A 94,538-nucleotide genomic window follows, 5' to 3' on the forward strand; every position below is an offset into this window, starting at 1 on the left:
CCCGGTTCGACGACCAGGAGCTGTCGTTGCTGGCGGTGGCGTTCGGGGCGCTGCGCGCCTTCGGCGTGGCAAGGCTCAGCGTCGATGCGTCGACATCGAGCAGGCTCCAGTCGAGATTCTCGGGGGCGACGTCGGTCTTGTCGACCTCGCCGGCGTCGGCGGCGGCTTCTTCCGGCGCTTCCGCGGCCTTATCGGCGGGCGGCGTCTGCGCATGGGCGGACAGGATGACGCCCAAACTGAAGCCGGCGGCCAGTAATAGCCGCCGATGCCGCTTTCCTGCTGTCTTGAAACTCATAGCCCCGCCCGCTGCCAGTCGCGCACATATGCGTTCATTCTGGCGCAAAATTGTGGCGGGGCCATTTCAACTCTTTGTTGAGCATGACCTTTCACGCCAACGCTTCGCGTTTGCCGCAGGGAATGCCGGTAACCCGCCTTGGGCTACGCGGCCCTTCGGGTCCGGATCGTGCTTCAGGCCGAGAGCGCAATCTTCGGCAGGTGCAGCGGCCGCCCGAGCGCCTGCTCGACCAGCTCATAGGAATCGAGCAGCATGCGCAGGCTGCGCAGGCGGCCTTCCCTGAACTGGGCGAAATGCGCCAGCCGCACACTGATCGGCTTGTTGGAATCGAGCGCGGTCAGCGAATAGCGCATCATCGAGGCCGCCGAATCCGCCCCCAGCATGATCGTCTCGCGGTCGAAGCGGTGGACGCGGACGTTTTCCGCGATCTGCCTGATCACGTCGAGCACGGCCGCCTTGCCGCGGCGCGCACCGAAGAACGGAAACATCTCGACCGGCCCGTACAGCGACCACTCGACGTCTTCATCGATCAGGGCTTCGATATCACCAAACTGGCGCTCATTGATCGCGCGATGCAACGCGCGCGAGAAACGCCAGAGACTGTGCTCCGTCATTTGCTTCATTCCAATACTGGCTGCTGGACAGCAAAGCGGCCTGTCGGCGACTGCAATGGCGCCGGGCCCGCTGGCTGGGTCTCATTTCACTGTTGGGTCGTGAAATAGCGCAATTCGTTCAAACCACAATCGCTGTTTTTGCATTGCACAAATGCGACAATCCCGTGAACTTACGGGGGTCGCCGGCGACGCGTCCGCGTTTCTATGGCGATCCCGGCGTCGCGGAAGGGCCGAATGCCGAAGGTTAACGCGCCGCCAAGGCCGCCGAAGGCTTTTCGTCCGGCTCAAGTCACCGGCATGCGGAGTGGGCTCAGGGATGGGTCCTGGTCTCGGCCGAATGGTTCAAGCCGCGGACAAGAATTTGTGAGCGTGCGTCACACCCCGTCCTCATTCTTCCCGGTCAGCACCGCCGCGACGTCGCGCTCCAGCACCTGCTGGATCATGTCGAAGGTGTCGATGATCTCGCGGATCTGCGCGATGCGGCCATCGCGCAGCGTGTAGAACGCGGCAATATCGAACTGCACCATCCGATCGTTGCTGCGCTTGCGGAAGAACACGCGAATGCAGACGGCGACCTTGTCGCCTTCGGCGACGATGATCGGCACTTCGCTGCGCTGCTCGGAATAGCGCTCGCGGATGGTGCGCCACATCTCGCCGACCGCCTGTTTGCCGCGGCGGTGGCCCATATGCGGCAGGATGTCGATCGGCGCGTTGGCGATGAACTCGACATCATCGGTGCAGCGTGCGAGCGCGCCGTCGATATCGCCGGAATAATAGATCTCGAGGAAGTTCAGAACGCGCTGGCGGTGAAGGTCGTTTGGCATTTGACTCCCCGCCGGCTGGGCCCGACTCGTTTTTCCGCATTGTCGACGGAATGGCGCAGCCGATCAAGCGAGGGGCGGCTGTAACCGCGCGGTGGCCGGATTATTCCGTGCATTGCAGCGTCATATCTTTCAGCATGCGCACTTGTCCGGTGCGGCACAGGACGTATCCTGCGCGGAACAAGAATTCATAACCTCGGGGGAAATCATGAAACGCGCCGCTCTTCTCGTCGCCGGCCTGTTGCTGACGCTGCCGGCCGCAGCCCACTCGCCGCAGCAGGCGCCGCACCAGCTCTACAGCGAAGGCGATCTCAAGCTGGAGAGCGGCGAGGCGATCAAGGATTTTTCGATCTCCTACGTCACCCATGGCAAGCTCAACGAGAAGAAGTCCAACGCCATCCTGATGGTGACGGCGATCTCCGGCAATCACCACCGGCTCGATTTCATGATCGGTCCCGGCAAGGCGCTCGACACCGACAAGTATTTCATCGTCTGCACCGATGCGATCGCCAACGGCCTCTCGACCTCGCCGAGCAATTCGAAGGCGCAGCCGCGCATGCAATTCCCGAAATTCACCATCCGCGACATGGTGCAATCGCAATACCGCCTGATGAAGGAGAAGCTCGGCATCGACCATGTCGTCGCGGTGGTCGGCCCGTCGATGGGCGGCATGCAGGTGCTGCAATGGGGCGTCAGCTATCCCGACTACATGGATGCGCTGGTGGCGATGGTGCCCTTAGCGAAGACGCCGGCCTGGACGGTCCTGGTGCTGGAAGCCTCGCGCAAGGCGATCATGCTGGATCCGGCCTGGAAGGACGGCAATTACGAGGCTCCGCCGGAGAAGGGCATCCGCCTGTGGCGCGATATTCTCTCCTTCCTGTCGGCGCGCACGCCTGACATGTACGCGGCGCAGTTCAGGAACGGCATGGATGTGCTGCCTTGGCTGGAGCAACAGGAGACGGCGCTCCTGAAGGCGTTCGATGCCAATGACTGGATCTATCAGACCTGGGCCTATGAGCGGCACGACGTCGGCACGACGCCGGGCTTCAACGGCGACACCGCCAGGGCGCTGGGATCGATCAAGGCCAGGACGCTGGTCCTCACCGGCACCAAGGATTTGCTCAATCCGGAATTCGAGCCGATCGAGATGGGCAAGAACATTGCGGGCGTGAAGACGATGACGATCAGTCCCGGCACCGTCACCGGCCATGCCGCGGCGGGCGGCGCGATCGCGGCCGACGTCGAGTTCATCAACCGCGAGACGTCGGCTTTCCTCGACGCCGTGACGGACGGCGGCAAGAAGCTGGATTAGAGCCATGCCGGCGGGCCATTACATTTGGCAAGACGTTGGCGGTTGCGGCCATCCTTCGAGACGCGCGATGCGCGCTCTTCAGGATGAGGTTCTGATTTGCGGCGAATGCCTGACCCTCATGGTGAGGAGCCCGCAAGGCGGGCGTCTCGAACCATGCAGGCCGAACGCGTTCCCAGCCTTCGAGCGCCATATGCGATAGGCTTGCGTAACGGAGGTCACTTCTGCGGCGCGACGGCGCGGGTGGCGAGGTCGATGACGAATTTCGCTTTCTTCTCGTAGCCGGCCGGCACGAAGGCTTCGCCCCTTGCGAGCTTGCCGAAGGTTTCCTTCGGCTTTGGAAATTTCTTGCCGCATGCCGCGCGGATGGTTGCGGCATCGGCATAATCGACGTCGACCGTAACCGTCATCGGCCGCGGCCCTGCCGCCAGTTTCGACACACCGAAATTCTTCGGGCCTTCCTTGCACGTCACTGTGTTGGCGCCGTAGGCCCCGGTGGAATCCGTCGCATTCAGCAGGAAGTCGAACGACGTTTCGAGCTCCCTGCCGAGTGGCCCCTTGAACGTCACCTGCGCCACGCCGCTTTCCAGAAAGCCCTGGCCCATATGGCCGGTGAGGCAGACCAGCACGTCCTCCCGCGAATCCTTCGGCAGCGTCACGCAATCGTTGACCTGCGTGCCCGGCTGAAAGCTGCGGAAGACATATTTGTCCGCGACCAGCTCGAACACGACCGAGCCGCCCCAGTCGGAGGCGTGCGGCTCGCAGCCGCTTTCATAGCTGACGAGCAGCAGCGGATGGCCCGCGATGAACTTTCCGCGCTGGCGAGTCGGCGAGAGTTTTATATCGCAGACCCGGTCGCCCGCTTCCGGATATTCCCTCGCCTTCTTGCAGGCCGAACCCTCGATATCCGAGAGATTGCAGAACGTCGCCAGCAGCAGGCGGTCCGTCTCCTGCGCCGCGGCCGGTCCTGTGAGGAGCAGGCATACGCCGCCGACAGCGAGCGCAGCGGCAAGGTGAGGCGATGTCGGCATGGCCCCTGTCATTTTCGTTCCGGTGCGCGGAACACTAAATCCGGTTTCCACTGCAACGGCAATGCGCAGGTTCGGAACGGCGCGACGCATTGTCCGGGAACGAGGCCGGCGCTGCCGGCGTTTTCCCTTCATCCACAACGGAGAAGGTAATGACGAAGCCGCAGAGCAAGAACATCAAGCCCGTTCCCGAGGAGAACCAGAGCCACAAGGGCCCCGGCAGCGCACCGGCCGTTCCCGTCGACACCACCAAGGGCCACCGCGACGACGAGAAGCAGAACATCCGCGAGCAGGGCGATCACGCCAACGTGGCGCAGAATACGAGCAACCGGCGGAGCGGGTAGCAATCCGGAATTGCATAGTGATAGCGCAATCCTTTTTGCACGGAGGCAAGTTCATGGAAGCGATCGGCATTCTTCGTTGAAACCTGAAGGCATCGTTCTCCGTATCCTGGTCGGGGCAGGCAGTCGCCAGAAGTGGAGTAACGTGCGATGCTCAGACTATATACGTTGCTGACCTGCATTCTCGTCATTGCATTCCCTGGGTCTTCCCAAGCCAGTCCGCTCGATTCACCCGACACCGTCTATATTGACGGATTGCCATGCAACCGCGCTTGCCAGTCATACATGGCCTGGTCCCGCCGGCTACAGCCGCAGCAAGAGCCGGCTGTTTCGGCGCAACCGGCACCCTCGCGCATTGCCCAGCCGCCGGCAAAGACGAAAGCTCAACGCACAACCAACATCCGCGAGCCAAGGCCGGCTAAAGCCGCACCGGCTCGCGTTGCGAAGCAGGCTCCGCCGCCACGCCTGGAAGCTCCGCCGGCCGTTGCCGCCGATCCGCAGCCTGTGAGCCGCGAGCAGGCAAGGTCCGCTCCTGACGACAAGACGGATTCTTCGCCTGCATCAAATCCCGCCATCGGTTCCGAAGCCGGCAGCAAGCGCGAGCAGGTCACGGCCGTGCCATCCGGAGAAGACGCAACGACCGCCACCACGACACCGGTGCCGGAGACCGGGACGGACAGCAAGACAGAACCTTCGGCTCCCTCTGCGAATGCTCCCTCCACGGATATTCCCCCCGCTGAATTCAATACGGCCGCGCTTGCCCCGCCAAAGAACGCCGACGGGCTGATTGCCATCCTGCTTGTCCGGCCCGAAATCAAGTCGGTATCCGATCTCGCAAACAAGGTTGTTGCCATCGATGACTCGCCATCGGACTACTCCATCGCCGGTGTAAAGCGCGCGATCGTGGCTGCGGGCGCCGGCGAGGTCCGGATGAGCGAAGATCAGAAGATGGCGCTGATCCGGGTGCTCGATGGCGACGTGCCGGCCGGTGTGGTTGCCGTGCTGTCGCCAAAGGCTGCCGAAGCGTGGAGCGGCGGTTTTGCAAAATTCAATGTCCTGCGCGTGTCGCTTTCATCTTCCTCCGAAAAGGCAAAACGTGAATGACGAAAAGGGCCCCGTGGAAAAGACGGGGTCCTGGTCAATGACGCTCGCGTTGTGCGGAGGCACGGAAGATAACGTCATCGACCCGGATTCAATTTTCAAACAGCCCGCGGGATGAGTGGAGCGATTTGTCTGCCGCGGTTCGCAACGAGCGAAGGCGGACGCCGCTCTACCCCTCCTGCAAATACAGCCTCGCGATCTCGCGGCGCACTGCGCCCGAGCTTTGCATTTCGTTTGCGCCTTCTGAAGGACAGAGGGCGCCGGGAAGGCCGGGTGCGCGCTGCACCCGCGGTCTCGTGTGCCGTGCTTGCGCATCAAAAAGGTGTACACGAGCATACAGGTTCAGCGGGAACACTCCGGCCTTCCCTGCGCAGTGGCTTTACAGCTTATAACGTGATCTCCCCGGTGAGAGCGCTTTGTTGTCACCGTCGCCGGCGGGAGACTTCCCGCCGACTTAGCGCCTGCATAGCGGCGCCAGAACCACACGCCTTCGCCGTACGCCTCCGCCGCGCTCGTCAGCCGCGACATCGGCGTCCACCGCATCCCATCCCGCGCTTGTGACGATCGCGAAACGCCCCTCGTACCGGGACAGGACAGGGGCAGTATACTGCTGATTTGGGGGGGCGTCAAGTTAAATTCTGAAAATCAGAATTGATCCGGCGCGCCGGCCCAGACTATTTTTGCTGGAGCTGGACGACCAATCAGCGTTATCGGATTGAGGAAATTAGTTTTTAGGCGCAACGGTGGCGGACGGTTCTTTCCATCGGTGCGGGCTAAGTCGGATCGAAATTGGACAAGAACTCGTCGGCCTTGGCCTGTGTAGGAAAGCGACCGATCTCTTCATAGTCGGGATCATGCTCCGCTGTTTCTGGCGAGCGCAGAACGATAAACTCGTTGTCCTTCGAGATAACGAGCTCGGTCAAATCCTCGCTTTTGAATGGCGACATGTCTCGTGCGCCGCAATGCGGGCATTCGTCGTCGCATGTGCACGACCACTCGTCTTTCCAAACATGTTGGCAATCATCGCATCGGTAGAAGTTCAGAAACCATGCCATGGCGAAATGCTCCTAGGAGCGCAGGCGATATTGGCCGCGCGTAACGAACTCAATGAAGCCGCGATCACGCAAATACTGGAGTTGCTGTCGAATTTTGGGCCGAACGTTCTGGTTTCCGGGATAGAGATTGCCCAGGTGATGCTCAAAGGAATAAATTTCGTCTAGCGTGAAATCGCGCTTGCCCAGCGACTCGACGCATTTCATCACATCTAAAAGCCAGCCTCGCGCTTCCAGCGACTCGTTCCTGAGGAAGAGTGTCTTTTGCCATTCTTCGAGAACCAAGTCCTTCGGACGAACGACGCCGCCTTTGACGATGTGAATTTTGCCCGATTCGGGTACGCGATCCAGCCGGATCTTCGAACCAATCCAGCCGGCTCGCCGTGCGGTGGCGGCGAGCGGCTTTCGTTCTTCGATGATGTCCTTGACGAAGAAATGCTTGGGCACGATGAGCAGATTGACGACAGACAGCGACTTAACGTCGTAGTTCATCAGCAGCAGGTTGGGGTTGTTGTCCGCAGCCAGGCGCTCGCACTTCGTCTTGTATGCTCCGTCAGCGACCGAGGAGCCGAACTTCCCCTTCTGACTCTTGAGTTCAAACTCCTCGTTGCACGAAATGCACAAGAAATCGGCGAGGGGGCTGTTGTTCGGGAATTGGGACATCCTGGCATTGCCGCAATGCGGGCAATAGGCTTGTGCGCTGACCCACGCCTCAGTCCATGCGCGAGCTTTTTGGGTGCCACTGGAATAGGAGAGTTGGGATTCTTCGAAGCCTAGTTTCATAGAAGTGATTGTCGCAGCGTACCGGAGAAATCTTGGATTGTTACCCGTCAGTCTGGGCTTCTCCTTGGCTTTCGTCGTTTGTCAAGAGTATGGGTACTTTTCTTTGCTGCTGATTTGCGTGAAGATATAGTTCAATCTTCAGCAAGCGCTCTCGCAGGTCGCCCAATTCCTTATCGCGCGCTTGGCTGCTGGCCGCTTGGGCTGCGGCTTCCGCTCTAGCTACTATTACTTGTTCGCGTGCCTCCAACTGGATCACGCGCTCGTGGAGCGTTTCGAGCCGCTCTGCCATCTTTGATGCGTTTCCAGAAAGTCGCTTAATTTCCTCCTGCAGGAGGATGACGGCCTTCAACGCCTCAAGGGTTTCCTTGAGTAGCCCCACGCGGCTTCCCCCGTATATCGCTAGTTTCGTGCTTCCAACGAATCCATTTTTGCCAAAGTCTTTTCAATTTTTTCGTTAGAGGCCGCCAACTCCTTCGAAACGCCCATCAAGGTACTGGAAACTTCGTTCAAGACCATGCGTGTCTCAGCATCCTCGTCATCGACCTTGTGCGGATCGGTCCAAGTAACAAAAAACTCTCGCGGCGCAAGATGAGCTACTTCGCGCATAGCGAATTGCTCAGCAGCAAAGTCGTGAATGACATCGTAATCCGATGGTGAAATTGGCTTTGTGAGTTGCGGAACAAGCAGGTGATGATGAGGCTTTCCAGATGCAACAGAAAGCCATTTGATCATAATTTCAAAAACGAAGAGCTGACTCGACCGTACCCTCGCTCGCGCCGGCACTCGTCTCGGCGAATGCTCCAACCATTGTTTTGCTAGGATAGGAAGTTGTCCGCCGACAAGTGCCCGAATACCGACCCAGGCCTGATCAAAATCTCTAAAGTGGTCTCCGAAGTTAGTTTCCCAATAGTTGTATAATTTCCTTCGACCTGCCGAAGATAGCTCAAGTGCCGACGAAACGTCGTCCAGTATCCTCTCGATCTCTTCAGGTGCTGCCATATTGCAACCTTAATCCGTGATCCAAGAAAGTGCAACTGGCAGGGGATGGCAATTCACTTCTTCTTCCACCCACCCCGATGCCCTGGCGAGCCGCCACTTGAACGCGGGGAGGGCCCAAATTCTGGCCCCGATTGCCGGGAGTCGTTCGGCTGGATGATCCGGCTGGTGCTGCCAAACGGCTTTTCCGGCAGTGCACCACTCGGCCGATAGGGCAGCGACTCCGGACCGTGCATTTCGTCGAGATGCGGCTTGTGGACTCTTGAGCCTGACTTGCCGCCGGCCTTGAGGGCCGTCCGCGCGCTCTTGTTCTTCAATGCGCCCGTCGGCAGGTTCGCAGCCTCGCCGTACTTCTTCGCGCCGGCATAGGCGCCGGCCTTGCCTTGCACGGTGCGCTGCTTAACGGTGGGATCGTCGACCACCGCCATCTCCGTCGCACGCAGTCGTTTCACCTCGTCGCGCAGTCTTGCGGCTTCCTCGAAGTTCAAATCGGCCGCGGCTTCGCGCATTCTTGTTTCGAGGTCGTTCAGCACGGCCTCGAAATTGTGGCCGATGCTGATCACGTCATCGGCCATGCCGCCGTCGCCGATCTCGACCAGCACGTGGTCGCGCTCGTAGACGCTGTTGAGGATGTCGCCGATCGATTTCTTCACGCTCTCGGGCGTGATGCCGTTGGCCTGATTGTATTCGACCTGCTTTTCGCGGCGGCGGTTGGTTTCGGCGATGGCGCGCTCCATCGAGCCGGTGACGCTGTCGGCGTAGAGGATCACCTTGCCGTCGACGTTGCGGGCGGCGCGGCCGATGGTCTGGATCAGCGAGGTCTCGCTGCGCAGAAAACCTTCCTTGTCGGCGTCGAGGATGGCGACCAATGCGCATTCGGGGATGTCGAGGCCCTCACGCAACAGATTGATGCCGACCAGCGCGTCGAACGCGCCCAGACGAAGATCGCGGATGATCTCGATGCGCTCGATGGTGTCGATATCAGAGTGCATGTAGCGCACGCGGATGCCCTGCTCGTGCAGGTATTCGGTGAGGTCTTCGGCCATGCGTTTTGTCAGCACGGTGATCAGTGAGCGGTAGCCGGAAGCGGCGACAGCGCGGACCTCGCCGACGAGATCGTCGACCTGGGTGCGCGCCGGGCGGATGTCGACCGGCGGGTCGATCAGGCCGGTGGGGCGGATGACCTGCTCGACGAACACGCCGCCGCTTTCGTTCAGCTCCCAGCCGCTCGGCGTCGCCGACACCGCCACCGATTGCGGGCGCATCATGTCCCATTCCTCGAAGCGCAGCGGGCGGTTGTCCATGCAGGAGGGCAGGCGGAAACCATATTCGGCCAGCGTCGCCTTGCGGCGGAAGTCGCCGCGGAACATGGCGCCGATCTGCGGGATGGTGACGTGGCTCTCGTCGGCGAACACCAGCGCATTGTCGGGCACATATTCGAACAAGGTCGGCGGCGGCTCGCCGGGGCGGCGTCCCGTGAGGTAGCGCGAATAGTTCTCGATGCCGGCGCAGCTTCCGGTGGCCTCCATCATCTCTAGGTCGAAGGTGGTGCGCTGCTCCAGCCGCTGCGCTTCCAAGAGGCGCCCCTGGTTGTTGAGCTCATCGAGACGAAGCTTTAACTCCGATTTGATTGACTTGATCGCCTGCACCAGCGTCGGCCGCGGCGTCACATAGTGCGAGTTGGCATAGATCTTTATGAATTCGAGCTCATCCTGTTTGTGACCGGTGAGCGGATCGAATTCCTCGATATTTTCAACGACATCGCCGAACAAATTCACACGCCAGGCGCGGTCTTCGTAGTGCGCCGGGAAGATGTCGATGACATCGCCGCGGACGCGAAAGGTGCCGCGGGTAAAATCGGCCTGGGTGCGCTTGTACTGCAACGCAACGAGGTCGGCGATCAACTGGCGCTGGTCGATGCGCTCGTTCTTCTTCAGCGCAAAGGTCATCGCGGTGTAGGTCTCGACCGAGCCGATACCGTAGATGCACGACACGGAAGCCACGATGATGACGTCGTCGCGCTCCAGCAGCGCGCGCGTCGCCGAATGGCGCATACGGTCGATCTGCTCGTTGATCGAGGAGTCCTTCTCGATGTAGGTGTCGGTGCGGGGGACGTAGGCTTCCGGCTGGTAATAGTCGTAATACGAGACGAAATATTCCACCGCGTTGTCGGGGAAAAAGTTCTTGAACTCGCCATAGAGCTGGGCGGCCAGCGTCTTGTTCGGCGCCAGGATCAGGGCCGGGCGCTGCGTCGCCTCGATCACTTTGGCCATGGTGTAGGTCTTGCCGGAGCCGGTGACGCCGAGCAGCACCTGGGTGCGGTCGTTGCGGTTGATGCCCTCGACCAGCTCCGCGATGGCGGTCGGCTGGTCGCCCTTTGGCTGGTAGTCGGACTTGATCTCGAAGCGCACGCCGCCTTCGGATTTTTCCGGGCGCGGCGGCCGGTGCGGCGTCCACACCTTCATGGAGCCGTCGTCCTTGCGGAATTCCGGGCGGCCGTCGCGGATCAAATTCTCCAGCGCCTCGGCGGTGGCCTTGACGCCGAGCGCTTCCATCTTGTTGCGCGGCGGGCGCGCCAGCTCCGCTTCGTCATCCTCCGCGGTCGGCAGTCCCAACTGCCGCGCCAGCTCCGGATCGAGCGTCGGGATGGTCGCCGAGGTCCCGTAATTGGCCTGCGGCGCTTCCTCGAATCCTTGCGCGGTGTCGCGCTTGGCGACGTCCTCGCTCACGCCGCGTGTCGAGGCGCGTGCGCGATGCGCCGCGGCCTCGCCGCCGGAGCGGCGGTCCCAGGAATTGTCGGGCGGCGGCTGTAGGCCGGTGCCCGATCCCATGCCCGCATCGCCGCGGTTGATCGCGGGGTTGAGCAGCTCGGCCAGCGCCGGCCCGATCGGCAGGACGTCGGGTCGGTGGGCTTTGGATTTCGGAGTTTTGCCGGGCTTTTTGGGATGATGGGGTTTCTTCGCCATGGGGCGAATATGGGCCCAATCGTGCGGACATGAAAGGGCGGGCGGGTGCGCCGCAATGCCGTCCGTCGCCTGTCAGCAGGTGTCAGTGCAGTGGGCGGAACCCCCGCATAAAAAAGGAGCGAGATGACGGTTAAGGAGACCGTCACCGCGCTCCAGCTTGCCCGGGAGGTACGCTAGGCAATCAGGTTGTCGGCGCCTTCAGCGATCGGCTTGCCGTTGACAATATCGAGATGGATGCCGCCGCAGCTCGTGCAGCGCATCGCCCAGTATTCGCAGCCGCCGCGGCCGGCACGGCCGGGGATGATGCTGAGCACCTCGAGGCCGGCACTGCATCGCGGGCACGCCGACGTCACGGTGGCAGGGGGCGGCGGCAGGCGCTGTCCAGGTTCAATCAGCGGCATGGCTTACTCCGAAATAACGGGCCTTGAAGCGATCGATGTGGGTTTTGGCGTGCGCGATCGCCTCGTCGGGATCGGGCCAGGCGAAACCGACCTCCAGCGTCGCAAACGGCAGGCCGTCGATCACAACCGGTTCCCGGTCGGCGCGCATGATGCGGGCGTGCCAAAGACCTTTGCCGGCCTCGAAAGATTCGATGTCAAAGCCGCTGTAGAGGGTTGTCATTGCCCGCTCTCCGGAGGGTTCGCCAGGTTGACAGGAGAACACGGGGGCGGCGTGGCGGATGTGAAGCTGTTCACATTTGGAAAAATATAGATGCCAGCGGAACTTGAGGGCCGTTTTTAACCCGCACTGCGGGCGCCCTTGCGCCGCGCCGCAGGTTCGGCCGCGGCGCGGATGATCCAGCGGCGGAAGGCGGCGAAGTCGCGCTGCTCGGTGCGAAAGCTGCGGTAGATCAGGTACCATCGCATGCCCTTGGGCACGCTCTGCGCGAACGGCGCGACCAGCCGGCCGGCGGCAAGATCGTCGTCGATATAGGGACGGATGCCCATCGCAATGCCTAAGCCGTCGATGGCGGCCTGTAGCGCATGGCCGTAGAACTGGAATTCGGTGCCGCGTGCGGTGAGGCGTGGCACGCCGGCGGCCTTCAGCCAGGCCGGCCAGTCGTCCGGCGAATGTGCGACGCGCAGCAGGCTCGGTCCCTTCAGATCCGAAGGACGCTTGAGCCCGCTCGCCAGCCGCGGCGCGCACACCGGCAGCAGATCGGCGGTGAACAGCGGCTCGGCGGTCAGCCCCGGCCATTCGCCGTCACCGAGCCGGACGCCGCAGCTCCAGTCCTCGCCGAACGGCACGCCCGCGCCGCCGGTGGTGATGCGCACGTCGATATCAGGCTCTTGTTTGCGAAAATCCGCCAGCCGCGGAATCAGCCATTTCATTGCGAAGGTCGGACCGACGCCGATGGTGAGCACGCGCATGCTTGCCGGCGCCGTCACCTGCGCGGTGAGGCTGGCCAGCGCATCGAAGATCGGCGTCAACCCGCTCTGATAGGCGCGCCCCGCGGCGGTCGGGATCAGCTTGTTGGCCTTGCGCTCGAACAGCGCAACGCCGAGCCGGTCTTCCAGAAGATGCACCATCCGGCTGACCGCCGCCGCCGAGACGTTCAGCTCGCTGCCCGCCGCGGCAAAGCTGCCGGTGCGCGCCGCCGCCTCGAACGCCTTGATGCCGTTGAGGAAGAGCAGCCGCCGCAAATCTTGTACCCTCAGGAAAGCTGATGCCAGGGCAAGATAACTCGGTTTGCGCGGGCGCAGCAAGCAAGGCAGAACGGTCGTCGTAGTAGCTGGAGGTGATTCCGCCGCGCTGCTTCGCCTCGCCCCGCTTGCGGGGAGAGGCCGGATCGCATCGCCAGATGAGATCCGGGTGAGGGGGACTCTCCGCGAGTCCATCTTTCACCGAATGTGCGGAGGCAGCCCCTCACCCTAACCCTCTCCCCGTAAGAACGGGGAGAGGGAATCGATAGATTTGCTGGGGGATTGCTCGTGTCGCCGTTTCTGATTGCCGCGCTCGGACTATTGATGGTCGCGACCGCGTTCCTGTCGGGGCTGTTCGGGATGGCCGGCGGGCTGATCCTGATCGGCGTGCTGCTCACCATCATGCCGCTGCCGTCGGCGATGGTGTTGCATGCGATCACGCAGATGGCCTCGAACGGCTGGCGCGCCTTCCTGTGGCGGGCGCATATCCGCTGGCGGCCGGTTTGCATCTATCTGATCGGATGCGCGCTGGCGCTCGGCGCCTGGTCGATCACCCGCTACGTGCCGGACAAGCCGATCGCGCTGCTGCTGCTCGGCATCACCCCGTTCATGGCGCGGCTGACGCCGAAGAACCTGAAGCCGAATCCCGACAGCATCGCGCAGGGCTCGTTCTACGGCTTCATCTGCATGGGCCTGATGCTGATGACCGGTGTCTCCGGGCCGCTGATGGATACCTTCTTCCTCGGCGGCAACTTTGGCCGGCGCGAGGTGGTGGCGACCAAGGCGACCTGCCAGGTGGCGAGTCATTTCGTCAAGCTGATCTATTTCGGCGGCATCATCGACCAGGCGGCTTCGCTCGATCCGGTGCTCGCGGTGGTTGCGGTCGCGGCCTCGATGCTCGGCACCACGCTGGCGCGGCGCATCCTGGAGGCGATGAGCGACAACCAGTTCCGCACCTGGGCGAACCGCATCATCACCACGATTGCCTGCTACTATATCGGCTACGGCAGTTGGCTCCTGCTGAGTCCCCGCTTCTTCGCGTAAGAAAGTCTTGGCGTGAAAGGACCTGGCGTGAAAGGACTTGGCGTGAAAGGAGATGACCATGCGTGATGCGACCGACGCGCTGGTGCTCGATCTCGTCGAATGGATCGCGCGGGAACCGCGGCCTTACGCGGAAGTGATCGAGACGTGGCGCACGTCCTGCCCGCGGCTGACGATCTGGGAAGACGCCGTCGACCGCGGCTATGTCGCGCGCCGGCCGACCACGGAGGGCTTGCGCGTCACGCTCACCGAGGGCGGCGAAAAATTCTTGCGCGAGCACGGCCGGATCTGCTGTCTCCTGAAGTTTTTCTGAAACGGTCAACATAACGGCATCGCGCCGGCACGATCTTCGCCTCATGCAGCCACGGCTTTGCCACGTTGATGGAGATCAATGCGTCGCCTCAGGTCTCTGTCCCAAGTTCGGCTTCATGAAAATATCAGATGTTACCTGCCCCTGCGGGGCAGCTTACGAAATGGCGGAAGCCGTTTCGGTTCACGGCAAGCCCGGTCGAATCCACTGCGCTCTGTGCGGGAATATGCTGGCGAGTTGGGATGGATCCCGGCTCACGGCGTTTCGGCTGACGATGGCCCTCGAGCATCGCTACGCCAGCGTTCCCGTGCCGCCGGTCCCCGACTCCGCTCTACATGGATCGGAACCGGCGCGGCGCTAGAATCACGGCGCGGCTCTGAACGGCGCGCCGGCATCGGCTTTATCCTTGAGCTGACGGCTTGCCGGCGCCGGACGCGCGTCACATTTACGCGCCGCGATGGGCGTGACCCATTGACTTCCGCGTGAGCTCGGCGGCAAATTCATGCAATCGCATCTTTCTCGCGATGCAGCGAATTTCATGCCATGAGGGACCACGCTGATGATCGACCTTTATTACTGGACCACGCCGAACGGCCACAAGATCACGATGTTCCTCGAGGAAACCGGGCTGCCGTACAAGGTCATCCCGGTCAACATCGGCAAGGGCGAGCAGTTTCAGGCCGACTTCCTGAAAGTGGCGCCGAACAACCGCATTCCCGCGCTGGTCGATCATGAGCCGAAAGGCGGCGGCAAACCGGTCTCGGTTTTCGAATCGGGAGCAATGCTGCTCTATCTCGCCGAGAAAACCGGCAAGTTTATTCCCTCGGACCTGCATGGCCGCTACGACGTCATCCAATGGACGTTCTGGCAGATGGGCGGCCTCGGACCGATGGCCGGCCAGAACCATCACTTCCGCAACTATGCGGTGGAGAAGCTGCCATACGCCATCGACCGCTATGTCAACGAGACCAACCGTCTCTATGGCGTGCTCAACAAGCGTCTTGCCGACCGCGAGTTCATCGGCGGCCAGTATTCGATCGCCGACATGGCAAGCTATCCCTGGGTCGTTCCCTACAAGAACCAGGGCCAGGACATCGAGCAGTTTCCGCATCTCAAGCGCTGGCTCGAGACCATCAAGGCCCGCCCGGCCACCGAGCGCGCTTACGCCAAGGCGAAAGAGGTCAATCCGAACTTTGGCCAGCCCGTGAACCGCACGGAGGAAGAGCGCAAGATCCTGTTCGGGCAGACTGCGGCGGTGGTGCGGTAGGCACGTCTGTCGCCGTCATTGCGAGCGAAGCGAAGCAATCCAGAATCACGCAAGCCGCTCTGGATTGCTTCGTCGCTGCGCTCCTCGCAATGACGGCTTGTCTATTCTCTGGCTTCGCGCAAGATGTTTCGCATGATCCCAATACTTCCATGACCATGAAACTCTACGAACTCGTCGGCACCGATGCGGCGCGCCCGTTCAGCCCGTATTGCTGGCGGACGCGGATGGCGCTCGCGCATAAGGGGCTCTCGGCGCAATCGATCCCCTGGTGCTTTACCGAGAAGGATGCGATTGCGCCGCATCGATCCGAAAAGGTGCCGGTACTGCTCGACGGTGAAACGTCTGTTGCCGATTCCTGGGCGATCGCGAATTATCTGGAGGACAGCTATCCCGACCGTCCATCGCTGTTCGGCGGCGAGGGCGGCCGCGCGATGGCGCGGATGCTCAACTGGTGGGGCGACATCACGGTGATCGCCGGGATGTTTCCGCTGATCATCGCCGACATTCCGAAAAACCTGCATGCAGTGGATGCGGCCTATTTCCGCCGGACGCGCGAGGCGCGGTTCGGAAAATCGCTGGAAGAGCTCGCCGCGCCGCGCGACCAGCAGGTCGAGGTTTTTCGCAAGTCGCTCGATCCGATGCGGCTGACGCTCAGAACGCAAAAATATCTTGGCGGTGACGCGCCGAACTATGCCGATTACATCGTGTTCGGCCCGTTCCAGTGGGCGCGGGTGGTCAGCCCGTTCAGGCTGCTGAGCGAGGACGATCCGGTCCATGCCTGGCGCGAGCGTCTGCTCGATGCCTTTGACGGCATGGCGCGGAATTCGCCGAGCTATCACGAATAAGGAGGCCGGTGATGGCCGCTCAGGACGATACGATCGCGAAAGCCGTCATCACTGCCGCCGAACCGCAACTGTTCGTCTCCGATATCGCGGCTTCCTGCGACTTCTTCACAAGCAGGCTCGGCTTTACTGTTGCGTTCACCTATGGCGATCCGCCGTTCTATGCGCAGGTCAAACGTGATGGCGCGCGACTTAATTTGCGCCACGTCGATCGTCCGGTGATCGATCCGGCGCTGCGCGACCGCGAGGAACTGCTGGCCGCCTCGCTCACGGTGGCGCGCGCGGAGGAGATTGCGGCGCTGTTTTCCGAATTCCAGGCCGCCGGCGTGACGTTCTTCCAGATGCTCCGGCAACAGCCTTGGGGCGCGCGCGATTTCATCGTCAGGGATCCCGACGGCAATCTGCTGCTGTTCGCGGGGCCGGCGGAGTAGTGGATATCCGGCGCCTCGGCGCAGCAGGAGAGGAACAGGCGAATGATCGACACGACCACCCTGATCGCCTACGTCGCGATAGTGCTCGGCTTTGTGTTCATCCCGGGTCCCGCGACGCTTCTCGCCGTCGTGCGGTCCGCGAGCTCGGGCACAAGGGTTGGCATCGCCACCGGTGCGGGGATCGCAGCGGGCGATGCCGTTCACACCTTCATGGCCATCGTCGGCATCTCGGCCATCATTGCCGCTTCGGCGATGCTGTTCTCCGTCATCAAATATATCGGGGCAGCCTATCTGGTTTATCTCGGCATTCGCGCCATTCTCGAGCAGGCGCCGGCGAACTTCGAGCGGCGCGAGCTTCCGCTCTCGACCGGCACGGCGTTCCGCCAGGCCATTGTCGCGGAAGTGCTCAATCCCAAGACAGCGCTCTTCTTTCTCGCCTTCCTGCCGCAATTCGTTCGGCCGGAGAATGGGTCGGTCGCGCTTCAACTGGCGGTGCTCGGCAGCATCTTCATCCTGCTCGGCCTCGTCAGCACGATCGTCTATGCCGTGAGTGCGGGCCGCCTCGGCGATTTTCTCCGGCGAAACCCCGTCGTGCTGAAATGGCAGGGCAAGGTGGTCGGCAGCATCTATTGCGCCCTCGGCTTCCGGCTGGCGCTGCAAGAGCGCTGAACGAGACCGGCCTATCGCGCGTGCTCTGTTGCAGTCTGCATCGCCGTCCTGCGCAGGCAATCCGGGCACAGGCAGTCGCCGCCGTCCGTCGGCATCGGCAGGCGGAACGATTCATCGGAACACCAGCAGGGCCCCGCAGGATTGCAGCCGAATTCCGTGCCGCAGCCGGCGCAGGCGAGGCGTCGCGAAGCCGTCATTTCTAACCGATTTGTCATGAAACAGGCCGCCTTCTGGCCAGCTTTTAATTCGGGGTTCATCCTCGTGGCGCTATGATGCCGCGGCAAATCACAAAGCCTGACGACCGCGAAGCATACGCCCAATCAGTTTCAGGGGAAGCCCGATGGCCCGCGATTCGCAAGCCGCTCTGGTCGCGCTCAACCGCTTCGGATTTGGCGCGCGCGGCGGGGCGGCGGGCGATTTCGTCAACGCGGCTTCCGATCCGCGCGGATTCGTGAAGGCCGAGCTCGGCCGTCCCAACGGCGTGCCGCTGGAAATTCCGGGGCTTGCCTCGACGCCGGCGCTGGCGAAAGCCGTCTTCCAGTATCAGTTCGAGATCCAACAGGCGCGCGAAGCCGCCTCGAAATCGACCACTGGTGCTGCGACCGAAAGTCCGCCGCAGGGCGCGCCCGATGCAAAGCCGACGCAGCGGCGCAATCTCTCGCTCAGCAATATCGCCAACGACATGTCGCCGAAGGAGCCGGCGATGCAGCAGGCGCAAAACAACGCCGCCGCGCCGCCGGTCGAGACCATGCAGCCGGTCGCACCAAAGCCGCCGACGCAACAGCCCAACATCATCCAGAAGACCTATCGCACTGAAGCGCTGGCGCGGATGCAACGCGCGGTGATGGCCGATTGCGGCTTTGCCGAACGGCTGGTGGTGTTCTGGTCCAATCATTTCTGCATCTCCGCAAGCAAGGGCGGCCTGGCGCGGATGTGGGCCGGCTCGTTCGAGCGCGAGGCGATCCGACCTCATGTGCTCGGCCGGTTTGCCGACATGCTGAAGGCGGTCGAGCAGCACCCAGCGATGCTGTTCTTTCTCGACAACCAGCAATCGCTGGGGCCGGATTCGCGGGCCGGCATCAATCGCAATCGCGGGCTGAACGAAAATCTCGCGCGCGAAATCCTGGAGCTGCATACGCTCGGCGTGAACGGCGGCTACAGCCAGGACGACGTCACCTCGCTTGCGCGCATCATCACGGGGTGGACCTATGCCGGACGGCTGGGGCAACTGGGTACGCCCGGCACCTTCGTGTTCAACGCCAATGCGCATCAGCCCGGCGCGCACCGGGTAATGGGCAAGGTTTACGATCAGAACGGCGTGGCACAGGGCGAAGCCGTGCTGGCCGATATCGCGCGCCATCCATCGACCGCAAAATTCATCGCCACCAAATTCGCCCGCCACTTCGTCGCCGACGATCCGCCGCCGGCGCTGGTGGCGCGGCTGGCGGATGTGTTCACGAACACCGACGGCGATCTCAAGGCGCTGTCGATGGCGCTGGTCGATTCCGAGGAAGCCTGGAAAGCGCCGCTGACGAAGATCCGCAGCCCCTATGAATTCCTGATGGCGACCGGCCGGCTGCTCGGACGCATTCCGGAAGATCCCGGCCGTTACCTCGGCGGTCTCAACGTGCTCGGCCAGCCCTTGTGGTCGCCGGCCGGGCCGAACGGATTCCCCGATAGCAATGCGGCGTGGGCGGCGCCCGAAGGCATGAAGCTGCGGCTCGATATTTCCGCACAGGTTGCTTCGCGCCTTGCCGACAATATCGATCCTCGCGATCTGCTCGAACTGGTCGCGGCGGATGCCGCTTCTCCCGAGACGCGGCGCACGGTCGAGCGCGCGGAGACGCGGCAGCAGGCGCTCGCGCTGCTCTTGATGTCGCCGGAATTCCAGAGGAGGTGACCGATGGAAACGACAATAGATTGCTGTGAAGGCTTGTCATCGGTGACATCGCGCCGCTCGCTGCTGCTCGGCGGCGCTGCCTTTGCGGCCTGGGCCTACTTGCCGAAATTCGCGCGTGCCGCCGACGGCCGCGATCCGCGCCTCGTTGTCGTCATCCTGCGCGGTGCGCTCGATGGATTGGCTACCGTCGCACCGATCGGTGATCCCGATTACGCCGGCCTGCACGGCTCGATCGCGCTGAGCGCGGACGGGCCGAAAGCGGCGAGCATGCTGGACAATTTCTTCGGCCTGCATCCGGCGATGCCGGAATTGTCGCGGATGTATCGCGAGAAAAGAGCTGCGATCGTTCACGCCGTGGCGTCGCCCTATCGCGATCGCTCGCATTTCGACGGGCAGGACGTGCTCGAAAGCGGTTTTGGCGGACCGGGCCGCGTGCAATCCGGCTGGCTCAACCGCGCGCTGGAAGCGTTGCCGAAAGGCGAGCGCGTTGTAAGCGGTCTTGCGGTCGGACCGACCACGCCGCTGGTGTTGCGCGGGGCTGCGCCGACAGTGGCTTGGGCGCCGGTCGCGCTGCCGCAGGCTGCCGACGACACCGCAATGCGGCTGATGGATCTCTACAGCCAGCGCGACCCGGCGCTGGCCAAAGCGCTCAACGCCGGCCTGCAACTCGACAAGGCCGCAACAGGCGACGACATGAAGCCGAGGCCCGGCACCAACGGTGCGGCTGCGATGCGGTTGGTGGCGCGCGGCGCCGCCAAGCTGATGTCCGCCGATGACGGCCCGCGCATCGCCGCGCTCGCTTTCGACGGCTGGGACACCCACGCCAATGAAGGCGGCGCGACCGGACGGCTCGCGCAACTGCTCGGCGGCCTCGACGGCGCGCTGGCGGAATTCGAAAGCGGATTGGGCGAGCGCTGGCGCGATACCGTGATCGTGGTTGCCACCGAGTTCGGCCGCACCGCGCGCATCAACGGCACGGCGGGCACCGACCACGGCACCGCCACGGTGGCGCTGCTCGCCGGCGGCGCGGTGAAAGGCGGAAGGGTGATTTCCGACTGGCCGGGACTAAGGCCCGCCAACCTCTACCAGGGCCGCGATCTCGCGCCGACCACCGATCTGCGTGCGGTGTTCAAGGGCGTGCTGCACGATCACCTCGGCGTTTCCGAGCGCACGTTGGCGGACGCAGTGTTTCCGGACAGCGCCCCGGTGAAGGCGATGAAGGGATTGTTGGGGTAGCATTCGAAATGCTCGCGCGCTCCACGCGGAGAACGGCGAGCTTTTGCGAGCTATCAGTACCGCGCGGTGATCGCGCCCCCGCCGAAGCGATAGTTGATGCCGACCAGCACGGTTTGCAGATTGTTATGGACGTCGTACGGGAAGGTGGCTCCATCCGTGCTGCGCGTGAACGTCGCGCGATCGTTGCTTTGCAGCCAGATGTAATTGTATTCGGCAAATACCGACCAGTTCGGCGCGAACATGTATTCGAGGCCGCCGCCCACGGTCCATCCGTTCATGGTTCTGTCTGGGGTGGATTGCGTGCCGGTCGCGAAAGTCAAAAGGCTATGGTCTTTCACCCACGCGCCGCCACCCTTGGCGTAGATCAGCGCCGCCGGTGTGACAGCGAAGCCGACGCGACCGGTCACCGTCGCGAACCATTCATTCTTCGAGGTCCAGGTCAGCAACGGGTTCGCCAGATCCAAGCCGCTGCCGGTGATATCGGCGGCGTCGAACATGCCCTGGATGCCGAACACAAAGCTGTTCACCTGATAGTCGCAGCCGATCTGGCCGCCTCCAACGACGCCGGAACTGTTGTGACGATCCCTGTCGACGCCTTCGAGCCCGGGCTCTTGGTCGACGATGTGTTTCCGGGCCCAGCCGCCACCGATATTGGCGCCGACATAGCACCCCGTCCAATTGAAGATCGGCGCAGCTGCTGCCTTGTATATCGGCGCCTTGGCCGGCAGATCGGCGGCGAGCGCCGGCGAGACAAACAACGCGGCGAGGCCGGCGCTAGCGGCGAAAAGCTTCTTCATCTGATTCCCGATCCAGTTGATCCGACAGCGCTGCTATCCTAGTTCAAACCGGTTGAGGATCAGCTGGATTTTTCGCGCGACGCCGGTTTTGACATTTCATGTGCTTAAATGGTCACAAGAAGTGGGGCCTGCACGAACTGAACTCGGGCCTGAACGAACTGCTCCTGTGCGAAAATCACCACCCCTCGGTAATGGAGGGCTATTGCATATGGCTATGGCTGTGAATGTGTCCGCCTTGATGGTTCGAGACGCGCGCGCAAGCGGCGCTCCTCACCATGAGGGAGCTCAGATTTTACCTCGGCGTCGCCGAGCGCACATTGGCTGACGCCTGTTTCCGGACAGCGCGCCGGTGAAGGCGATGAAGGGATTGTTGGGGTGACCCTTCCCTCTCCCCTTGTGGGAGAGGGTGGACGCGATGCTTTTGCATCGCGGACGGGTGAGGGGTTGCTTCCGCAACGGCAGTGCGCGCGGGGGCAACCCCTCATCCGGCGCTTCGCGCCACCTTCTCCCACAAGGGGAGAAGGGAAGAGCGCTATCCCTGCGTGATCTTGTCGATCTCCGCCATCTCTTCGGCGGTCAGCCGCCACTCGAGCGCCTTCACGTTTTGCTCGATCTGCTCGACGCGGGTGGCGCCGGCGATGACGCTCGACACTTGCGGGCGGGCGGCGAGCCAGGAGAAGGCGAGCTCCAGCATGGTGTGGCCGCGGTCTTTCACAAAGGCCTGAAGCTTTTCGACGATGTCCTCGTTGCGCGGCGTGGCGTAGCGGTCCTTTAGTCCCGGCGCCTTTGCAAAGCGTGTGTCGGCGGGTGCGGCTTCGCCGCGCTTGTATTTGCCGGTGAGCAGGCCGCTCGCGAGCGGGAAGAACGGCAGCAGGCCGAGATTGTATTCCTGCGCCGCCGGTAACAAGTCCTTCTCGATGTCGCGCACGACGAGGCTGTATTCGTCCTGGCAGGAGACGAAACGGCTGACGTTCATCTGCCGCGCGACGTACTCGGCTTCGGCGATGCGCCATGCCGGAAAGTTCGAATTGCCGATGTAGCGCACCTTGCCCTGCCGCACGAGATCGTCGAGCGCGCGCAGCGTCTCGTCGATCGGCGTCAGCGGATCGTAATCGTGCTGCTGATAGAGGTCGATGTAGTCGGTCTTCAGCCGCGTGAGGCTGGCCTCGACCGCCTGCATGATGTAGCGGCGCGAGGCGCCCTGCTTGGTGCCGTCGGTCGCCATCGGCTTGGCGTATTTCGTCGCCAGCACGATGTCCTTGCGGCGGTCGCCGAGCACGGTGCCGAGCACCGTCTCGGAGCCGCCAATGCCGGCATAGATGTCGGCGGTGTCGAACAGCGTGACGCCGAGATCGATCGCCCGGTGGATCACCTTGCGCGAGGTCTCGAGGTCGGTGCGCTGGCCAAAGTTGTTGCAGCCGAGGCCGACGGCGGAGACGCGCAGGCCGGAACCGCCGAGATTGCGAATTTGCATGATCGATGCCCGAAGTTTTTGGAATGGCGCGGAGATGCGCGGGAAGGGGACTGCATTGTGGCTGGCGCAAGTGGACGCCGCAAGGTGCGCTGGCACCTTCGCGTGCATGGCAGCCCGGCCCCGAAATAAAAAAGCGGCCCCGGTCAGACGCGGCGACTGACGGGGACCGCTTGGGGCGCGTGATCTGAGACGGGGGGCCTGATCAAACGCAGGCGCAGCGTAGTCCCGTAATGTTACGCGGCAGTGACAGGTCGACTTATCCACAGCCCGCCGCCAACGCGCTGATGACGCTGGAAAATCCCGTCAGAACAGCTTGCGGTAGATCACGAAACCGGGGCGCTCCGCGACCTTGTCGTAGAGCTGCATCGCGGTGTGGTTGGTCTCGTGGGTCTGCCAGTAGACGCGCGAACACCCCGAGAGTTTTGCCCGTTCGTACACGCCGTTGATCAGGGCGCGGCCGACGCCCTTGCCGCGCGCCGCGGCGTTCGTGAACAGATCCTGCAAATAGCAATTCGGTTCGATCGCCGTGGTCGAGCGGTGAAACAGATAATGCGTCAACCCGAGCAGTTCTCCGCCGCTCTCGGCGACCAGCGCATGCACGGGCTCGTAGGCATCGAAGAAGCGCGACCATGTCATCGCGGTGATCTCCGGCGCGAGCGCGGTTGGTCCCGAGCGGCCGTAGAAGGCGTTGTAGCCGTCCCACAAGGGAAGCCATTTTTCATAATCGCCGCGGGCGACGAAGCGAATGGTGAGATCGCCGGACATGTCTGATTCCAATCCGCAAGAAGCAGTCAACGCCGTGCGCCGGCGGGACCGGCTCTTTCCTACAGGCGCCGTTGCAATGGATCAATGTTGCGGGAAGGCTCGCAAGAGTTTGCGTCTATTCCGCCGCGCGCTTGTCGGGGAAGGGCGGACGCGGACCCTTACGCAGCGAGCGATAGTACTCGGCCTTGGCAGGCGGATCAGTGTGGCGCACGAGATCCGTCACCGGCGTGTAGCTCAGCATGCGTCCGCCGTCGGGCAGGGCGGTGCAAGAAAAGCGCAGCACCTGGCCGTCGGCGAGATTGATGTTGATCGGTGTGGAATCGCCCAATCGCATCATCTGGGTGCGCGCGGCGATGAAATGCGCGAGCTCGTCCTCCGGCAGCTCATAGGCCCCGGTGTCGCGGCCGTGATACATCAGCGCAATAAAGGGTGGCTGGCTGTCGGCCATATCGTCGGGCAGCGCAAAATAATCGCGGAAGGCGCGGTTGATGAATTCGGCGCGGGTGTCGGCGTCGAGCAGCACGATACCGATGTCGACCTGGTCGAGCGCGGCCGCAAGGCGCGCGGAGGTGGCGTGCTGCTGTTGCTCGGCAGCGAATGCATCGATCCATTTCTGCCGCAGCATGCCGGTGATCACGGCGGTTCCGCCGGCCGTGATGGCGAGCAGCAGCATTCTGGCGATGTCGTGGGTGTCGTAGCCGGGCACGGCGCGATGATTGAGGAAGAACAGCGCGGACGCGATCACCGCGATGACCGCGCTGACAAGACCCGATGCGATACCGCTCAGCGAACTCGCCAGCGCCACGATGCACACGAATAGCGGTGCCGGATTGGGCACGGTCACGAAATGACGGTCGATCAAGAAGGCGGCCAGCGCCACCGCTGTCGTGAGGACCGGACCCAGGATTGCGCGCCAGTCGGACTGCATGCACTTTTCTCGCGTGTGACGAGAGTAGGGCGCGCAGTGTGACGTATCGTTGCGACGACGGCGCAATTTTCGCGATCGTGTTCAATGCCGGATTGCCGCGATCAAATGGCTTTCGCGCTTTTTGGATTCAAATGCTATTCAAAGGTGCAGGAGCGCCCGCCCGCTTCACGCGAGTTTTTGAAAGGATGTCCATGCCGACGATTTCGCCGACCCTGTTGCCGGTGCTGATGCTGTTCGCCTCCAACGTGTTCATGACTTTCGCCTGGTACGGCCATCTCAAGTACAAGGATCACCCGCTGGTCTGGGTCATCCTCGCAAGCTGGGGCATCGCGTTCTTCGAATACTGGCTGGCGGTGCCGGCCAACCGATGGGGCAGCGAGGTCTATTCGCCGGCCCAGCTCAAGACCATGCAGGAGGTGATCACGCTGGTGGTGTTCGCCGGATTCTCGGTGCTGTACCTGAAGGAGCCGCTCGGCTGGAATCACGCGCTCGGTTTTCTCTTGATCGCGGCCGGCGCGTTTTTCGTTTTCCACAAATGGTAGCGACGGTACGCTTGAGCCCCTCATGGTGAGGAGCGCGAAGCGCGTCTCGAACCATGAGAGCCCGTGGCCCATCCTTCGAGACGCGCGCGATGCGCGCTCCTCAGGATGAGGGCGGTGGGTGTAGCGGCGCGCGGAGTTCGCGTTCACAAGCCTGCTTTATTTCGCGGCCGGCGATACCCGCAAGATCCGTCCCGCCGAACTGTCGGTCACCAGCCATAGCGCGCCGTCCGGTCCCTGCCGGACATCGCGGATGCGCTCATAGAGGTTTTGCAGCAGCCGCTCTTCGCCGGTTACGGCATTGCCGCTGAGCGAGAGGCGCACCAGCATCTTGCCGGCGAGCGCCCCGGTGAACAGGCTGCCGTTCCATTTCGGAAACAGTTTGGCGTTGTAAAACGTCATGCCTGACGGCGCGATCGAGGGTACCCAGTATTTGAGCGGCTGCTCCATGCCTTGCTTTGCCGAGGTCTCATGGATGGTGGCGCCGCTGTAATCGACGCCGAAGCCGATCACCGGCCAGCCGTAATTCTTGCCCTTGCCGATGATGTTCACCTCGTCGCCGCCGCGCGGGCCGTGCTCGGTCTCCCAGAGATCGCCGGTCGCCGGATGGATCGCCAGCCCCTGTTCGTTGCGATGGCCGTAGCTCCAGATCTCGGGTTTGGCGCCGTCGCGTCCGACGAAGGGATTGTCCGGCGGCGCGGCGCCATCAGGCGTAACGCGGATCAGCTTGCCGAGGTGATTGCCGAGATTTTGCGCCTCGTTGCGATAGGTGAAATGCTCGCCGAGGGTGACGAACAGATTGTTGTCGGCCGCCTGCACGATGCGACAGCCATAGTGATTGCCCGACGACAGCGGTCCTTCCTGCCGGAAGATGACCTTCACCTCGTCGAGACGTCCGCTGCCGTCGTTGAGCTTTGCGCGCGCCAGCGCAGTGCGGCCACCGCTGGCGGTGCGCTCGGCGTAGCAGAAATAGATCGTCCGGTTCTGCGCAAAGCCCTTGTCGGTGATGACGTCGAGCAGGCCGCCCTGTCCGGAGGCCCACACGTCGGGCACGCCCTTGAGCGGCGGCGAGAGCTGCCCTTCCGGCGAGACGATGCGCATGCGGCCGGGCCGCTCGGTCACCAGCATCTTGCCGTCGGGCAGGAATGCCAGCGCCCAGGGATGAACGAGGCCGCTGGCGATGGTCTGCACTTCAAGCTGTCCGGCCGAGGACGCAAAAGTGGTGTCCTGACCGCGCGTGCCCGTGGCGATCAGGAATGTCGTGGTCAGCAGCGTTGCTGCGGTCAACGCGGCGGTGACTAAACCGACAGGTGTCTTCACCATGCATCGATCGCGGTGCTGCGCACCGCGCTCTGTTCTTCGGAAAAGGTACAAACCAAAACGATGGGTTACGCCGGGAGCGGCATCGCCTGGGTCGCCTTGATCGACAGCACGGTGAGCGTGACGATCAGGCACAGCGACAGCGCGCCGATCGCCAGCGACGCGGCGACGGCGTGGGTCAATCGGGACGAGGCAACAGGCACCGGGCAGCCATCGAAGCCGCCGGCACCGGGCGACCGGATCATGGTCAAAATCCTTCCGTCGCGGCGAATCACCCGCGACATCGGGTCAACATGGCGGCGCTCCCCGGCAAGATTGCGGCGGCCGCCGGCTGCGATCATGGCGAAATCGCGGCAACGCTAACGGTTATGCCCGTTATTCCCGCTGTTATGCCCCGTTATCCCGGTTATCCACCGGCTCAGGCCCCGGCGGCGACGTCGGCGATTTCGCCGATCTCCGGCGTCCAGTCCATCGCGACGAAGCCGGGCGTGTGCTCGACCCGGCGCAGCCATTCGCGAATGGCGGGAAAGGTCGAAAGATCGAAATCGCAGCGGTCGGCGACATGGGTGTAGCCGTACAGCGCGATGTCGGCGACGGTGAGTTGGTTGGCGGCAAAATAGCGATGGGTCTTCAGGTGGTTTTCCATCACCTGTAGTGCCGCATAGCCGCGCTCCATCCAGTCTTCCAGAGCATGTGTTTGCAGGTCGCGCCCGCCCCTGACCAGCGCCAGCCAGAAATAGGCCGCGCCGATATTGGGCTCCAGCGCATGCTGTTCGAAGAACATCCAGCGCAGCACTTCGGCGCGCTCGATTCGCGGCTCCGGAGCCAGTTTGGTGCCGGCCGAGACGTACCACAGGATGGCGTTGGACTCCGCGAGAAAATGTCCTTCCTCGACCTCCAGCAGCGGCACCTGGCCGCTCGGATTCTTCGCGAGAAAATCCGGCGTGCGGCTTTCGCCGCGTAGGATATCGATTTCGATCGCTTCATAGGGGGTGTTCAGAAGCGCGAGCGCGAGGCGGACCTTGTAGCTATTGCCCGAGCGCTGCATCGAATAGAGCTTGTACATTGCCTTCAGGGTCTCATTCGATTCGATACAATTTGTGCGTGCTGCGACCGGTTTGTCACATCTCAACACGGCTAAACAATGATGCCGATTACGCGGTGCCGCAAGGGCAAGCCATTGGAAAAAGTCGAAAACTCTACCGCACTGCACGCGTGTGGAATGATTCCATCAACACATCTGGACACATCGGATCACGCTTGCGCTATCCGTTGTGTGCCGTTTGCAGCGGCGTGATCCAGCACGGCGCGGCGCAGCACCAGTCCGTAAAATGTCAGGAGCACGATCAGGCCCAGCGGCACGCCGGTGGCACCGGCGATGCCGCGCGTCAGCAGCGGCATGATCCAGGCAGCCGCCAGCACGCTGATCTCGAAATCGCCGAACCCATGCTTCAGACCGTGCCGGGCAAAGAACGCGATCGCGACCGCCAGCACGACGAGGTCGTAGTCGAGCACGTAAGGCGTGGCGAGCAGGCTGGCGATGGCGAGCGCGGCGGCCTTGAGTTCGAACGCGGCCTCGCTGTGCCACAGCCACGCAAGACTCGCGGCGAGCATCAGGGCCAGCGCGCTCTGTAGCGCGTAGGCGGTCGGCACGTTGGCGCCCCAGTTGCGCGCGGCGGAGAAGATCGACTGGATTTTTTCCCAGCCGGTGCCGCCCTGCTCGAGCACGATGGTTTGCGTGAACTTCATGGAGCCGATGAAGGCGTGCCACACGTCGATGCCGAGGCTCGCAAAGCTGATCGCGACCAGTGCCGCAACGGTGAGGATCGCACCTGCCATCGTGCTCCATCGCCGTCCCGCCAGCAGCGCGATCGGAATCAGCACGCCGAATTGCGGCTTGTAGGCAAGGCAGCCGATCAGCATGCCGGCGAGCCACGGCTTGCGGTCGAGCCAATGCATCGCGCCGCCGAGCAATGCAGCGGTGAGGAATCCGTTGTGGCCGTGGCCGACATTGACGAACACGGCCGGGAAGGCGGCCGCGATCAGCATCGTTTCCCGGCGCGGCAGGATCGCGCGCAGCGTTGCGAGATAGGCGGCAAAGCTGGTGATCTGCCAGATCAGGAGGCCCCAGGCATAGGGAACCGCCGCGACCAGAAACGCCACCACGAAGAAGAACGGCGGATAGTGCCAGCCGAAGAACGGCACGTCGCGGCCACCGAACACGGCCTTCTCCTCGGCATGCTGAAGCGCCGGCTCGTAGGCGTCGGCGGGGCGGCCCTGCCACGTCAACGAGCCTGCGGCGTAGACATTGGAGAAGTCGGTTCCGAGCGGCTTTCCGTTGCGGTCGATCAGGCCGTCGGAAACCGCGACCCAGCCGGTAATGGCCAGCGCGCCGATGGCGAGCAGGATCAAGCTGTAGCCGCGCATGCGCGCTGCAGTCAGCCAGTCGCCGGATCGCAAAGCTTGCCAGAAATGAGCCATTTCGCTGCGGAAATTGAGGAATATTGCGCGAACCTAGCGGCCGGCATTTAACGTTCCCTAAAGCCCTGTACGGATGTCACGAAACATTGCACCGAGCGGGGCGAAGTTCCTTGCGGTGCAGCGGGATGCGCCTTAGGGTGCGGCCATTCCTTTCATCAAGAGTCGTGGATTTCTGCGGTCCACGACGCCTGCCCATCAGGAGAAAATGATGTCCTTCCTGTCCGCCTCGCTCGCCCGTGTGAAGCCGTCCGCGACCATCGCGGTCACGGACAAAGCACGCGCGCTGAAAGCGGCGGGTCGCAACGTCATCGGCCTCGGCGCGGGCGAGCCGGATTTCGACACGCCCGGCAACGTCAAGCTGGCGGCCATCCGCGCCATCGAGGCCGGCAAGACCAAGTACACCGACGTCGGCGGCATTCCCGAGCTGAAGGAAGCGATCATCGCAAAATTCCAGCGCGAGAACGAGCTCAGCTACAAGCCGAACCAGGTGATCGTCGGCACCGGCGGCAAGCAGGTGCTCTACAACGCGCTGATGGCGACCATCAATCCCGGCGACGAGGTGATCATCCCGGCGCCGTACTGGGTGAGCTATCCGGAAATGGTGGCGCTCGCCGGCGGCGAGTCGGTGCCGATCATCTGCACCGCCGAGCACGGCTTCAAGCTTCAGCCGCAGGATCTGGAAAAGGCGATCACGCCGAAGACCAAGTGGATCATCCTCAACTCGCCGTCGAACCCGACCGGCGCGGCCTATACGCGCGCCGAGCTGAAGGCGATCACCGACGTGCTGGTGAAGCATCCGCATGTCTGGGTGATGACCGACGACATGTACGAGCATCTGGTCTACGACGACTTCGTCTTCACCACGCCGGCGCAGATCGAGCCAAAACTGTTCGACCGCACGCTGACGGTGAACGGCGTCTCGAAGGCCTATTGCATGACCGGCTGGCGCATCGGCTATGCCGGCGGCCCGGCCGAGCTGATCAAGGCGATGCAGACGATCCAGTCGCAGTCGACGTCGAATCCCTCGTCGATCGCGCAATGGGCGTCGGTCGAGGCGCTCAACGGTCCGCAGGATTTCATTCCCGCGAACAATAAAGTTTTCAAGGAACGCCGCGACCTCGTGGTCGGCATGCTCAACCAGGCCAAGGGCATCGACTGCCCGCGCCCGGAAGGCGCGTTCTACGTCTATCCGTCCTGCGCCGGAACCATCGGCAAGACGTCGCCGACCGGCAAGGTGATCGCGAATGACGAGGATTTCGTCACCGAGCTGCTGGAGACCGAAGGCGTTGCCGTCGTGCAGGGTTCCGCATTCGGCCTTGGGCCGGCGTTCCGCATCTCCTACGCGACCAAGACCTCCGATCTCGAGGATGCCTGCAAGCGCATCCAGCGCTTCTGCGGCAATCTGAGGTAAAGCGTTTTCGCGTCGAGCAAACGCGTCAGAAACAAGGCCGTCAAATCACATAGGCGTCTCGGCGCCTAAACATTTGGCGGCGAATTTCGGAAAGCGCCTTGTTTTGAACAAGGCGCTTTTTTCTTTGTGCGCGCACATCACTTCTCATGCGGAGATCGGATTAATGCGCGTTTCGACCATCACCATTGCCATCGCGGCTCTCATCGCGTCGCTCGCCGGCGCCAACGCTGCGCCGCAGGTTCGCGCCGGCGTCCTGCAATGCCAGGGCGGACAGAATGTCGGCTTCGTTGTCGGCTCGGTGACCTCGTTCGAATGCCTGTTCCAGAGCGAAGGCCGCAGGCCAGAGCCCTATATCGCAACCGTCCGCCGCTACGGCGTCGACCTCGGCTTCACCGATCAGACGCGGCTGGCCTGGGCGGTCAACGCGCCGGTCGGTCGGGTCGGACGCGGCGAGCTCGCGGGCAGCTACGGCGGCGTCGGCGCCAATGCCTCGGTGGGTGTCGGCTTCGGCGGCAATTTCCTGGTCGGCGGTCCGCAGAATGCCTATGCGCTACAGCCGATCAGCGTGCAGGGCCAGACCGGGCTGAATGTCGCGGCCGGTATCGCCGATATTCAATTGCAGCCGTATCGACCGGTGCGCGGCGGCCGGCATCATCATCATCGCCGCCATCGCGGCTGAAACGCCAATCATGCCGATGCAAGAGGCCCGCGCAAGCGGGCCTTTTTTGTTGGGCACGGACGCCCCTGTTGTGCCATAGACAGGCAAACGTCATCACAATGGCGTCAACCGTTACCCCGCATCATGCTTACTTTAAAGCTGGAGATTTTGATCATGCGCCGCTCTTCCATCCTTGCCGGTGTTGCCCTTGCCATGACTGCCTTCGTTGCCGGGTCCAGCGCGCAGCAGGGTCGCGTGCAGGTCGGCGTGCTGGAATGCCGCGGCGGCGCCAGCGTCGGATTCATCGTCGGCTCCGTCACCAATCTCGGCTGCGTGATGCGCGCCGCGGGACGGCCCGACGATTTCTATGTCGCGACCATCCGTAAAGTGGGGCTCGACCTCGGCATCACCCAGGAATCGGCGCTGGCATGGGGCGTGTTCGCGCCGGTCGCGCAGCTCGGCCCGGGCGATCTCTCCGGCAATTACGCGGGCGCGCAGGGTAGCGCGACGCTCGGCGTCGGCGTCGGCGGCAACGTGCTGGTCGGCGGCTCCAACAACTCGATCGCGCTACAGCCGCTCAGCGTGCAGGGCCAGGTCGGCGTTGCCATCGCGGCCGGGTTGGAGAGTCTGGAACTCCGCCCGGGACGGTAAGCCTCGCCGTCATTGCGAGCGAAGCGAAGCAATCCATCTCTCGATTCGGGGAACGATGGATTGCTTCGTCGCTGCGCTCCTCGCAATGACGATGGTGGCGTTAAAGGACAGTCTGACTGCCACGATGCAACGCAATAATTTTTCCCGCTTGCCAAAACCGCGGGACAGGCGGAGCATTGGAGCCGCCGACCCAATCATGGGCCGACTTCAAACATTGAAGGAGGCGGCGAATGGGACAAGACGTCAGAAGTCCCCGAGGTCCACGGTGCATCGCGCTGGTGGGCCCTTTCCAAAGCGGTAAAACCACCCTTCTCGAAGCAATCCTGGCGCGAGCCGGCGCCATCCCCAAAGCCGGCAGCGTCGACGCCGGAACCTCCCACGGCGACGCCAGTCCCGAAGCCCGACAGCACAAGATGAGCGTCGGCCTCTCCGCCGCGTCAGTCACCTTCATGGGCGACAGCTATACCTTCGTCGATTGTCCAGGCTCGGTTGAATTCACGCACGACATGCGCGCGGCGCTGCCCGCGGTCGATGCGGCCATCGTGGTCTGCGAGGCGGACGAGAAGAAGCTGCCGCAATTGCAGATTATCCTGCGCGAGCTCGAGGATCTCGGCATTCCCAGATTTTTGTTCCTCAACAAGATCGACAAGGCCAACAAGCGCATCCGCGAGACGCTGGCGACGCTACAGCCCGCCTCGCGCGTGCCGCTGGTGCTGCGGCAGATTCCGATCTGGAACGGCGAACTGATCGAAGGTTTTGTCGATCTCGCGCTGGAGCGCGCCTTCGTCTATCGCGAGCACAAGCCTTCCGAAGTCGTCGCGCTCGAGGGCGGCAATCTCGACCGCGAGAAGGAAGCCCGCTTCTCGATGCTGGAAAAGCTCGCCGATCACGACGACGCGCTGATGGAGCAATTGCTGGAAGATATCCAGCCGCCGCGCGACGCGGTGTTCGACGATCTCGCCCGCGAATTGCGCGAAGGCCTGATCTGCCCGGTGCTGCTGGGCTCCGCCATCCGCGAGAACGGCGTGCTGCGCCTGATGAAGGCGCTGCGGCATGAAGCGCCCGGCGTTGCGGAAACCGCAAAGCGCCTCGGCGCGCCCCAGCAAAAGGAGGCGCTCGCCTATGTGTTCAAGACCGTGCACCAGTTGCACGGGGGCAAGCTCTCCATGGTTCGCCTGCTCTCCGGCCATCTCGCCGATGGCGCGACGCTGCTGTCGTCTGCGGGCGAGAGTGGTCGCGTCTCCGGCATCCTCGGCGTCAATGGCGCCCACGATTCCAAGCGTTCGTCGGCGGATGCCGGCGACACGATTGCGCTCGGCAAGCTCGACGCCGTCAAAACCGGCGACACGCTCACCGGTGGCAAGACGGCGCCCGCCGTGTTGATCAAGGTCGAGCCTGCTGCGCCGGTGCTCGCGATGTCGATCGCGGCCAACGACCGCAAGGACGACGTCAAGCTCGGCCAGGCCCTGATCCGGCTGAACGAGGAGGATCCCTCGCTCACCATGGTGCAGAACCAGCGCACCCACGACATCGTGCTGTGGGGGCAGGGCGAAATGCATCTGCGCGTGGCCATGGAACGGCTGAAGGACCGCTTTGGCGTCAACGCCAAATCGCATCCCACCGCGATCGGCTATCAGGAGACCATCCGCAAGTCGATCACCCAGCGCGGCCGTCACAAGAAGCAGTCCGGCGGCCACGGCCAGTTCGGCGACGTCGTGCTCGACATCAAGCCGATGCCGCGCGGCACCGGTTTTGAGTTTGCCGAGAAGGTGGTCGGCGGTGCGGTGCCGCGCAACTACATCCCGGCGGTGGAGGAGGGCGTTGTCGATGCCCTGGCGCGCGGCCCGCTCGGCTTCCCCGTGATCGACGTGCATGTCACGCTGACCGACGGCTCCTATCACAGCGTCGATTCCTCCGACCTTGCGTTCCGCACCGCGGCGCGCATCGGCGTAGCCGAGGCGTTGCCGCAATGCGCGCCGGTGTTATTGGAGCCGATCCACACCGTCGAGATCGTCTGTCCCACCGAGGCCACCGCCAAGATCAACGCGATCCTGTCGGCGCGGCGCGGACAGATCCTCAGCTTCGATACCCGCGAGGGCTGGAACGGATGGGACTGCGTCCGCGCCACCATGCCGGAAGCGGAGATCGGCGACCTGATCGTCGAGTTGCGCTCGGCCACTGCCGGCGCCGGCAGTTTTACGAGACAGTTCGACCGCATGGCCGAAGTCTCCGGCCGCGATGCCGACAAGATCATCGCCGCCCATCGCGACGCGGCGTGATTTCTTCCGGGGTGCGTGCAAGCGCACCCCGGAAATCACGATGGCTCAGGGTCTGACACCTTCCTGCCACGGATCGTCCATATTGGATCGATGACAAGTCGGACGATCCGGGGCAGGGCTGTCGCATGCGTGTTTGGCCGTACATCGCCGCGTTGGTTGCGATCATCGCGGCGCGTGGCGTGCTCGCGCAGGACAAACCACCTGAACTGACGCCGGCCGGCAAAGTGATCTTGCAAGGCAAGCTCGCGGCCGAAGGCCAGCCACTCTACGACCGCCCTGGACCCGGAAAACCGATCACCTTCCCTCTGGCAATGTGCACCTTTCCGGGCGGTCTGTGCGGAGCTGTCCGTCGCGACGGAACGGTTGCCGTATCTCCACGCTATGACTGGGTCGGCAAATTCTCTGACAACCGCGCCGCGGTCCGCCTCAATGGCCTCTATGGCTTCGTCGACGAAGAGGGACGTGAGGTTGTCAGGCCGCAATACCGGATTGTCGGCGATTACGAATACGGCTTTGCGCAAGTCGACGTCGACGGCAAGTCCGGCCTGATCGATCGCGACGGCAAGATGGTGTTCGCGCCGAAATACGGTTTTATCACAGCGATGGGTCCGGACCGCTTTTACGTTTCCGAGCACAGGTGGGTAGGCGGAACGACCGGCGCTGAAGACTTTTCCGGCATGCGGACCGAGTTCACCGCGACCGGTGGCATGAAAGTTATCGGACTGTTTCTTGGTAGCGACACGATCATGCCAGACTCCTCCGGATACGTCGTCGACATCGCCGGACGACAGATCGAGCCGCGCGCACAATTTCCTGCATTCGACAAGAACGATCCATCGATCACATGGGTACAAAGAGAAAAACTATGGGGGCTGGCGCGTAGCGACGGGAGCTGGCTCGTCGAGCCAAAATTCCAGTACGTGGATGCGCTGCGTGATGGCCTTGCGCGCGTCACGCTCAACGGCAAGGTCGGCTTCCTCGACCGAACCGGAAATTTCGCGATCGAGCCGGTGTTCGATAAGGCCGAATGGTTCACGTCAGGTCTCGGGCGTACGTCGGCGGAGCGAGATGGTGTTGTGGGCGTGATCGACAAGACCGGCGCCTGGGTGTTCCGGACGAACTACCAGTACCTTTATCTCGCGAGGCAGCTGGGCAAGGACGGCGAACCGGAAACTGTGTTCGGCTGGCATTTCAAGAACGATAACCGGTGGGGGCTTTTGAACCTAGATGGCCGCGTAGTGCTGAATGCGGAGTTTGATCAAGTCGTCTGGCGTTGCGGTGACGATCGGCTACGGGCCTACAGGAACAAGGATCTGCTGTATTTCAAGGCGGATGGCAGCCCACTGCAACCGCCCGACGGCCGGCTTTTGAACTTCGCATGTAGTGATGCTCCGCTCTACACCTTGAAGATCGGCGACAAATACGGGCTGCTCGACTCCAACCTTCGGCCGCTTACACCGGTTCACTTCGACGCCATGGTCTGGGCAGGACAGAATGCTCGGAATGCGAAGATCGACGGCAAATGGGGACGTATCGGGCCGGACGGCCGCTGGCTGCTCGAACCGCGGTTCGACCACCTCTCATCCGACACGGATCCCTTCGTGGCATCTATCGACGGCAAGCGCGGCTTCGTTCGGGCAGACGGTTCATGGCTGATCGAGCCGAAATTCGACGCCGCAATAATCGGGCGCGACGGTAAGGCGTTCGTTACGATTGCCGGCACAACCGGCGTCGTGCGGTTGGCGGATCAGTCCTGGATCGTGCAGCCACGGCGAGGTGTCATGTGCGATATCGGCGGCGGCCTGATTTCGGAAGTCGACGGCAAGCGCGTGGTCCTGTCACCGGCGGGCGAGACCTGGGTCGACATCGGCGCCGAGCGGATCGGCATCAATCTCGATCTGGGGCTCCTGACCTTTCTCAGGGATGGCAAGTGGGGGCTGGTCGATACTTCAGGGCAGGTGATGCTCGAGCCGCAGTTTGAAGAGCCAACCTATTTCACACAGCGCGGCATCGCCTGGGCCAAGCGCGATGGGCGCTGGTGCGCGATTAACCGTCGCGGCCATCCTGTGCCGGGCATTGCATGCGCTGATGCCGATCCCCTGCGGCGGCCGAACGCCCGCTTCGAGTGCAAGGTCGAGCCCTGATCCGGCGCCTTCATGACCCTGATAATGCGCCTACCGCCTGGCGCCGGCCCGCAATGCTCTAGGAACGCTTGATATCTAAAACCTGTAAACCGATGCTTGAAACCCGTTTTCACACGGTGTAAACATATGCCGGTTCAGATTGAGAGAAGGCTCGATGATCACGGCCAATCAACTCAGGGCTGCGCGCGCTCTCCTGAATATCGATCAGCGGCAAACGGCCGATCTGGCGGACCTTTCCGTTCCGACCATTCAGCGCATGGAGGCGAGCGAAGGCGTCATCCGGGCCAACGTCGATTCCCTGATGAAGCTGGTTTCCGCGCTCGAGAACGCCGGAATCGAATTGATCAATCCGGGCGTGCCGAGCGTGTCCGGCGGGCGCGGCGTCCGGCTCCGCGAGCACGTCGCAAGCCCGAGGACCGTCCGGCAATCAAAATTGTCGTCGGAGCGGACTCGCTGAGCGCGGTGTTGCCGCATCCGTAGCATCCGGAAAGCTCATCAAGGTGCGGTCGCGCCTTTGTCCGCGCGTTCAAGCAATGCCAGCAGGCCTTGCAGCATCGCCATCGGCGTAGGCGGGCAGCCGGGAATGTGCAGATCGACCGGCACCACTTCCCTGACGCCTCCGACCACCGCGTAACTGCCGGCGAAACATCCACCGTCCCGCGCGCAATCTCCGACCGCGACGACCCATTTGGGATTGGGGGTGGCGTGATAGGTGCGCTCCAGCGCATCGCGCATGTTCCGGGTCACGGGACCGGTCACGAGCAGCACGTCGGCATGGCGCGGCGAGGCGACGAAGCGGATACCGAAGCGTTCGACATCGTAGTAGGCGTTGTTCAGTGCGTGGATTTCGAGTTCGCATCCGTTGCACGATCCGGCGTCGACTTCGCGGATCGACAGGCTGCGGCCGAGCCGCCGCCGTGCCGCGTCGCCGAGCGCCGCGGCGAGTTCGGCAAGGGCCGCGTCGCCCGCGGCCGGCGCCCGTTCGGTGAGCGGCCGGCGAATCAGGCTTTCAAACAGAAGCTTGCGCATCGGGTGCCGTCCCTAGATGTCCTGCCCTGAATACGAACAGTTGAATGACTTGTTGCAGAGTGGAAAGTCCGCCACGATGTTGTTCTCGATCGCCGCCTCGAGCAGTGGCCACTGGAACCAGGACGGATCGCGCAGGTGGCAGCGCTCGACGACGCCGTCGCGCAGGCGGAGCCAGACCAGCACGTCGCCGCGAAAGCCCTCGACGATCGCCATGCCCTCGCGCGCCTCGCGGCGATCTCCGGCATGCGTTCCCAGCGCACCGTCGGGTAGCCGCTCCAGAATCTGATCGATCAGCGCGATCGACTGCTCGACTTCACGCACACGGATCCAGACGCGCGCGTTGACGTCGCCCTCATTCAGGACCGGTACCTCGAAGCGCAGATTGTCATATGGCGCATAGGCAAGGGTCCGGCGCGTGTCGAAGGATCGGCCGGAGGCGCGTCCGATGTAGCCGCCGGCGGCGTATCGTTTGGCAAGTTGCGGCTTGACGATGCCGGTATCGACGGTGCGGTCCTGCAACGATGCGGTGTTGTCGTACAGCTCCACCAGTTCCGGAAAGCGCAGGCGGATGTTGTCGAGCGTCGTGCGAATGGTGGCCTTGCCCGCCTTGTCGAGGTTGCGCGTCACGCCTCCGGGCACGATGATGTCCCGCATCAGGCGGTGGCCGAAGGCGGAATGGGCCGCACGCAGAATGCTTTCGCGCAGCACGCCGCAATGGGCGTTGATCAGGGCGAAAGACGCATCGTTGCAGATCGCGCCGATATCGCCGAAATGGTTGGCGAGCCGTTCCAGTTCGGCCAGCAGCGCGCGCAGCCAGCTCGCGCGATCCGGCACCGTCAGGTCCAGCGCTGCTTCGGCAGCCTTCGAAAACGCATAGGCATAGGCAACGGTGCTGTCGCCCGATACGCGTCCGGCGAGCCGGACGGCCCGTTCGAGGCTGGCTCCCGTCATCAGTCCCTCGGTGCCCTTGTGGGTGTATCCCAGCCGCTGCTCCAGCCGGACCACGGTCTCGCCGCTGGCGGTGAAACGGAAATGCCCGGGCTCGATGATTCCGGCGTGCACGGGGCCGACCGCGATCTGGTGCATGTCCTCGCCTTCCACCGGAAGGAAGCGATAGGGCGCGGTCTGCGTCAGCGCGTCGATGCGCGCGCCCAGCGGAAAGCGAACGCCCCATCGATTGTGGTCGAGCCAGGGGCGGCCATCGGGCAAGCCTTCCGGCGACAATCCGAACAGGTCCCTGATGGTGCGCTCCAGTCGCATCGCGGGCGGGTGGCGCTGGCTGACCGAGGGGTAGCGGCGATCGGGGCAGTCGAGGCTGACGACGGCAACGGCCGCGGCCTGCTGGTCCAGGATCGCCATGTGCACGGTCGACGGTTCGCCCCAGAGACCGAGCAGACTCCAGCGTCCATGCGCCAGTTCGCCCGCGGCGAATTCCCAGATCGAGGTATCGACGGCAACGCGCGGCCAGGGGCGATGCTGCGGGATCGAGCGGCCTTCCAGCACAAGATCGGTCAGGGATGGCATGTGCCGTTCATCCTATCCAAGAAGCCGGGCGACGTGCTGGAACCAGGTCACGAGCGGCGGGGGCAGGTAGATTCCGGCGCCCAGAACCAAAGCGAGATGCGCGAACATCGGCACATAGGAGGCGTCGGCCGAAGCCTTGCTGCCGCGCGGCTCGCCGAACGCGACACTGGTGAGGCGCAGCGTCAATGCGCCAAACGCAAGCAGGAGCCCGAACACCAGGACGATCGCCAGCAGCGGCTGCCGCGCGAAGGTCGAACTGACGACGAGAAACTCGCTCATGAAGATGCCGAGCGGCGGCAGTCCGGCAATGGCGACGACGCCCACGACGAAACCCCATCCGAGCGCCGGATGGGTCACGGTGAGGCCGCGGATCCGGTTGATCCGCTGCGTGCCCTTGATCTGAGAGATGTGGCCGACGGCGTAGAAGATCGCCGACTTGGTGAGGCTGTGCATCACCATGTGCAAGAGGCCTGCGAAATTGGCGAGCGGGCCGCCCATCCCGAACGCGAACACGATGATGCCCATGTGCTCGATCGATGAATAGGCGAACAGGCGCTTGATGTCGCGGCGCCGGTACAGCATGAACGCCGCGAACACCAGCGAAACCAGCCCCATCGTCACCATCAGCGGGCCGGGAGCGATCGCCGCCGGATTGGCCGCCATCAGGATCTTGAAGCGCAGCAGGGCATAGAGCGCGACGTTCAGCAGCAGGCCCGACAACACCGCCGATATCGGCGTCGGGCCTTCCGCGTGCGCGTCGGGCAGCCAGGCGTGCAGCGGCGCGAGACCGACCTTGGTGCCGTAGCCGAGAAACAGGAAGATGAAGGCGACGTTGAGCAGCGCCGGATCGAAGCGCGCGGCGTGCTCGATCAGCAGGGTCCAGATCATGCCGTCCTGGCCTTCGCCGACCACGGGGCGCGCCGCCATGTAGACCAGGATGGTGCCGAACAGCGCGAAAGCGATCCCGACGCTGCCGAGGATGAAATACTTCCATGCCGCCTCCAGAGCAGCATGCGTGCGGTAGATGCCGACCATCAGGACCGTGGTCAGCGTCGCGAGTTCGACCGCGACCCACATCAGCCCGATATTGTTCGACACGAACGCGAGGTTCATGCCGAACATCATGGTCTGGTACATCGCGTGGTAGAAACGGAGATAGACCGGCGTCAACCGGCCGGTTTCGAGTTCGTGGGCGATGTAGCTGGCGCTGAAGATGCTGGTCGTGAAGCCGACGAAGGTGTTGAGCACGATGAAGACGATGTTGAGATCGTCGATCAGCATATAGGGGCCCGGCGGCGGGCGATCGATCACGAAGACGGAAAGCGCCGCGAGAAATGTCGCCAGGCTCGCCACCACATTGAGCCGCGCCGTCAGCCGGTAGCCGGGCAAGGCGGCCAGCAGCGCGGCCGACCCGATCGGGATCAGCAGGACCGCCGCCACGGCATCGAAGGAATGCGCACTCATCGCCGCTCGCCCCTGAAGTCATCGAGCGCGGAGACATCGACGGAATCGAACCGTTCGCGGATCCGGAACAGGAAGATGCCGATCACGATGAAGGCGATCAGGATCGAGAAGGCGACGCTGATCTCGACCACCAGCGGCATGCCCTTGGCGCCGGTCGCCGCCAGCACCAGCCCGTTCTCGAGCGACATGAATCCGACCACCTGGCTGACCGCGTTGCGGCGCGTCACCATGACCAGCAGGCCGAGCAGCACGACCGACAGCGCGAAGGCGAGATCCTCGCGCGCCAGCGGGTCGGCGTCGGCGGTCACCCGCAGCATCAGCACCATCGAGAGCGCGACCAGCGCCATCCCGGCCAGCATGGTCGGGCCGATGCCGACGGCCGCCTCGATGTCGCGATGGATTCCGAGCTGCTTGACGATGCGGTGCAGCGCCACCGGAATGACGATCGCCTTGAAGACGAGGGCGATGATTGCGGTGATGTAGAGATGCGGCGCGTCCTGCACGAACGCCTGCCAGGCCACCGAAAGCGACAGCACCACGGCGTGCAGCGCGAACACGTTGAGCAGCGAATAGAGCCGGTCCTGGTACAGCATCATGAAGCTGATGAGGACCAGGCCGCCGGCCAGCGTGTGCGACACGTCGAAGGCGAGGCTGTGCATCTGCATCAAAAACTCCTCGACACGAACAGCAGCAGCGTGCCCAGCAGGCCGAGCATCAGCGCCGCACCCAGGAACTGCGGAACGCGGAACACCCGCATTTTCGCGGTTGCAGTCTCGAACAGCGCGAGGAAGAAGCCGGCGGCCGCGAGCTTGACGATATAGGCGGCGGCGCCAACGGCGTAGGACAGCGCGCCGGTACCGAACACCGCGATCTTCCAGGGCAGGAACACGCAGGCGATCAGCGAGACATAGAGCAAGAGTTTGAGGAACGCGCCGAACTCGATCATGGCGAGGTGCCGTCCCGAATATTCCAGCACCATCGCCTCGTGCACCATGGTGAGCTCGAGGTGGGTGGCCGGATTGTCGACGGGGATGCGCGCGTTCTCCGCCAGCGCCACCATGATCAGCGCGATCACCGCCATGCCGAGCGACACCCGCAGGCCGACATAGGACGAGGCCATGAAATTGGCCACCGTCGAAAGCTGGGTCGAGCCGGCGACCAGCGCCATGCAGAACACGATCAGCAGCATCGCGGGCTCGGCGAGCGCGGCGATCATGACCTCGCGGCTGGAGCCGATGCCGCCGAAACTGGTGCCGACATCCATCCCCGCCAGCGCCAGGAAGAACCGCGCGCTGCCGAGCAGGGCGACGATCGCAATCAGGTCGGCGGTCCAGTTGAACAACAGGCCCGTCGCAAAGGTCGGCACCAGCGCGGCCGCGACCCAGATCGCGGCAAAGGTCACGTAAGGCGTCACCCGGAACAGCCACGAGGCGTTTTCCGCCAGCACCACTTCCTTGCGCAGCAGCCGCAGCAGGTCGCGATAGGGCTGGAATATCGAAGCACCCTGGCGGCGCAGCAACCGGGCCTTGACCTTGCGCACGAAGCCGGTCAGCAGCGGTGCCAGCAGCAGCACCAGCAGCATCTGGATGCCTTGCACCAATATGTCCGAGATTACGACCATATCGCGAGCACCAGAAGCAGCGTGACGAGGGTGGCGAACACCAGGCTGAGATAGCGGCGGATGGTCAGGAATTGCAGCCGGTTGAGTTTCTCGGAAGAAAGCCCGACTGCGGCTGCGATGGGTTCGTACATTCCTTCCCAGATCAGGTCGTGCAATTCGATCCGCAGCCGCGCCGGCCGGATATCGCCGGGCGCCGGCATCTCGACATGATCGCGCGCGTGGAAGGCCAGCGTGCCGAACACGCGGCGGATCGGCTGGGCGAAGCTGCCGCCGGAATATTGCGCCGCCGGCGTCGGGTCGGAGAAACCGCAGCCCCAGGCCGGCCCGCGCCGCAACGCATGCGAGGCGAAGCGGTGGATGAAGTAGACGGCGAGCGAGGCGGAGATGGTGATGAACACCATCACCAGCAATCCGTTGTAGGAACTGCGGCTCTCCGCGATCGGCACGATCGAGAGCCAGGGCTCGTTGACCTGTATCGGCATCCGGCTGCCGAGGATCTGCATCGCGACCGGCGACAGCGCATCGATCACCAGCCCCGGCAGGATTCCGGCCAGCAGGCACAATGCCGCGAGAATGAACATCGCAGCGAGCGAGAAGCGATCGACTTCGCCGGCGGTTTCCGCTGCGACGCTGCGCGGCCGGCCGAGAAAGGCAACTCCGTACGCCTTGACGAAGCATGCCGCCGCCAGCGCCGCCGCCAGCGCCAGCAGCGCCCCGATCGCGGGCACCATGATCTTCAGCGCCCATTGCGGCAGCTCCGGGCTTTGCAGCACGGCCTGGAAGATCAGCCATTCCGACACGAAGCCGTTGAACGGCGGGAGCGCCGAGATCGCGACGCAGCCGACCAGCACGACGAAGCTCGTGAGCGGCATGCGGTGGATCAGCCCGCCCAGCCTGTCCATGTCGCGTTCTCCCGTCGCGGTCAGGACGGCGCCGGCTCCGAAGAACAGCAGGCTCTTGAAGAACGAGTGGTTGAGAACATGGAACAGGGCGGCGGTGAAGGCGAGCGCGGCGGCGAGCTTTTGGCCGTTGGCCTGGAAGGCCATGGCAAGGCCGAGGCTGGTGAAGATGATGCCGACATTCTCGATCGTGCTGTAGGCCAGCAGGCGCTTGAGATCCCGTTCCATCATGGCATAGAGGATGCCCATCGCGGCAGTGATGCCGCCGAGGAAGAGCACGACCGCGCTCGCCGGCCAGCCCGGTTGCCCCAGCAGGTCGAAGATCACGCGGATGAAGCCGTAGATCGCGACCTTGGTCATGACGCCGCTCATCAGCGCCGAGACATGACTGGGAGCCGCCGGATGGGCGAGCGGCAGCCACACATGCAGCGGCACGAGGCCTGCCTTCGATCCCGCCCCGAGCAGCATCAGGATCAACACCAGCGTCGCCGTATAGGGCGTGTGCTGCGTGGCCCGGATGGCGGCGAACCCGTAGTCCCCGGCGGGACCGGCGAGCAGGCCGAAAGCCAGCAACAGCGCCAGCGTGCCGAAACTCGCCATCACCAGATAGACGTAGCCTGCCCTGGCGTTGCCGGCCTCGCGGTGATGCGCCATCACCAGCGCCCATGACGCAAGCGACATGAACTCCCAGCAAAGCAGGTAGGAAAACGCGTCGTCCGCCAGCACCACGAGATTCATTCCTGCCAGGAAGGCGGGGAAGAACGGCAGCACGCGGTAAGGGGCGTGATCGTGGCGGCCGTAGCCGAGGCCGTAGAGGCTTGCGGCCGCGCCGCCGAGGTTGACGACGACAAGGAAGAATCCTGCCAGCGCGTCGAGGCGGAAATGCGCGCCGAGCCAAGGCAGCCCGATCGGCAGCACCAGATCGCCGGGCTTCGTGGTGTCGCCGAGCAGCCAGCGAATGGCGCCGGTCAAGGCGATCGCGGACAGCGCGAGTGTCGCGCCGTACACCACGGCCGTCGCCGCCTTCGAGCGGCTCAGGATGATCGCCAGAACCGCCAGTCCCAGCAATCCGGCGATACAAGCCATTTGCAGGACGACAGGCGGCATCAGGAGCGCGCCCTTGTTCGGCTTGCAGGCTTGTTGCTGGCTTGCTCGCCCGGAACCGGCTTGGCCGAAGCGGAGCCGCTTTTCAGGCGCACGCCGCGCCCCTGCGAATGGCTGGCGGCGCCATCGTCGATCAACTCGATTCCGGCCGCTTCGAAGGCGGCAACCAGCTTGACCAGCGAATCGACGTTGCCCCGAACCATCGTTTCGCTCGACTCCATGCGCTGAATGGTGGCCACGGAAAGTCCCGACAGTTCCGCGAGCCGGCGCTGATCGATGCCAAGAAGCACCCTGGCGGCGCGCAATTGAGCTGCCGTCATCATTGGCCTGCCTCGCCGCCGGGATTCCTGCCCGCACCAAGGATCATCTCTGCATCATAATTAATGATGTTAAAGTGTCAACAAATGATATTTCAGATATCTAATCTAAGGGATGCCTCTGCTGGCGACGGGACCGGAAAATGCCGTCATGATGCCGTGGAACCGGGATGCGGAGCGCGCCATGGACGAGATCGTCCTGTCCTCGCGAATGAAGCGGCTGACGCGATGGCTGGACGAAAACTGCCAGCCGGACAATCTGATTTGCCGGCAATTCGATGGCCCACCGTTCGGCCATGCTTACGTGACGATCGATCCGGAGCGGCAAGGCGAACTCGCCTCGTTCAATTTCAACCGCGTTCATCTGTGCGGGCGGGAAGCCGGCATGGAAGAGACCGGCATCGCCCACTGGACAAACCTGTTCATTCGCCACGGCGTGAAAAAGTTCTTTGTCTGGCTCAGCCCCGGACCGGAGATGGAGACGGTGCGCCGCTGGCTCGAAGCCGGCGGGCTCGCCCGCGTGCCGTACGTCCGCTATCCGACGTTGCTGCGAGAGGGCAAGGCGCCGGCGCCGTTTCGAACCGACCTTGACGTATGCGAAGTCACCACTGAGGCGATCGCGGCTGCACGGGAGCCGCTCGGCGAGGCGCTTTGGCCCGGATATGTGCAGTCGGCCGGCAAGGACGGTTTCTTCCATTACATGGCCTTCGACGGCTCGCGGCCGGTTGCGATCGCCTTGCTCGCGATCTTCGAAGACATCGCCTATCTGCTCTCCGCATCCACCGCGGAGGCGGACCGCAAGCGCGGGGCCCAGCAGGCCCTGATCGCGGCGCGGCTGGCGCACGCCGAAAGGCTCGGCTGCGCCATCGCAGTATCCGAAACCCTCAACATCCTCGAACATTCGCTTGGTAATCTACAACGCGCGGGTTTTCGCGAGGTCTATGAGAAGGAGGTTTATGCCTGGAGCGGCTGACGCGCTTGAACCGTTGCGGCTTCCGCCGCGGCCGCGGAGCGGGCAAGATGCCCGGGCATGCTCGATACCCGCGCCAACATCCTGCTCGCTTGTGCGCTCAGCGCGCTCGCCGGCTATGTCGACGGCATCGGCTTTCTGCATCTCGGCGGCCTGTTCGTTTCCTTCATGAGCGGCAACTCGACCCGGATGGGCGTCAGCCTGGCGGATGGTCAATGGTCTGATGCTATCGATGCGCTCGCGTTGATCGCATTGTTTGTCGGCGGAGCCGCCGGCGGAAGCCTGATCGTGCTCGGCCGCCGAAAGCGCCGCCAGGCGCTGGTGCTGCTGGTTGAAGCCGCTTTGCTGGCGGGTGCGGCGCTCGCGCATGCGTTTGACCTGCCATTCGCCGCGGTCGCGGCGATCGTGCTGGCGATGGGCCTGGAAAATGCGGTGTTTCAGATCGAGGGCGGGGCCGGGCTTGGCGTCACCTACGTCACCGGCGCGCTGGTGAAGGTCGGGCAGCTCATGGCTGCCGCGCTTACCGGGGGATCGCGCTGGGGCTGGTTGCCGAACCTGTTGATGTGGGCCGCGCTGGTCGCGGGCGCGGCCGCCGGCGCGTTTGCCTATGTCCGGATTGATCTTGCCGCGATCTGGTTTGCGGCGGGAGCTGCGCTCGCGCTGAGTGCCGCAAGCGCGAAGCGTCAGGATTGACAGCGAACGCCGCTTGCCCGATTTGAAGGCCATGACATCAGCAACCAAAACCCGCGCCGCCTGCCTGATCGGATGGCCGGCCGCGCATTCGCGCTCGCCGCTGATCCATCATTACTGGCTGCGCACGCTCGGCATCGAGGGCGGCTATGTGATCGAGGCGGTGCCGCCGGACGATTTCAGGGACTTTGTGCTGCGGCTATCGCTGCGCGGCTTCGTCGGCGCCAACGTCACCATCCCGCACAAGGAGCGGGCGCTCGCGCTCTCGAAGCCCGACGCGCGCGCGAAAGCCGTCGGCGCCGCCAACACGTTGTGGTTCAAGGACGGCGAGCTTTGCTCCACCAACACCGACGTCGAAGGCTTTATCAACAATCTCGACGCCGGCGCTCCCGGCTGGGATCAGGCAACCGATGCGCTGGTGCTCGGTGCCGGCGGCGCGGCGCGCGCCGTGCTGTTCGGCCTGCTCGAGCGCGGCATCAAGCAGGTGCATCTGGTCAACCGCACCATCGAACGTGCTCGCGCGCTGGCCGATCAATTCGGCGCGAGCGTGCAGCCCGCCACCTGGGACAAAGCCGGCGAATTGCTTCCGCGCGCGGGTCTGCTGGTGAACACGACATCGCTCGGCATGCACGGCCAGCCGCCGCTGGAGATCGACGTCTCCCTTTTGCCCGATAACGCTGTTGTGGCCGACCTGGTCTATGTGCCGCTGAAGACGGAACTACTGTCCGCCGCGCAGGCGCGTGGCCTCAAGACCGCCGACGGGCTCGGCATGCTGCTGCACCAGGCCGTGCGTGGCTTCGAACTTTGGTTCGGGCAGCGCCCGCAGGTGACGGCGGAACTCCGCGCCTTGGTGGAAGCGGATCTCAAACACGCGTGATCGCGCGCTTGTGAAACGGAATATCGTTATGTCGCCGGGGTGCATTGCTACATGGGGCAGACCCCGGAGACCAATGCATGCCGACTCGACGTCATCAATTCATCCGCCCGATCGTTGCCGTTACGATGGTGGCGGCATCCACCATCTATGCCATCGCGCAACAGCCGCCGACGCCGACGCGCGTCCGCGGCACCGTCGAAGCTGTCAATGGCGATGTGCTGGAAATCAAATCGCGCGGCGGCGAGGACGTGAAGCTGCACATGACGCCGGATATCCGTGTCGCCGGCATCGCCAGGATCGCACTGTCCGACATCAAGGTCGGCTCCTTCATCGGCACCACCACCGTGCCCGGGCCGGGCGGTGTTCAGAACGCGGTCGAGGTGCATGTCTTCCCGGAGGACATGCGCGGCACTGGCGAAGGTTCGCGTCCCTGGGATCTGAAGCCGAACAGCAGCATGACGAACGCGACCGTATCGGATTCCGTCGTCAGCAATGACGGCCACACGCTGCTGGTCAAATACAGGGGCGGCGAGAAGAAAGTGCAGGTGTCGCCGGAGACGCCTGTTGTCACCTATGTTCCCGGCGACAAGTCGGAGCTGAAACCCGGCGCCAAGGTCATCGCCTTCATGAAGAAATTGCCGGACGGCTCGCTGGAGACCGATCGCGTCGGTGTCGGCCGTGATGGTCTCACGCCGCCAATGTAGGCTGCATTTTCACGCTTCTTCCCGGAATACCGCCGATGCCGAGGTGTTCTCCCTGCAACGGAAAGCACGGGAGGACGCCATGCGCAAACTAGCTTCACTGATCGCTTCGCTTGCCATCGTCTGCGCGATCGCCTCGCAGGCCATCGCGCAGCAGCCGCCGACGCCGACGGTTCGCATCCGCGGCACCATCGAGGCCGTGGATGGCAACGTGCTTTCGATCAAGACCCGCGAGGGCACGGACGTGAAGGTGAAGATGACCGACAACTTCGCGGTTTTCGCCGTCGTCAAGACCGACCTGTCGGAGATCAAGTCAGGGTCGTATATCGGCGTCAGCGCGATGCCCCAGCCGGATGGGGTTCAGAAAGCATTCGCGGTTCACATCTTTCCCGAAAACCAGCGCGGCGCGGCTGAAGGTTTTCGCCCCTGGGACGCGCGTCCGGGCAGCAGCATGACCAATGCGGCGGTGGCCGAGACGGTGAAGGGCACCGACGGCCAGAACATCCTGGTCAAATACAAGGACGGCGAGAAGAAAGTCGTGGTGCCGCCGGACACCCCGATCGTCACCTTCGTCGCGAGCGACAAGTCCGAGATCAAGCCCGGCGCGAAGCTCATCATCTTCGGCGCAAACAAGAAGGACGACGGCACGCTGGAAGCCAACCGCGTCAATGTCGGCCGCGACGGACTGACGCCGCCGATGTGAGGTTTATGTCGGCGCTCGCGCGGACATAAACGTCATTCCGGGATGGTGCGTAGCACCAGACCTCAGGTGCGCACTTGCGCACCGGGGAATCTCGAGCGTGTGTTCTTTCCCTCTCTCCTTGTGGGAGAGGGTGGACGCGATGCGAAGCATCGCGGCCGGGTGAGGGGTCTGTCTCCGCGGATGCAGTCCCCTCAATCGGACGATAGTGTCTGCGGAGAGAACCCCTCATCCGGCGCGCTATCGCGCGCCACCTTCTCCCACAAGGGGAGAAGGGAAGAGGTCAATTCGCCAGCACGTTCTCGTCGATCTCGGCGATCGTGTTCACGCCGCACAGCCCCATCGTGGTGGTGAGCTCCTTGGCCAGAATATCGATCGCCTTCGCCACGCCCGCTTCGCCGGCCGCGCCAAGCCCGTAAGCATAGGCCCGCCCGATCATGCAGGACTTTGCGCCAAGCGCGAGCGCGCGCATCACGTCCATGCCGGAGCGGATGCCGCCGTCGAACATCACTTCCATCTTCGAGCCGACCGCATCGACGATCTCCGGCAGCACCTCGATCGACGAGGGAGCGCCGTCGAGCTGGCGGCCGCCATGGTTGGAAACGACCAGCGCCTGTGCGCCGGTCTTGGCGGCGAGCTCGGCGTCCTCGACGTCGAGAATGCCCTTGAGGATCAGCTTGCCCGGCCAGATGCTGCGGATCCAGTCGATGTCCTTCCAGCTCAGTGAGGTGTCGAACTGCGAGGCGGTCCACTCCGCCAGACGATTGAGGTCGTCGGCGTTTTTCACATGCCCTGCAATGTTGCCGAAGGTGCGGCGCTTGCCACGCAGCACGCCGGCGACCCAGGCCGGCTTGCTTGCAAAGTCGAGCAGCTTGGACAGCGACCATTGCGGCGGCACGGTCATGCCGTTCTTGATGTCCTGATGGCGCTGGCCGATCACCTGCAAGTCGACGGTGAGTACCAGCGCGCTGCACTTCGCCGCGATCGCGCGCTCGATCAGTTCCTTGATGAAGCCGCGGTCCTTCATCACGTAGAGCTGGAACCAGAACGGCTTTTGCACGGCGGCCGCGATATCCTCGATCGAGCAGATCGACATCGTGCTTTGCGTGAAGGGGATGCCGGCGGCCTGCGCGGCGCGGCAGGCATGAATTTCGCCGTCGCCATGCTGCATCCCCAGCAATCCGACCGGCGCGAGGATCAGCGGCATTGAAGCCGGTTCGCCGAGAATCGTGGTCGAGAGATTCCGCTTCGACACGTCGACCAGGATGCGCTGGCGAAACTTGATCTGTTGCAGGTCTTCGAAATTGGCGCGCAGCGTGTCCTCGGTATACGAGCCGCGGTCGGCATAGTCGAAAAACGCCTTCGGTACATGGCGCTTGTGCAGCAGGCGCAGGTCTTCGATGCAGGTAACGTGCTTCATAGACATTTCCGAGCTTTCTTGAATAACGGTTTTTGATTGTCATCTAGCATGGTTGAGCCATCCGCCAAATCCGCACTGGAACTCGCGGGGAGGAAAAGTCATGTCCGAATCGCGTTCTCATCCCGAAACCACCGAGGAGGTGGAAAAGCGTCGGCTCGACGAGGCGCTCCAGCAGGGGCTGGAAGAGACGTTTCCGGGTTCCGACGCCGTCAATGTCACCCAGCCGGCACCGACGCTGAGCGACCAGTATATTCGCCGCAAGCCCTGATGCCAGCCGGTTCCGCAGTGGTAAGTGGAATAACACAAGTGATAACAATGAATTAGGTCGTTGCCGGCGGCCCGCCCGCCGGTAATGATTCATCATATTTTTTGAAGCCATTTTAGCGCCGCAGGGCTTATAACGGCCTACACGCTATGATGGTGGCGTCGAGGCCTCTTGCCGCAGGGCAAAAACTCCTCGGAAGGCGTTGGGGGTTACATGAGCCGCAAATATTTCGGGACCGACGGGATTCGGGGCCGTGCCAATGGACTGATCACGCCGGAGCTCGCGCTCAAGGTGGGGCAGGCGGCTGGCCTGGTGTTTCAGCGCGGCGAGCATCGCCACCGTGTGGTGATCGGCAAGGACACGCGGCTGTCCGGCTACATGATCGAATACGCGATGGTCGCGGGTTTCACCTCTGTCGGCATGGACGTGCTGCTGCTCGGCCCGATGCCGACGCCGGCCGTTGCGATGCTGACCAAGTCGATGCGCGCCGATCTCGGCGTGATGATCTCGGCCTCGCACAATCTGTTCGAGGACAACGGCATCAAGCTGTTCGGTCCCCAGGGCTTCAAGCTTTCCGACGACGTCGAAAAACAAATCGAGCAATTGCTGGACGAGCCGATCGACCGCCGGCTCGCGCAGAGCGCCAGCCTCGGCCGCGCCCGCCGCATCGACGGTGTGCATGACCGCTACATCGAATTCGCCAAACGCACGCTGCCGCGCGAGCTTTCCCTCGACGGGCTTCGCGTGGTGATCGATTGCGCGCACGGCGCGGCCTACAAGGTGGTGCCGGAAGCGCTGTGGGAGCTCGGTGCCGACGTCGTTGCGATCGGCGTCGATCCCGACGGCTTCAACATCAACAAGGAATGCGGCTCGACCTCGCCGGAAGCGCTGAGCAAGAAGGTGCGCGAGATGCGCGCCGACATCGGCATTGCGCTGGACGGCGACGCCGATCGCGTCATCCTGGTCGACGAGCGCGGCCACATCGTCGACGGCGACCAGTTGCTCGCCGTGATCGCGCAGAGCTGGAAGGAGGAGGGGCGACTGGCAAAACCCGGCATCGTCTCCACTGTGATGTCCAATCTCGGGCTCGAGCGTTTCCTGGAAAGCCACGGTATCGAACTGGTGCGCACGCCGGTCGGCGATCGCTACGTGCTCGAACAAATGTTGAAGGGCGGCTACAATCTCGGCGGCGAACCGTCGGGCCACATCATCCTGTCCGACTATGCCACGACAGGCGACGGTTTTGTCGCTGCGCTACAGGTGCTGGCGGTGGTGCAGAAGCTGCGCCGCCCGGTATCGGAAGTCTGCCACCGCTTCGATCCGCTGCCGCAGATACTCAAGAACGTGCGCTACAAGAGCGGCAAGCCGCTCGACGATGCCGACGTCAAATCCGCGATCGATGCCGGCGAAAAGCGTCTCAACGGCCACGGCCGCCTGCTGATCCGCCCCTCCGGCACCGAGCCGGTCATCCGCGTGATGGGCGAGGGCGACGACCGCATCCTGGTCGAGGAAGTGGTCGACAACATCGTCAGTGCGCTGGGCCAGGCCGCCGCCTGAGGCCCGTTGTTTTTTGGATGCGCATGATCTAACGCCAAACCGCACACACCCTCAGGTCATCTAACGCGAAGACGCGCTTCGCGCTTTTGCCTGAGGGCATGCTTTGGCGGATCATGCGCCTGCATCCCAGCCATATTGGAATGTCGATGGTATCTCCGCCGCCCGCGGCGTAGGTAGGGCGATGCCTCGCCTGCGAATCCCCTCGGAAATGATTCCTTGAACAAGCCCGTCATCGTCCCGGAAGAAGCGCTGGCCGCGCCGGTGGCGATGCCCGAGCTGGCGCCGGCTGCGCCCGTGAAGGCGGCGGGGCCGGCCTATATCGTGCTCGCCGGAATCAGTTTTTCGCACTTCCTCAATGACACCATGCAGTCGCTGATCGCATCGGTGTATCCGATCCTGAAGGACAATTACGCGCTGGACTTCGCGCAGATCGGCATGATCACGCTGGCGTTCCAGTTTACCGCGTCGTTGCTACAGCCGGTGGTCGGACACTTTACCGACAAGAAGGCGCAGCCGTTCTCGCTTGCGATCGGCATGGGCTCCACCTTCTTCGGCCTGCTGCTGCTGTCGGTGGCGCATCACTATGGCATCATCCTGATCGCGGCCGCGCTGGTGGGACTTGGCTCGGCGGTCTTCCATCCGGAATCGGCGCGGATCGCGCGGCTCGCTTCCGGCGGCCGCTATGGCTTTGCGCAATCGGTGTTTCAGCTCGGCGGCAGTTTTGGCACCTCGATGGGACCGGTGCTGGCGGCGTTGATCGTGGTGCCGTTCGGCCAGCCGAGCATCGCCTGGTTCTCTTCCATCGCCTTCGTGGCGATCGTCATCCTGTGGCGGATCGGCGTCTGGTACAAGCCGCAGGTCGCCGGCAAGAAGGCGGCCGCCATCGAACTGCACCCGGATCATCCGGACTCGCGGCGCATCAAGATCGCGATCGCCGTGCTGGTCGCGCTGCTGCTTTCGAAGCAGCTCTACGTGTCGAGTCTGTCGAGCTACTACATCTTCTATCTGATCGACAGGTTCGGCGTATCGACGCAAGCGGCGCAGCTTTATCTTTTCATCTTCCTGGCCGCCAACGCGGTGGGCGCATATTTCGGCGGGCCGCTCGGTGATCGCTTTGGCCGCAAATACGTCATCTGGTTCTCGATCCTCGGCGCGCTGCCGTTCACGCTGGCGCTGCCCTATGCCGGATTGATCGGGAGCGCCGTGCTCACCATCTTCATCGGCCTGATCATCTCGTCGGCGACGTCGTCGATCATCGTGTTCGCGCAGGAGCTGATGCCGCATCGCTTCGGCATGATCTCAGGCGTGTTCTTCGGCGTCGCCTTCGGCATCGGCGGGCTCGGCGCTGCCGTGCTCGGAGAACTCGCTGACCGCACCTCGATCGCCTTCGTCTATCACCTCTGCGCCTTCCTGCCGGCGCTCGGCTTGCTCGCGGTGTTCCTGCCGAAGATGCCGGGCCATCCGCGGTAAGCTTTCGTTAAAACCTCGCCGCGCGGAAGTCGTTTTCGTCAACACATCGTTAGCAAGTGTGGCGTGTTCGCCGGGCTTGTTGTGCTGCGAATGCATCACTTGCCGCGCGCCGCACGAGGGCAGTAGAGAATTATCAACCTTAAAAATTAGGGTTAAGTGGCGCTTAAGCATTTGATGCCATCGTCCCCCCGTGAGTTTTTAGATGTGAGGCGTCCTGTCTGCCTCACCGGACAAAAGGACGAAGACAATGCGTAGCGTGAAGTCTCTTGTTGCGGCCGGTGCGGCCACTCTGATTTCCTCCGCGGCCTATGCCGCAGACATGGCGATTGCGCCGCCTCCGATGTACGCGCCGCCCCCGGTGGTGGAAGACTTCGGCGGCTGGTATCTGCGCGGCGATATCGGTTTCAGCAACCAGCGCGTCGATCGTCTCCACAACGCGCTCGATGCGAACAACACCTCGTCGGTGCAGAACAACAACTTCAACACCGCGGGCATCTTCGGCCTCGGCGTCGGCTACAAGTTCAACAACTGGTTCCGCGGCGACATCACCGGTGAATGGCGCGGCAACTCGCAGTTCCACGGCACCGACCGCATCTCCTATCCGGGCGGCGTCGGCATCGACACCTATCATGCCACCAAGAACGAATGGGTGGTTCTCGCCAACGCGTACGTCGATCTCGGAACCTGGTGGTGCATCACCCCGTTCATCGGCGCCGGCGTCGGTGGCGCTCGGGTTGCGATCAACGGCTTCACCGATCAGGGCCTTGCCAACAACGGCGCCGGCGCATTGCCGGGTGCCGCCTTCGGCGACAACGCCGCGAAGTGGAATTTCGCCTGGGCGGCGCATGCCGGTATCGCCTACAAGGTCACCCCGAACTTCACCGTCGAACTCGCCTATCGCTACCTCGACATGGGCGATGGCGTGACCGGCGACCTGCGCACCTTCGATGGCGTCAACGCCATCAACAACCCGATGACCTTCAAGAACATCACCTCGCACGACCTCAAGCTCGGCGTGCGCTGGGATCTCACCAGCCCGCCGGCCTATGCGCCGCCGCCGCTGGTCCGCAAGGGCTAAAGAGTTAATCGCTTCTTCCGATTTCTTAACGATTGCAGACGGCGCGGGATCATCCCGCGCCGTTTTGCTTTGCGCCACGCGCATCGCGATTTCGCGAAGAGATTGCCGCAAATGAGGCGGGGCGACAACGATTGGTTAAGGTTAACAGGCGATGATCAGCGCGTAAGTTAGAGAGTTTTATGGAGCGTTGCGATGCGTAGGCTGGTGCTGGCGGCGGCGATGATCGGAACGGCGTTCGGCGCGCAAGCTGCCGATATGCCTGACCTGCCGATACTTCGCGGCAGTGTAGGCTCCGCCCCGCTCAGCCGCACCTCCGTGAACTGGGACGGTTGGTACGTCGGCGGTCACGCGAACTACTCCTCCTCCGAGATGGATTTCAGCCACGCCGTCAAGTCGATGACCAATTTCATGCTGCGCAACAGCGTGCTTCAGGCGCCGGTCGAGGAATGGTCGCTGTTGTCCAAGACCCACGCGCAGTCCACCGGCTTCGGCGCTTTCGTCGGCCGCAACTGGCAGTGGGACGATCTCGTTTTCGGCTTCGAGGCCAATTACACGTTCCTGAACGGCCTCCAGTCTTCGTCGACAAATTCGATGGTCCGCACGATCGTCAATCCCGCCGGTGAAAACCCGCCGCCGGGCTACACCGTCACCTATGTTACCGCGCTGAACGGCACTGCCGCCTTGCAGGTCAAGGATGTCGTGACCTTCCGCAGCCGCGCCGGCTGGGCGATCGGCAATGCGCTACCCTATCTGTTCGGCGGTCTGGCGGTCGGGCGTACGGACGTGTCGCGATCGGCGACCGTATCCTTTGACAAATATGTCGAGTACGACACGACGACGACGGATCCTTTCGGCAATACCACGACGGTTCATCACACCGACTATCTGGGCTCCAAGACGGATACCAACCAGGAGCGGCGCTCGAGCAATTACGTGCCCGGCTGGACGGCGGGTCTCGGCATGGAATACTGCCTGTGGGGCGGCATCTTCGTGCGCGGCGAGTGGGAATATATCCGCTTCATGAATACCAAGAACATTCCGTTCTCGGCCAACAACCTGCGGTTTGGTCTGGGTTACAAATTCTGAGCTGTCGCATCGCCTCGCGCCCTGTCTTGACATGAAATGGCGCGGCTGTTCGGATGCCGCCGCATTCACGGGGGCGCGCATCGATGAAGATCTACGGCGATACCAATTCCGGCAATTGCCTGAAGGTGAAATGGGTCTGCGACTATCTTGCGCTGCCCTATCGCTGGATCGACATCGACACCACGAAGCAACAGACGCGGACCGCGGAATTCCTCAAGCTCAACAGCGCCGGCCAGGTCCCGACGATCGAGCTGGACGACGGCCGCACGCTCGCGCAGTCCAACGCCATCATCCGCTATCTCGCCCGCGGCAGCGATCTGATCCCCGCAGATGCCTTTGCGCAGGCCAAGATGGACGAATGGCTGTTCTGGGAGCAGTACAGCCACGAGCCCTATATCGCGGTGTGCCGCTTCCAGATGGTCTATCTCGGCAAGCCGGCCACCGATCTCGATCCCGAAAAGGTCAAGCGCGGCTATGGCGCGCTCGACCGCATGGAGCAGCATCTGGCGGGATCGAAGTTTCTGGCCGGCGACACGGTTTCGCTGGCCGATGTCTCGCTGCTTGCCTATACGCGCGTGGCGCATGAGGGCGGCTTTGACCTTGGGAAACACCATCATGTGCGGCGCTGGATCGGCGAAGCCGAACGTGCGCTGGGACTTTCGCCTGTAGGTTAGCCATATGACCGTTTCATCGATTTCCCTTCGCCGCGCCCGGCGCGACGACGTCGGCGCCATCGTCCGCATGCTGGCCGACGATGCGCTCGGCGGCCCGCGCGAGCGGATCGAGGATCCGCTGCCGCCGTGCTATTTCAGAGCCTTCGAAACGGTCGACCGCGATCCGAATATCCAGCTCATGGTCGCGGAAGAGGGCGGGGCGGTGGTCGGCTGCCTACAGCTCTGCATCCTGCCCGGCCTGAGCTCGCAAGGCGCCTCGCGTGGCCTGATCGAGGATGTGCGCGTCGCGTCCCATCTGCGCAGCCGCGGCATCGGCGAACGAATGGTGCAGTGGGCGGTGAATGAAGCACGCGCGAAAGGGTGCAAGCTCGTCGAGCTGCTCACCCATCACACCCGCGTCGACGCGCAGCGATTTTACGAGCGGCTCGGATTTGCGCGCAGCCATGTCGGGATGACGCTGCGGTTTTGATGCCGCGCAAGTTGCGCGACTGCTTGCCAACAGTACAGCGGTAGTTTCGAGTCCGCTATCCGGTTAACAAGCGATAAACCAGCCTGCACTTCGTAATTCATTCGTCGAGGAATGACCACGTTTCCAACGCATATCCCCGCCGGCTTGGGCAGTCCGGGAATGCGAACCATGAAGAACTATTCGATCGCCAAGATCGGCAGCGAGTATGTCGTGCTTGCCGGCGACAAGCATGTTCTCAAGGTGGCGAGCCGCCGAAAGGCCGCCAAGCTCGTTGTGGACGCTGCGGAATTGCTCTCGGAGCAATCGGCGCCGGCGGCGGCGGAGCAGACCCGTGAGGGATCAATCGCCTGTGATCGACGCGAAGTTCCTTGACGATTCCGGGCGATTCCCATAAAGACCGCGGCGGGACACCTCCCCCCAACGGGAGGCTTACTATCTGGAAGGGTAGATCATGACCGTAGCGAAGCCCGCTTCGCGGCCGACCGTGCCGCATTTTTCCTCCGGCCCCTGCGCCAAGCGCCCCGGCTGGAATCCTCAAAATCTGAAGGACGCCGCCCTCGGCCGCTCGCATCGTGCGAAGATCGGCAAGGCCAAGCTCAAGCTTGCGATCGATTTGACGCGCGAAGTGCTGGAAGTCCCCGCCGATTACCGGATCGGCATCGTGCCGGCGTCGGACACCGGCGCGGTCGAAATGGCGCTGTGGTCGCTGCTCGGCGCGCGCCCCGTCACCACCATCGCCTGGGAGTCCTTCGGCGAAGGCTGGGTCAGCGACATCGTCAAGGAATTGAAGTTGAAGGACGTCACCAAGCTGCATGCCGGCTATGGCGACATCCCCGACCTGTCCAAGGCCGATCCGGCCAGTGACATCGTCTTCACATGGAACGGCACCACCTCGGGCGTGCGCGTGCCGAACGCCGACTGGATCAGCGCGACCCGCGAAGGCCTCACCATTTGCGACGCGACGTCCGCCGCATTCGCGCAGCCGCTCGATTGGGCCAAGCTCGACGTCGTGACCTTCTCCTGGCAGAAGGCGCTCGGCGGCGAGGCGGCGCATGGCATGCTGGTGCTCTCGCCGCGCGCCGTGGAGCGGCTCGAGACCTACAAGCCTGCCTGGCCGCTGCCGAAGATTTTCCGCATGACCAAGGGCGGCAAGCTCAACGAAGGCATCTTCGTCGGCGAGACCATCAACACGCCGTCGATGCTGTGCGTCGAGGATTATCTGGACGCGCTGAACTGGGCAAAGTCCATCGGCGGGCTGACGGCGCTGTTCGCGCGTGCGGACGCCAACACCAAGGTGCTCGCCGACTGGAAGGCGCGCACGCCCTGGATCGACTTTCTCGCCAAGGACCCGGCGATCCGCTCCAACACCTCGGTGTGCCTGAAGTTCACCGATCCCGCGATCACCTCGCTGTCCGCGGACGCGCAGGCTGATTTCTGCAAGAAGCTGGTCGCGCTGGTCGAAAAGGAAAACGCCGGCTTCGACTTCGCGTATTACCGCGACGCGCCGGCGGGACTGCGCATCTGGTGCGGCGCCACCGTCGAAGCAAAGGATGTTGAGCTGCTAACGCAGTGGATCGACTGGGCCTTTGCCGAGACCAAGGCCGCGCTGCCGAAGGCGGCGTGATTTCGCATCTCGTGTCCCGGCCTTGAGCCGGGACCCAGCTTTACCAGAACCGAGTATGGGTCCCGGCTCTACGCGCCAAGTGGCGCTTCGGCCGGGACACGCCCGATTTTCCAAAGGATCACTCCCATGTCCAAACCCAAAGTGCTCATTTCCGACGCGCTCTCTCCGGCCGCCGTGCAGATCTTTAGAGATCGCGGCGTCGACGTCGACTTCCAGCCCAATCTCGGCAAGGACAAGGACAAGCTCGCCGAGATCATCGGCGACTATGACGGCCTTGCCATCCGCTCCGCCACCAAGGCGACCGCCAAGATCATCTCCAAGGCCACGAAGCTGAAGGTGATCGGCCGCGCCGGCATCGGCGTCGACAATGTCGAGATTCCCGCCGCCACGGCCAAGGGCATCATCGTGATGAACACGCCGTTCGGCAATTCGATCACGACCGCCGAGCATGCCATCACCCTGATGCTGGCGCTGGCGCGCGAGATTCCGCAGGCCGACGCCTCGACCCAGGCCGGCAAGTGGGAGAAGAACCGCTTCATGGGCGTCGAGATCACCGGCAAGACGCTGGGCGTCGTCGGCTGCGGCAATATCGGCTCGATCGTCGCCGACCGCGCGCAGGGCTTGAAGATGAAGGTGATCGCGTTCGATCCCTTCCTGTCGCCCGAACGCGCCAAGGACATCGGCGTGGAAAAGGTCGAGCTCGACGAGCTCCTGAAGCGCGCCGACTTCATCACGCTGCATACGCCGCTGACCGAGAAGACGAAGAACATCATCGATGCCTCCGCGATCGCGAAGATGAAGAAGGGCGTGCGCCTGATCAATTGCGCGCGCGGCGGCCTGGTCGACGAGCAAGCGCTGGTCGACGCGCTGAACGCAAGGCATGTCGCGGGCGCCGCCTTCGATGTGTTCATCGAGGAGCCGGCGACCTCGAACGTGCTGTTCGGCCATCCCAACGTGATCTGCACCCCGCATCTCGGCGCTGCCACGACAGAGGCGCAGGAGAACGTCGCGCTCCAGGTCGCCGAACAAATGTCGGACTATCTGTTGTCCGGCGCGATCTCTAACGCGGTGAACTTTCCGTCGATCACGGCGGAAGAAGCGCCAAAACTGCGGCCGTTCATCGAGCTCGCCGAAAAGCTTGGCTCGTTCGCCGGTCAGCTCACCGAAAGCGGCATCCTGAAAGTCCAGATCACCTATGAAGGCCACGTCGCCGAGATGAAGATCAAGGCGATCACCTCGGCCGTATTGTCGGGCCTGCTGCGGCCGATGCTGGGCGACGTCAACGTGGTGTCCGCGCCTGTCGTCGCCAAGGAGCGTGGCATGGTGGTCGACGAAGTCGTGCGCGCCGCCCAGAGCGACTACGAGAGCCTGATCACCGTCACCGTCACCACCGAACGGCAGGAGCGCTCGGTGGCCGGCACGGTCTATCACGACGGCAAGCCGCGGCTGGTCGACATCAAGGGCATCCGGATCGACGCCGAATTCGGCAAGTCGATGATCTATGTCACCAACGAGGACAAGCCGGGTTTTATCGGCGCCTTCGCGAGCCTCCTCGGCGATGCGAAGATCAACATCGCCACCTTCCATCTCGGCCGCGTCGCCCAGGGCGGCGACGCCATCGCGCTGGTCGAGGTCGACGGCGCCGTGCCGCCGGACGTGCTGACCAAGGTGCAGAAGCTGCCGCAGGTCAAGCAGGCCAAGGCCCTGGCGTTCTGATCGCGCGTCCCGCCGCGGCGTGGCCGCGGCGGCGCCACATCGAAACCGCAATCGAACCAGTTCCTTCCTCGCCGCGTCTCATCATCGATGAGGCGCGGTTTTCGCGCCTGCTTTGGCGCGCGCGGGCATGATGCGGAAAAGCCTGCCCCGCACTGGATGCGGGGTGGGTACCGGCTTTCCGATGAGATCATGGCCCAAAACGGGAGGTATCTTTATGCGGACGATTGCGAACAGTCTTTCGACGACCGGGTTGGCCTTATTGGTGGCGCTGGCCGCTGCACCGGCAACGGCCGCCGACATCGACGTCACCTCGGCGGTCGATGCCGTTACCGTCTATCCCGATGGCGCCAGCGTCACCCGCGTCATTGCGCTCGATCTGCCCGCCGGCGATTCCACGCTGGTGGCAAAAGACTTTCCGCTGACGCTGGATACCTCCTCGCTGCGGGTGGAGGGCGAGGGCGGTGCAAGGCTCACGATCGGAGCGATCGACACCAAACCGCCGCGGCCGGCGCCCCCGGTCAATCTGTCCGAAATCGACAAGCGCATCGAAGCGCTGAAGGACGAGCACGCCAATCTGCAAGGCGCCATCGATGCGGCGGCCGCCCGACGGAAATTCGCAGAGCGCTTTGCCGAGGCATCGCCGGCCGGCATCGGCGAAAAGGGCGAGGCGCGTCCGCTCACCGAATGGCGCGCCGCCTTTGCCGCGGTCGGCGAGGAAGTCGCCAGCGCCGACACCGCCATCCGCGAGGCGATGCGCAAGCAGCGCGAGATCGATCGCGAGGTCGCGCGGCTGGAACAGGATCGCGCGGTCAAGCCGCCGAACAGGCTGGAGGTTCGCATCGATCTTGCTTCCGCCACCGCCACCAGGGCGACGTTGCGTGTGACCTATTCGGTGCGCAACGCACGTTGGGCGCCGCTCTACGATGCGCGCCTCGATACCGGCGCCAAGGACCGCAAGCCCGCACTCGAATTGGTGCGCCGCGCCGAGATCACCCAAAACACGGGCGAGGACTGGTCGAATGTCAGCCTCGGCGTCTCGACTGTTCGAACCGCGCGTGGCGGCAACGCGCCCGAGTTGAACCCGCTGATCGTGCAATACCCGCAGGCGCCAAAGCCGGTTGCCGCGGGAAGCGCCTCGGATCTCGCGATGCCCAGCCCGGCCCCGCGCATGGCGCGGCAGGCGCTGTCGCCGCCGCAGAGCGAAGTCTTGAGGATGCAAGTCGCCGAAGAGCAGCAGGCCACGGCCGAAGTCAACGGCTTCCAGGTCACCTTCAAGATTCCGGGTCGCGTCAGCGTCGGTGCCGGCCAGGGCGCAAAAGCCCTGCGCATCGCCAGCGCCGCCATTGCGCCCGATCTGCTCGTTCGTTCGGTGCCTGTGATCGATCCAACGGCTTTCCTCGAGGCCAGCTTCAAGCAGGCCGAGGACGCGCCGCTGCTGCCGGGCCGCGTCTCGATCTACCGTGACGGCGTATTCGTCGGCCGCGGCCGGATGGCCGCCGCCGGCAAGGACGAAACCGTGCGGCTCGGCTTCGGCGCCGACGACAAGGTCAAGATCGAGCGCACCGTACTCAGACGCAATGAAGGCTCCGCCGGCCTGATCGTGACGACCTCGAAGACCGATGAGCGCGCCTTCAAGACGTCAGTGCGCAACGGCCATGATTTCCCGCTGCGCATTGCGATCGAGGACCAGTTGCCGGTCAGCGAGAATGAAGAAATTGTTGTCGAGATGCTCCCCTCGAGCACGCCGCCGACGTCAACCAACCTGCGCGACAAGCGCGGCGTGCTTGAATGGGCGTTCGAGGCGAAGCAAGGCGAAGTGAAGGACATCAACTTCGCTTGGCGCGTCCGCTGGCCCAAGGACAAGGGCGTGGTCATGGCGCCCGGCGGCTGAGGGAGAGCGCGGCGAAGCGATAGTTTCGCTCTGCGAAAATTATTTTCGCTGCACGCTCTCGAGCATTGCTAGCCGTGAGCTGCCAAAATACCGCTCCTCGCGGGCGGTATTTTTGTTGCCTTCGGTACGAAATTCGTACGATATGAGCCTCAATCGGCCAGCTCAAAGGGAGAGAAAAAATGCGTGAAGCCGTCATCGTTTCCTATGCGCGCACGGGACTGGCGAAGTCCGGCCGCGGCGGGTTCAATATCACCCCACCCATGTCTCTGGCGGCTCACGCCATCAAGCATGCCGTCGATCGCGCCGGCGTCGACAAGGAATATGTCGAGGACTGCTATCTCGGCAATTGCGCGCACGGCGCGCCGAACATCGGCCGCCAGGCCGCGCTGCTCGCAGGCCTGCCGAAATCCACCGCCGGCGTTTCGGTCAACCGCTTCTGCTCTTCCGGTCTTCAGACCATCGCGATGGCCGCCAACTCGATCCGCTCCGATGGCGCCGATTGCATCGTGGCCGGCGGCGTCGAGAGCATCTCGATCCCCGGCGGCGGTTCACCGAAGGAATCGATCGATCCTGATCTGCTCAAGGTCGCCCCTGATATCTTCATGGCGATGATCGACACCGCCGACATCGTCGCCGAGCGCTACAAGCTCAGCCGTGAATACCAGGACGAGTATTCGCTGGAGTCGCAGCGCCGCATGGCCGCCGCGCAGCAGGCCAACAAGTTCAAGGATGAAATCGTCCCGATGAAGACGAAGATGAAGGTCGTCGACAAGGCGACCAAGGCCGAGAGCATCGTCGACTACGTCGTCGATCGCGACGAGTGCAACCGTCCCGAGACCACGCTCGAAGGTCTTGCCAAGCTGGAGCCGGTCAAGGGCCCGGGCAAGTTCGTCACCGCCGGCAATGCCAGCCAGCTTTCGGACGGCGCCGCTGCCGTCGTGCTGATGGAAGCCAAGGACGCCGAGAAGCGCGGCCTCAACCCGATGGGCCGCTTCGTGGCCTGGGCGTCGGCCGGCTGCGAACCCGACGAGATGGGCATCGGCCCGATCTACGCCGTGCCGAAACTGTTGAAGCGGCATGGCCTGAAGATCGACGACATCGACCTCTGGGAGCTGAACGAAGCCTTTGCCAGCCAGTGCCTCTATTCGCGCGACCAGCTCGGCATCGATCCCGAGAAGTACAATGTCAACGGCGGCTCGATCGCGATCGGCCATCCGTTCGGCATGACCGGCGCGCGTCTCACCGGCCACATCCTCCAGGAAGGCCGCCGGCGCAAGGCCAAGTGGGGCGTCGTCACGATGTGCATCGGCGGCGGCCAGGGCGGCGCGGGCCTGTTCGAGATCTATCAGTAAGCTCGCAGGTAGCGGCAAGAATCAAAACAGCGCGGCAATCGCCGCGCTGTTTTTTTGTTTGCCACACCCACCGCTGTCATCACCCGCGAAGGCGGGTGATCCAGTACGCCGCAGCGGAGATGTGTGTGCACAATGTTGGCCACGGCGTACTGGATCGCCCGGTCAAGCCGGGCGATGACGGTGTTGGTGCGGCGAGAGCGAAGCGCACTCACTTCGCCTTCAGGAACTCCGCCACTTCCAGCAGCACGAACTCGTTGTCATCCGCCTTGTTCGGATCGCGGCTGGAGGAGAACGGCAGGTTGTTGTCGTTGCCGACGATGATGTGCGTCTCGTCGACGCGATCGACGTTCTCGATGGTGAAGAACGGGAAGGTCAGCACGCCGTCATTGAGCGGCTTCCTCGCCTTCTTCTCGGGATCGCGGATCTTCATCAGGTCGATATAGCCGATCTTGCGCACCGGCTTGCCGGCATTGGCGTCTGACAGTTCGATCTTGTAGACGCGCTTGAATTTGGCCAGATCGGGAAAGCAATTCTCGCCGCGCTGGCCTTGCGGGCAGGCCTTGTCGGCGGTGCCTTCGCCATTGTCGCGCTCGATGATCAGGCCGCTCGTCGGGTCGATCATGTTGAAGTCGCCGATGGCGTTGCCGTTCTGCTCGAACACGTAGAGCCAGTAGCGGCCGGTGAACTTTTCCGCCGCGACGTCGAATTCGAGGATGCGCGCGGCTTCCTTGCCGTCGACCTTTTCCCAGTCCTTCTTCTCGGCGTCCCACAGCGGGCCCTCGAGCAGGCCGTAGAGGAATTTGCCATCCTTCGAGCCGCCAAAGCCCTCATAACCCTTGGAGCGGCGCAGATTGACGGTGGTGTAGCTGGCGCCCGGCGCGGCCGGCGACTGCACCGACCAGTGGTCGGGCGAACGCACCGGCTTGCCGTCGGCCATGCTGTCGAACACGGCGAGGATCTTGCCGGTCTTGTCGGCCTTCAGGATGTAGGGCCCGAATTCGTCGCCGATCCAGAAGGTGTCGCCGACGATCTGAAAGCCTTCGGTGTCGAAATCGGCGCCGGTCAGGTAACGCTTGGCGGTGTCCTCATGTACGATGCGGAACGGCACCTTCTTGTCGGGGTCGTGCAGGAACACGGTTTCCTGACGCTCGATCTTACCGGAAGCCCAGTCGATCTTGTGCCGGTTCAGGTACAGCATCGAGTCGGCCGAGTTGTAGCGCGAGCCCATGCCGTTGTCGGTCAGCACCCAGAACGAGCCGTCCGGCATCACCTTGATGCCGGAATGGCCCTGTAGCGGCTGGCCCTTGAACGGCAGCTTCACCCCGGTCGGCCGCTCATAGGATTTGCCCATCACGCTGCCGACGGCATCGACGCGCTTGCCGGAGGTGTACTTGCCCGCGGTCTTGAGATCGGCCGGCGCATCGGCGGGCGCGTCGATAAAGGTTTCGGCCGGCAGGACGGCGTGGCCCTTCAGGGTTGCCGGGAATTCGCCTTCGCCTTGCGCGAAGGCGGCGCCTGTAAGCAGCAAGACGGACGCGACGGAGGTGAGCAGTGACACGCGCATGGTCGGGATCTCCTTTGGGACAACGATGCGCGCGTGTTCTGGGGAGCGCTCGTAACCCAGCGCTGACAGTTCCATGACGTTGGTGTGACAGCGGTGGATGGGCGTGCGGCCTTACGCCGCCCGCCGTTATCTATTGTCGTCAGGCTTCCTCGCCGCCGTCGAAGGCAGCGGCGAGCCGGGTCGGATGGGGCGGATGCGCGGTGCGCGGATGGCGGTCGTGCAGAAATGTCGCCAGGCTGTTGGCGATCACCCCATCGTCGACCGCGGCGGCAAACAATTGCTCCTGCGCATCACGCGGCAGATCCGGCCAGACTTTTAGCGCGGCGTGCCCGAGCAGGCCGGCGAATTTGGTCTCGTTCATGGGAAACTCCCTGCGGCTGCGGTCGTGCTGAGAAGCCAACGGCCAGACGCGCGGCGAGTTCCCCGCGGCCATACTTTGGCGGTTGCGGCCATCCTTCGAGACGCGCGCGATGCGCGCTCCTCAGGATGAGGTCCTGATTGGCGGCGAAATGCCAGACCCTCATGGTGAGGAGCCCGCAAAGCGGGCGTCTCGAACCATGTAGGCCGAGCACGTTCTCCGCCTTCAAGCGCCATGCGATAGCCCTGCACGGAAAGGGAAGCCCCAGTCGTCAGGAGGTCTGATCTGCCATCGTCCGGAACGTGATCGAATAGCGCAAGGCCTCGACGCCGGGAATGCTGTGCTCCCAGATGCGGCGCGATTCGCCTGACATCAGGTAGAGCGATCGCGGTTCGGCATCGAGCGTGTAGCGCTGCCAGCTTTCGCCCCGTCGCCTGCGGAAACGGAATTTGCAGGGCGAGCCCAGCGACAGGCCAAACACCCTGTCGAACTGCGGCTTGTCCCGGTGCCAGCCAATGCCGACGCCCACCTCGTATTCGGTGCAGAGAACCTGCGCCACCTGCGTCGATGGTCCCCCGAAAGCTTCGACCTGCTCGATCAGCGGGCCCAGCCATTCAGGGATCGGCTTTGCCTCCTGCAATCGGCGCAGCGTGTAGTCGTAACGGAACCCGAACGAGGCGACGCGGCGCTTGCCTTCGTAAGCGCCGAACTGGAACGGCTGCAACGGGAGCGCAGCGATATGGCCGATCAATTCCCGCTCGACCGCAGGCGAGATGAAGCCGGCAGCATATTGCAGGCCTTCGGGAAGGTCTGCCGTCCGTGGAAAAAGCGCAAGCTGCTCGGTCAAGCCGGCATCCTCTGGAGCATTGTGTGGATGCCAGGGATATGGGGATTGCGCGCCTCGAAGGAAAGGGATCCGCTCCTTCGCGGCGATCAGTGACGGCTACGAAGCGGGCGGTGCCGCCGGCCGCATGGTCTGTGGCAAGAGATAAGGCACGCCGTCGCCGGTCTGGCTGATCTCGACCTCGACCTCAAAAATCCGCCGGATCGTCTCCGCCGTGATGGTCTTGCGACGGTCGCCGTCGACGGCGAGTTTGCCCCTGTGCAGCAGCACGATCCGGTCGGCAAAGCGCATCGCGAGATTAAGGTCGTGCAGGATTGCGACCACGGCGGTGCCGTTCTTCGCGCGCGACTTTGCGGTCTCGACCAGGTCGATCTGGTGGCGCAGGTCGAGGCTCGAGGTCGGCTCATCGAGCAGCAGCAGGCCCGGGCCGTGCATGGCTTCGCCGCACGCAAGCTGTACCAGCACACGGGCAAAATGCGCGCGCTGCTGCTCGCCGCCGGACAGAGTCGGCAGTTGCCGGTCGCGGAAAGCTCCCAGCCCGACTTCGTGCAAGGCCGCCTCCACCAGCAGCTGCGCGGCCGTGCGGCTGCGCTCGCCGGCGCCCATCTGCACGATCTCCTCGACGGTGAAGGGGAAGGTGACATTGACATGCTGCGACAGCATCGCGCGATGCAGTGCGAGCTCGCGCGGCGGGTAGCTGCGCAAGTCGCGCGCCTTCAGCCGCACCGCGCCGCCGGTCGGCCGGATGTCGCCGGAGAGCGACCGCAGCAACGTCGACTTGCCCGCGCCGTTCGGTCCGACGATGGCGACCATCTCGCCGGCCTCGACCTTGAGGTCGATGCCGTCGATCAGCCTGGCACCGCCGACCTGCACCGTGACCGCTTGTGCCCCGAGGATCGTCATAGCCCGGTCAATCCGCGTTGCCTGAGCAGGATGGCGAGGAAGAACGGCGCGCCGACCGCGGCGGTCAGGATGCCGATCGGCATCTCCGCCGGCGCGACGACGGTGCGCGCCATCGTGTCGGCGCCAAGCATCAGGATCGCGCCGAACAAGGCGGAAGCCGGCAGCAGCAGCCGGTGGGCCGGCCCGATCGTCATCCGCAGCAGATGCGGCACCACGATGCCGACAAAGCCGACCACGCCGCACACCGAGACCGCAACGCCCGTCATCGCCGACACCATCACGATCGAAATCCGCTTCAGCCGCTCGACATCGACGCCGCTGTGAAACGCCTCGGCCTCACCAAGCACCAGTACGTCGAGACCGCGCGCGATCCATGCGCATGCGACGAGCCCCAAGGCCAGCACGGGCGCCAGCGTCGCCGCCTTCGGCCAGGTCGCGCCGCTGAGCGAGCCGAGCAGCCAGAAGGTGATGTCGCGCAATTGCCGGTCATCGGCGATGAATACAAGCAGGCCAATGCCGGCATTGGCGATGGCCGCAATCGCCAGCCCCGCCAGCAGGAAGATCGCGATCGAAGTCCGCCCGCCGCGGCTTGCGATCGAATAGAGCACGATGGTGGTGATCAGCGAGCCCACGAATGCCGAGAGCGGCAGCAACTCATGCTGAACGAAGCGAAAGCCTTCGCCGATCCGGCTGTCGGTGAACACGATCGCCGCGGCCGCTGCAAAGGCGCCGCCGGAGGAAACGCCGACCAGCGCAGGATCGGCGAGCGGGTTGCGGAACAGCCCCTGCATGATCGCCCCGGACATTGCGAGCAGGCCGCCGATCATGGCGGCGGCGGCGATCCGTGGAATCCGGATCGACCACAGCACGAGCTGGTCGCGCGCGGTCATCGCATGCGTGTCGCCCCACAAACCGAGCGCGGCCGGCAGCCGGGCGAGCGGAATGCCCGCGGCGCCTACCGTAAGCGCAATGGTCGCCGCGCAGGCCAGCACGATCAGGAGACAGGCAATGGTCAGCGTCGCGGATGGGCGCAACGTTCGAACCGGACGCCGCGTCGTCCCCGCAGCCGCGCTCATTGCCGGCAATTGGCGGTCAATGCAGCCGGAGCAAATTTCTCCGCGTCGCCCGCCAGCGCCGGATAAAGCTTTACCGACAGGTCGCGCGCGGCCGCCGCGGTGCGCGGGCCGAAGCCGAGCAGATAGAGACCTTCCATCGAGATGAAGGCCTTGTTGCCCGCCGCCGGCGTCAACGCAAAGGCAGGATGGGCGAACACCGCATCCGCCTCGAGCGAATCCTTGCCGCGCGCGATCGAAAGCACCACATCGGGTTTTGCGGCGATGATCGCCTCGTCATTGACGGGCTTGTAGCCGTCATAGCTGTCGATCGCGTTGACCGCGCCGGCCATATGGATGATTTCGTTCGCTGCGGTCGCCTTGCCCGCCGCCATGGCGCGGCCGTTCAGCAGCGACATCACGAACATCACACGGACCGATTTTGTCACCTTTGCGCGTAGCTCGCGCAATTGCGCAAGATCGCTTGCCACCACTTTGGTCAGGCACTCCGCGCGCGGATCGGCGCCCATGGCGTGGCCGACCAGCTTGATCTTGTCGATCAGCCCCGCTTCCGAAAACGTTTCCGGCACGATCACCAGCGGCACCTTGGCCGCATCCAGAATCTCGATGGTCTCCTTCGGCCCCGAACCCTGCATCGCCAGCACCAGCGATGGATTGAGCCCGAGCACGCCCTCGGCCGAGAGCTGGCGCATATAGCCGACATTGGCCTTTTCGCGCATCGCCTGCGCCGGATAGAGGCTGGTCGAGTCCACGCCGGCGATGCGGTCCTCGAAGCCGAGTGCGTACAGGATTTCCGTGATCGCCCCGCCGATCGAAACGATCCGCGCCGGATCCGATATCGTGACGTCGCGGTCGCGCGCGTCGTGCACGGTGACGCCCGCGGCGGATGCAGCGCCGCGCGCGCCGAGACAAGCGGCAAGAGCGAGCAGCGCGAGCGTGCGGCGAATTGTCATTTGGCGATCACTTGGTCAGGATCAGCTTGTTCTGCGAGGTCAGCCGCAAGCGGTAGGTATCCTCGCCATGGGCGATGATGATCTCGCGCTCGACGGCAAACAGGTCGCGGCTCTCGATACGATTGCCATTCAAGATGACGGAACGTATTGCAGGAGAAGCACTATCTGCGGACTTGGCCGGGCCTCCAATTTGATCTCCGGAAGTCGTTGCCATCTCTGTCTTTTAAGCCCCCAAAGGTTCCCGCGACCAAATCCTTGTATAGTTCGATCGCAGCGCAATCCAACCGCCGCAGTTTACAATCGATATAAAGAGCGGTTTGCGGCCCATTGACGGTTCCGGCACCGCGACGTAACCAATATGAAGGCGATACGAACGGGGTGGCCCGGTCGCGACAAGTGGTAGCCAGCAAGCAGCCGCGCAAGTTAAAGCGGCGCCAGCCAGCCAGATCCAGAGAAGAACAGGTTGGGGCATATGGCTTTCGGGGCCAGGCATTCGCGTGCCTTGATTTTGGGCGCGTCGGTATTTTCATTGGCGGTGATGTTTTCAACCGCTGCATTTGCGCAGGCCGCCGGGCCGGAAACGGCCGCGCGTATCTCCGAGCAGAACGACGTGCTGTGGTCGAGCCCCGGACCGGGCGGGGTGTACAAGGCCGCCATGAATATCCATTTTGGTGGAGCATAAGCCGCAGATCGAAGTTTAAACTCCAGTTCTCGCCGAACCGCGCTCCAGCGCGGCTTTGGCGCGTTCGTACTTCCAAGCCCAGCCAAACGGCGCGCTTCACCGGCGAAGCACGCCCCTAGCCAAGGAGAAAGCTTAGATGTTTATCGCGATGAACAGGTTCCAGGTGAAGAAGGGCTCCGAGCAGGCGTTCGAGACCCTCTGGTCCAGCCGGGAATCCTACCTCTCCAACATGGCGGGCTTTGTCGAGTTTCATCTGCTGAAAGGCCCCGAGGCCGAGGATCACACGCTGTACTCGTCGCACACCGTGTGGGCCGACAAGGCGGCGTTCGAGGCCTGGACCCGTTCGGAAGAGTTTCGCCGCGCGCATGCCAGAGCCGACAACAAGACCGGCGAAAGCCTCTATCTCGGCCATCCCAAGTTCGAAGGCTTCGACGTGATCCTGACCGAGCGCAAGTCGAGCGCGGCGGCCTAGAGCATGATCCGGACCCGCAGGGCCGCGTTAGCGCAAAGTGGAAACCGGTTTTCCCTGCGACAAACGCGAAGCGTTTGCGCCGAGATCATGCTCAAACAAGGAGGACGGTGCGTATGTTGAGCACGGAGCTTGCCGAACTGAAGGCCCACATGGCCGAGAATCCGGGCGCTGTGATCGAGGACGTTGCGAAGCAGCGCAAGGTCACGCCGCGCGCGGTGATCGAGGCGCTGCCGGCAGAGATGGTGCGGATCGGCGGCGGCGAGTTCGCCGCCGCGATGACCGACATTGCAGAGTGGGGCGAGGTGACGCTGATCGTCCACACCGATGATGCGATCTTCGAATTCACCGGCGCCATTCCCGCCGGCGAGATCGGCCGCGGCTATTTCAACCTGATGCAGCCGAAGGGGCTGCATGGCCATCTGCGGCACGAGCGTTGCGCCGCGATTGCCTTTGTCGAACGCCCCTTCATGGGCAAGACCTCGGCTTTCATCGCCTTCATCAATGTCGATGGCGGCGTCATGTTCAAGGTGTTTGTCGGCCGCGACGAGACGCGCGCGCTGCGCACCGACCAACTCGAACGTTTCAGGGCGCTTGCCGACCGGATCGCGCCGGCGAAGGCTGCCTGAAGCCTATCCGAACCGATGATCGTAGCGCGCCAGCGTCAGTTCGCTGGTATCGATGTCAGGCTTGCGGCCGGACAGAAGGTCGGCGAGCACGCGGCCGGAGCCGCACGCCATGGTCCAGCCGAGCGTGCCGTGACCGGTATTGAGATGCAGATTTGTGTAGCGCGTCGCGCCGATCACCGGCGGCCCATCGGGCGTCATCGGCCGCAAGCCGGACCAGAACGTCGCCTTGCCGAGGTCGCCGCCGCGCGGAAACATGTCTGATAGCGAATGGTCGAGCGTTGCCCGCCGCGCCGCGTCGAGGCTGGCAGAGTAACCCGAGATTTCTGCGGTGCCGCCGACACGGATACGGCTCCCGAGCCGCGTGATCGCGACCTTGTAGCTTTCGTCCATCACGGTCGATACCGGCGCGCCGCTTTCGTCGATGACAGGCACCGTGATCGAATAGCCCTTGATGGGATAGACCGGAACTGAAATGCCGACGGGTTTCAGCATTCGCGGCGACCAGCTGCCGAGTGCGGCGACATAGGCATCGGCCTGCAAAAGTCCGGCGTTGGTGACGACGCCCGTGATGCGCTCGCCCTCCGCGACCAGGCGATCGATGCCGGTGTTGAACAAGAAGTGCACGCCGAGCTTTGCAGCTTCTGCGGCGAGCGCCTGCGTGAACATATGGCAATCGCCGGTCTCGTCCTGCGGCAGCCGCAGCCCGCCGACGAATTTTTCCTTCACCGCCGACAGCGCAGGCTCGGCGCCGATGCAGCCGTCACGGTCCAGCACCTCGTAGGGAACGCCATATTGCTTGAGCACCGCGATGTCGTCGCCGGTACCGTCGAGCTGCTTCTGCTGGCGAAACAGCTGTAGCGTGCCTCGGCTGCGCTCGTCGTACTTGATGCCGATCTCGGCACGCAGTGCCCGCAGGCAATCGCGGCTGTATTCGGCGATCGGAATCATCCGGCGCTTGTTGATGGCATAGCGCTCCGCCGTGCAGTTGCGCAGCATCTTCAGGCCCCAGATCCACATGCGTGGATCGAGTTTTGGCCAGATCACCAGCGGGCCATGCCGCATCAGCAGCCATTTGATGGCCTTTACCGGCACGCCCGGTCCCGCCCAGGGCGAGGAATAGCCGGGCGACACTTCGCCGGCATTGGCAAAGCTGGTTTCCTGGGCAGGGGCGGCCTGGCGGTCGACGACAACAACTTCATGGCCGGCGCGCGCCAGATAATAGGCGGTGGAGACGCCGATCACGCCACTGCCGAGAACGATGATCTTCACGATCCCTCAAGCTTCTGCGGCGGCACTGCTCGACCGCCGCTGAAAGGTTCGATACCGCAGCTCTATGCGTAGCAAGAGCAAGGATCAGGCCACGCGCTTGATCGCGTCCCCGAGGATCGAGACCATGTCGTCGATATGGCTCTTCTCGACGATCAGCGGCGGCGACATCGCAAAGGAATCGCCGCTCATGCGCAGATAAAGCCCGCGATTGAAGCAATCGACCATGATGTCATAGCCGCGCGTTCCCACCCCGTCCTTGCGCGCCGAAACCTCCACCGCGCCCATCAGGCCGACATTGCGGATGTCGATCACGTTCGGCAGGCCTTTGAGCGAATGCAGCGCATCGCGCCAGTATTCGGCAAGGCTCGCGCCGCGCGTCAGCAGCTGCTCGTCCTTGTAGATGTCGAGGGTGGCCATGCCGGCAGCACAGGCCACCGGATGCGCCGAATAAGTGTAGCCGTGGAACAGCTCGATGGTGCCTTCGGGGCCGGTCATCAGCCCGTCATGGATCTTGCGGCTGGCGAACACGGCGCCGCAGGGAACGGTGCCGTTGGTGATGCCCTTGGCCGTGGTCATCAGGTCCGGCGTCACGCCAAAATAATCGGCGGCGAATGGCGTGCCGAGCCGGCCAAAACCTGTGATGACCTCGTCCATGATCATCAGGATGCCATGCTTGTCGCAGAGTTCGCGCAAGCGGTTGAGATAACCCTTGGGCGGCGGCAGCACGGCGGTCGAACCCGGCACCGGCTCGACGATGACGGCGGCGATGGTGTCGGCGCCATGCAGCGCCACCATCCGCTCGAGATCGTCGGCAAGCTCTGCGCCATGCTCTGGCAGATCCTTGGCAAAGGCGTTGCGGGCGAGATCATGGGTGTGACGGATGTGGTCGACGCCAGGCAGATGGGTCGCAAACGCGCGGCGGTTCGCCACCATGCCGCCGACCGACATGCCGCCGAAACCGACGCCGTGATAGCCGCGCTCGCGACCGATCAGCCGCGTCCGCGTTCCCTGTCCGACGGCGCGCTGGTAGGCCAGCGCGATCTTCAGCGCGGTGTCGACCGATTCCGAACCTGAATTGGTGAAGAAGATGCGATCGAGCCCCTTCGGCGCGATCTCGGCCAGCCGCTCGGCGAAATCGAACGCCAGCGGGTGGCCCATGTTGAACGAGGGCGCGAAATCGAGATTGGTCAATTGCCGTTCGACCGCGGCGGCGATCTGGCGTCGGCCGTGACCCGCATTGACGCACCAGAGGCCGGCGGAGCCGTCGATCACCTTGCGGCCGTCGACGGTGGTGTAATGCATGCCCTCGGCGGACGCGAACAGCCGCGGCGCTTTCTTGAACTGCCGGTTGGCCGTGAACGGCATCCAGAACGAATCGGTTTGCAGGGTGTTCGGCTTCTGATGAACGGTCACGGCGTCTCGCTCCTGTGCTGGCAGCTCAAGACAGTACCGGGCCACGCTCGCGAGCACTCAACAAGTCCTTTTCTGCGCTCCCGCAACCCATTGATTTTGTTGGTTCGACCAAGGCATATTTGTGCGATCCGCAACACCTGCAACAGGGACTTGCCATGAGCGTCGATATCGGTGGGCGGCTGCGATTCATTCGGAGCCGCCACAAGCTGTCGCAGCGCGAGCTTGCCAAACGCTCCGGCGTGACCAATTCGACGATCTCGCTGATCGAATCCAACCAGATGAACCCCTCGGTCGGCGCGCTCAAGCGCATCCTCGACGGCGTTCCGATGGGGATGGCGGAGTTCTTCGCGCTCGAGCCGGACCGGCCGCGCAAGGTGTTTTACCGTTCCGACGAGCTGACCGAGATCGGCAAGAAGCCGATCTCGTACCGTCAGGTCGGCGACAATCTGTTCGGCCGCGCGCTACAGATCCTGAAAGAGCGCTACGAGCCGGGCGCCGACACCGGGCGCGTGCTGCTGGTGCATGACGGCGAGGAGGGCGGCATCGTGATATCAGGCCGGCTGGAAGTGACCGTCGACGACGAGCGCCGCATCCTCGATCCCGGCGACGCCTATTATTTCGAGAGCCGCCGCCCGCACCGTTTTCGCTGCGTCGGCGCCAAACCGTGCGAGTTGATCAGCGCCTGCACGCCGCCGACTTTTTGAAGCGCTAATTCGTCATTGCGAGGAGCGAAGCGACGAAGCAATCCAGCTTTCTTGCCGCGAAGGAAGCTGGATTGCTTCGCTTCGCTCGCAATGACGAAAGGGAGTGGGCCTATTCCTTCACCGCGCCGGTCAGCGACGACACGTAGTAGTCGACGAACAGCGAATAGAACAGCGCGACCGGCAGCGAGCCGAGCAGGGAGCCTGCCATCAGCGCGCCCCATTGATAGACGTCGCCGGTGACGAGCTCGGTCAGGATCGCGACCGGCACGGTCTTGTTGGCGCCGCTCTGGATGAAGGCGAGCGCGTAGATGAACTCGTTCCAGGACAGCGTGAAGGAGAAGATGCCGGCCGAGATCAGGCCGGGCACCGCGAGCGGCAGCGTGATCTTGCGCAGGATCTGTAGCCGCGTCGCGCCGTCGACCAGCGCGCATTCCTCCAGTTCATAGGGAATCGACTTGAAATAGCCGATCAGCAGCCAGGTGCAGAACGGCACCAGGAAGGTCGGATAGACCAGGATCAGCGCCATCGGGCTGTCGAACAGGCCGAACTGCACGATCACGGTGGCGAGCGGAATGAACAGGATCGAGGGCGGCACGAGGTAGGCGAGGTAGATGCCGAGGCCCACATAGGGGCTGCCGCGAAAACGCAGACGCTCGATCGCATAGGCCGCCAGCGTCGAAGCGAACAGCGACAGGAAGGTCGATCCGATCGCCACGAACATCGTGGTCTTCAGCCAGGTCGGATAGGCCGTGTTGAACAGCAGATGTTTGATATGCGCCAGCGTCGGCGAGGTAATCCAGAACGGGTTGTGATCCTTGAAGTTCAGCAGCTCCGCGTTCGGTTTGAACGAGGTGACCGCCATCCAGTAGAACGGGAACAGCAGGATCAGCACGAAGCAGGACAGCGGCAGATAGATCATCACCATCCGCCGCGCGCGCGAATCCCACGCCATCGTCTCCGGTGCGGAGGTCGCGCTTGCCTGCTGCTGTACGGCGGTGTCAGTCATTGGCTTCTCCCTGCTGCCATTTGCGGCGCGCGAGGCCGAAGTAGCTGAACAACGTCGCGAACACGAGGAAGGGGACCATCGACACCGCGATTGCCGCGCCTTCGCCGAGCTCGCCGCCGGCGATGCCGCGCTGGAACGCCAGCGTCGCGAGCAGATGCGTCGAATTGACCGGCCCGCCGCGGGTGATGGCGTAGACGAGCTGGAAGTCGGTGAAGGTGAAGATGATCGAGAACGTCATGACGATGGCGAGGATCGGCATCATCATCGGGAAGGTGATGTAGCGGAAGCGCTGCCAGGCGGTGGCGCCGTCCAGCATCGCAGCCTCATAGAGCGAGGGCGAGATGGTCTGTAGTCCCGCCAGCAGCGAGATCGCCACGAACGGAATGCCGCGCCAGATGTTGGCGGCGATCAGCGAGAAGCGCGCCGGCCATGGCGTGCCGAGGAAGTCGATATTGGTCGAGCGCCAGCCCAGCACGTCGACCAGCAGATAGGAGATGATCGAGAACTGAGGATCGTAGATCCACCAGAATGCCAGCGCCGACAGCACGGTCGGCACGATCCACGGCAACAGCACGATGGCGCGGATCAGGCTCTTGAGCGGGATGTGGTTGTTGAGCAGCAGCGCCAGCCAGAAGCCGAGCGCGAATTTTCCGAAGGTTGCGACCGCGGTGTAGAAGATGCTGTAGAACACCGCGCCCCACCACAAGGGATCCTTGAGCAGGTACTGGAAATTCTCGAAGCCGACGAAAATGCCTCGCTGGCCGATGGTGGTGTCGGTAAAGGCGAGCCAGACGCCGAGCCCGAGCGGATAGGTGAGGAACACCGTCAGGAGGCCGATCGCGGGCGTCAGGCACACGACGATCAAAAACAGCTTGTTGTCGAGCAGCCGGGCGAACCAGCCCGGCTGGTGCTGGGCATAGCTGCGCGCGGATATTGTCGTTACGGACATTCGGTCGGTGTCCTGTTCTAATTCACCATGCCGTCATTGCGATATGTTCGTCATTGCGAGGAGCAAAGCGACGAAGCAATCCATTCTTCCTCGCGGCAAGATGGATTGCTTCGCTTCGCTCGCAATGACGTTACCGGCCCTGGCGCCGGAAATACCGCTTCGCGCGCTGCTCCGCTTCCGCGGCGGCAGCCTCCGGCGTCTGGGCGCCAGTTGCAACCGCGGCGCACATCTGGATCAGCACATAATCGGCACTGACCGCGCCTGTGGCGGTCGAGATCGGTCCCTTGTAGCCGTCGTAATAGGTGCTCTTCATCGTATCCTTGAAGATCGTCACCTTGGGATCGCTGGACCAGACCGCGGCGTCCGCATAGGCGGCGAGCGGCTGTGACCAGTAGCCGGAGTTGGCATTGAGCCACGGCTCGTACTGATCCTTTTCCAGCATGTAGGTCAGGAATGCCTTGGCGGCGTTGGGATACTGGCTGTGCTTGAACAGCATCGCGTTCAGCGTCAGGCCCGCCATCGGCGAAACCTTGGCAAGACCCTTCGGCAGCAACTGATGCTCGCTGTCCTCGGCGATCGCCTTGGTGGCCGGATCGTTCTTCAGCGAGAAGTACAGCGAGACGCCGTTGGCGGTCAGCGAGATTTCCTGCGAGGAATAGGCGCGGTTGTTGCTGACGTCGTTCCACGACGGCGTGCCGGCGATGAAGGTCGGGTACAGTTGCTTGATCCAGTTCAGCGCGGCGATGGTCTCCTTGCTGTTGATGGTGATGTTGCCCTCTTCATCGAGCAGGGCGGCGTTGTGCGACCACAGCGCCCAGTTGGCAAAGCCGTTGCCGTCGCCCTTGGCGTTGCCGAGCGCAAAGCCTGCGGGCTTGCCGGCCTTGTGCAGCTTCTGGCAGAGATCCACGATTCCGGCATGATCCTCGGGGACCTTGTCGAAGCCGACCGATTTCAGCACCGACTTGCGGTAGATCAGGGGACCGGCGGTCGCGCCGAACGGCAAGCCGATCCAGGCGTTGCTCTTGCTGCGCTTGCCGTAGGTCTGCGCCAGCGGCAGCCAGCCGCCGTAGCGCTTGCCGATATAGTCGGCGACATCGGTCAGTTCGACCAGCTTGTCGACATAGATGTGCGGCGCATCGGAGAAGCCGATGATCATATCCGGGCCGGCGCCGGAATTGGAGGTCACTGCGGTCTGCTGGTTGATGTCCTCCCAGCCGACGAAGTCGACCTTGACCTCGACGCCGGTGTCCTTGGTGAATTTTGCGGCATTGGCGCGGAACACGTCCTCGTCGGCCTGCACGAAGCGCACCGGGCGCAGCATGCGCAGGGTCGCGCCCTTTTCGATCGCGAATTTGGGGGCCGGCACATCGGCGGCCTTGATGGGGGAAGTCTGAGCCTTGGCCCCGGTCACTGCCAGCGCGGCAGCCGAGACGCCCAGCGCCAGCGCATCGCGGCGAGTGATATCGTTCGACATTCGTTTTTCTCCCTGTTTTCGTTCCCGGACGTTGAATCGCCGGTGAACGTCGTCTTGGTATTCCGGTCCGTAAAACCGGCTCCCGCTGCAATCATGCCCGAAATTGCAGGGCATGATCACCATCATTTCGTATGATCGGATCATCTGCAAATGATCGCGATCACGACCGGCCTTGCGGTTGGCCGTTAGCTGTTCGGGCCGCGGTCCATGCTGACCGGCTGCCACCGGCGCAGTGAGGTATTTTGCAGCACCGACGGATTGACGCAGCTTACCGGCCACATGCCCGACAGGACCAGTGACAATTCGTAGCCTACGCGGCGCTTGCGCGCTTCGTCAAAACGTGCCGACGCCGAAGCCACATGCGCGGTCAGGGTGACGTTTTCCATGGATAGCATCGGGTTGTTGTGCGAGGGCGGTTCCTTCTCGAGCACGTCGAGCGCGGCATGCGCGATCCACCCCTCTTGCAGCGCCTTGATCAGCCCTTCCTCGTCGACGGTGGCACCGCGGCCGGTATTGATGAAGATCGCGTTCTTCTTCATCTGCCGGAAATGCTTCTCGCCGAGCATGTGATGCACCTCGGGGCGCGCAGGGGCGTGCATCGAGAGGAAGTCCGATTGTGACAACACCTCCGACAGAGTCGCCGGGATCACGCCATGTTCCGATATCAGCGTTTCCTGGATGAAGGGATCGTAGGCCATCATCCGCAGGCCGAACGGCGCGGCGCGCTTGGCGACGGCGCGGGCGACCCGGCCGAAGGAGATGAAGCCGAGCGTCTGTCCCATTAGGCGCGGGATCTTGAGCAGCGCCGGCCGGCCCTCGGACCAGCGGCCGGTGCGCACCATCTTGTCCTGCTCGACCAGCCGGCGGAAGCCGGCCAGCAGCAGCATCATGGCGTGGTCGGCGACTTCCTCGATGAAGGTGTCGGGAATGTTGGTGACGGGAATGCCGCGGGCGGTCGCGGCCTTTACATCCACGCTGTCGACGCCGACGCTGCCGAGCGTGATGACCTTGCAGTTCTCCAGGGAGTCGATGATCGTCTTGGTGATCGGCATGCCCTTGGCGTAGATCGCATCCGCGTTCTTTGCCGCGGCGATGAATTCCGTCTCGTTGGCCGGCGCCTCGACGATCTCGGCGCCGATCGGATCGAGCGCCTCCTTCTCATAGTCGTAACCGCCGCCGGCCACCGTGAAACTTGCGCCTTTCGGCGTCACAACCCTGAATTTCGGCATTTCCTGCTCCCGCTCCCGATTTGACTCGTCGGTGTTGATTGATGACGGCGACTTTTCACCGTTGCCTGCGTCATTCTGTCCGTCTCTGCAATTGCCGGTTGCTCGGGAGCAAAGCGCCAGTTGTGCGCCACCGGACTTCTACGGAGGGAACTCGTAACCAAGCGCTAAAACCTCTCACGATAAGGTCAGCCGAATCAATCCGCTAATCGCCCTGCCACGCACATTTTCCGGAGAAATCCTGTGAAGCTGACCAATCTGAAGATTACCCCCAAGCTGGGAATTCTGGTGGGGGTGACCCTCATCGGCCTTTGCATGGCAGGCGTTCTCGCCGGCCACCTGATGCAGCGCGAGATGTTCAATGCTCGCATGGAACAGACCCGCGCCATCGTCGACATGGGCCTCAACATGGCCGCCGGGCTCAAGAAGGAAGTCGACGCCGGCAAGATGACCAAGGAAGCGGCGCTCGCCGAATTGAGCAAGCGCGGCAATACGCTGACCTACGACAAGGGCAACGGCTACCTGTTCGGCACGCGCTATGACGGCATCACGGTGATGGCGCCCAATCCGGCGCAAATCGGCCAGAACCGCATGGATGTCGTGACCAACGGCCGCTATTTGTCGCGCGAGCTGATGGAAGGGGTGAAGAAGAACGGCGAAATCCTGCTCACCTATGAGTACATGAAGCCCGGCACCGACAAGCCGATCCGCAAGATCGGCTATGCGGTCGCCGTTCCCGGCTTCGACATGTATCTCGGCACCGGCGCCTATCTCGATGACCTCGACGAAAAGATGAAGCCGATCGCCTGGCTGCTCGGCCTGGCCGTCCTCGGCATCGCCATTATCGCCGGCAGCATCGCCTGGCTGATCGGCCGCAGCATCGCAAAGCCGCTGGGCCAGCTCGGCGCCCGCATGCAGGATATCGCCGACGGCAAGCTTGACGGCGAAATCCCGGGCCTCGGCCGCGGTGACGAGATCGGCGCGATGGCGGCCACCGTCCAGATATTCAAGGACAATGCGATCCGCATCCGCGGGCTGGAGCAGGCGGAAGCCGAGAGCCAGAAGCGCGTCGCGGCCGAGCGCCGCTCCGCAATGGAGAACCTCGCCAACGATTTCGAGCGCTCCGTTTCCGGCATCGTCCGTTCGGTCTCCTCGGCGGCGACGGGCATGCAGGGCACGGCGCAGTCGATGACGGCGACCGCCAGCGACGCCAGCGCGCGCGCCGCCACGGTGAGCGCGGCGTCCGAAAGCGCCTCCAATAATGTCGGCACCGTCGCGGCCGCGGCGGAAGAGCTCTCCTCTTCGGTCGCGGAAATCTCCCGCCAGGTGGCGCGCTCCAGCGAGATCGCCAGCAAGGCGGTCGGCGATGCCGAGCGCACCAACTCCACGGTTCAGGCGCTCTCGACCGGTGCCGAGAAGATTGGCGAGGTGGTGAAGCTGATCCACAGCATCGCGGCGCAGACCAACCTGCTGGCGCTCAACGCCACCATCGAGGCGGCGCGCGCCGGCGAATCCGGCCGCGGCTTTGCGGTGGTCGCTTCCGAAGTGAAGGCGCTCGCCAACCAGACTGCGAAAGCGACCGAAGAAATTTCGGCGCAGGTGGCGGCGATGCAGGCGTCCACCAGCGAGGCCGTTGCCTCGATCGGCGGCATCAGCCAGACCATCGCGCAGATGAGCGAGATCACGGTCAGCATCTCGACCGCCGTCGACCAGCAGGGCGATGCGACGCGCGAGATCGCCCGCAACATCCAGTCGGTTGCGGCCGGCTCGAACGAGATCAACGCCAATATCGGCAGCGTCACCTCGGCAGCCTCCGCCACCGGCAAGGCGGCCACTGACGTGCTCTCGAACGCCAGGGAGCTCGACAACCAGTCCGGCATGCTGCGCAATGCCGTCGACGAATTTTTGGCCAAGGTCCGCGCGGCGTAAGCATGATCCCGAAAAGTGGAGACCGGTTTTCGGACAAGATCATGCGCAAATAAAAGAGTTTCTCAGCACCACGACGAAAATGCCCGGCGCAAGCCGGGCATTTTTTGTTTGGTTTCGTAGGGTGGGTTAGCGAAGCGTAACCCGCCATCTTTTCACCAGACAGCGGCGGCGGGTTACGCTTCGCTAACCCGCCCTACGTATCCACACCCTACTGCTTCTCGATTCCCGCGTCGGCGATCAGCTTCTCCCACAGCACGAGCTGCTCCTTCAGAAACGCCTCGAACTCTTCCGGCGTGCCCGAGAACGCCTCCATGCCGCGCTCGGCGAGCTGGTTCTTGATATCCGGCCGCTCGATCACCTTGCGGATTTCCGCGTTCAGCTTGGTCACCATGTCCTTTGGCATGTTGGCCGGGCCGAGCCAGCCCTGCCATGAGGTGATGTCAAAGCCCTTCACGGTCTCGTCCATGGTCGGCAAGTGCGGCAGCAGCGCCGATTTGCGCTTGGTGGTGACGGCGAGCGCCTTCAGCGCCTTGGCGTTGACATGCGGCAGGCCGGTCGGCACGTCGATGAACATCATGGAGACGCGGCCGGCGATCACGTCGGTCAGCGCCGGCGGCGAGCTCTTGTAGGGCACGTGCAACAGGTCGATGCCGGCGAGCCGCGCAAACGTCGCGCCGGAGACGATCGCCGATGACGAGCCGCTGGCGTAGGAATATTTGCCCGGGTCCTTCTTGGCGAGCGCGATCAGTTCGGCGACCGAGTTGGCGGGGACATCCGGGTGAATCACCAGCATGAAGGGCAGATCGCCGGTGCGTGCGATCGGCGTGAAATCCTTCATGGGATCGTAGGTCATGTTCTTCAGCAGATACGGATTTGCCGAATGGGTCGTGTTGGTCGTGACGAACAGCGTGTAGCCGTCCGCCGGCGAGCGGGCGACGTAACTCGCGGCAATGGAGCCGTTGGCGCCGGCCTTGTTGTCGATCACCATGCTGACGCCGAGCGCGGTGCCGACTTCCTTGCCGATCAGCCGCGTCGTGGTGTCGGTGCCGCTACCGGCCGCGAATGGCAGCACCAGGGTGATGTTGCGGTTGGGGTAGGGCGCTTGTGCGGAGGCGGCGGAAGCCAGTCCCCAAACCAGCGGCGCAATAGCCGCAGCGCGCAAAAAATGCCTGAAAAACGCGATCATCAATTCTCTTCTCCCGGGATGCTGTTCTGATTGGCCGGGAAACTAGCCGTTCCCGATCGTGAGTGGAAGCTGACTTATCGAGGGAAACTCGACGAAACCGAACGATGGTCATTGCTCGTCCATGTAGCTATCACATCAGAAAGGCTGCACCGGCGAACATCAAATGCGGCTTGACCCATGCTAAAGTGCTGGATGTCAGCCTTTACTCATATTAACCTCCAGTTGATTAGCGTTAGGGGGCGTGGCGTGGGCGAGGTCAAAGTCGAGCCACTGACGAGACAGCTTGTCGTGGTCCATTTGTCGGACGTCCATTTTGGCGATCACCACCGTTTCTCGCCCGGGAAAGCAGTAGGCGCAGGCAATCTGCCGAAAGCGGGCCACCCAACGCTCGCCGACAGCTTGCTCAGAGACCTCGCCGTGGCCGATCCAGATTGCCCCGTCATCGTATGTATTACTGGGGATTTGGTCGAGACCGGCACTGCCCGCGAACTTCGCCATGCGGCGGACTTGATCAAGCAGTTGGCCGCGTCGGATATCTTAGGGCGTCCGCGCGGACTCGAAAACATCTTCGTCGTGCCGGGCAATCATGATCTCTGTTTCGCTGAAGAGGTCGCAGAAGATCGTTGGGCTCCGTGGACCGCGTTTCACAATCGTGCATTTGGTAAAACGGCCGACTCTCAAGATCCGGCTAGCAGGTTTTCATTTCACAACCGCATAGCGGATCTCGGCGCGGTCATTCTTTGTCTCAATTCCGCTGAATATGTTCAGAAGGACACTCCTGAGGCAAAGCGCGGAACAATCGATCAGTTCCAGCTGACAAGAATCAAAGAGTTTCTAAAAAGCATCCCTGCCAAGGATTTGGACTCCGCGATCCGAATCGCCTTGATCCATCATCACCCGGTTTTGATCCCAGGCCTCGCCGAAAGCGAACAAGGGTACGATGCCGTGAGTAATGCGGGATATCTGTTGAATGAACTCCGAACATTCGGATTTCATCTCGTTCTGCACGGTCACAAGCATACGCCTTACCATTTTTCCGAGGACAGCTTTACGGCATTTCGGGAAGAGAACAGCCCTCCAATTCTGATTGTGGCCGGGGGATCGGTAAGCAGCAAGGAAATCCGGGGAAGCGGACAGAATTGCTACAATCGGCTCGCTATCAAGTGGAATCCGGAGGCCCGTCAGGGTCGCATACATCTGTCGACCAGGTCCCTGAAGATTGAAGACAGGGGCAGGGAAATCTTGCCGGGAGAATGGGTGTGGACCGACAAATTGATTGATGACCGGCAATATCTGGGCGGGCCTCGAGCGCCGCAAACGTTTGCCGCCGCCTCGCGCAAATTCTCCGACGGAGAAGACGGGGCTGATGAGGTCATTCGAAAAAGGCGCTACGCGGAACTTCGCCTGAACATGCCCGTTTGCGAAGTGATGCCTTCGCTGCTTCCAGGTCAGCATAACGAGGTGAGGCTGTGGATCGAGCCTCACCGGCCCGAACATCAGAAAGACGAGGACAAGCCGCTGCGGGCAATCTGGTCGGCTGGCAATCTGCACGAGGTAATCGCTGTAAGTCGCGAGCAAGATGAACGATACTGCGCTACCATGAACTATTACGGGCCGATGCTTGTGCAGGTCAGGCTTGAGTTCAGCGACGGGGAATATGCCCACGGCCACGTCTACGCTCGGATGCCCGTTGCGTATCAACGACCCGATCGGACGATCGATATTGGATGAGGTCACCATGAAAATCTATGTGTCGGGTCCACCGGTTTCCGCCTTGGAGCAGGGAGTTACGCATAGCGCCGTCATCTACAAGGCGATTTTGAAGAAGTTCGGTGCCGAGCACGATGTCTCGCTTCCGATCAGGACACCTGAACTGGACATACTGGGTGCCAAGGATTTCTTTGCAGCGATAAGCAAGAAAATCGGCGCGGCCGAAGCGGTCATAACCGTCATTGAAAAAGGGGACCAGTCAACGCCTGCCGAGGCGACCATAGCCTCACTGACGGGAAGGCCCCAATATATTCTGGAAATCGACAGTGCCCCGCGATTGCTACGAGGATTGCCCGGGGTAACTGGAGGAACGAAGGTTGCGCTTGAAAAGCTGGACGGACAACTCGATGAGGCCCTCAAACACCTGATGGCTGCACCCAAACCCAGGCTCGAGCCCGAAGCGGCCCAACCCAAGGCCGCGTGAGCACTCAAGGACGCGTGAGCAGTCAGAACCGGGCGCCGCCGGCTATACGCGTGCCGAAGCCTGCCTTGACGCGATGATGATTCCCGCCAGCACCAGCGCGTAGCCGGTCAGGTGAAACAGCTTTAGCCGTTCGCCGAGCAGCAGGATCGCCATCGCCGAGCCGAACACCGGCACCAGATGCAGGAACGGCGCGGAACGATTGGGCCCGATCAGCGCGATGCCGCGGTTGAAGAAGAGATAGGCCAGCACGGACGGGAAGATCATCACATAGAGCATCGTCACGGCCGTCAGCGCATCGGGCTTGAGCCGTATGCCGTGGAAAAATTCCCAGATCGCGAACGGAAGCAGCAGCACCGCGCCGCAGCCGATGGTGAAGGTGATCAGCGACAATTGGTGCGTCTTCGGCCGGTACGGCATCAGCGCGGAGTAGAGCCCAAAGCTCAGCACGGCGGCGCCGAACATCAGGTCGCCGCGGTTGAAATGGATCGAGGCGAGGGCCGCGAGATCGCCGCGCAGGATGATGACGAGCACGCCCGATAGCGACAGGATGATGCCGAACAATTGCGCCGGCGTCAGCCGCACGCCGAACAGCACCAGCGACCATAGCGCGACGAACAGCGGGCCGGACGACTGGATCAAGAGCGCATTGAGCGCTTCGGTATATTGCAGGGCCCAGTAGGAGATCGCGTTGTTGAAGGCAAAACCGGTCGCCGACAGCACCAGCATCAGCGGCAGTTTCGCCCGCAGCGCCGGCCAGTCCTGCTTCAGATGCGGCCAGGCGAACGGCAGCAGCATTGCGAACGCGCCGATCCAGCGCACGCAGGACAGCGTCATCGGCGGCACATGACCGGCGACGTAGCGCGCCAGCACGATGTTGCCGGCCCAGAACAGCGAGGTCAGGCTGAGCAGCAGATAAGGCTGGTTGTTGAGCCAGCGGACCGGGGATCGGGAAGGCGAAGACAATTGCGGCCAGTGTGTGAAGACCTCCGCAAATTGCCCGAAAGCGCTGCGCAGACAAGCCGTCGCAGCGGATTGGTGCCATGCAGACGCTTTGCCTATTTCTGCGGCCCCGACAGCGAGATGTCGCGCTCGGCGCGAAACACGTTGCTGTAGAGATTGGCGATCCACTGCCGTCCGCTCGAGGTGACGTTGAGATAGCGGATCGCGGTCTGCACATGCGGCGCGACGCTGTTCCAGTAGAACTGGGGATAGAGATTGACGAGGTCGGCCGGCGAGGAATAGCCGAGCTGCCGGTTCAGTCCACCTTCCTCGAACTCGTGGTAGAGCGCATTGGCCTTGCGGATGTAGTGGGGATCCCCCAACTGGCCGATCAGATCGGCGGCGCGCAACAGCGCTGCCTCCTCGTCGGATTCCTCGTTCTCGCTGGGAAAGCTGGAGGGAAAGCGCGTGCCCTCGACGGCGCGCGCGATCCGCCGCTTGTCGAGGCCGGGAATGCCCTCGATCCGCTCCATCACATACATTTTCGAACGGTCGACATGATACGGCATCAAGGCCGCGTCCGACGAGCCGCGCGGCAGCGTCACTTTCTTCCCCGACGGATCGACCAGATAGCCGTCCTTGTCGTCTTCCGCGAACAGCCCGCGGACATAGCCGATGTCATGGGTCAGGCAGGCGATGATGGCGTGTGCATAGTCTTCAGCCGGCATGTGCGTATGCAGCGCGCGGCCGCGCAAGATGTCGTGACCGGCCAGCGTTACCAGCATGGTGTGCTCGACATTGTGGTAGAGCGCGTCGCTGTTGCCGATGCATTCGATCGCGATGCGCGCGATCGAGGGCACCATCTCCACCAGATGCGTATGCGAGGTGCCGAACCGCCGCCGCATATAGGTGGCCAGGAATTTGCCGAGCGCGTCGGCCGCCAGTTCCGGAACGGTGATCATTGAAATGTGCCCTGAACCTCGCGTGCGGCCCGGCAATGTCGGGTCGCACATCGTTTCAGGATAGCGGTCCCGTGTGACATAATCGTTGCGGCCGATGCGCGGAGGCGCGGACGGCCCTCTCAAGGAGCCGTCATGGGCGTGGAATTGCTGAATATCCGGGGCCTCGAAAAGCTGGATCGCCAGAATCCGGTCGTGATGGTCAATTTGATGCGCTTTCGCGCGCGTTCGCTCGACGGCGACGGCTCCGGCTGGGACGCTTACTTGCGCTACAGCGCGCTGACCGTGCCGATGATCAAGGCGCGCGGCGGTACGCTGTTGTGGACGGGCGAAGCCAGGGCGGTCGCGCTCGGCGAACAGGCCGGCAATGAGTGGGATTATCTGGCGCTGGTGTATTATCCTTCCGTCAATGCCTTCCTCGACATGATGACGTCGGCCGATTACGAGACCCAATGCGATCCGCACCGCAAGAACGGCTGCGAGGACCATGTGATCATCGCCACCACGGAGGCGTACAGCAAGTTCAAGATCGGCTAGGCTTGTGCAATAATTTCGGCGCCGGCCTCACGGCCGCGCAGCAATAACAAGGGGGTCCCCAATGCGCCTACGCAACGCGTCGATACTCGCTGCCTTCGCGGTCCTGGTTTCCAGCGCGGCTCACGCCCAGCAGGCCCAGGTGGAGAAACCGACGGCCGAACTCGCCGCGCAGGTGCGCACGCAAGGTTTTACCTGCGACAAGACCGTGGGCGCAGTCCGGGACAAGAAGCGCTCCAGGCCCGACTATGCGGTCTGGGTCCTCATCTGCAACAACGCCGTCTACCGCGTCAGCCGCGCGCCCGACATGCTGGCGAAGATCGAGCCGATTCAGCGGTAGGCATCGCTATCTCTCCAACGTCGTCCCGGCGAAAGCCGGGACCCATACGCCGCGGCGCGTGTTGTCGAAGCGAGATGTGAGACGACTTTCTTTGAACTAACCGCGCCCTGTGGTTATGGATCCCGGCTTTCGCCGGGACGACGCGGGGAGGGAGCGTGCCTCAAAACTTCCGCACCAGATCCGGCGTAATCTCCGCAAGACTCCGGATCCCCATCAGCGCCAGATCGCGGTCGATCTCGTCATGCAGCAGCGTGATCGCGCGCTCCACTGCGGGCTGGCCGCCCACCACAGCCGCATAGAGGAACGGCCGGCCGACGAACACGAAATGCGCGCCCAGCGCCAAGGCCTTGATCACGTCGGTGCCGCGGCGGATGCCGCCGTCGACCATGATTGTCATGCCCCTGGCTTCGGCCGCGATCTCGGGGAGCGTGCGCAGGCCGGCAAAGGTGTAGTCGAGCTGGCGGCCGGCATGGTTGGAGACCAGCACGCCGTCGACGCCGCTTTCGCGCGCGATTTTGGCATCCTGCGGCGAAATCAGCCCCTTTACGACCAGCTTGCCCTTCCAGCGCTTGCGGATCAGCTCGACATGTTTCCAGGCGAGCTGGTCGCGCGCGCCGATATTGCGCATCAAATTCTTCGACAGCACCGGCGGGCCTGCGGACGCGTCCATGTTCTCGAATCTCGGCATGCCGTGGCTGACCACGGTGCGCGCAAAGATGTTGAGCAGCCAGTCCGGATGGGTCGCGATATCCCACGCCACGCGCGGGGTGATCTTCATCGGCGTCTGAAAGCCGTTGCGGATGTTGTTCTCGCGGTTCGGCGGCACCGGCACGTCGGCGGTGACGACAAAGGTGTCGAACCCGGCCGCCGCGACGCGATCGACCAGCGGCTCGATTCGTTCAGGCATGCCGGCCAGATACGCCTGATACCAGGCCGCGGGATTTTCCTTGATGACATCTTCGAGCTTGATCAGCGACGCTGCGCTCAAAATCATCGGCACGTTCAGCGCCTTGGCGGCGCGCGCATAAACGATGTCGCCGCGATAGGCGCACAGCGCGGACGAGCCCATCGGCGGAATACCGAACGGCGAAGCGTAGCTCTTGCCGAACAGCGTCGCGGTCTGGTTGCGCAGCGAGACATCGTTGAGCACGCGTGGCACAAAACCGTATTCGTCGAGCGCCCTTCGATTGTCGCGCAAGGCCGCGTCGTTCTCCGCGCCCCCGGAAATGTAGCCATAGAGGAATTTTGGCAAAATCCTTCGCGCGGTCGCCTCGAAATCGTCGAGGCACAGATAGCGCCGAAGAGCGCGCGGCACCGTGCTCTGCGGGCGGACCATGGTCGGCGAGGGCGCTTCTACCGCGGAAGTCTTGTCGAGCACGTCGGGCGTTCCTCTATCTGTTCTTGGACTGTTATTGGGCGGCCAAAGCCACCTGGGCACGCATGCTAGCGCGCCGGCGCGCCGCTGCCAAACCGGCTCTCCCGGATGGACTTGCTGAGATCGTTCAGCATCTTTCGGCCGTCATTGATGAAGGCATCCGACTTCTTGTCAAAACTCTCGACCAGCTCGCGCAGCGAGATCACGGTCGGCAGCAGCTCGCCGCCATATTTGTCGCTGCCGAGGCTCTTCAGAAAAGCCTCGGTCTTGGCAAAGCCGTCATCGACGGAGGTGACGCCGGCCACCGCCGAGTCGACGATGGCCGTGAGCCGCTCGCCATTGGTCGAGAGCGAGGCGGTAAAGGTCTCGAAATTCCGCAGCGTGTCCTTTACCGAGTCCTCGTTCTCGGCGATCACCCGGTCGACGTTGCGCAGCGCGGCGCGGATCTTTTCCTGCGTGTTCAGCATCCCTTCGGGATCGGCTGAGAGCACGGGGATGCCGTCGGCATCGAGCGGGGGCGGCGGGCCGTCGATCGTGCCGCCGGTGAAGGAGATCGCGGCAATCCCGGTCAGGCCCTGGAATTCCAGTCCGACCTGGGTGTCCTTGCGCACCGGTGCGGCGTTATCAATCATCATGAACGCCACCACCCGCCTGGGATGGTCGAGCTTCAGCGAGGTCACCTGGCCGATCCGGACGCCGGCGAAATTCACGCTGCTGCCCTTGCGCAGGCCCGAGGCCGAGCCTTCGAACACCACGCGGAACGGCACCTGTTTCTTGATGCCGGCAATCTTCTGGTAGCCGAGCCAGGCGCCGAACGAGCCGCCAATGATCGCCAGCGCGAGCGTTCCGATCAGCAGATTGGTGGCCCGGAATTTCATGCGGGGTTCCAGCGGTCGACCGTGCAAGGATTAGCCGATTTGTTCGGTCAAGTCACCGCGCACCGGGAGCGCTTTCGGTGGCTTTCATCCTTCGAGACGCAGGCTTCGCCTGCTCCTCAGGATGAGGTCCAAGACCCTCATGAGGTCTAAGACCCTCATGGTGAGGAGCGCGGCAACGCCGCGCGTCTCGAACCACGAGGCCCGATTCTCTTACGGCTTTCGCGACGCCACGAACACGCCGGTCAGCACCAGTGCAAAGCCGACGAGATCGAACAGGTGCGGCCGCTCGCCGAGGAAGACGAACGCCATCACCGCGCCGAACACCGGAACCAGATGGAAGAACGGCGCCGCCCGGTTGGCGCCGATCAACTGCACGCCGCGATTGAAGCAGAGATAGGCCAGCGTCGAGGGGAACACCGCGACATAGAACAGCGAGAGGATGTTCGCTCTGCTGAGCTCCATCGCCGGCCGCGAGACCAGTTCCCACACGAACAACGGCACCAGCGCCGCCGCGCCGGCCCCGAACGTGAACGCGACAAAGGACAGGCCGTGGATCGCCGGCCGCTTCAGCGTCAGCACCGAATAGAGCCCGAACACGAACATCGCGATCAGGAAGATGATGTCGCCGCGCTTGAACTGGATGTTCTCGAGCGCTGAGAAATCGCCATGCAGCAGGATCGTCAGCACGCCGCACATCGACAGCAAAATGCCGAACGCCTGCGCCAGCGTCAGGCGGACGCCAAGCAGCACCAGCGACCAGATCGCCACGAACAGCGGCCCGGTCGGCTGGAGCAGCAGCGTGTTGAGCGCCTCGGTGTGCTCGAGCGCCCAGTACTGCATCGTATTGAACGCGCTGATGCCGGTGACCGACAGGATGATCATGATGCCGAGCTTGCCGCGGATCGCGCCCCAGTCGCGCACCAGGTGTTTCCAGGCGAACGGCAGCACCAGCAGGAAGGCAACGAACCAGCGCAGGAACGACAGCGTCACCGGCGGAATGTGCCCGGCCGCGATTTTTCCGACGATCGCATTGCCGGCCCAACACATCGCCGTGATCGACAGCAGGATGTAGGGCTGGTTGGCGATCCAGCTACTGGAGGCTGCGTTTTCCTGCGGCGGATTGGAGACGGACATTCGCGAAGCTCGATGGATGATGCCGCGTCACAGACACGGAATTTGCGCGTCCATCAATGGCGCAGATGCATCGCCTCCATGCACGCCGTCATCCTCGCATCTCACTTCGTCATGGCCGGGCTTGACCCGGCCATCCACATCTTGCTTTCGTGCAACAAGGAAAGGCGTGGATGCCCGGGTCAAGCCCGGGCATGACGACGAGAAACCTCTACGCCGTCAGCGCATGCGCGTGTGCGCCGGCGGCGATTGCCGCATCGTTCGGATCGAGCTCGAGCTGCAATCCGCGCTGGCCGCCATTGACGAACACGGTCATGTTGGAAAGCGCCGCCTGCTCGATCGCGACCGGCACCTTCTTCTTCTGGCCGAACGGCGAGATGCCGCCGACATGATAGCCGGTGATCCGCTCGGCATCGGCCGGGCGCATCATGTTGGCCGACTTGCCGCCGAGCGCGGCGGCCAGCTTCTTCATGCTGACCTCGCAATCCGAGGGCACCACGACGCAGACAGGCGCGCCGTCAACTTCCGCCATCAGCGTCTTGAGCACCCGGTGCGGCTCGACGCCGAGGGCTTCCGCCGCCTGTAGGCCGATGCCGCCGCCGGCCGCCGTGGAATCGTAGACGTAAGTATGAATCTTGAAGGCGATGCCGAGCTTCCTGAGCACGAGCGTCGCCGGCGTCGATTTTGGCATCTAAAGGCCTGTCCTAAACCTTACCTTTTAGTCATCCGACACAATAAATTTTCCGGGGATATCAATGGCTTGGACCCTCCCCGGAAGGCCCGAAAAGCCCCGTTCTTGCTTGCGTCGGCCACCCGCTTCCTTTATCCGGATGGGTGCCCTGATGCGAACGGCCCCGGCCGTGATTTCGGCTGGGCACGCTAAATCAATGATCCGCAGCGATCGGACCTTTTTTCCACCGGGATCATGCGCTGATCTTCTCGAGTTGCAAGGGATTGGACTTTCGAAATGGCCAATGTTGTCGTCGTCGGCGCCCAGTGGGGCGACGAAGGGAAGGGCAAGATCGTCGACTGGTTATCGGAGCAGGCCGACATCGTCGTGCGCTTCCAGGGCGGCCACAATGCCGGCCACACGCTGGTCATCAACGGCAACACCTACAAGCTGGCGCTGCTGCCCTCCGGCGTGCTGCGGCCGTCAAAACTCGCCGTCATCGGCAATGGCGTGGTGTTCGATCCGCAGGCGTTCCTTGACGAGGTCGAGCGGCTGAAAGGGCAGGGCGTCGCGGTCGGCCCCGATAACTTGCGCATCGCCGAGAACGTCACGCTGATCCTGCCGCTGCACCGCGAGCTCGATGCCTTGCGCGAGTCGGCCAGCGCGGCGACCGCGATCGGCACCACGCGCCGCGGCATCGGCCCGGCCTATGAGGACAAGGCCGGCCGCAGAGCCATCCGCCTGATGGATCTCGCCGACCCGCAGACACTGCCGCACAAGATCGAACGCCTGCTGGCGCACCACAACGCGCTGCGCCGCGGCCTCAACCTGCCGGAATTCGACGCCGGCGATATCCTGAAAGAGCTGACGGCGCTGGCGCCAAAGCTCTTGCCCTACACCGAGACGGTGTGGCGGCTGCTCGACATCAAGCGCCGCGAGGGCAAGCGCATCCTGTTCGAGGGCGCGCAGGGCGCGTTGCTCGACGTCGACCACGGCACCTATCCTTACGTCACCTCGTCCAATACGGTGGCGGCGCAGGCCGCGACCGGCTCGGGCATGGGTCCGGGTGCGGTCGGCTATGTGCTGGGCATCTGCAAGGCCTATACGACCCGGGTTGGGCTGGGGCCGTTCCCGACCGAACTGACCAACGAGATCGGCGAGGAGATCGGCCGCCGCGGCAAGGAGTTTGGCGTCAATACCGGACGCAAGCGCCGCTGCGGCTGGTTCGATGCCGCGCTCGTCCGGCAGACCGTCCGCACCTGCGGCATTCATGGCCTGGCGCTGACCAAGCTCGACATCCTGGACGGGTTTGACACCATCGAGGTCTGCACCGGCTATATGCTGGACGGCGAGGAAATCGACCATTTACCGGCTGGCGAGGGCGCGCAGGCCCGGGTAGAGCCGATCTACGAGACCATCGAGGGCTGGAAGGAGCCGACCGCCAATGCCCGGTCCTGGGCGGACCTGCCGGCCCAGGCGATCAAATATGTCCGAAGGGTGGAGGAATTGGTGGGCTGTCCCATCGCTTTGCTTTCCACAAGCCCCGAACGCGAGGATACTATCCTGGTCCAAAATCCATTTGAGGCTTAACGGGATGTTACCGGGAAGGCCGCAGTGTTGAGTCGAAATGGCTGATTACTACCCGCTGATCGCAAGAGCCATCGCCGGATTGGACCCCAGTGCTCCCGGCGAGAGCCGCCGTGCGCTCTATGAGCGGGCCCGCGCGGCGCTGATTCAGCAGCTCCGCAGCGTGCAGCCGCCGCTCAGCGAATCCGAGATCACCCGCGAGCGCCTGGCGCTGGAAGAGGCGGTCCGCAAAGTCGAATCAGAAGCCGCCCAGCGCGCCCGTGAAGCGTCCCGCTCCGGCAGCGGGCGCGAATCGTTCCGCCGTTCCAATCCGCGCCCCGCCGAGGCCGGCGGTGCGCCGGCCGCCTCGCCGCCCCCCGGATCGCCACCTCCCACATCGCCGCGCCCGCGTCCTGCCGCACCGCCGCCGCCATCGCGCGAGCAGCGTCCGCCGTTCGGCGGGGATGACAGGCCCCCGCGCAACCTCCGCCCGGATCAGCCGCCGCCCGCGCCGCGGCCGCAACCGCCGCAGCCGCACGTGTCGATGCAGGACCCGCAGCTTTCGCCGGGCCGGGGCGGCCCGCCGCGCCGTGGCGTCGACGATGGTCCTCCGCCGCCGCTCCCGCCGCAGGCCCCGGGCATGCGCGGCTTTCGCGACATCGCGGCCGATGCCGACGATCTCGGCCGCGCCGCCGCGCAGGCCAACCGCAACGCGCGCAAGACCTACGCCAATGTGCCGTCGCCCTCGCCGGAATTCGACCGGCTCGAGCCGAATCTGGAAAACCGCGGCGCCGATCCTGACGCGCCGCCTTATTCCTGGGACGATTCGATCGACGAGGGCGACCGCTACGCGGCGCCACCGCAAATGCCGCCGCCGCCGCGCTCGCGCATCGGCTCGGCCGCCGATGACGGCAGGCCAAGCAAGCGCCCGCGCACCGGCGCGGTGTTTCCGTTCAAGAGCGCGATCGCGGTCGGCATCGTCCTGATCCTGGTCGGCGCCGGCATTTTGTGGGGCAGGCCGCTCGTCAATACCGTCACCGGCATGTTCAAGTCGCAGCCGGCGGTGGTGGAGGCCCCGAAGGACCCCGCCGCCACGCCGGGCGTGCGGCCGAAAATTCCCGATCGCGTCGGCCAGCCTTCGTCGTCGGACCAGGTCGCGCCGATCGCGCAGCGCGTGGTGCTGTATGACGAGGACCCGAGCGATCCCAAGGGCAAGCAATATGTCGGCTCGGTGGTCTGGCGCACTGAACCCGTGAAGGCGTCCGGCAACCAGAAGCCTGACATTGCCGTGCGCGCCGACATCGAAATCCCCGACCGCAAGTTCAAGATGACGATGTCGTTCCGCCGCAACACCGATTCATCGCTGCCGGCGAGCCACACCGCGGAACTCACTTTCATCCTGCCGCAGGATTTCACCGGCGGCGGCGTCGGCAACGTGCCCGGCATCCTGATGAAGTCGAACGAGCAGGCGCGCGGCACGCCGCTCTCCGCGCTCGCGGTGAAGGTCACCGACGGCTTCTTCCTGGTCGGCCTGTCCAACGTCGATTCCGAACGCGCGCGCAACCTTCAGCTCCTGAAGGAACGCTCCTGGTTCGACGTGCCGCTGGTCTACGCCAACCAGCGCCGCGCCATCATCGCCATCGAAAAAGGCGCCCCCGGCGAACGCGCATTCAACGAAGCGTTCGCGGCGTGGGGGGAGTGAGCGACCGGCAGTTCCGTGGCCTTTCTCCTCGTGCAATTTTCCGCGCCGACAGACCCGCAAACCCCGTCGAAATTTCCGCAAGACCGTCGTAAGACAGGCGGTCGGATTTTGCTGTGCCCGAGAGGAGCGGCATGAAACGCTATCTGATCTTCGGCGCGATCGGTCCGCTCATCGGCGGCTTCCTGCTGCTGTTCGTCACCACCTGGACGTCGGGCTACTGGAAGCACACCGATCTCGGCGAAATCAAGAAGCTGTTCGTGGTGTTCGCCATGACGCTGCAATACGCCTATCTGTTCGGCATCGTGCCGGCGCTGATGCTGGGGGCGATCGACGACATCCTCTATCACATCAAGCGGATCGGCTGGGTGGTGCGTGTGCTGATTGTGGGCGCGCTCGGCTTTGTCGCCGCCTATATGCTCTATGGCTCGCGCGGGCCGGACACCGGCGTCGTGCAGATCATCCTGTACGGAATGGTCGGCTGGGTGCCTGCGACGCTGGCGTCGTTGCTGTCGCATAGGTTTGCGGAAGAGCACAGGCCTGCTGTTTCGGCCTAGCGACAAAGCGGAATCTTGCCCGACGTAACGCGGCAAATTGACACGAGGGGTGGGCGGGTTCTGATTTTCGGAAGTCGTGTCAAGCCCCGAGATCAAAAATATTCCGCTTGTCAATTTCGGCAAATCAGAATTATAACAACGGCACCTCATCCCCGAGGAGGGGCGTTGGCCGTCGCCACCAAACGTTGGGATGGGATGCGGTGGACGCCTCTGTTCAGCAGACGACTGGGCAAGGGCGTACGGCGAAGTCGTGTGGTCCTGGCGCCGCGACGCTGGCGTTAAGTCGGTGGCATTGTGCTGCCGGCGATGGTGACAACAAGCCCGCTCACCAGGGAGAGCGCGATATAAGCCGTAAAGCCATTGCGCAGGGGATGTCGGAGTGTTCTCCGCTCACCTGTATGCTCGTGTGCATTTTTTTGTTGCGCAAGCAGCGCACACGGGACCGCGGGTGCAGCGCGCACCCGGCATTCCCTGC

The 94,538-nt window shown here is 63.4% G+C and carries 95 protein-coding genes and 1 pseudogene (1 of these 96 running past the window's edge); 46 read left to right on the plus strand and 50 right to left on the minus strand.

Going from position 1 to position 94,538, the window contains the following annotated elements; translation table 11 throughout:
- From JQ628_RS20845 to JQ628_RS20855, 3 genes are all read right to left on the minus strand, one after another.
- Nucleotides 1-295 carry the beginning of a hypothetical protein gene (locus JQ628_RS20845; RefSeq protein ID WP_212224977.1) on the minus strand. 605 nt of this gene lie to the left of the window's left edge, so only the first 295 of its 900 coding nucleotides appear in the window; its start codon is at nt 293-295; its stop codon lies off the left edge, out of view.
- A gap of 173 nt (nt 296-468) precedes the next feature.
- Nucleotides 469-909, minus strand: coding sequence for a nuclear transport factor 2 family protein (locus JQ628_RS20850; RefSeq protein WP_212224978.1), 441 nt, complete (start codon nt 907-909; stop codon nt 469-471).
- Between the two features lie 374 nt (nt 910-1,283).
- Nucleotides 1,284-1,733: a nuclear transport factor 2 family protein gene (locus JQ628_RS20855; protein WP_212224979.1), complete on the minus strand. Its 450-nt coding sequence runs from the start codon at nt 1,731-1,733 to the stop codon at nt 1,284-1,286.
- Between the two features lie 205 nt (nt 1,734-1,938).
- Between JQ628_RS20855 and JQ628_RS20860 the strand changes: the two genes are divergently transcribed.
- Complete coding sequence (locus tag JQ628_RS20860) at nt 1,939-3,042, plus strand: alpha/beta fold hydrolase (RefSeq protein ID WP_212224980.1); 1,104 nt, start codon at nt 1,939-1,941, stop codon at nt 3,040-3,042.
- Nucleotides 3,043-3,257: 215 nt separating this feature from the next.
- Here JQ628_RS20860 and JQ628_RS20865 read toward each other — a convergent pair whose 3' ends face one another.
- Nucleotides 3,258-4,070: a hypothetical protein gene (locus tag JQ628_RS20865; RefSeq protein WP_212224981.1), complete on the minus strand. Its 813-nt coding sequence runs from the start codon at nt 4,068-4,070 to the stop codon at nt 3,258-3,260.
- Between the two features lie 149 nt (nt 4,071-4,219).
- On the opposite strand from JQ628_RS20865, the gene JQ628_RS20870 reads away from it, so the two are divergent.
- Both JQ628_RS20870 and JQ628_RS20875 read left to right on the plus strand, forming a co-directional pair.
- A complete protein-coding gene (locus JQ628_RS20870) occupies nt 4,220-4,411 on the plus strand; it encodes a hypothetical protein (RefSeq protein ID WP_212224982.1) in 192 nt (63 codons plus the stop codon).
- 282 nt (nt 4,412-4,693) lie between these two features.
- Nucleotides 4,694-5,512, plus strand: a complete 819-nt coding sequence (locus JQ628_RS20875; protein WP_212224983.1) for a hypothetical protein — start codon at nt 4,694-4,696, stop codon at nt 5,510-5,512.
- A 770-nt stretch (nt 5,513-6,282) separates the two neighbouring features.
- On the opposite strand, the gene JQ628_RS20880 is transcribed toward JQ628_RS20875, so the two are convergent.
- From JQ628_RS20880 to JQ628_RS20915, 8 genes are all read right to left on the minus strand, one after another.
- Entirely contained in the window at nt 6,283-6,564 is a 282-nt protein-coding gene (locus tag JQ628_RS20880) for a hypothetical protein (RefSeq protein WP_212224985.1), read from the minus strand.
- 12 nt (nt 6,565-6,576) lie between these two features.
- Nucleotides 6,577-7,344, minus strand: coding sequence for a DpnI domain-containing protein (locus tag JQ628_RS20885; RefSeq protein WP_212224987.1), 768 nt, complete (start codon nt 7,342-7,344; stop codon nt 6,577-6,579).
- A 40-nt stretch (nt 7,345-7,384) separates the two neighbouring features.
- The gene (locus tag JQ628_RS20890; protein WP_212224989.1) at nt 7,385-7,723 is read right to left on the minus strand and encodes a hypothetical protein; all 339 of its coding nucleotides are present in this window, start codon (nt 7,721-7,723) and stop codon (nt 7,385-7,387) included.
- A 20-nt stretch (nt 7,724-7,743) separates the two neighbouring features.
- Nucleotides 7,744-8,343: a hypothetical protein gene (locus tag JQ628_RS20895; protein WP_212224991.1), complete on the minus strand. Its 600-nt coding sequence runs from the start codon at nt 8,341-8,343 to the stop codon at nt 7,744-7,746.
- Nucleotides 8,344-8,396: 53 nt separating this feature from the next.
- Nucleotides 8,397-11,306 carry an excinuclease ABC subunit UvrB gene (uvrB, locus tag JQ628_RS20900; protein WP_212224993.1) on the minus strand — a complete coding sequence of 970 codons (2,910 nt, stop codon included), beginning with the start codon at nt 11,304-11,306 and terminating at the stop codon, nt 8,397-8,399.
- 173 nt (nt 11,307-11,479) lie between these two features.
- Nucleotides 11,480-11,707 carry a hypothetical protein gene (locus JQ628_RS20905; RefSeq protein ID WP_212224994.1) on the minus strand — a complete coding sequence of 76 codons (228 nt, stop codon included), beginning with the start codon at nt 11,705-11,707 and terminating at the stop codon, nt 11,480-11,482.
- Nucleotides 11,694-11,927 carry a hypothetical protein gene (locus tag JQ628_RS20910; RefSeq protein WP_212224995.1) on the minus strand — a complete coding sequence of 78 codons (234 nt, stop codon included), beginning with the start codon at nt 11,925-11,927 and terminating at the stop codon, nt 11,694-11,696. The genes JQ628_RS20905 and JQ628_RS20910 overlap by 14 nt, the downstream gene beginning before the upstream one ends.
- 116 nt (nt 11,928-12,043) lie before the next feature.
- Nucleotides 12,044-12,949: a LysR substrate-binding domain-containing protein gene (locus JQ628_RS20915; RefSeq protein WP_212224996.1), complete on the minus strand. Its 906-nt coding sequence runs from the start codon at nt 12,947-12,949 to the stop codon at nt 12,044-12,046.
- Nucleotides 12,950-13,237: 288 nt separating this feature from the next.
- On the opposite strand from JQ628_RS20915, the gene JQ628_RS20920 reads away from it, so the two are divergent.
- The 8 genes from JQ628_RS20920 (at nt 13,238) to JQ628_RS20955 (ending at nt 20,645) form a co-directional block, all read left to right on the plus strand.
- Nucleotides 13,238-13,993: a TSUP family transporter gene (locus JQ628_RS20920; RefSeq protein ID WP_212224997.1), complete on the plus strand. Its 756-nt coding sequence runs from the start codon at nt 13,238-13,240 to the stop codon at nt 13,991-13,993.
- A 58-nt stretch (nt 13,994-14,051) separates the two neighbouring features.
- Nucleotides 14,052-14,303 (plus strand): hypothetical protein, encoded by a 252-nt coding sequence (locus JQ628_RS20925; protein WP_212224998.1) that lies wholly within the window; start codon nt 14,052-14,054, stop codon nt 14,301-14,303.
- Nucleotides 14,304-14,859: 556 nt separating this feature from the next.
- Entirely contained in the window at nt 14,860-15,567 is a 708-nt protein-coding gene (locus JQ628_RS20930) for a glutathione S-transferase N-terminal domain-containing protein (RefSeq protein ID WP_212224999.1), read from the plus strand.
- 149 nt (nt 15,568-15,716) lie between these two features.
- A complete protein-coding gene (locus tag JQ628_RS20935; RefSeq protein WP_212225000.1) occupies nt 15,717-16,412 on the plus strand; it encodes a glutathione S-transferase family protein in 696 nt (231 codons plus the stop codon).
- A gap of 11 nt (nt 16,413-16,423) precedes the next feature.
- A complete protein-coding gene (locus JQ628_RS20940; RefSeq protein WP_212225001.1) occupies nt 16,424-16,840 on the plus strand; it encodes a VOC family protein in 417 nt (138 codons plus the stop codon).
- A gap of 42 nt (nt 16,841-16,882) precedes the next feature.
- Nucleotides 16,883-17,509, plus strand: a complete 627-nt coding sequence (locus JQ628_RS20945; protein WP_212225002.1) for a LysE family translocator — start codon at nt 16,883-16,885, stop codon at nt 17,507-17,509.
- Between the two features lie 340 nt (nt 17,510-17,849).
- Entirely contained in the window at nt 17,850-19,409 is a 1,560-nt protein-coding gene (locus tag JQ628_RS20950; RefSeq protein ID WP_212225003.1) for a DUF1800 domain-containing protein, read from the plus strand.
- Between the two features lie 3 nt (nt 19,410-19,412).
- Complete coding sequence (locus tag JQ628_RS20955; protein ID WP_212225004.1) at nt 19,413-20,645, plus strand: DUF1501 domain-containing protein; 1,233 nt, start codon at nt 19,413-19,415, stop codon at nt 20,643-20,645.
- Between the two features lie 53 nt (nt 20,646-20,698).
- Here JQ628_RS20955 and JQ628_RS20960 read toward each other — a convergent pair whose 3' ends face one another.
- From JQ628_RS20960 to JQ628_RS20975, 4 genes are all read right to left on the minus strand, one after another.
- Nucleotides 20,699-21,442 carry an outer membrane protein gene (locus tag JQ628_RS20960; protein WP_212225005.1) on the minus strand — a complete coding sequence of 248 codons (744 nt, stop codon included), beginning with the start codon at nt 21,440-21,442 and terminating at the stop codon, nt 20,699-20,701.
- 532 nt (nt 21,443-21,974) lie between these two features.
- Nucleotides 21,975-22,916: an aldo/keto reductase gene (locus JQ628_RS20965; protein ID WP_212225007.1), complete on the minus strand. Its 942-nt coding sequence runs from the start codon at nt 22,914-22,916 to the stop codon at nt 21,975-21,977.
- 303 nt (nt 22,917-23,219) lie between these two features.
- Complete coding sequence (locus JQ628_RS20970; RefSeq protein WP_212225009.1) at nt 23,220-23,681, minus strand: GNAT family N-acetyltransferase; 462 nt, start codon at nt 23,679-23,681, stop codon at nt 23,220-23,222.
- 115 nt (nt 23,682-23,796) lie between these two features.
- The gene (locus JQ628_RS20975) at nt 23,797-24,609 is read right to left on the minus strand and encodes a PAS domain-containing protein (protein WP_212225010.1); all 813 of its coding nucleotides are present in this window, start codon (nt 24,607-24,609) and stop codon (nt 23,797-23,799) included.
- A 191-nt stretch (nt 24,610-24,800) separates the two neighbouring features.
- Here JQ628_RS20975 and JQ628_RS20980 point away from each other — a divergent pair, with 191 nt between their 5' ends.
- Nucleotides 24,801-25,151, plus strand: a complete 351-nt coding sequence (locus tag JQ628_RS20980; RefSeq protein ID WP_212225011.1) for a DMT family protein — start codon at nt 24,801-24,803, stop codon at nt 25,149-25,151.
- A gap of 156 nt (nt 25,152-25,307) precedes the next feature.
- On the opposite strand, the gene JQ628_RS20985 is transcribed toward JQ628_RS20980, so the two are convergent.
- From JQ628_RS20985 to JQ628_RS21000, 4 genes are all read right to left on the minus strand, one after another.
- Nucleotides 25,308-26,468, minus strand: coding sequence for a PQQ-dependent sugar dehydrogenase (locus JQ628_RS20985; protein ID WP_212225099.1), 1,161 nt, complete (start codon nt 26,466-26,468; stop codon nt 25,308-25,310).
- A gap of 68 nt (nt 26,469-26,536) precedes the next feature.
- Nucleotides 26,537-26,809: a hypothetical protein gene (locus JQ628_RS20990; protein WP_212225108.1), complete on the minus strand. Its 273-nt coding sequence runs from the start codon at nt 26,807-26,809 to the stop codon at nt 26,537-26,539.
- Nucleotides 26,810-26,886: 77 nt separating this feature from the next.
- Nucleotides 26,887-27,534, minus strand: coding sequence for a glutathione S-transferase family protein (locus tag JQ628_RS20995; protein WP_212225012.1), 648 nt, complete (start codon nt 27,532-27,534; stop codon nt 26,887-26,889).
- A gap of 188 nt (nt 27,535-27,722) precedes the next feature.
- Entirely contained in the window at nt 27,723-28,949 is a 1,227-nt protein-coding gene (locus tag JQ628_RS21000) for a glycosyltransferase family 87 protein (protein WP_212225013.1), read from the minus strand.
- A gap of 208 nt (nt 28,950-29,157) precedes the next feature.
- Between JQ628_RS21000 and JQ628_RS21005 the strand changes: the two genes are divergently transcribed.
- The 6 genes from JQ628_RS21005 to JQ628_RS21030 all read left to right on the plus strand — a co-directional run bounded on the left by JQ628_RS21005 (nt 29,158) and on the right by JQ628_RS21030 (nt 36,549).
- On the plus strand, nt 29,158-30,360 hold the full coding sequence (locus JQ628_RS21005; protein WP_212225014.1) for a pyridoxal phosphate-dependent aminotransferase: 1,203 nt from the start codon (nt 29,158-29,160) through the stop codon (nt 30,358-30,360).
- A 163-nt stretch (nt 30,361-30,523) separates the two neighbouring features.
- Nucleotides 30,524-31,039: a DUF992 domain-containing protein gene (locus JQ628_RS21010; RefSeq protein ID WP_212225015.1), complete on the plus strand. Its 516-nt coding sequence runs from the start codon at nt 30,524-30,526 to the stop codon at nt 31,037-31,039.
- Between the two features lie 153 nt (nt 31,040-31,192).
- Nucleotides 31,193-31,669, plus strand: a complete 477-nt coding sequence (locus JQ628_RS21015; protein WP_212225017.1) for a DUF992 domain-containing protein — start codon at nt 31,193-31,195, stop codon at nt 31,667-31,669.
- A 230-nt stretch (nt 31,670-31,899) separates the two neighbouring features.
- Nucleotides 31,900-33,948: an elongation factor G gene (locus JQ628_RS21020; RefSeq protein ID WP_212225019.1), complete on the plus strand. Its 2,049-nt coding sequence runs from the start codon at nt 31,900-31,902 to the stop codon at nt 33,946-33,948.
- A 125-nt stretch (nt 33,949-34,073) separates the two neighbouring features.
- Nucleotides 34,074-36,092, plus strand: coding sequence for a WG repeat-containing protein (locus JQ628_RS21025; protein ID WP_212225021.1), 2,019 nt, complete (start codon nt 34,074-34,076; stop codon nt 36,090-36,092).
- A gap of 154 nt (nt 36,093-36,246) precedes the next feature.
- The gene (locus JQ628_RS21030; protein WP_212225022.1) at nt 36,247-36,549 is read left to right on the plus strand and encodes a helix-turn-helix domain-containing protein; all 303 of its coding nucleotides are present in this window, start codon (nt 36,247-36,249) and stop codon (nt 36,547-36,549) included.
- 38 nt (nt 36,550-36,587) lie between these two features.
- Here JQ628_RS21030 and JQ628_RS21035 read toward each other — a convergent pair whose 3' ends face one another.
- The 7 genes from JQ628_RS21035 to JQ628_RS21065 are packed head-to-tail and all read right to left on the minus strand — an operon-like array spanning nt 36,588 to nt 44,056.
- Complete coding sequence (locus tag JQ628_RS21035) at nt 36,588-37,121, minus strand: NADH-quinone oxidoreductase subunit B family protein (RefSeq protein ID WP_212225023.1); 534 nt, start codon at nt 37,119-37,121, stop codon at nt 36,588-36,590.
- A 12-nt stretch (nt 37,122-37,133) separates the two neighbouring features.
- A complete protein-coding gene (locus tag JQ628_RS21040; RefSeq protein ID WP_212225024.1) occupies nt 37,134-38,645 on the minus strand; it encodes an NADH-quinone oxidoreductase subunit C in 1,512 nt (503 codons plus the stop codon).
- A 12-nt stretch (nt 38,646-38,657) separates the two neighbouring features.
- The gene (locus JQ628_RS21045; protein WP_212225025.1) at nt 38,658-40,109 is read right to left on the minus strand and encodes a hydrogenase 4 subunit F; all 1,452 of its coding nucleotides are present in this window, start codon (nt 40,107-40,109) and stop codon (nt 38,658-38,660) included.
- Nucleotides 40,106-40,768, minus strand: coding sequence for a hydrogenase-4 component E (locus JQ628_RS21050; RefSeq protein WP_212225100.1), 663 nt, complete (start codon nt 40,766-40,768; stop codon nt 40,106-40,108). The genes JQ628_RS21045 and JQ628_RS21050 overlap by 4 nt, the downstream gene beginning before the upstream one ends.
- Nucleotides 40,769-40,773: 5 nt before the next feature.
- The gene (locus JQ628_RS21055) at nt 40,774-41,730 is read right to left on the minus strand and encodes a respiratory chain complex I subunit 1 family protein (protein ID WP_212225026.1); all 957 of its coding nucleotides are present in this window, start codon (nt 41,728-41,730) and stop codon (nt 40,774-40,776) included.
- On the minus strand, nt 41,721-43,736 hold the full coding sequence (gene hyfB, locus JQ628_RS21060) for a hydrogenase 4 subunit B (RefSeq protein ID WP_212225027.1): 2,016 nt from the start codon (nt 43,734-43,736) through the stop codon (nt 41,721-41,723). Before hyfB ends, JQ628_RS21055 begins: the two co-directional genes overlap by 10 nt.
- Nucleotides 43,736-44,056, minus strand: coding sequence for a helix-turn-helix domain-containing protein (locus JQ628_RS21065; protein ID WP_212225028.1), 321 nt, complete (start codon nt 44,054-44,056; stop codon nt 43,736-43,738). Before JQ628_RS21065 ends, hyfB begins: the two co-directional genes overlap by 1 nt.
- Nucleotides 44,057-44,234: 178 nt before the next feature.
- Between JQ628_RS21065 and JQ628_RS21070 the strand changes: the two genes are divergently transcribed.
- The 5 genes from JQ628_RS21070 to JQ628_RS21090 all read left to right on the plus strand — a co-directional run bounded on the left by JQ628_RS21070 (nt 44,235) and on the right by JQ628_RS21090 (nt 47,991).
- The gene (locus JQ628_RS21070; RefSeq protein WP_212225029.1) at nt 44,235-45,023 is read left to right on the plus strand and encodes a hypothetical protein; all 789 of its coding nucleotides are present in this window, start codon (nt 44,235-44,237) and stop codon (nt 45,021-45,023) included.
- Between the two features lie 57 nt (nt 45,024-45,080).
- A complete protein-coding gene (locus JQ628_RS21075) occupies nt 45,081-45,713 on the plus strand; it encodes a YoaK family protein (protein WP_212225031.1) in 633 nt (210 codons plus the stop codon).
- Between the two features lie 31 nt (nt 45,714-45,744).
- The gene (locus tag JQ628_RS21080; RefSeq protein ID WP_212225034.1) at nt 45,745-46,587 is read left to right on the plus strand and encodes a shikimate dehydrogenase; all 843 of its coding nucleotides are present in this window, start codon (nt 45,745-45,747) and stop codon (nt 46,585-46,587) included.
- Between the two features lie 125 nt (nt 46,588-46,712).
- Nucleotides 46,713-47,291 (plus strand): hypothetical protein, encoded by a 579-nt coding sequence (locus tag JQ628_RS21085; protein WP_433996154.1) that lies wholly within the window; start codon nt 46,713-46,715, stop codon nt 47,289-47,291.
- Nucleotides 47,292-47,370: 79 nt separating this feature from the next.
- Complete coding sequence (locus JQ628_RS21090) at nt 47,371-47,991, plus strand: hypothetical protein (RefSeq protein WP_212225037.1); 621 nt, start codon at nt 47,371-47,373, stop codon at nt 47,989-47,991.
- Between the two features lie 280 nt (nt 47,992-48,271).
- Here the strand turns inward: JQ628_RS21090 and JQ628_RS21095 are convergent, their stop codons facing one another.
- A complete protein-coding gene (locus tag JQ628_RS21095) occupies nt 48,272-49,408 on the minus strand; it encodes an alpha-hydroxy acid oxidase (RefSeq protein WP_212225038.1) in 1,137 nt (378 codons plus the stop codon).
- Between the two features lie 100 nt (nt 49,409-49,508).
- Between JQ628_RS21095 and JQ628_RS21100 the strand changes: the two genes are divergently transcribed.
- From JQ628_RS21100 to JQ628_RS21155, 12 genes are all read left to right on the plus strand, one after another.
- Complete coding sequence (locus tag JQ628_RS21100) at nt 49,509-49,676, plus strand: hypothetical protein (RefSeq protein ID WP_212225039.1); 168 nt, start codon at nt 49,509-49,511, stop codon at nt 49,674-49,676.
- Between the two features lie 210 nt (nt 49,677-49,886).
- On the plus strand, nt 49,887-51,230 hold the full coding sequence (glmM, locus tag JQ628_RS21105; RefSeq protein WP_212225040.1) for a phosphoglucosamine mutase: 1,344 nt from the start codon (nt 49,887-49,889) through the stop codon (nt 51,228-51,230).
- A 216-nt stretch (nt 51,231-51,446) separates the two neighbouring features.
- Nucleotides 51,447-52,700, plus strand: a complete 1,254-nt coding sequence (locus JQ628_RS21110; protein ID WP_212225041.1) for an MFS transporter — start codon at nt 51,447-51,449, stop codon at nt 52,698-52,700.
- A gap of 247 nt (nt 52,701-52,947) precedes the next feature.
- The gene (locus JQ628_RS21115) at nt 52,948-53,778 is read left to right on the plus strand and encodes an outer membrane protein (RefSeq protein ID WP_212225042.1); all 831 of its coding nucleotides are present in this window, start codon (nt 52,948-52,950) and stop codon (nt 53,776-53,778) included.
- Nucleotides 53,779-53,970: 192 nt separating this feature from the next.
- Nucleotides 53,971-54,864, plus strand: coding sequence for an outer membrane protein (locus JQ628_RS21120; RefSeq protein WP_212225044.1), 894 nt, complete (start codon nt 53,971-53,973; stop codon nt 54,862-54,864).
- 83 nt (nt 54,865-54,947) lie between these two features.
- Nucleotides 54,948-55,538, plus strand: coding sequence for a glutathione S-transferase family protein (locus JQ628_RS21125; protein ID WP_212225046.1), 591 nt, complete (start codon nt 54,948-54,950; stop codon nt 55,536-55,538).
- A gap of 4 nt (nt 55,539-55,542) precedes the next feature.
- Nucleotides 55,543-56,007, plus strand: a complete 465-nt coding sequence (locus JQ628_RS21130) for a GNAT family N-acetyltransferase (protein ID WP_212225048.1) — start codon at nt 55,543-55,545, stop codon at nt 56,005-56,007.
- A gap of 168 nt (nt 56,008-56,175) precedes the next feature.
- Nucleotides 56,176-56,379 carry a hypothetical protein gene (locus JQ628_RS21135; protein WP_212225049.1) on the plus strand — a complete coding sequence of 68 codons (204 nt, stop codon included), beginning with the start codon at nt 56,176-56,178 and terminating at the stop codon, nt 56,377-56,379.
- Between the two features lie 79 nt (nt 56,380-56,458).
- Nucleotides 56,459-57,631 carry a phosphoserine transaminase gene (locus tag JQ628_RS21140; RefSeq protein ID WP_212225051.1) on the plus strand — a complete coding sequence of 391 codons (1,173 nt, stop codon included), beginning with the start codon at nt 56,459-56,461 and terminating at the stop codon, nt 57,629-57,631.
- A 126-nt stretch (nt 57,632-57,757) separates the two neighbouring features.
- Entirely contained in the window at nt 57,758-59,347 is a 1,590-nt protein-coding gene (serA, locus tag JQ628_RS21145; RefSeq protein ID WP_212225052.1) for a phosphoglycerate dehydrogenase, read from the plus strand.
- 214 nt (nt 59,348-59,561) lie between these two features.
- Nucleotides 59,562-61,238, plus strand: a complete 1,677-nt coding sequence (locus tag JQ628_RS21150) for a mucoidy inhibitor MuiA family protein (RefSeq protein WP_212225053.1) — start codon at nt 59,562-59,564, stop codon at nt 61,236-61,238.
- A gap of 179 nt (nt 61,239-61,417) precedes the next feature.
- Nucleotides 61,418-62,590: a thiolase family protein gene (locus tag JQ628_RS21155; RefSeq protein ID WP_212225054.1), complete on the plus strand. Its 1,173-nt coding sequence runs from the start codon at nt 61,418-61,420 to the stop codon at nt 62,588-62,590.
- A 208-nt stretch (nt 62,591-62,798) separates the two neighbouring features.
- Here JQ628_RS21155 and JQ628_RS21160 read toward each other — a convergent pair whose 3' ends face one another.
- The 8 genes from JQ628_RS21160 to JQ628_RS21195 form a co-directional block, all read right to left on the minus strand.
- A complete protein-coding gene (locus tag JQ628_RS21160; RefSeq protein WP_212225055.1) occupies nt 62,799-64,154 on the minus strand; it encodes an esterase-like activity of phytase family protein in 1,356 nt (451 codons plus the stop codon).
- Between the two features lie 139 nt (nt 64,155-64,293).
- Complete coding sequence (locus tag JQ628_RS21165; RefSeq protein ID WP_212225056.1) at nt 64,294-64,515, minus strand: hypothetical protein; 222 nt, start codon at nt 64,513-64,515, stop codon at nt 64,294-64,296.
- Between the two features lie 268 nt (nt 64,516-64,783).
- Nucleotides 64,784-65,359 carry an alpha-ketoglutarate-dependent dioxygenase AlkB gene (locus JQ628_RS21170; protein ID WP_212225057.1) on the minus strand — a complete coding sequence of 192 codons (576 nt, stop codon included), beginning with the start codon at nt 65,357-65,359 and terminating at the stop codon, nt 64,784-64,786.
- Nucleotides 65,360-65,455: 96 nt separating this feature from the next.
- On the minus strand, nt 65,456-66,259 hold the full coding sequence (locus JQ628_RS21175; RefSeq protein ID WP_212225059.1) for a heme ABC transporter ATP-binding protein: 804 nt from the start codon (nt 66,257-66,259) through the stop codon (nt 65,456-65,458).
- Nucleotides 66,256-67,335, minus strand: a complete 1,080-nt coding sequence (locus JQ628_RS21180; RefSeq protein ID WP_212225061.1) for a FecCD family ABC transporter permease — start codon at nt 67,333-67,335, stop codon at nt 66,256-66,258. Before JQ628_RS21180 ends, JQ628_RS21175 begins: the two co-directional genes overlap by 4 nt.
- Nucleotides 67,332-68,285, minus strand: coding sequence for a heme/hemin ABC transporter substrate-binding protein (locus JQ628_RS21185; RefSeq protein ID WP_212225063.1), 954 nt, complete (start codon nt 68,283-68,285; stop codon nt 67,332-67,334). The genes JQ628_RS21180 and JQ628_RS21185 overlap by 4 nt, the downstream gene beginning before the upstream one ends.
- 7 nt (nt 68,286-68,292) lie before the next feature.
- Entirely contained in the window at nt 68,293-68,499 is a 207-nt protein-coding gene (locus JQ628_RS21190) for a hemin uptake protein HemP (protein ID WP_212225064.1), read from the minus strand.
- A 209-nt stretch (nt 68,500-68,708) separates the two neighbouring features.
- Complete coding sequence (locus JQ628_RS21195) at nt 68,709-68,942, minus strand: hypothetical protein (protein WP_212225065.1); 234 nt, start codon at nt 68,940-68,942, stop codon at nt 68,709-68,711.
- Between the two features lie 161 nt (nt 68,943-69,103).
- Here JQ628_RS21195 and JQ628_RS21200 point away from each other — a divergent pair, with 161 nt between their 5' ends.
- Both JQ628_RS21200 and hutX read left to right on the plus strand, forming a co-directional pair.
- The gene (locus tag JQ628_RS21200) at nt 69,104-69,439 is read left to right on the plus strand and encodes an antibiotic biosynthesis monooxygenase family protein (protein WP_212225066.1); all 336 of its coding nucleotides are present in this window, start codon (nt 69,104-69,106) and stop codon (nt 69,437-69,439) included.
- Nucleotides 69,440-69,552: 113 nt separating this feature from the next.
- A complete protein-coding gene (hutX, locus tag JQ628_RS21205; RefSeq protein WP_212225067.1) occupies nt 69,553-70,065 on the plus strand; it encodes a heme utilization cystosolic carrier protein HutX in 513 nt (170 codons plus the stop codon).
- 3 nt (nt 70,066-70,068) lie between these two features.
- Here hutX and JQ628_RS21210 read toward each other — a convergent pair whose 3' ends face one another.
- Together JQ628_RS21210 and JQ628_RS21215 are read right to left on the minus strand one after the other, a co-directional pair.
- Entirely contained in the window at nt 70,069-71,334 is a 1,266-nt protein-coding gene (locus JQ628_RS21210; RefSeq protein WP_212225068.1) for a D-amino acid dehydrogenase, read from the minus strand.
- A gap of 84 nt (nt 71,335-71,418) precedes the next feature.
- Nucleotides 71,419-72,747, minus strand: a complete 1,329-nt coding sequence (locus JQ628_RS21215) for an aspartate aminotransferase family protein (protein ID WP_349628098.1) — start codon at nt 72,745-72,747, stop codon at nt 71,419-71,421.
- Nucleotides 72,748-72,902: 155 nt separating this feature from the next.
- Between JQ628_RS21215 and JQ628_RS21220 the strand changes: the two genes are divergently transcribed.
- A complete protein-coding gene (locus JQ628_RS21220; protein WP_212225069.1) occupies nt 72,903-73,451 on the plus strand; it encodes a cupin domain-containing protein in 549 nt (182 codons plus the stop codon).
- A gap of 109 nt (nt 73,452-73,560) precedes the next feature.
- Here the strand turns inward: JQ628_RS21220 and JQ628_RS21225 are convergent, their stop codons facing one another.
- The 4 genes from JQ628_RS21225 to JQ628_RS21240 all read right to left on the minus strand — a co-directional run bounded on the left by JQ628_RS21225 (nt 73,561) and on the right by JQ628_RS21240 (nt 78,109).
- A complete protein-coding gene (locus tag JQ628_RS21225) occupies nt 73,561-74,457 on the minus strand; it encodes a carbohydrate ABC transporter permease (protein ID WP_212225070.1) in 897 nt (298 codons plus the stop codon).
- Entirely contained in the window at nt 74,450-75,406 is a 957-nt protein-coding gene (locus JQ628_RS21230) for a carbohydrate ABC transporter permease (protein WP_212225071.1), read from the minus strand. The genes JQ628_RS21225 and JQ628_RS21230 overlap by 8 nt, the downstream gene beginning before the upstream one ends.
- Before the next feature lie 130 nt (nt 75,407-75,536).
- Nucleotides 75,537-76,880, minus strand: coding sequence for an ABC transporter substrate-binding protein (locus JQ628_RS21235; RefSeq protein ID WP_212225072.1), 1,344 nt, complete (start codon nt 76,878-76,880; stop codon nt 75,537-75,539).
- 185 nt (nt 76,881-77,065) lie between these two features.
- Nucleotides 77,066-78,109: a C-terminal binding protein gene (locus JQ628_RS21240; protein WP_212225074.1), complete on the minus strand. Its 1,044-nt coding sequence runs from the start codon at nt 78,107-78,109 to the stop codon at nt 77,066-77,068.
- 240 nt (nt 78,110-78,349) lie between these two features.
- Between JQ628_RS21240 and JQ628_RS21245 the strand changes: the two genes are divergently transcribed.
- A complete protein-coding gene (locus tag JQ628_RS21245; RefSeq protein WP_212225076.1) occupies nt 78,350-80,035 on the plus strand; it encodes a methyl-accepting chemotaxis protein in 1,686 nt (561 codons plus the stop codon).
- A 208-nt stretch (nt 80,036-80,243) separates the two neighbouring features.
- On the opposite strand, the gene JQ628_RS21250 is transcribed toward JQ628_RS21245, so the two are convergent.
- Complete coding sequence (locus tag JQ628_RS21250; RefSeq protein WP_212225078.1) at nt 80,244-81,221, minus strand: Bug family tripartite tricarboxylate transporter substrate binding protein; 978 nt, start codon at nt 81,219-81,221, stop codon at nt 80,244-80,246.
- A 246-nt stretch (nt 81,222-81,467) separates the two neighbouring features.
- Between JQ628_RS21250 and JQ628_RS21255 the strand changes: the two genes are divergently transcribed.
- Together JQ628_RS21255 and JQ628_RS21260 are read left to right on the plus strand one after the other, a co-directional pair.
- On the plus strand, nt 81,468-82,952 hold the full coding sequence (locus tag JQ628_RS21255; protein WP_212225080.1) for a metallophosphoesterase family protein: 1,485 nt from the start codon (nt 81,468-81,470) through the stop codon (nt 82,950-82,952).
- Nucleotides 82,953-82,959: 7 nt separating this feature from the next.
- Nucleotides 82,960-83,415 carry a hypothetical protein gene (locus JQ628_RS21260; RefSeq protein ID WP_212225082.1) on the plus strand — a complete coding sequence of 152 codons (456 nt, stop codon included), beginning with the start codon at nt 82,960-82,962 and terminating at the stop codon, nt 83,413-83,415.
- Between the two features lie 42 nt (nt 83,416-83,457).
- On the opposite strand, the gene JQ628_RS21265 is transcribed toward JQ628_RS21260, so the two are convergent.
- Together JQ628_RS21265 and JQ628_RS21270 are read right to left on the minus strand one after the other, a co-directional pair.
- A complete protein-coding gene (locus JQ628_RS21265; protein ID WP_212225084.1) occupies nt 83,458-84,378 on the minus strand; it encodes a DMT family transporter in 921 nt (306 codons plus the stop codon).
- Between the two features lie 92 nt (nt 84,379-84,470).
- Entirely contained in the window at nt 84,471-85,316 is an 846-nt protein-coding gene (locus JQ628_RS21270) for a metal-dependent phosphohydrolase (RefSeq protein WP_212225085.1), read from the minus strand.
- Between the two features lie 132 nt (nt 85,317-85,448).
- Between JQ628_RS21270 and JQ628_RS21275 the strand changes: the two genes are divergently transcribed.
- A complete protein-coding gene (locus tag JQ628_RS21275) occupies nt 85,449-85,850 on the plus strand; it encodes a DUF1330 domain-containing protein (protein ID WP_212225086.1) in 402 nt (133 codons plus the stop codon).
- Nucleotides 85,851-85,911: 61 nt separating this feature from the next.
- A complete protein-coding gene (locus tag JQ628_RS21280; RefSeq protein ID WP_249128194.1) occupies nt 85,912-86,187 on the plus strand; it encodes a hypothetical protein in 276 nt (91 codons plus the stop codon).
- A 160-nt stretch (nt 86,188-86,347) separates the two neighbouring features.
- Here JQ628_RS21280 and JQ628_RS21285 read toward each other — a convergent pair whose 3' ends face one another.
- The 4 genes from JQ628_RS21285 to ybaK form a co-directional block, all read right to left on the minus strand.
- Nucleotides 86,348-87,502: an alpha-hydroxy acid oxidase gene (locus JQ628_RS21285; RefSeq protein ID WP_212225106.1), complete on the minus strand. Its 1,155-nt coding sequence runs from the start codon at nt 87,500-87,502 to the stop codon at nt 86,348-86,350.
- 128 nt (nt 87,503-87,630) lie between these two features.
- Nucleotides 87,631-88,440: an MlaD family protein gene (locus JQ628_RS21290; protein ID WP_212225087.1), complete on the minus strand. Its 810-nt coding sequence runs from the start codon at nt 88,438-88,440 to the stop codon at nt 87,631-87,633.
- Nucleotides 88,441-88,650: 210 nt separating this feature from the next.
- Nucleotides 88,651-89,574 carry a DMT family transporter gene (locus JQ628_RS21295; protein WP_212225088.1) on the minus strand — a complete coding sequence of 308 codons (924 nt, stop codon included), beginning with the start codon at nt 89,572-89,574 and terminating at the stop codon, nt 88,651-88,653.
- Between the two features lie 208 nt (nt 89,575-89,782).
- The gene (gene ybaK / locus JQ628_RS21300) at nt 89,783-90,262 is read right to left on the minus strand and encodes a Cys-tRNA(Pro) deacylase (RefSeq protein WP_212225089.1); all 480 of its coding nucleotides are present in this window, start codon (nt 90,260-90,262) and stop codon (nt 89,783-89,785) included.
- Between the two features lie 276 nt (nt 90,263-90,538).
- On the opposite strand from ybaK, the gene JQ628_RS21305 reads away from it, so the two are divergent.
- From JQ628_RS21305 to JQ628_RS21315, 3 genes are all read left to right on the plus strand, one after another.
- Nucleotides 90,539-91,831 (plus strand): adenylosuccinate synthase, encoded by a 1,293-nt coding sequence (locus JQ628_RS21305; protein ID WP_212225090.1) that lies wholly within the window; start codon nt 90,539-90,541, stop codon nt 91,829-91,831.
- A gap of 37 nt (nt 91,832-91,868) precedes the next feature.
- Nucleotides 91,869-93,509 carry a hypothetical protein gene (locus JQ628_RS21310; RefSeq protein WP_212225091.1) on the plus strand — a complete coding sequence of 547 codons (1,641 nt, stop codon included), beginning with the start codon at nt 91,869-91,871 and terminating at the stop codon, nt 93,507-93,509.
- Nucleotides 93,510-93,640: 131 nt separating this feature from the next.
- Nucleotides 93,641-94,063 carry a DUF5413 family protein gene (locus tag JQ628_RS21315; protein WP_212225092.1) on the plus strand — a complete coding sequence of 141 codons (423 nt, stop codon included), beginning with the start codon at nt 93,641-93,643 and terminating at the stop codon, nt 94,061-94,063.
- Between the two features lie 278 nt (nt 94,064-94,341).
- On the opposite strand, the pseudogene JQ628_RS21320 reads toward JQ628_RS21315, so the two are convergent.
- A pseudogene (locus tag JQ628_RS21320) lies at nt 94,342-94,538 on the minus strand (hypothetical protein); the annotation flags it as partial.

This window comes from Bradyrhizobium lablabi (assembly GCF_018129385.1).
Classification (GTDB): Bacteria; Pseudomonadota; Alphaproteobacteria; order Rhizobiales; family Xanthobacteraceae; genus Bradyrhizobium; species Bradyrhizobium lablabi_C.

Coding starts and splice junctions, on each gene's coding strand:
- JQ628_RS21135 (WP_212225049.1), top strand. CDS start 56,176: ATGAAGAACTATTCGATCGCCAAGATCGGCAGCGAGTATGTCGTGCTT.
- JQ628_RS20990 (WP_212225108.1), bottom strand. CDS start 26,809: ATGATCGCAGCCGGCGGCCGCCGCAATCTTGCCGGGGAGCGCCGCCAT.
- JQ628_RS21100 (WP_212225039.1), top strand. CDS start 49,509: ATGTCCGAATCGCGTTCTCATCCCGAAACCACCGAGGAGGTGGAAAAG.
- JQ628_RS21065 (WP_212225028.1), bottom strand. CDS start 44,056: ATGATGACGGCAGCTCAATTGCGCGCCGCCAGGGTGCTTCTTGGCATC.
- JQ628_RS20875 (WP_212224983.1), top strand. CDS start 4,694: ATGGCCTGGTCCCGCCGGCTACAGCCGCAGCAAGAGCCGGCTGTTTCG.
- JQ628_RS21010 (WP_212225015.1), top strand. CDS start 30,524: ATGCGCGTTTCGACCATCACCATTGCCATCGCGGCTCTCATCGCGTCG.
- JQ628_RS20935 (WP_212225000.1), top strand. CDS start 15,717: ATGACCATGAAACTCTACGAACTCGTCGGCACCGATGCGGCGCGCCCG.
- JQ628_RS20930 (WP_212224999.1), top strand. CDS start 14,860: ATGATCGACCTTTATTACTGGACCACGCCGAACGGCCACAAGATCACG.
- JQ628_RS20995 (WP_212225012.1), bottom strand. CDS start 27,534: ATGTACAAGCTCTATTCGATGCAGCGCTCGGGCAATAGCTACAAGGTC.
- JQ628_RS21155 (WP_212225054.1), top strand. CDS start 61,418: ATGCGTGAAGCCGTCATCGTTTCCTATGCGCGCACGGGACTGGCGAAG.
- JQ628_RS21315 (WP_212225092.1), top strand. CDS start 93,641: ATGAAACGCTATCTGATCTTCGGCGCGATCGGTCCGCTCATCGGCGGC.
- JQ628_RS21000 (WP_212225013.1), bottom strand. CDS start 28,949: ATGGCTCATTTCTGGCAAGCTTTGCGATCCGGCGACTGGCTGACTGCA.
- JQ628_RS21130 (WP_212225048.1), top strand. CDS start 55,543: ATGACCGTTTCATCGATTTCCCTTCGCCGCGCCCGGCGCGACGACGTC.
- JQ628_RS21200 (WP_212225066.1), top strand. CDS start 69,104: ATGTTTATCGCGATGAACAGGTTCCAGGTGAAGAAGGGCTCCGAGCAG.
- JQ628_RS21115 (WP_212225042.1), top strand. CDS start 52,948: ATGCGTAGCGTGAAGTCTCTTGTTGCGGCCGGTGCGGCCACTCTGATT.
- JQ628_RS21150 (WP_212225053.1), top strand. CDS start 59,562: ATGCGGACGATTGCGAACAGTCTTTCGACGACCGGGTTGGCCTTATTG.
- JQ628_RS21295 (WP_212225088.1), bottom strand. CDS start 89,574: ATGTCCGTCTCCAATCCGCCGCAGGAAAACGCAGCCTCCAGTAGCTGG.
- JQ628_RS21310 (WP_212225091.1), top strand. CDS start 91,869: ATGGCTGATTACTACCCGCTGATCGCAAGAGCCATCGCCGGATTGGAC.
- JQ628_RS21125 (WP_212225046.1), top strand. CDS start 54,948: ATGAAGATCTACGGCGATACCAATTCCGGCAATTGCCTGAAGGTGAAA.
- JQ628_RS21275 (WP_212225086.1), top strand. CDS start 85,449: ATGGGCGTGGAATTGCTGAATATCCGGGGCCTCGAAAAGCTGGATCGC.
- JQ628_RS20940 (WP_212225001.1), top strand. CDS start 16,424: ATGGCCGCTCAGGACGATACGATCGCGAAAGCCGTCATCACTGCCGCC.
- glmM (WP_212225040.1), top strand. CDS start 49,887: ATGAGCCGCAAATATTTCGGGACCGACGGGATTCGGGGCCGTGCCAAT.
- JQ628_RS20955 (WP_212225004.1), top strand. CDS start 19,413: ATGGAAACGACAATAGATTGCTGTGAAGGCTTGTCATCGGTGACATCG.
- JQ628_RS20855 (WP_212224979.1), bottom strand. CDS start 1,733: ATGCCAAACGACCTTCACCGCCAGCGCGTTCTGAACTTCCTCGAGATC.
- JQ628_RS21260 (WP_212225082.1), top strand. CDS start 82,960: ATGAAAATCTATGTGTCGGGTCCACCGGTTTCCGCCTTGGAGCAGGGA.
- JQ628_RS20850 (WP_212224978.1), bottom strand. CDS start 909: ATGACGGAGCACAGTCTCTGGCGTTTCTCGCGCGCGTTGCATCGCGCG.
- JQ628_RS20885 (WP_212224987.1), bottom strand. CDS start 7,344: ATGAAACTAGGCTTCGAAGAATCCCAACTCTCCTATTCCAGTGGCACC.
- JQ628_RS21305 (WP_212225090.1), top strand. CDS start 90,539: ATGGCCAATGTTGTCGTCGTCGGCGCCCAGTGGGGCGACGAAGGGAAG.
- JQ628_RS21055 (WP_212225026.1), bottom strand. CDS start 41,730: ATGGTCGTAATCTCGGACATATTGGTGCAAGGCATCCAGATGCTGCTG.
- JQ628_RS21190 (WP_212225064.1), bottom strand. CDS start 68,499: ATGGCAACGACTTCCGGAGATCAAATTGGAGGCCCGGCCAAGTCCGCA.
- JQ628_RS20925 (WP_212224998.1), top strand. CDS start 14,052: ATGCGTGATGCGACCGACGCGCTGGTGCTCGATCTCGTCGAATGGATC.
- JQ628_RS21175 (WP_212225059.1), bottom strand. CDS start 66,259: ATGACGATCCTCGGGGCACAAGCGGTCACGGTGCAGGTCGGCGGTGCC.
- JQ628_RS20980 (WP_212225011.1), top strand. CDS start 24,801: ATGCCGACGATTTCGCCGACCCTGTTGCCGGTGCTGATGCTGTTCGCC.
- JQ628_RS21250 (WP_212225078.1), bottom strand. CDS start 81,221: ATGATCGCGTTTTTCAGGCATTTTTTGCGCGCTGCGGCTATTGCGCCG.
- JQ628_RS21290 (WP_212225087.1), bottom strand. CDS start 88,440: ATGAAATTCCGGGCCACCAATCTGCTGATCGGAACGCTCGCGCTGGCG.
- uvrB (WP_212224993.1), bottom strand. CDS start 11,306: ATGGCGAAGAAACCCCATCATCCCAAAAAGCCCGGCAAAACTCCGAAA.
- JQ628_RS20975 (WP_212225010.1), bottom strand. CDS start 24,609: ATGCAGTCCGACTGGCGCGCAATCCTGGGTCCGGTCCTCACGACAGCG.
- JQ628_RS21240 (WP_212225074.1), bottom strand. CDS start 78,109: ATGCCGAAATTCAGGGTTGTGACGCCGAAAGGCGCAAGTTTCACGGTG.
- JQ628_RS21095 (WP_212225038.1), bottom strand. CDS start 49,408: ATGAAGCACGTTACCTGCATCGAAGACCTGCGCCTGCTGCACAAGCGC.
- JQ628_RS21230 (WP_212225071.1), bottom strand. CDS start 75,406: ATGTCCGTAACGACAATATCCGCGCGCAGCTATGCCCAGCACCAGCCG.
- JQ628_RS21225 (WP_212225070.1), bottom strand. CDS start 74,457: ATGACTGACACCGCCGTACAGCAGCAGGCAAGCGCGACCTCCGCACCG.
- JQ628_RS21070 (WP_212225029.1), top strand. CDS start 44,235: ATGGACGAGATCGTCCTGTCCTCGCGAATGAAGCGGCTGACGCGATGG.
- JQ628_RS21090 (WP_212225037.1), top strand. CDS start 47,371: ATGCGCAAACTAGCTTCACTGATCGCTTCGCTTGCCATCGTCTGCGCG.
- JQ628_RS21195 (WP_212225065.1), bottom strand. CDS start 68,942: ATGGCGGCCTTGTACACCCCGCCCGGTCCGGGGCTCGACCACAGCACG.
- hutX (WP_212225067.1), top strand. CDS start 69,553: ATGTTGAGCACGGAGCTTGCCGAACTGAAGGCCCACATGGCCGAGAAT.
- JQ628_RS20905 (WP_212224994.1), bottom strand. CDS start 11,707: ATGCCGCTGATTGAACCTGGACAGCGCCTGCCGCCGCCCCCTGCCACC.
- JQ628_RS21015 (WP_212225017.1), top strand. CDS start 31,193: ATGCGCCGCTCTTCCATCCTTGCCGGTGTTGCCCTTGCCATGACTGCC.
- JQ628_RS21270 (WP_212225085.1), bottom strand. CDS start 85,316: ATGATCACCGTTCCGGAACTGGCGGCCGACGCGCTCGGCAAATTCCTG.
- JQ628_RS21085 (WP_433996154.1), top strand. CDS start 46,713: ATGGTGGCGGCATCCACCATCTATGCCATCGCGCAACAGCCGCCGACG.
- JQ628_RS20910 (WP_212224995.1), bottom strand. CDS start 11,927: ATGACAACCCTCTACAGCGGCTTTGACATCGAATCTTTCGAGGCCGGC.
- JQ628_RS20895 (WP_212224991.1), bottom strand. CDS start 8,343: ATGGCAGCACCTGAAGAGATCGAGAGGATACTGGACGACGTTTCGTCG.
- JQ628_RS21045 (WP_212225025.1), bottom strand. CDS start 40,109: ATGAGTGCGCATTCCTTCGATGCCGTGGCGGCGGTCCTGCTGATCCCG.
- JQ628_RS21280 (WP_249128194.1), top strand. CDS start 85,912: ATGCGCCTACGCAACGCGTCGATACTCGCTGCCTTCGCGGTCCTGGTT.
- JQ628_RS20860 (WP_212224980.1), top strand. CDS start 1,939: ATGAAACGCGCCGCTCTTCTCGTCGCCGGCCTGTTGCTGACGCTGCCG.
- JQ628_RS21160 (WP_212225055.1), bottom strand. CDS start 64,154: ATGCGCGTGTCACTGCTCACCTCCGTCGCGTCCGTCTTGCTGCTTACA.
- JQ628_RS21075 (WP_212225031.1), top strand. CDS start 45,081: ATGCTCGATACCCGCGCCAACATCCTGCTCGCTTGTGCGCTCAGCGCG.
- JQ628_RS21050 (WP_212225100.1), bottom strand. CDS start 40,768: ATGCACAGCCTCGCCTTCGACGTGTCGCACACGCTGGCCGGCGGCCTG.
- JQ628_RS20870 (WP_212224982.1), top strand. CDS start 4,220: ATGACGAAGCCGCAGAGCAAGAACATCAAGCCCGTTCCCGAGGAGAAC.
- JQ628_RS21120 (WP_212225044.1), top strand. CDS start 53,971: ATGCGTAGGCTGGTGCTGGCGGCGGCGATGATCGGAACGGCGTTCGGC.
- JQ628_RS21180 (WP_212225061.1), bottom strand. CDS start 67,335: ATGAGCGCGGCTGCGGGGACGACGCGGCGTCCGGTTCGAACGTTGCGC.
- JQ628_RS20945 (WP_212225002.1), top strand. CDS start 16,883: ATGATCGACACGACCACCCTGATCGCCTACGTCGCGATAGTGCTCGGC.
- serA (WP_212225052.1), top strand. CDS start 57,758: ATGTCCAAACCCAAAGTGCTCATTTCCGACGCGCTCTCTCCGGCCGCC.
- JQ628_RS20965 (WP_212225007.1), bottom strand. CDS start 22,916: ATGCAAATTCGCAATCTCGGCGGTTCCGGCCTGCGCGTCTCCGCCGTC.
- JQ628_RS21030 (WP_212225022.1), top strand. CDS start 36,247: ATGATCACGGCCAATCAACTCAGGGCTGCGCGCGCTCTCCTGAATATC.
- JQ628_RS21185 (WP_212225063.1), bottom strand. CDS start 68,285: ATGACAATTCGCCGCACGCTCGCGCTGCTCGCTCTTGCCGCTTGTCTC.
- hyfB (WP_212225027.1), bottom strand. CDS start 43,736: ATGCCGCCTGTCGTCCTGCAAATGGCTTGTATCGCCGGATTGCTGGGA.
- JQ628_RS20950 (WP_212225003.1), top strand. CDS start 17,850: ATGGCCCGCGATTCGCAAGCCGCTCTGGTCGCGCTCAACCGCTTCGGA.
- JQ628_RS20865 (WP_212224981.1), bottom strand. CDS start 4,070: ATGCCGACATCGCCTCACCTTGCCGCTGCGCTCGCTGTCGGCGGCGTA.
- JQ628_RS21020 (WP_212225019.1), top strand. CDS start 31,900: ATGGGACAAGACGTCAGAAGTCCCCGAGGTCCACGGTGCATCGCGCTG.
- ybaK (WP_212225089.1), bottom strand. CDS start 90,262: ATGCCAAAATCGACGCCGGCGACGCTCGTGCTCAGGAAGCTCGGCATC.
- JQ628_RS21080 (WP_212225034.1), top strand. CDS start 45,745: ATGACATCAGCAACCAAAACCCGCGCCGCCTGCCTGATCGGATGGCCG.
- JQ628_RS21140 (WP_212225051.1), top strand. CDS start 56,459: ATGACCGTAGCGAAGCCCGCTTCGCGGCCGACCGTGCCGCATTTTTCC.
- JQ628_RS20880 (WP_212224985.1), bottom strand. CDS start 6,564: ATGGCATGGTTTCTGAACTTCTACCGATGCGATGATTGCCAACATGTT.
- JQ628_RS21220 (WP_212225069.1), top strand. CDS start 72,903: ATGAGCGTCGATATCGGTGGGCGGCTGCGATTCATTCGGAGCCGCCAC.
- JQ628_RS21035 (WP_212225023.1), bottom strand. CDS start 37,121: ATGCGCAAGCTTCTGTTTGAAAGCCTGATTCGCCGGCCGCTCACCGAA.
- JQ628_RS20960 (WP_212225005.1), bottom strand. CDS start 21,442: ATGAAGAAGCTTTTCGCCGCTAGCGCCGGCCTCGCCGCGTTGTTTGTC.
- JQ628_RS20970 (WP_212225009.1), bottom strand. CDS start 23,681: ATGTCCGGCGATCTCACCATTCGCTTCGTCGCCCGCGGCGATTATGAA.
- JQ628_RS21235 (WP_212225072.1), bottom strand. CDS start 76,880: ATGTCGAACGATATCACTCGCCGCGATGCGCTGGCGCTGGGCGTCTCG.
- JQ628_RS21040 (WP_212225024.1), bottom strand. CDS start 38,645: ATGCCATCCCTGACCGATCTTGTGCTGGAAGGCCGCTCGATCCCGCAG.
- JQ628_RS21025 (WP_212225021.1), top strand. CDS start 34,074: ATGCGTGTTTGGCCGTACATCGCCGCGTTGGTTGCGATCATCGCGGCG.
- JQ628_RS21165 (WP_212225056.1), bottom strand. CDS start 64,515: ATGAACGAGACCAAATTCGCCGGCCTGCTCGGGCACGCCGCGCTAAAA.
- JQ628_RS21005 (WP_212225014.1), top strand. CDS start 29,158: ATGTCCTTCCTGTCCGCCTCGCTCGCCCGTGTGAAGCCGTCCGCGACC.